Genomic DNA, 110,204 nt, shown 5'->3' with positions numbered 1-110,204 from the left:
GAACCGATCTGGACGGAATTCCTGCGCAGGCTAACGCGCCGCGGTCTACGCGGGGTGAAGTTGGTTGTCTCTGATGCACATGAGGGCATCAAGGCTGCCGTTTCCAAGGTTCTCAATGCCACTTGGCAAAGGTGCCGGGTTCACTTCATGAGGAACGTGCTCGCGCATGCTGGAAAGAGCGGCAGGCGGGTCGTATCCGCCTTCATCGCGACGGCCTTTGCCCAGGAGACCCCGGAGGCAGCAAGCCGCACAATGGCGCAGTGTCGCCGATCAAATCAGGCCGAAAGTGCCGAAGCTTGCCACCATCATGGACGACGCTGAAGAGGACGTGCTCGCCTACATGACCTTCCCGAAAGAGCACCGGGCAAAGCTGCACTCGACGAATCCAATTGAGCGTCTCAACGGCGAAATCAAGCGACGCACCGAGGTCGTCGGCATCTTTCCGAACGACGAAGCCATCGTCCGTCTCGTCGGCGCACTGCTGCTCGAACAGAATGACGAATGGGCCGTTCAACGCGCCAAGTATATGACGCTTGAGACCATGGCCCAAATGAGATGAGCCCCAAATCAGCCTGCCCCGCTGTGGCACGCTGATATCCCCTTCCGACCCATGTCGGGAAAGCACGGCCATCAGCCGCGACCTACACCACCTCCCGGGACACGATCGTATCACCTTGTATTCCGGACTAAACTTATGCCGACAGCGTTGCGATAGAGGGCATTCGGAACCAGCATGCGGCTATTCCGGAAGGTCGGCACTCGCATGACGTCATCTGACCGACATCGTGGGGTTATTCGACAAAAATTGCGAAATGTCCTTGATCCAGTTTCCGCTGTTAGATCTAGTTGTCGCCGGCAGTCCTTCTCCTTCTCTATCATATTTGCTGGAGCGTGCCGCAAGTCCGACAAGAGCTGCGCCTAGGCCAACAGCTCTGTGCTGTCATTGACGGGTTAGGAACACGTCAATGATCAACGAGGCTGGAGCCTTATACCCGGTGTTCCTGCCTCAAATGTAAGGGCATGACGAGTGCCGCCCTTTCCTTCACTTGACCAGGTGGTTTCCGATCGAGGAGCCGCCATCGACCGTCAGAATGCTACCGGTCGCGAACCTCGAACGATCGGACGCAAGAAAAAGCATTGCTTCAGCAATCTCTTCAGCTGTCCCCATCCGATCCATGACGGCACGGGCGTTGAAATCGCTGCGAAGCTTCGCGGGGTCCTTCGCTTCGGCGAAGATTTTCGTGAAGTAAGGAGAGTCGATTGTCCCTGGAGCGACCGCGTTGACACGAATTCCCTCTTTCGCATGATCCATGGCCATCGCGCGCGTCAGCGAAGATATTGCTCCTTTCGATGCTACGTAGGCAGTCCTGTCCGCGATTGCTGAGGTTGCGGTGTAGGAAGTCGTATTGATGATCGAACCTCCGCCGTTCCGTCGCATAACAGGAATGACGTACTTTGAGCAAAGGAAGATCCCTTTGACGTTTACGGACATAATCCGGTCCCAAGTTTCTTCAGGAATGGTCACCACATTCCCCGTCGTTCCGAACCCGGCATTATTGACGAGCACGTCGACCCGGCCCCACTTTGCGGTCGTCTTCTCAACCATGCTTTCCGCGTCCTTGGCGGACGAGACGTCGACGCGAACACCGAAAGCCTTCGAGCCGATCTCGTTCGCCACACGAACCGCGGCGTCTTCATTGACATCAGCAACAACCACATAGGCGCCGTTCTTTGCGAAAAGCTCGGCTGTCGCACGACCAATGCCGCTGCCGCCCCCTGTGACGATACAAACTCTTTGATTCAAATCCATCGACCATCTCCTCATTTTTGGGTGCCTTAGAAGACATTTTAGCAGACAATCTGTCAATTGTGAAAATCCAGTTGACAGATTGTCTGCTGATCTGTTTATCTAGGCTCGATCGAATTTGGCCGTGGGAGGACAATATGGCCGATACCAGCACTGAGGCGCAGTTGGCTTTTAAGGCAGCTATGCGTCGGTTCACATCAACCATCTGCTTGATCACGACCGAACTCAACGGGGTCCGTCATGGCATGGCCGCCACCGCGGTCCAGTCGGTTACCGCGGACCCACCAACTGTTCTTGTCTGCATCAACCAATCGGCTTCGGTGAATCAGCCTTTGAAGATCTCCGGGAAGTTCGCCGTGAACATGCTGCATCTTTCACATGCCGATCTTGTGCCGCTGTTCAGTGGGCAATTGAAGGGTGAAGAGCGCTTTCATTACGGCGAGTGGCTGTCTCTCGACGGCATGCCGGTCCTGTCCGATGCGCAGGCGGCGTTTGTCTGCAAGCTAAAAGATGTCGTTCACGTTGGAACGCATGATGTTGTGCTCGGAGAAGTGCTCGAAGCACGGTTCATCGAGTCAATCGCGCCGCTTCTCTACGAAAACGGTCAACTCGTCAGGTCGTCGTCCATCAGTGGATCGGCCGCATAGTAGGTGGCTTTAACCACCAATCACATCACTCATCGAAAGCCCAAGGGCGGCAAGGAGAAAAGCGTGAGCAATATGGCACCCGCAAGAGAAATTCATGGACGTGAAGTCACAGAGCGCTTTGAGCGCGGACTAAAGACCCGGCGCGAAGTCTTGGGGGGGGGCTATGTTGATGCGTCGGTCAGCAAAGCCACCGACTTCAATTGGCCGATGCAAACCCTCGTCACAGAATACTGCTGGGACGCGATTTGGAATCGGCCGGGCCTGGAGCGCAAGCAGCGCAGCATCCTCAATCTCGGGATGATTTCGGCCCTCAATCGTCCGCATGAGCTGAAACTGCATGTTCGCGGAGCAATCAACAACGGTCTTACCAAAGAGGAAATTCGGGAGGTTTTCCTCCAGGTTTCGATTTACTGCGGTGTTCCTGCGGCCATCGACAGCTTCCGCGTGGCAGCGGAAGTTTTCGACGAGATGGGCATCTAGTTATTCAACGCATTTGAGTGGGCTGAGCATCATCCGTTGCCAGCCCGAGGAGGGACTACAGTGACCGCACAAGACGATTTCCGCGCTGCCGGAAACCCAATGTTCAATGATAACAAGCTCAAGCTCGGCGTATTTGGCACGAATTGCTCGAATGCATGCGCGATTACGCTCGCTGAGACAACGTTCGAACCTACCTTCGACCACAACGTCGAGATTGCAAAGAAGCTTGAGGCAGCCGGTTGGGAATGCATGGTGCCGATTGCACGCTGGCGTGGTTTTGGCGGTCCTTCAAACTTCAATGGCGTGAACATGGATACGTTCACCTGGGCGGCCGCTCTCGCGGCGGTCACCACGAAGCTCCAGTTCTTCTCAACGACTCACATTCCGACGCTAAACCCGATTGTTGCAACCAAGATGGCGACAACAATCGATCACATCTCGAAGGGTCGATACGGCCTCAATCTCGTTACCGGCTGGTTCACTCCCGAAATGGAAATGTTCGGAGTTCCTATGATGGAGCACGACACCCGCTATGAATACGCCACTGAATGGATGGATATCGTCGAGACGCTCTGGAAACGCAATGGCGTTACCTTCGAAGGCGAGTTCCTCAAAGTCAAAGACGCCTTCAGTGAACCCAAACCCTACAACAAGGCGGGTCGCCCGCTCCTGATCTGCGCCGGCGCCTCGGGCAAGGGACTGCATTTCACCGCCAAGTTCTGCGACTTCAACTTCGGCTTCATGCAAGACATGGAATCCGGCGCTGCCTGGGTCAAAAAGGTGAAGGACCTGGCGCGTACTGAATATAACCGTGATCTTGGCACATTCACAGCTTGCCCCGTTATCGTTCGCGAAACGGAGAAGGAAGCAAAGGAATACTACGACTACTACGTCAACCAGAAGGGTGACTGGGAGGCATGCGAGAACATCTGTGAAGTTCTGCAGGTGCAATCTCAAAACCATTCTGCCGAAATGTATCAAAAATTCAAGGAACGCTTCGTCGCTGGCTGGGGTGGATACCCGATCGTCGGCAATCCAGAACAAGTCGCCGACAAGCTCGTGGATCTCAGCAATACAGGCGTCAACGGCGCCTTGCTGACAATGGTCGATTACAACGAGGAACTTCCCTTCTTTAACGACCGTGTCATGCCGCTGCTCAAGCAAGCCGGTCTGCGCAACTGAACCAGTCCTCGGGACGGCGATTGCCGTCCCGACACGAACTCTGCCAGATTCTGGCAGGATTTTCGCGGCTGGCGGCCAAAGGGGCCGGCGGTTGAGCGGAACCACAAGGGGAGGAGGCCCTGAATGCTGAAGAAAATCGTTGCAGCGCTTTTTACGCTGTCGAGCCTTTATCACATGAACGGCGTGGCGAAGGCTGACGGCCTCGATTCGTTGCCGCCGGACCAAAAGGCGCTTTACGAGAATATCGATCCCGCCATTCCGCTCGGGGGGACGGTGTACAAAGATTTTGTTCCAAAACGTCCACCGCCGTGGAAAATTGGTTATGCATCCACATATGCCGGTAATACCTGGCGCGCGAACATCCTGGACGAATTCACCAACGTATTGCTTCCGAGATATAAGGAAGCAGGCCTAGTCTCCGATCTAATCGTCACGCAGTCTGACCTCAAAGACGCTGTCCAAATCCAGCAGATGCGGCAGATGGTTGACGACGGTGTTGATGCGATCGTCATTTGCTGCTCGAACATTACCGCACTTAACAAGACCATAGAGTATGCTCATTCGAAAGGCGTGCCAGTCTTCTCAGTCTCGGGCTATGTCACATCACCCTACGCAATCAATGCCACAGAGAATAACACCGACGGTGGCTACAAGGCTGCTGAATGGCTTGCCAAGGAAATCGGTGAAAAAGGCAACGTCCTGATGGTATCGGGCATCCCCGGTTTCGCATCATCGGACAGCTTCGACATCGGCGCGAAGAACGCGTTCGATAAATTCCCCGGTATCAAAATTGTAGGCACGATAGCTGGCAAATGGACCGACCAGGTCGCCCAGGTTGAGGTTCAGAAGTTTCTTGCCACCAATCTTGCTGAGGTTAATGGCATTCTCGTTCAGTCCGCTTCAGAAAACGGTGTCGTGAACGCAGTACAGCAATCCGGCCGCGACATGATGCCTATCGTGCTCGGGGGTGAGGCTTCGGCAGCCTGCTACTGGCGTAAGAACCCTGATTTCATAAGCAAGAGCTTCCATTTCTGGCCGCCGCGGTCTGATGCCCGCCTTGTGTGGGACGTCATGATGCGAACGCTTGAAGGCCAGGGACCAAAGATCCAGTCGATTCTTCGTCCTGCGCTTCCTTACACCATTGATGACGTGAAGGAAGTGCTGAAGGAAGATTGCGATCCCAATTCCACGGATTGGATCGAGCCGAAGAACAACGGCTGGTGGCCTGCAGACGTCGCTGCAAACTACTTCGAACGTCCTGAAGATCCGTTAGCTTGGCGGCCGAAGAAGTAATGAATGTTCTCCGGAAGGAGACCTCCCAGCCTCCCGCGTCGGTTTCTATAATCGGCGCGGGAGGTATCTGCGATTTGATTGGAAATAGTGTGCTGGACTTTCACAGAATTCAACGTTTGCCGCCTTATGTTTTCGAACAGGTCAACCGTTTGAAAGCAAGCGCGCGAGCGGGCGGCGCCGATATCATTGATCTCGGCATGGGAAACCCCGACCTTCCCACTCCTCAGTCGATCGTCGACAAGCTGTGCGAGGTCGTGCAGGATCCGCGCACCCACCGCTATTCCTCCTCCAAGGGCATTCCGGGGCTGCGCCGTGCCCAGGCCGCCTATTATGCCCGCCGTTTCGGTGTCAAGCTCAACCCGGATACCCAGGTGGTCGCCACCTTGGGCTCCAAGGAAGGCTTCGCCAACATGGCGCAGGCGATCACCGCGCCCGGCGACGTGATCCTCTGCCCGAACCCGACCTATCCGATCCACGCCTTCGGCTTCCTGATGGCCGGCGGCGTGATCCGCTCGATGTCGGTTGAGCCGGATGAGAGCTTTTTCCCGCCGCTGGAGCGGGCGGTCCGGCATTCGATCCCGAAGCCGTTGGCGCTGATCCTCAACTATCCGTCGAACCCGACGGCCCTCGTCGCGACGCTCGATTTCTATAAGGACGTCGTCGCCTTCGCCAAGAAGCATGACATCATCGTGCTTTCCGACCTTGCCTATTCCGAGATCTACTTCGACGGCGCTCCGCCGCCATCGGTTCTCGAAGTGCCGGGTGCAATGGATGTGACCGTCGAATTCACCTCGATGTCGAAGACCTTTTCCATGCCCGGCTGGCGCATGGGCTTTGCCGTCGGCAACGAGCGGCTGATCGCGGCGCTCACCCGCGTCAAGTCCTATCTCGACTACGGCGCCTTCACGCCGATCCAGGTGGCCGCGACCCATGCGCTGAACGGCGACGGTTCCGACATTGCGGAGGTTCGCAACGTCTACAAGCGTCGCCGCGACGTCATGGTCGAAAGCTTCGGGAAGGCCGGCTTCGACGTGCCGCCGCCGGCTGCCACCATGTTCGCCTGGGCAAAGATCCCGGAAAAGTTCCGTCATCTCGGTTCGCTGGAGTTTTCCAAGCTGCTGGTCGAGAAGGCCGACGTCGCCGTTGCACCGGGTATCGGCTTCGGCGAAATGGGCGACGACTACGTCCGTCTGGCGCTCGTCGAGAACGAACACCGCATCCGCCAGGCTGCGCGCAACATCAAACGCTGGCTTAGCGGCGACGAGAAATTTGAAATCAACGTAATGAATCAGTGAAAGGATACCCGATGCCAATCTTCGGATCATGCCAATGCAAAGCGGTAACGTACCAGGTTCAGGAAATTGATGGACCCATGTGGAATTGCTTCTGTCAAACATGCCGGAAGTCACACGCCGCTGATCACAATACCGCTGCGAAGGTGAAAAGCGAGCACTTCAAGATCCTTACAGGCCAAGATACGCTTCATAGCTTCGAATCGACGCCTGGAAAGCTGCGGTGGTTTTGTTCGGTATGTGGCTCGCACGTTTATGCGGAGCGGCCGGCCAGCCCGGAGCTCAAAGTCGTTAGAGCCGGCACGTTCGATACCGATCCTGGAAGTGTGCCGATGTCAAACGTATGGGTATCGCATGCGGAACCTTGGCTCGCCCATGATCCATCGAAGGCAAGCTCACCAGAGTTCCCGTAAGTGACCGGGATACTACCTGTCGTAACTGAGGTGGAGCCACGGCGACCGTATATCAAGCGGCAACGCCTCATTCCGTGTCCAGGAGGTTCTAACGCAAACGTGCTGGGTCGGTAAAAGCGGCAGGGATTGCAGACAGTAGGTGCGCTTGCACGGCGAGCCCACCCATTGAGAGAATAAAGTCGTACGAGACAGAAGACTTCTGCGAAGCAATCCAGCCTTCGAGGTTGGGAAATTACGGGTTGTGAGGGCTCAGGACACCGCAGGACTATTTTTGCCCCCACGGGTCCTCAACGACCTCCATTGCGGTGTGAGTGAAAATTGTAAGATTGTCTTATGCGAGAATGTTGGGAGTCCTGTGACATGAAAGTTGTTGTAATAACGGGGAATTTATCGCGCCCCTCGAAAACCCGGGCCGTAGCAGACTTCATGGTGGATCGGGTGCGCGCGTCCGGCAACGAAGCAAGCTGCTGGGACCTTGTCGACCTTCATCCGCACCTTGGGGCAACAGTGTTGCCCTCCAGCGCCGCTGAGATTGTTAAAGCGGCACTCAACGATATTTTGGCTAGTGACGTGCTAGTTGTTGGTAGTCCGGTCTACAAAGCATCTTACACTGGGTTGCTGAAGCATTTATTCGACCTTGTCGACATGAAAGCGCTTAAGGGCCGCTATGTGATCCCTTTTGCAACCGGTAAAGCATCGAGTCACAAGCCGCTCGTCGAAGCCTCGATGGAAGCCTTATTCGACTTTTTCGAAGCGCAAATACATAGCCGTTTCATTTTCGCTCTCGATGAAGATTTTCAGAACGATGCTCTTTCTGAGAACCTGCGCGCGCTTGTCGACAGAGAGCTCGATGCCGCGCGTCGCGCCGTCAGCCCATAATAAGGAGGAGGATTCCATGTCTTTTTCGAGCATAGATGAGGCGATCGAGGCGATCGAAGCGGGCGAGATGGTTATCGTGGTCGACGACGAAAACCGGGAGAACGAAGGCGACCTAGTCGTTGCTGCCGAAAAAATAACAGCTGAGCACATCGCTTTCATGATGAAATATGCGAGAGGCCTTATCTGCGTGCCACTTCCAGCCGAACGTCTCGACAAACTCGAGATCCCCCTGATGGTCACACGTAATTCGGACTCACTGCAGACGGCATTTACCGTTTCCGTCGATTGCAAACACGGCACAACGACAGGGATTTCAGCCGAAGATCGAGCAGCAACCGTCAAGTCGCTCATCGATCCGCAGACGCGGCCGGAAGACCTATCGCGACCGGGTCACATTTTTCCTTTGCGTGCAAATCGTCTCGGTGTCCTGGGCCGTCCTGGCCACACCGAAGCTGCCGTGGATCTTGCACGACTTGCCGGCCTGGCGCCGGCTGGCGTAATCTGCGAGATCGCCAATGACGACGGAACCATGTCTCGACTGCCAGATCTCGAGAAGTTCGCAATCGAACATGGCCTGCACATAGTAACGATCGACGCTTTGATTGAGTACTGCAGGAGTCGTGATACGAGGGTAAAGCGTTACGCGCAGTCCTTTATGCCAACGCGGTTTGGGGATTTCAAGGCAATTGCTTATCGCGATAGTTTGACGGGAACGGAACACTTAGCTTTGACACTTGGCGAGTTGTGCGAGAAGGAAGACGTTCTGGTACGGGTGCATTCTGAATGTCTGACAGGTGAGGCGTTCCGGTCCATGCGATGCGACTGCGGTCAACAGCTCGAAATGGCTCTTCGGGCGGTCCAGTTAGCGGGCGCTGGTTGCGTGATCTACATGCGTGGGCAAGAGGGGCGTGGCATTGGCTTAGGAAACAAAATTGCGGCTTACAGCCTGCAGGATCATGGTCGTGATACTCTTGAGGCAAATCGGGAACTCGGCTTCGCATCTGATTCCCGCGAATATAACGCAGCGGCGGATATCATCCGCGACCTCGGTATCGGCAGCGTTCGGCTTCTGACCAACAATCCTACAAAAATAGAGGCGCTGCGAACGTCAGGCGTCATCGTGTCGTCTCGCCAGAGTCTGATCGCCGCATCTAGCGCGTCCAACATCACTTATTTTAAGACAAAGCGCGATCGGTTTGGCCACCTGTTGGACCAGGACACGTCAGCTGAACACGTCGGCCGGAGCAACGTCTTTTCAGTGTTTGGCGCGCAGGTGTTCTCTGGACCCCTTGGATAACGGAGCCGCCCCGCCACTTACCTGCCGGTGATTGTAGGGGGCCGCCTTTGACCGGCAGAGTCCTAGAGCTTTTGCGTGGGCCCTGCCAGCACATCATTCGTGCAGGCCTATCGGAGTGATGTGGCCCGCGATTGCATCGAAAGCAGCGTTCGACCATATCTCGTCTTGAGCACGGCTGTTCCGACGGATCGCATTTAATCGCGGTCCGTCTTGTCTTTCGAAAAGTCTCGCAAAACTAATGCTTCATGCGAAGGATCGGCTTAATGACTTTGCCGCTCTCGGAATCAGCCATCGCCTCGTTGATCTGGTCGAGGTCATAGAACTGAACCAGTTTGTCGAACGGGAAAAGTCCCTGCTGCCAATACTCGATCAACTGCGGGACGAACTCGGACGGAACGCTTTGTCCTTCGACAACGCCGATCAATGTGCGGCCGAAAAGGAAGTTCCCGATATCGATCGTGCCTTCAGTGCCGAGAGCGGACGAGCCAACGAGACCGCATGTTCCCGGCGTACCAAGGCAGTCGACTGCCTGACGGAAAACTCGCGGCGAACTCGTGCATTCCAAGCTGAAATCAACGCCTGCGGGGACGATCTTCCTGATCGCGGCAACGCTGTCCAATTTGCGGGCATTTATCGTGTGCGTCGCCCCGAGTTCGCGCGAAAGTTCCAGCCGTTCATCGTTCAAGTCGATCACGATGATGGTCGCGCATCCGGCGATTTTCGCGGCCATCGTAGCCGCCATTCCAACCGCACCAGCACCGAACACTGCTATTGACGAGCCGGGCTTCGGCTTGAGGCAATTCAGTACCGCGCCAGCACCGGTCTGAAGCCCGCACCCGAGCGGTCCGATCAACTCGAGTGGAACATCCTTTGCAACCTTCACGGCGTTTCGTTCGCTGGCGATGGCGTAGGTTGCAAAAGACGACTGCTCGAAGAAGCAGCCACTAATCTGTTTCCCGTGAGAATCATGGATCGGGCAGGTGCCATCCGGACGAGTGCCGCGGAAATTGCGACCGAAGAAGTCCTCGCAGTAGAAAGGTGTACCGGAAAGGCACTTTTCGCACTTGCCGCAATAGGCGTAGCTCAAAGCAACGTGATCACCGGGCACAAGATCTTTAACTGCGCTCCCGACGGCCTCGACGACGCCAGAGCCTTCGTGTCCCAACACAACAGGTTGAGGTACGTCATATCCCTGGTCCCTGACCACCAGGTCGGTATGACATACCCCCGATGCGACGATGCGGACCAAAATCTCGTCTGCACGAGGTTCCTCAATCCCTATGCACTCCAAGATCAAGGGCTTCGCCTTTTCGCGCGAGACCGCCGCATATGCCTGCTTCATGTAACTGTTCCTCCAAGGCTCACAACGCAATTCGCGCGAACGTACTCATCGTCAGACAATCAGTCAATAATTACTCTATTAAATTAGATCAGTTCAACCGGAGCAGGGCTGCATTTTTGCAAAGTCACGAGTGAACGCTGATTTGAAGTGATCAAAGGGTTCCGATGCATGTTCGAAAGGGAGCATGCGTTTTGTCCCGCTTTGGGCTGAAAGATCGGCAGACGAAAATTTAGTAGCAACGTGTGAGGCGAGCCGGATGGCGTCGCTTGCCGACGTCGAGCCGGTTCTGAAGGCTATCGACAGCTTCGAGACACCGGTATTGCCAAGTTCAACCGACTACAAACGATGCTACTGCCAGCCAGGCTTAACAGACAGTACCAACCAGGACGTTAGTCTTCTCGATGATCGAGAGGTCCGACGCAATCCGGTATACAGTTGGCGCGGCGGTCGGTGACTCAATAGCGAGCGTATCCTGGATCGTGAGGCGTTCGATGCCCTGCTTTAGTGACCTGATCGTATTCCCGTGGGCCACCACAAGAACCGATTTCCCTCTCAACAAGGGGGGGAACACTTCGCTTATCAAAAAGGGCAGAACCCTCGCGCTTATGTCCCGTATGCTTTCTCCCCCAGGTGGTGGAGTGCTGTACGAGCGGCGCCAAACCTGGACAACATCCTGGCCCCACCGCTCACGTGCCACGTTCTTGTTGATGCCGGTGAGCTGTCCGTAGTCGCGTTCGTTCAACTCGGTTCTCCTGATTGGCTCCAGCAGATCGCCGTTGGTTTCGTTCAAAATCGCTCTGCAAGTGTCGACTGTGCGCAAGAGGGCAGAACTAAACGCAATATCGAACGAGATGCCGAGGTTCGCGAGCAGTGAGCCGGCTCGCCTGCTCTCAGACCAGCCCTCCTGTGTGAGCGGCACGTCGCTCGTACCCGTGAACTCCCCGCGCGCGTTCCCTTCGCTTTGGCCATGCCGGACAATCACCAGAGTGGACATTCATAACCCTCCCATCGATTTAGCGAACACGAATATTGTCGCACTATCGGACAATCCGTCAAGTGCGACTATGTGCAAGTGAAAACAAAACGATGTCGAAAAAACAAACGTCGAAGTTTATATTTATTGACAGATTGTCTGATAGCTCATACCAATGCACTCCGCCGTATTGAGGAGAGTCCGGCACGGCTTGGGAAGGCAAGGCTCTCGCCTTAACAGACAATGCCGCCCAGAGCGGCCGGAGGAGGAATTTTCATGAAGAGACGTACATTTCTACAAGCGAGCGGGGCAATTGCTGTAGCCGGCACGTTCGGAATGCCGGGGATTCTTCGCGCCGACGACGCGATCAGTCTCCTACCTGACACTTGGCCCTCCGAAGGCGCCAACCCAATTGTCGACGCGGGTAAGTTCAAGAAGTCAGGCCCGTGGAAGATCGGACACAGCCACTACGGCCTCGCTGGTTCAACGCATACCTACCAGACGGCGTTTGAAGCCGAATATGAAATAAAAAAGAACAAGGATCGGATCGCTGATTACCAGTTCCGGAGCGCTGATCTCAATGCCTCCAAACAAGTTGCCGATATCGAGGATCTGATCGCCCAGAAGGTCGATGCGATCATCATCGCACCGCTAACCACCGGTTCCGCCGTCGAGGGCATCAAGAAGGCAAAGGCTGCTGGCATTCCAACCGTAGTCTATCTCGGACGCGTCGACACCGAGGAGTTTACGGTTCAGGTCCAGGGCGACGACTTCTATTTCGGGCGCGTGATGGCTCAGTTCCTCGTCGACAAGCTTGGCAACAAGGGCAAGGTATGGGTTCTGCGTGGCGTCGCCGGGCATCCCATCGATGCAGATCGTTATGCAGGCGCCATGGAAGTCTTCAGCAAGTCTGGACTTCAGATCACGTCGACCCAGCACGGAAGCTGGTCTTATGAGGACTCAAAGAAGATCGCCGAAAGCTTGTATCTCTCCGACCCAGATGTCGCGGGCATCTGGACCGATGGAGCCAACATGTCTCTTGGCGTTTTGGATGCCTTGCAGGAGGCTGGCGCCTCAACGATCCCGCCAATCACGGGCGAAGCACTTAACGGCTGGATGCGTCGTTGGAATGACGAAAAACTTTCCTCGATCGGTCCGATTTGCCCACCCGCTCTGTCTACTGCCGCGCTACGGGCCGCCTTCGCCTTGCTGGATGGGAAGCCGATTCAGCGTAACTGGACGAACCGCCCCAAGCCGATCACCGACGAGACGCTCTCCCAGTTCTATCGCGCAGATCTCACTGATGCGTACTGGGCGCCGACCGAAATGCCGAACGAAAAGCTCCTTGATTATTTCAAGGCTTGATGAACTACGGGCACGATCACTCGTGCCCGTATCCCTGTCGAAGATGGAAATTCCCATGAGCACGCTTGTCGAGATGGTCGGCATCAACAAATCGTTTGGTTTCACGAAAGTCCTTTCGGACGTTCGCTTTTCCCTGGAACGTGGCTCCGTGCACGCTCTGATGGGGGAAAACGGCGCGGGGAAGTCCACCCTGATGCGTATTCTGGCGGGGGTATATCAGCCGGGCGCAGGAAGTGTTCGGCTCCGCGGGGAGGAAGTCAATTTCCGTTCCCCTAAGGAGGCACGGTTGGCGGGAGTGTCGACGGTGTTTCAGGAGTTTACCCTGATCCCCAATCTCACCGTTGCTGAGAACATGTTCCTGGGCCACGAACCTCGTCGCATTGACGGTTCGATCGATAGCGTCGAGGTAGTGAAACGCGCTCGCGCTTTGCTGGCTGACGTATTTCCACAGCTCGACGCAACCGCGATCGTCGAGACACTGACTGTCGCGCAGCAGCAGGCAGTAGAGATCGCGAAGGGACTTACGTCGAACGCGGACGTATTCATCTTCGACGAGCCAACGGCGGCGTTGAACTCGACCGATGTCGCGCATCTTTTCAAGGTTATCCGCGACCTTAAGGCTCAACATAAGGCTGTCGTCTACATCTCTCATCGCATGAATGAAGTCTTCGAACTATGCGACACCATCACCGTCATGAAAGATGGCGCTTGGGTAAGGACTGCAAGAGCGCAGGACTTCAACTTGCAAACGCTGGTAGCGACAATGGTTGGTCGCGAACTTCAGAACTTCTTTCCGCCGCGCTCGCAGGCCACCGGAGCGGCAATGCTGGAGGTTTCGGACTTGCGCCTCGACGACAGCAGCTCGACAGTCACTTTCGTTGTCAGAAAAGGTGAAATCATCGGGCTGGCAGGGCTCGAAGGACAGGGCCAGCGAGAGATAATGCGTGCCATTGTGGGCGTTGAATCGCCAAAGGCCATCGCCGTGTGGCGTGCCGGCCCCGACAACAGCATGCACGTGGTGAATGTAGGGTCAGGGTTCGCTCGCGCGGTCGCATCAGGAATCGGTTTTATCCCTGAGGACAGGAAGCAGGAAGGGCTGTTCCTGCGCCTGCCTATCTACGACAACATCGCGCTGGGAAAACAGCTCAATCGGAATATGGCAAGCGTTGCGTGGCGATCGGTGTCGAGGGTCCGCGAGGTGATCAAGTCGTTACGAGTTGCGGCCGCCGATCCCAATGCGCCCGTAGGTAAACTCTCGGGCGGGAATCAGCAGAAGGTGCTGCTGGGCCGCTGGTTGCTCTCCGGAGTGGACATCCTCGTTATTGAGGAGCCCACGCGCGGCGTCGACGTCGGTGCAAAGGCAGAGATTTACAGATTGCTGCGGGACTTCAGTGATCGTGGCGGTGCGGTCGTGGTTTCGTCGCGCGAGCACGCTGAGCTTATAGGGCTCTGCGACAGCATTTTGGTCGTTCATGACAGGAAGATCGTCGGGCAGATGTCCGCAGAGGGGGCGACCGAGGAAAGAATCCTCGAGACTGCGCTGGGGGCGAGTGCGTCACCGGATCCCCGTGCTGCGGTGCATTGAGGAGGATAACTTATGAATTCATTTGCCAGTCGCCTGAAGCTCCCTTATCGCGCGGGAGCGATCGGGCTTTCCATTGGAACGCTCCTGGTGATGGTTGTCGCCTCGGTAATATTATTGCCGGACTTCATGGATCCGGAGAATTTGTCTAATCTCCTGGCGCAATCGACGGTGCTCGTCATCTCGGCTCTCGGTCAGACGTTCGTCATTCTCACTGGCGGCCTCGACGTGTCGGTTGGGTCCGTCATCAGTCTAACGACGACGATCATGACGCTTGATCTTCCTGAGATAACCCGCGTGCTTATCTGCATCGCGGTGGCGATGGGGTTCGGAGTAGCGAACGGTTACGGTGTCGCGCGCCTCAATGTACATCCAATCATCATGACGCTGACAACAATGGGCATCGGCCAAGGTATCGCGTTGATCATTTTGCCAATCCCAGGCGGGCGCGTGCCGGAGTGGCTTTCCGGCTCGGTAGCCGGATCCATCGGCCCCGTACCTAACTCATTGTTTTGGTTGATCACGGCATCGCTCTTCGCATCCTGGATTCTCTATCGTCGTCCCTTCGGCCTCTACCTCTTCGCTTCCGGCGGCAATGACTTCAACGCACGGATGAACGGTGTTCCCGTCGAGCGCACCATCATCAAAGCGTATGTTCTTTCCGCTCTATTCGCATGCGCTGCGGGGATGTTTCTTGCAGGTCGCCTTGCATCGGGTGATCCTAAGGGCGGCGCTTCATTCGGGATTGAGTCTGTAACGGCTGCAGCATTGGGTGGGGTCCACCTCGCCGGGGGCATCGGAAGCATTGTGGGAACCGTCGTTGGCGCGGCGATCCTCGGGACAGTGAATAATGTGATGAATCTGGCCAACGTCTCTGCATTTCTTCAGTCGGTCGTCAAGGGTGTGTTGCTTCTCGTACTCGTCGTTTCGCAGCGACGCAAAACAATCGGACTTTGAAAGAAATGGACTTCTCGATGACCACATCAGACTCGAAAACTGAAGCACCATCTCGCTCATTGAGGGGTAAGAGCGCCATTTCGTGGATACTCGGGCTACCGCCCGCATACTATGTGCTCGCAATCCTGGTTGCGGTTGCTCCAGCAGTGAGCGCCACGCTCATAAATCCCAACTACTGGTTTGTAATCCTCAAGCAGTCAGCGCCGCTCGGGATCGCGGTGCTCGCCCAGTCGCTTGTCATGCGGGTGCGATCCATCGATCTCTCTGTCAGCGGTATTTTCGCGTTCGCGATTTATCTGGCCAGCTCGGGCCAGCTCAACAACTATCCACCGCTAATGACCGTCCTCATGCCTGTTGTGATTGGGCTAGCTGTGGGGGGTGTAAACGGAATACTCGTAGCATACGTGCGCGCTTCTGCCGTTATCTCCACACTAAGTGTTTCGGCCATTCTGATTGGGATCGTCCAATACATGAGCGCCGGCCGCGCGCCCGGTTCAACGCCAAGCTGGCTTCGAATACTTACGAGCGGCAATATCCACGGCCTTTCCTATTCCGTGGTCCTGTGGATCGTCATCGCCGCCCTGATTTCTATCGCATTTCGCTTTCTCATCGTCGGGCGTTACTTCAGGGCCGTCGGCGACAATCCGAGGGCGGCGGAAACTACAGGAATTCCGTTGGCACGTACGATTTTTGTCTCGCACACGCTCGCGGGCGCCCTGACAGGCATCGCGGCCCTGGTCCAGGTATCCGCGTTGGCGGTCGGCACCATCAAGCCAGGCTTCGACACCTTCATGAATGCTCTCGCCGCCACGATCCTCGGCGGTGTGACGTTCGGCGTCGACCGGGGCGGCGTCGCCGGGCCGTTCGTTGCCGTCGTTGCCTTCAGCTTCCTGTTCGCGATGCTGACCGTCTTCGGCATCCAGGAGCCGGGCAAGCTTATCGTCCAGGGCGTGATCATTGCATTTGCCGCAATCATCTACGGTGCGCGCGCGGGTCGCGTCTAGTCCGTCGGGCCGATCAAGTCATTCCCGTAGCAATTGCGGGAGAACGCAGGAGAATATAATGGTGAAAATCACTGCGGCTGTCGCCGTGAAGCCAAAGAGCCCGCTGGAGTTCCGTGAACTCGAACTGGCTGACCCCGAAGGCAACGAGATCCTGGTTCGCACGGTTGCGAGCGGGATCTGCCACACGGACTTGCTGCTTCGCGACGGTATTTTTGGCCCGCCGGCACCGGTGATCCCGGGGCACGAAGGCGTCGGCGTCGTCGAGGCGGTCGGACCAGAAGTTCAGAGCCTCAAAGTGGGTGATCACGTCGCACTGAGCCAGAGCTCATGCGGATTCTGCGCCGACTGCCGCCGTTCTCACCCAATGAACTGCCAAAATTATACCCAGTACAATCTTACGGGGCTTCGTCCGAATGGTAAGAAGGCATTGCTCTGCGATGAAGTTGGCATTGGCAGCAATTTCGTGGGCCAGTCGTCCTTTGCGACGCATATCCTTGCGACTGAAAACAATGCAGCGCTTTTGCCGAAAACAGACCTCGACCTTACCGACGCTGCGCCACTCGGGTGCGGCATGGCAACGGGTGCAGGAACAGTGATAAACGCGATGAAGCCGGAAATAGGGTCGACGATAGCCGTTTTCGGCGCAGGTGCTGTCGGCATGGCCGCCGTGATGGCCGCCAAAGTTCGTCGGTGCAGCAAGATTATCATCATAGATCTGAATCAGCAGAGGCTAGACATGGCCATGGGGCTTGGTGCCACACATGCGATCAACGGCAAAGATCCCGACGTAGTCAACCAGATCCATGCGCTGACGGGCGGCGGTGCCGACTTCGCGATCGACGCAGTTGGCATCATTCCGGTTATTCTGAACTCGATCAAGTGCACCCGTGCCGGCGGGCACGTTGTCTTGCTCGGCCTCGACGCGCTCGGGAACGACATTCCCATCCCCCTCGATCTAATGGTGTTCAATCGCAAGATCCAGGGTGCGATCCTTGGTGATCAGATTCCACAGCTGTTCATTCCGCAGATGATGGATCTTAATCAGGCTGGGCTTTTCCCCTTCCAAAAATTGATCACCAAGTATCCCTTCGAGAAGATCAACGAAGCGATCGCGGACGCCGAAGCCGGGCGAGTGATCAAGCCGGTCGTCGTTTTCAATTAGGAGCCAGCGCAAATGACATCGAAGAAGTCAGAGGAACAGCACCTTGTCGTTGAATTCAAAACCACGTCCCAAAATCGAAATCGCGTAAAAGAACTCCTTCAAGAATTCATTGGACCCGCCCGCGAAGAGTCTGGTTGTCTCTACTACGACCTCTACCAGCGGTCGGACGATCCGAACACTTTCATCATCTTAGACGGCTGGCAGAATGAGGCGGCTGTCGTTGGCCATGGCGAACATCCTAATGTCAAGCGGGTGCTGGAGCCTCTTCTTCCACTGTTGGTGAGTCCACCGTCGATTAATGTAAATACCCGTATCAGCGACTGATCGGGCGCAATGGCCATTTCTACGAGGCGCGCGCCCCGAGCGCGCAGGTTTGGGGAGACGAAATGGATACGCATCGAGTTGTCGTAGTCGGCGGTGGCTTTGCCGGACTCCAGTTAGCGAAGGACCTCAAGTGTCCCGACACTTCCATAACGATCGTCGACAGGCGCAACCATCACCTCTTTCAACCGCTCCTCTACCAAGTTGCCACGACTGTATTGGCAACCTCGGAGATAGCCTGGCCCATCAGAGCATTGTTCAGAGGACGAAAGGATGTATCGACGCTGCTGGGCGAGGTTGTTGGCGTTGATACCGAGGCACGCGTAGTATCGCTCAAGGATGGGAATGCTATTCCCTATGACACGCTCGTTCTCGCGACAGGTGCAAGGCACGCCTATTTTGGCCGGGACGAGTGGGAGCCGTTTGCGCCCGGGCTAAAGGCACTCGAAGACGCGACGACCATCCGGCGGCGGCTTCTTCTCGCGTTTGAGAAGGCCGAATTGGAGGCTGATCCCGAACGGCGGAAGGCAATGCTCACGTTCAGCATAATCGGAGCAGGCCCGACAGGCGTGGAGATGGCTGGGATTATAGCGCAACTGGCCCAACGAACCCTTGTTGAGGAGTTCCGTAGCATCGACACCAGATCGGCGCGCATCCTTCTCATCGAGGCAGGTCCACGTGTCCTACCCGTGTTCCCGGAAGCACTTTCGAGATATGCCGAGCAGTCGCTAATCAAGATGGGCGTCGAAGTGAGAACAGGCATTCCCGTGACGGCATGCAACGAGAACGGCATCGCGATCGGAGATGAGTTCGTTTCAAGCCGGACCGTCATCTGGGCTGCGGGGGTGCAAGCGTCGAACGCCGCCGCCTGGGTCGGTGCTGAAAAGGACAGGGCGGGTAGGGCGGTCGTGCAGCCAGATCTGACTGTTGGCGGTAAGCCCGAGATTTTTATTATTGGAGATACTGCCTCCGTGAAGGCCGCTGATGGAACACCCGTCCCCGGAGTGGCTCCCGCCGCCAAACAGCAAGGCAAATATGTCGCTTCGGTAATTGAAGCACGACGTCTGGGTACACCCACTCCAAGTGCGTTCAGATATAGGCATCTGGGAAACCTGGCTACCATCGGGCCGAATTCGGCTGTTATCGACTTTGGGAAGATCCGGCTCAAGGGCGGAATTGCATGGTGGATTTGGGGGCTTGCCCATATCTACTTCCTGATAGGTACGAGGAGCAGATTGGCAGTGGGACTAAGCTGGCTATGGATCTTTGTTTCCGGCCATCACTCCGCACGTTTGATCACGCAAAAAGAAACCTTAAAGGATGAGGTTTAGTCGCTAGCGCGAGCACGCCCGAGTCTGCTGGGCCGTGAATGGAGACCATCAAAGGCCAGACATTTGGGAATCGGTTGCAAAGCGATGGTTGGCAGCAGGTAACAATTCTGTCGGAGTTCCATATATAACAATGATTGATCTTCGCACTATCAACTTAGGCGACTTCGACTGCGTCGAATTCACGGCGAGGACTGGCCGCGACAAGTCAATTGCCCTGTCCGCCTGTCGTTAGCGATAGGCGGGCCTCATGCTTGAATACCGTTTCGGGAAGGAAGTGATGATGTGGAGAGTTGAGAGTGTCCCCCTCTAAGATTGACCATTTCTCGCTCAAAGGTACCTGCAGCGAGGAACTCGCGGCAGCGCTTTCGAGGCTTTCCCCGCAATCTGAAGCGCATGTACATGGCGATAAGACGATCGCCTACGATGTACATGCGATTACCAATGGTCCGATTGCAGTTATTGCCGCGCACTACGAGGGCGACCTAACCGTCCAGCACCGGGGACCGGCGGAGGCAAACATCATCATGCTTCCACTACATGGGCGATCGGTCGTTACCGTTGACGGCAGACAAATCCCGTCAGAGGGAACGCGGGGCGTTTTCGTGAACAGTATGTCGGCGAGTACGACCCAATTCATTGGGCCCAGGAAACATTTGGGGCTTAGGATCGCCCATGATGAGCTGACGCGCCGTTTGGGATGTCGGCTCAATACGCCAATAAGAGGCAGCCTCGATTTTTCGCCAGAAATCGACCTATCGGTCGGGTTCGGCTCCCTTTTGGTTCAACTGGTACCAGTGCTGTATGCTGGATTACGAGACGGAACCCTCCTTCAATCACCGATAGCACTTCATCACCTCACTGAAACGACGATGGAGCTTTTGATCGAAGCTGCGCAGCATCGCTACTCATCTGAGTTATGCCGCGTTGCTGAATCACCCTTACCCAAGGCCGTTAAGCGGGCGGTCGACTATATGCGTGCCAATATTACTCGGCCGCTATCTCTTGAGGAAATCGCAACGGCTTGTGGCGTAAGCCGACGCACTCTTCAAAGCGGTTTTCGCAACTTTCGGAATACGACCCCTCTGGCATTCCTGCAGCACCTACGGTTGGAATTAGTGCATCAGGAACTGATGACAGGCGAACCTGGCCTCTCGGTCACGCAGGTCGCTCTGAAATGGGGCTTCGTGCATAGAGGCAGATTTTCTGCGGACTATCGCAAGCGCTATGGGGTACTTCCCTCGGAAACATTGCGTATATCATAAGCAGATTGCGCCGACCGAGCTACGATCAGCCGGCACGCTCGACCGTCCTCAAGGCTTGCAGCAACAGCACTCTCCAGAAAAGCCGACTGCCTCGGCCCAAGATCTGTCTTGCAGATGATCCCCTGAACGCGACGATGTTCCGATCTGCGCAACGCAGTTCAAGACCACTACAGGGGTTAATCTTATAGTAATTATGCCGAGGTCATCTCACACATAGCGGTCAATGTCGCAATGTTCTGGACCGCGTCGCTAATGGAAGCCGGTGTAATTTATAGTCGTCTATGAGGAACATATGTCGAGACTGCCGCTATCTCTACTTTTAATGATTTTGGCAATTATCCCGTTGACGGCGTTCGTAATCATCGGAGTATCAACATCACTGGGATATTACCGAGAATACTCTACCTTCCGCAGCGCACAAACAACGCAGCGACTTGGGCGGGAAGGCGGATTCCTCGCCCAAGCTATAGCGGCGGAAGCGTTTGCAGGCGCCGACGTGCGTCGGGCAAAGCAAGCTGCATCGGACAGGGCTTTTACAGCGGTCTTTTCCGCTTACGACTCTTGGAAAAAGGCATTCGACGATCCGGCCATAGAACGGGCGGTACAGATCATTCGTGAAAGGCGGGACAATATCGATAGCTTCCGCCGGCGCGTCGATGACGGAACGGCTAGCGAGGCGGAGGGAGCTGTTGCTTTGCGCCCAGCTGCCCTTGCGGGCTTGGAGCTCGTCCGTCGCACTGGGGCGACTGTCAATGATTTGGATTTAGCACGCCAAATTACCGGTTTTCACGCGCTCATGCAGATCACGGAAGCTAGTTTGCTGGAGATCAGGCCCGGCCGAGCCTACGTCAAAAATTCAGCCATGTCCGTCGATCTATTTTCGTCCCTCTTACAGTCAAAAAATCTAAAGCAGCTTTATGTGCCTGCGATGCAGGAATTTCTCCCCGCCGATCTCGTCAAATCTTATGACGACTTCGAGGCCAGCGCCGCAGGCAAGTTCATCGCGGGCGTTCGCGATCAGATGTATGCAAACCAGCCGGGCGTTTCCTTCCCCCCCGAGACGTTGGATCGATGGAATGAAATCACCCAACAGCGGGCTGCTTTGTTGACCGCACTCATTATGCGCACCGGCGACGAGTTGGACGAGATGGCATTTCAGCGTTACGCCGATCTTCGCAATGCCTTTATCGGCTACTCCGGCGCCACGCTTCTGATCATGTCTACGGTACTCATTTTGTGCATTTCGGTCGTTCGGAGAATTTCAAGCTCCATTCGGACTCTGACAAGCCGAATGAAGGCACTCGCAGAAGGCGATACGTCGGCGCCGGTGCCCTTGACGATCCGACGCGACGAGATCGGGGACATGGCGCGTTGCCTTGAGTTTTTCCGCGGCGCGGCCATACAGAAAAGTAACCTGGAGACATCCGCGGAAGCTGAGCGCATTCGTTCTGACCAAGAGAAGCTGGATATTCAGGTAAGGGCGGAAAAAGAAGCAGAAGAGCGCCTCATCCGAGCGACGACGGCATTGGCAACCGGGTTGAAGCGGATGGCGGATGGAGACTTGATTTATGAAATTGAGGAGCCGTTAGCGCCACAGTTTGAAAGTTTGCGCAGGGATTTCAACGCTTCAATTCGTCAGCTCCGGGACGTGCTTGTTACCGTCGGCCATTCAGTCGAAACGGTCACGAATGGCAGCTCGGGCGTCTCGGCCGCATCTGAAAATCTTTCAAGACGCACGGAGCAGCAGGCGGCTTCGCTCGAGGAAACTGCAGCGGCGTTGGAGGAGATAACCGTCAACGTTGCATCGACCACGAAGAGGACGGCTGAGGCGCGCGGAGCCGTCCAACAGATGCGAGATCATGCGGAAATGTCCGGTCGGGTTGTACGCGATGCTATCGGCGCCATGAATCGCATTGAAAACTCCTCCAAGCAGATTTCCCAGATCATCAGCGTCATCGACGCGATCGCCTTCCAAACGAACCTCCTGGCGCTGAACGCCGGCGTCGAAGCAGCGCGTGCTGGCGACGCGGGAAAAGGCTTTGCGGTTGTTGCCCAGGAGGTCAGGGAGCTTGCACAGCGCTCAGCGACAGCGGCAAAAGAAATCAAGGATCTCATCGGCAATTCAGCTCTTGCCGTCGACGAAGGCGTAAGGCTCGTGAGTGAAACCGGATCGGGCCTGAGAACGATTGAAGAGCTTGTGCAGGATGTAAATCTTCATATGGACGCAATCGCAACGGCCTCCCAGGAACAATCGTCGGGCCTGCGCGAGATCAACGGCGCGGTTAACCATATGGACCATGCCACTCAAGAAAATGCGAGCATGGTCGCGGAGATGAATACTGCAGGATCGCACCTCGCTCAAGAGAGCCAAAGCCTAGCCGCACTGTTGAAACATTTCCACTTCAAAGACGAGAGCGGGAAGCCACAGAAGGTCACGGGCGAACTTGGGAAGAGCTTCCCGCCCGGTCAGACAATGGTTGACCGCGGAGACTATCCGATGCGCCGTGGTAACCTGGTGCTCGCGCCTTCGAATGATGATTGGCAAGCGTTCTAAATGATATGGGCGGCGTCGCCGACCACATGCAAATACACGTCTTTGATGATTCTGAATGAGAGCGATATCCCGGTGGGGTAGCGGCATGGTACTCCGCCAAATGACTTGTGCGGTCCTAACAAAATGCTGGCTTGACGCATGATTGCTCAGCCACGTGACAAAGCAGGACAGGCACATGAAACACGTACGTCAATCGGAACGCACATCCCGCCCCGAACAGCCTGTGGAAGTGCAGATGCCGACTGATGCTCAAATCGACCAGGGGCGTGGAGCCTTCCGCAACGCGGTCAATGCCAGCCCTCCGCTTGCCACGGGCACGGCCCCGCCATTTTCGGAAGCCTCCGTTGTCCGGCCATCGCAAGGTCACGACGCAGATGTCGCAAGTCTGAAGCAACCGTTTGAGAAGGCTTTCCGGGCGAATCCCCGGCATCCTGCGACAAACATCGACTTGCCATTCAACGCCGAAGAGATGTCCAGTGCCGTCGTACTCGACGCGATCCCGTTACCCGTCTTCTTCAAAAACAGAGATGGGATACACCTTGGTTGCAACAGGGCCTTCGAAAGCTTCTCCGGCCGCTCAAAGGGAGATATTATCGGAAAAACCGTTTTCGATTTGGTGCCCGCACCCATAGCCGAGACGTATGCCGCGTTGGACGAGGCGCTTTTTGCAAATGGCGGTGTTCAGCAATATGAAGCAAAGGCCACCACCGAGAATGGTGGTGTCGTTGATCTTTTACTCAGCAAGACCGCAATCACTGATATCGCTGGTAACAGGATCGGCTTGGTTGGCGCGATGTTGGACATCACAGAGCGAAAACGTGCGGAGCATGATCTCAAAGAGGCTCTTGAATTCGCAGAGGGAATTATTGCCGCCATTCCTGACGTTCTGTTCGAGGTAAATGCCGACGGTCGCTACCTGCAGGTCTGGGCAAGGAATCAGGAGATCCTGGCGCAGCGAAAAGAAGTGCTGCTCGGCAAGCTTGTCCGCGATGTGCTCCCTCCAGATCAGGCCGACATCGCTATGCTGGCTCTTGAAGAAGCCGATGAAACCGGCGCCTCCTACGGTCGTTGTGTCCGTATAGCCCTACCAAACGGCGAATCCCGTTGGTTTGAACTGTCGGTCGCAAGGCGACCAAGCAGCAATCACTCAACCGTCACTTTTCTGGTGTTATCTCGCGATATTACCGAACGAAAGCACGCCGAGGGCACAACTATTGAAGCTCGGGCTCGCCTCCTAAGTGTCCTGCAGACCATTCCGGATATGGTATGGCTGAAAGACGTAACAGGCAAATATCTGTTGTGCAATCATGCCTTCGAAGAATTGGTCGGCAAGGCAGAAGCGGAAATCGTCGGGAAAACGGATTATGACCTGTTTACTCCCGAACTCGCCCAGTTTTTTCGTGACAAGGATGAGGAGGCCATGCAAGCCGGCCGTATTCTCATCAATGAGGAACGGTTTACCGCTCACGAGGACGGTCGATCAACGCTTTTGGAGACTCGTAAGGTTCCGGTATTCACGGGGGGAAAGCTGATGGGGATCCTCGGCGTCGCCCGCGATATCACCGAACTGGACACGTCCCGTAAGAAAATCCATCAGATGGCATTCTACGATTCTCTGACCGGCCTGCCTAACCGGACACTTTTCAATGAACGGCTACGCGAGATGATCGGGGACGCGGCTTCGGCGGGCCAGCGAGCCGGGGTGATGCTGATCGACATGGACCATTTCAAAGCGATCAATGACACTATGGGACATCCCGTCGGTGACGAGTTACTGCGGCAGGTGGCGACACGCATGAAAAAAGGCGTCCGTGCCAGCGACACCGTGGCGAGACTCGGTGGAGATGAATTTGCAGTCTTGCTGCCCAATGTTCAGGACAATGACGATTTGGCTCAAATTGCCAGCAGAATGCTTGCCGCATTCGGCGAACGCTTCATGCTTTCCGACAGGGAGATCTTTGTATCCTGCAGCATCGGGATATCGGTATTTCCAAATGACGGCGACGCTCCCGACGATTTGGTGAAATATGCGGATTCTGCGATGTATTTGGCGAAGCGCTCGGGGCGTAGCAACTTCCGCTTCTACTCAAAGGATCTCACGATTGGGGCTGAAAAGCGCCTAGCGCTAGAATCAGACCTACGCCTAGCTTTGAAACATGAGCAACTTGAACTCCATTATCAGCCAAAGGTCCTATTGGACAACGGAAAGGTGATCGGTTCAGAAGCACTGCTACGATGGCATCATCCGAAGATGGGATTGATCCCTCCGGGAGAATTCATAGGTGTCGCCGAGGAAACGGGATTGATCATCGATCTTGGACGATGGGTGCTGCATGAGGCGTGTTGCACGGCTGCCGTCATGAATGCAGATGGACTGCCCCCGCACAAGATTGCGATAAATTTGTCTCCTAAGCAGTTTCAATGCCCGCGTTTGTCGCAAACGGTGGCGGACGTATTGCAGGAAACCGGTTGTCGTGCGGAGTGGATCGAGGTTGAAATAACTGAGAGTCTCCTGCTCCATAACTGCGAGGGCGTTTCGACGACACTCTCTCAATTGCATGCGAGCGGAATTTCCATAGCGATCGATGATTTCGGCACCGGCTACTCATCTCTGAGCTATTTGGCTAACTTTCCCATTGATACCCTCAAAATTGACCGGTCATTCATCAATCGATCCGACAAGCGAAGTAGAGAACTGGTCAAGGCAATTCTCTCAATTGCGCGCTGCCTAGGGCAAAATGTAGTCGCTGAGGGCGTGGAGACGGTCGATCAAGAAAAATTCTTGGCTGAAAGCGGCTGCGCTGTGGCACAGGGGTTCTACTATAGCAAGCCCATCCCGAAGTCCGAACTTCTCGCTGCAAACGCAGTGCCCGAGTTCTCTCGCGGTGATTCCCATCTTACGCCGATGCCCGCAGAGGAAGGGGTGGCACTCATGCGCTTGCCTCCCGCATCTGTTGGGACCCGAACCGCGTGAAGCCTACGGCTAACAGCGCGCAGGATCCACGCCACCTGCGGCGCTGTTTATACCGCACTCATCCAACGGAAGCCCAAACTACTCTGGGCGATTGGATAAAACGCGGACCAACAGGAACTACTGAAAACTTCAGGTGCTTTGATGTTCCGAAATATGCAGGCCCTGTACCGAATTGCGCGACGAAACATACGTTGACGTGTTTTCGCTTTCGATTGCCATTGCAAAGACTTGCCCAGTACAATCTACTATTCAGAGTCAATATCGTCAAAAGCATAACCGTGCAAAAGCTCATCCCATTTCCCCATCCGAATAGAAATTCTGCGGATTTGAAAAGTTCAACTGCGAATTCGAATGGCTCCGGACATTTCGACATCATCCAATCGCTGAAATCGGAACTTCACGATTTGGCTAGTGCCGTAAATCAGTTGGAGGCGCTATGTGAGTCATACCGATCCCAAGTTGATACGTGCTCGCAACCTGACTGAACGACTGAGCGTCCGCGCTTGTCATCGTATTCCCTATGACCCTCTCTGGGCGTGGCGGCCAGTGGTTCGTTGAATCTTGCCAAACGTTCCCGGATCCCACCACTTCCCGAAGACGGGAGCTTCAATTCGATCAACTCGAAACTTTCGGCCATTTGAACGGGTGGCGGAAAAAAACGCCAGCGATTGCACCGTGATTTCGTAATGGTTCTGCCTATTTGCTGAAGGCGGTCGGCCGATTGGAATGCTCCATCAGACCTCAACTTACCGGCAGCAAGGCTGCAGGTTCGATAGCTTCTTTTCGTGGATGAGGATATACGGATCCTCGAACTCTACCCGCATCTTGTCCTGGTTGGCGACGAAGTAGGGGCTGAGGTACGCGGTCGAATTGCATGCGCGCGAAGACCACGAGTTTGGTCTCGGCGGTCTTGGCTTCCTCGACGAAATGGCACTCTCGTTGCTAACCTTCTCCATTGCGTCGACGAGGAACGGCCGCGCAAGGTCGATGCCACGCTTCGGGTCCATCGATTCATCCCGGACGCTCCCGCCTTGCGTAATAGACTGGATTTTTCATTTCTGCCTGGGTTTCAAACCAGTCTCGCCGTGGTGTTGCTGCATCCCGTCCTGCCCCGGCTTTTGGTCCTGCCAGGCTCGCGCCGCCCACAACGGCTTTGCCGTCCTCCACTTCGTTGCGGCCCTGCGGGTGCGGGCCGCGCTTGCAGCCCGGCTTTTGGGCCGCCGTAGCAGGTCGCGATGGCCGCGACCTCGAACGGAGGTTCAGACATGAACAGGCAGCAATCCAATCAACGATCCGATATCTACAGCCGCATCACCACCAAGATCATCGCCGATCTCAAACAGGGCGTCCGTCCATGGACCAAGCCGTGGACGGCGGGAGGCGGGACGGCCGAGGTCAGCCGGCCACTGCGCCACAACGGCCAACCATACACCGGCATCAATGTTCTGCTCCTCTGGTCTGAAGCCATCGCCCGCGGCTTTGCATCGCCAAGGTGGATGACGTTTCGTCAGGCAATCGAGCTTGGCGGCGCCGTTCGCAGGGGCGAAACCGGCACGACCGTCGTCTTTGCCAGCTCTTTCATCCGCGCCGAGAGGACGGAGACAGGCGCCGAAATCGAACGGGATATCCCCTTTCTCAAAACCTACACCGTGTTCAACACCGATCAGATCACCGGGCTCAATGGCCTTGCCCATTCCATCGGGCCTGACCAGGATTGGATGAGCCGCATCGGTGCTGCCGGCCGCTTCTTTCCAATACCGGCGCCCTGATCCGCCACGGTGGATCGGCGGCCTATTATGCTCCTGCTCGGGACTACATCCAGATGCCATGCGTCGACGCCTTCCGGCACGATGCCTCCTACGTCGCCGTCCTCAGTCACGAGATGACGCACTGGACGGCTGCACCGCGAAGACTCGATCGGGATCTGAGCCGCTATGCGAAAGACAGGAGCGAACGCGCCCGCGAAGAGCTCATTGCCGAACTTGGTAGCTGCTTTCTCTGCGCCGATCTTGGTGTCGTTCCAGAGCTCGAACCGCGCCCCGACCACGCAAGCTATCTCGACAGCTGGCTCAAGGTTCTCGGCAACGACAAGCGCGCCATCTTTTCAGCGGCAGCTCATGCGCAACGGGCCGTCGACTACCTGCATGACCTGCAGCCGGATCTCAACAAGGAGGAGGCGGCTTGAGCCGCCTCCTTATCAGCCACCCGGACGCCGCCCACTGCCGCGACCCGACGGCCGCAAGCTCCTATCCCGCGAACCGGCGTCTAAAATCGTCACGCATTGACCTCGCGCAGCTAGTGGGGCGTATTCACCGGCATATTGAAGTGACGCGCGAAGTATTCCGACGGCGTCGTCATGCGGCCCCGTGGTGAGAACCAGCGCATCCCCTCGACCGTCGATGCTGAAAATCACGCGACTGTCCAGGCTTGCAACCTCCTCCGGCAGATCCTCCCTTAGCATCGCGATGGCGGAAGCCATCGTCCGCCGAGGGCGAACGAGAACGATGTCCCGCGCGAAGGAGTCGTCGTGCGTAGCATCGAGAGAAGCGTTGATGACAGCGGGTCGTCGGATGATTTATTTGGAACTAGCAAAAAATATTGCTTTGGCGCCCTCACCGGTAGGTCATGTTCCAGCCGAGTTCGCCGGTGCGCAACGCGCTCCATATGCTGAGCGGCGACGGAGATAGGGAACGCACGGGCGGGGGCAGTCGGTCCCGCCTCCCTTGACGGCCGCTATGCTGAGGCTCCTGCGGCTGCCCTTGTTCCGCCCTTAGCGGGGCGAGAATTCCCGAAATCCGCCTCACGGCGCCGCTATGCTGATTTCTCCGATACTCTTCATTGTTTGATTGGAACCCGCCTGCGGGCGGGTTGCCCGATCGTCACTGATGGCTGCCTGCAGCCATGCGATCGGGAGTTGTGAGTGATTCGCCATCTCGCCTTATCAGTCATCGAAAATCAGTCAGTTTAATCCCGCTTCCTGGCTGGCGCGGAAAGAGCTCAGCTTGCTCAGGAGGTCCTGCGAGATCTCGAATTGCCGTGCCGTCCCCCGGCCCATGGAGTTCTTTCCCATCGTCTCCACCAGCATTCCCCGCTTGACCAGAAGATCGACCGTCTCCTTCACGCCGCTTCGCGTCAGCTCGGTAATCTCGATGATATTCGAGAGGGTTAGTTTCTGGTGAGCCTGGGTCATCGTGTAGAGGATCGTCATCATGCCGATCTGCTTCAGCCTCGCCTGCGGGGTCTCGTCCTCCAGCGGATGGTCGAGGATCTCATGGAGAATGAGCCCCGAGAAGGCAAGGTTGTGCCACTGCGTTTTAATCGCGCTTGTCATGTCATTTAACTGTGTTATATAGATCAGTATAAACCTGGGCGAGCAAAGCGGGTTCTCCTGAACGCAATGGGACGCCGTCGTCTCGAAGGATCCTGTTCATGAAAAGCCTTCTCCTGAATTCACTGCTTACGGTCTGCTTCGTTGCGCCACCCTATCTTATTTTCGGCAGTAAAGCGCGGGCCGAGGATTGGGGATGCCAGGTTATTCTATGCCTTTCCAATCCCGGCGGGCCGACGCAATATGCAGAATGCCGGCCGCCGATCCAGAAGCTGTGGCGGGAGCTTGCCGAGGGGCACTCATTCCCGACCTGTAGCGGCGTCGGTTTTCAGAGTTCGCGGCCTGGCTATGAACCCTATTATTGCGATGCGGGGTACAAGCTCACGACTGATAGCGGTCGCGGCGGTCGGCAAGCAACCTGCGTATCGACATCGCCGCAGCCGGTGAGCAACAGCCTCTGCTGGGATGGGAACGACTATACTTCCCGCGACAATTCGGTCCTGTCGCCACATTGGCAGCGCGTGGACGGGCACCGCCAGTGCATCGGCTATCCGACAACGCGCCCGAATGTGCGATCGCAGCCGCACTATGTCGATGTCACCATCGACGGCGCCGGTAAACAGCGCGTTTGGTATTGACCGATGGGTGCTGCATTCGTCGAAATCGCGCAAACCTGCGCGCCGATGGTTCAGGTGGAGACGCTGGCCGGCATTGTCAGCCTTGAGAGCCGGTTTCAGCCCTTCGCCATCCGCATCAACAGCGGCCCACCACTCGCTGCTCAACCCGCATCGAAGGCGGAGGCGATCGAGGTCACGACGTCTCTGATTGCCGATCACCAGGATATTCAGATCGGGCTCGGCGGTATCGCGATAGAGGCGCTTCAAAAATTGAAGCTATCCGTCGCCGACGCCTTCGATCCCTGCCTGAGCCTCAAGGCGACGGCCACGCTTCTCGACGGATACTACCGCGCCGCTTTACACGCGGGGGATTCTGCTCAGGCCGAAAGGGTGATGCTCCAGTCCTACTATGGCCGCGATGATCCATCTCTCGGCGCCATGGTCAAATATGACAGGCAGGTACGCCAGGAAGCAAAGCGGTTATCGCCGATGCTTGACTCGCTCACCATCGGCGAGCCCGATAGCCGGATCGGGCCTGGAGAGCAGCCGCAAGATGAGGCGGCGCCGGCGCTTGCGAAACAATCCTCCCAAACCGTCGAGGCCGCATCCTGGGACGTGTTCAGCTCAGGGCGGCAATCCTCGGTTCTCGTTTTTCAGAATGATCGATCGGAGCAAAGTGAATGATTTCCAAAGTCCGTCTTCGCCCCTTTGCCGCATCCACCCTCATGGCGGCGGCTATTGTCATCTGCTTGGTGGAGCCAGCTTTCGCCCAGGCTGCCGGGATCGAAAGCGTCCTACAGAACATCGTCGATATGCTCACCGGGAATATCGCCCGCCTGCTGGCGGTGATCGCCGTGATCATTATCTGCATTGCCTGGATGTTCGGCTACATGGATTTGAGGAGGGCTGGCTTCTGGATCATCGGCATCGGCGGCATTTTCGGCGCCACCGAACTGGTCAACACGATCGTCGGGGGCTGATCGGCATGGCAAGCGCTCCCAGTCTCGAAGAAGACATCCTATTCCTCGCTTGCACGCGCCCGGCAATGATCGCCGGCGTGACGATGGAGGCGATGGGCCTCAACATCATGCTGACGACCATCCTTTACATCACCGCCGGATCGATTGCCTACGCGCTGGTCGGGATCGTCTTTCATGTCCTGTTTCGCGCGCTCGTCAAGCACGACCACAATATGTTTCGCATCCTGATCGCGTGGATCGAAACCCGTGGCCGTTCCCGCAATGCCGCCTATTGGGGCGGCGCCACGCTCTCGCCTCTGACGCTCACCCGGCGTTACAACGAAAGGGATCTCAGCCTTGGCTAACATTGCGACGCTCCGATCGCGCGAGCTCGGGCCGGAGACCTTCATTCCCTATGTCAGGCACGTCGACGAGACGACCATTTCGCTCGAATCCCGAGCGCTAATGACGATGATCGCTCTCGACGGCGTTTCCTTTGAAACATCAGACGTCAGGGACCTCAACGGCCTGCACCGCGGCCTGAACACGCTCTATCGCAATATCGCGGACGAGCGGCTGGCGCTTTGGACGCATGTGGTGCGCCGCCGCGACAATGCCTATCCCGAGGGACGCTTCGCCAATCCCTTCTCTAACGGTCTGAACGCGAGGTATCGGGAGCGGATGGTGAGGGAAGACCTGTTTCGCAACGATCTCTACCTCACCCTTATCTGGCATCCCGGCCGGGATCCGGCCGAAAAGGCAGCCAAGCTTCTCTCACGGCTGCGTAAGGCCCGTCGATCCGCTACCGAGCTCGACGGCCAGGCTCTGAAGCGTCTGCGTGACCGCGTGGTGGACGTCGTCGCCGGGCTGCAGCGCTTCGCGCCGCGGCTGCTCACCCTCCACGAACAGGACGGCATCCTGTTTTCCGAGCCGAGCGAAGTGCTCCACCAGATCGTCGGCGGCCGGCGGGAACCGATTCCGTTGACGGAGGGACGAATTTCCTCAGCGATCTATTCCGACCGGGTGATTTTCGGGCGCGAGACCGTCGAGATCCGTCACGAGGCCGACAGCCGCTATGCCGGCATGTTCGGCTTCAAGGAATATCCGTCGACCACGCGCAGCGGCATGCTCGACGCTATCCTGACCTCACCGTTCGAGTTCATCCTGACGCAGTCCTTCGCCTTTACCTCAAAGGCCGATGCCCGCACGATTATGGGCCGCAAGCAGAACCAGATGGTCAGCGCCGGCGACAAGGCGGCCTCGCAGATCGAGGAGCTCGGCGAGGCGATGGACGATCTCGAATCCAATCGCTTCGTTCTCGGGGAACATCACCTTGCGCTTGCCGTCTTCGCGCCTTCGGTCAAGGAACTGACCGATCACATGGCGAAGGCGCGCGCCTACCTCACCAGTGGCGGCGCGGTCGTCGCCCGCGAGGATCTCGGGCTCGAGGCCGCCTGGTGGGCGCAATTGCCGGGGAATTTCCGCTACCGGGCGCGCTCGGGCGCGATCACATCGCGCAACTTCGCAGCCCTGGCGCCCTATCATTCCTATCCGGCGGGCAAGAAGGAGGGCAACGAGTGGGGACCGGCGGTCGCCATGCTCAAGACCGCCTCGGGTTCGCCCTTCTATTTTAACTTTCACCACGGCGACCTCGGCAACACGTTTGTCTGCGGTCCGTCGGGTGCGGGCAAGACGGTGCTCTTGAACTTCATGCTGTCGCAGCTCGAAAAGCATGATCCGCATATGGTCTTCTTCGACAAGGACCGCGGCGCCGATCTCTTCGTGCGCGCAGCCGGCGGTACTTATCTGCCGCTGAGAAATGGTGTCTCCACCGGCTGCGCGCCGTTGAAAGCACTGGAATTCACTGCGGAAAACAAAGTATTCCTCACCGGTTGGATCGCCAAGCTGGTCCGATCCGCTGGCGAGCTATCGATCACCGAGTTACGCGACATCGCCTCGGCGTTCGACGGGGTGGCGGACCTGCCGGTGGAGCGTCGCTCCATCGGCGCCCTGCGCACCTTCCTCAACAACACCGACCCCGAGGGCATTGCCGCACGTCTTCGACGGTGGGAGAAGGGGGGACCGCTTGGCTGGGTCTTCGACAATGAGACCGACGATATCGGCATCGGCGCCAAGTTCATCGGCTACGACATGACCGATTTCCTCGACAACGAGGAGATCCGCACGCCGTTGATGGCCTACCTGTTCTACCGCATCGAGCAGCTGATCGACGGGCGCCGCATCATCATAGTCATCGACGAGTTCTGGAAGGCGCTGCAGGACGAAGACTTTCGTGATCTCGCCCAGAACAAGCTCAAGACGATCCGCAAGCAGAACGGTCTAATGCTGTTTGCGACCCAGAGCCCGCGCGATGCCATCGTCTCGCCGATCGCCCACACCATCATCGAGCAGTGCCCGACGCAGATCTTTCTTCCGAACCCGCGCGGCGACCGCGCCGACTACGTCGACGGCTTCAAGCTGACGGAGCGCGAATTCGAGCTCATTTCGCGCGAACTCTCCGTCGAAAGCCGCCGGTTCATCGTCAAGCAGGGGCACAACAGTGTCGTCGCCGAGCTGAACCTCAACGGCTTCGCCGACGAACTCGCCATCCTCTCCGGCGGGACCGCCAATGTGGAACTTGCCGACGCCATCCGATCGGAGATCGGCGAGGGACGGGAGGACTGGCTTGCCGTGTTTCATCAGAGGAGGAAGACAGCATGATCCGAACAGCAACGATGCGTCCATTGTTTGTATCGGCCGCTCTTTTGGCGTCGGCGATGCTGGCATCGGCCCAGGGCATCCCGGTCATCGATCAGACATCGATCGCCAAGCAGATCGAGAGCATCACGCAGCTGAAGTCCCAGCTCGACGCCTTGAACCAGCAGCTCCAGCAAGCCCAGCAGCTCTACGGCTCGCTGAACAAGATCACCAACATGGCCGACGTCGCCAGCCTCTTGAACGATCCCTCGATCCGCAAGGCGCTTCCGCAGAATTTCAACGCGATCGAGGGGCTGTTCAAAGGTTCCGGCAGCGGCGTCTTCGGCAGCTCAGCCTCGAAATTCCTGCAGGACAACTCCAGCTATCGCACGAATGCCAATGATTTCTATGCCCAGGAGTTGTCGCGCATTCAGAACCGGAACGCCGGGCAGATGAGCCTCGGCCAGCAGATTTACGATGCGGCGACCAAGCGCATCGACGGCATCGATGAGCTTCGCGAGAAGATCTCAAGTGCGGCCGATGCCAAGGACATAGCCGACCTGCAGGCTCGCCTCCAGGCTGAAACCGCGTTCCTGCAAACCGACGTTCTGCGCATGCAGGGTCTGCAGATGGTCCAGCAGGCCCAGGTTCAGGTCGATGAACAGCGCGAGGCCGAGGATTGGCGCAAGCGCATGGATACGATGGGAGCGGCGCTCAAATGAAGTGGCTTCTTTTTAGCGCGGCAATGCTTTTTCTGGCGGCCTGCTCCCCGCAGGCGGAGAAGATTTACACGGTCGATGAGTTCATGGCGGACAATGCGCTGCTCGTGAAAATCATCGGCGAATGCCGTAACAATCCGGGAGAACGCCGCGATACGCCGAATTGCCGCAACGCCGAGGCAGCCGACGGCAAGCTGCGGCTGGAGCGGATGGGCAAATCGTTGGGAGGCTGACGATGTATCAGGTCTTCAGCTTCGTCGACGGACAGTTCAAAACACCGCTGGAAAACTTCATTTCCTCCGGCACCTCGAATATCGCCAGCTGGGTCAGCGGCCCGCTGACGGCCGCACTTACACTTTATGTCGTGCTCTACGGTTATCTCGTTCTGCGCGGCTCCGTGCAGGAACCGATCCTCGAATTCGCTTTCCGAGCGATGAAGCTCGCCATCATCGTCATGCTGGTCAGGAATGCCGGCGACTATCAGACCTATGTCACAAACATCTTCTTCGATGCGTTGCCAAAGGAGATCTCGCAGGCGCTGAACTCCGGCGCGGCGCCGAGCGCCTCCACATTCGACAGCCTGCTGGATAAGGGCCAGAGGTGCGCCAAAGAGATATGGTCGCGGGGCTCCTGGCCTATCGACATCGTCACCGGCGTGGGCGGCCTGCTGGTTATAGGCGCAAGTTTTCTTGTCGCGGCGATTGGTTACATCGTGTCGCTCTACGCGCGACTGGCGCTCGCTATCGTGCTCGCGATCGGTCCGATCTTCATCGCGCTCGCCATGTTCCAGTCGACCCGGCGTTTTACCGAATCCTGGATCGGCCAGCTTGTCAATTTCGTCGTCCTGCAGGTGCTTGTCGTTGCCATCGGCTCGCTACTGATCACCTGCATCGACACGACGTTTACGGCGATCGAAAGCTATAGTGACGTGCTTATGCGGCCGATCGCGCTCTGCGCCATTTGCGTTGCCGCACTCTACGTCTTCTACCAACTGCCCGGCATCGCTTCAGCTCTCGCGGCGGGCGGGGCGTCGCTCACCTACGGCTACGGCGCCGCCCGCGATGCGCATGAAAGCACGCTCGCCTGGGCGACATCCCACACAGTCAGAGCGGTCGGCCGCGGCGCGCGTTCCGTCGGCCGCCGCCTGACTCCAGGCCGGACCGAATGACGGCCACCAATGCTTCAGATAATTGAACAGGTTTTTTGGATGCTCCGAATCGTTTTATCGCTTTTTCTGACCGCTGGTCTCGTAGGCTGCGGTTCGATGTCCCACCCGCTGCCGAAATGTGATGGTTATTCCCGCCGGCCGCTGAACCGCGCCATGTGGCAATGGCAGGACAGTGGAGGCGAGCAGCCGGCGACGCGGGGCGTTCCCGCTGAACCGACAAGCCACGCTGCCTCCTATGTGTCGGAACCATCTTCAGGCACACCGGCCGCTTTCGGGCATTTCGATGTCGCGGGCTCCTACCGTCCATGCGAGGGCGAGTGACATGGTGACCACGAATAACCTCAAAAGTTACTTCGACAAAGCCCGCCGGTTCGATCAGGACCGGATGATCCAGGTCGAGCGTTCCGCCCGCATCGCTTGGTTCGTCGCTGCTTGCGCCGGCACGCTTGCTGCCGTTTCCGTCTTTGCCGTTGCCGGCCTCACTCCTTTGAAAACCGTCGAGCCCTTCGTCGTGCGGGTCGATAATTCCACCGGCATCGTCGATGTGGTCTCGGCGCTGACATCCACCGCCGGCACCTACGACGAGGCCGTCACCAAATATTTCGCGGCCAAATATGTCCGCGCCCGCGAGGGCTACGTCTGGAGCGAGGGCGAGGAGAATTTCCGCACCGTCGCCTTGCTGTCGACGCAGCCGGAACAGACTCGATTTGCCGCAGTCTACCGCGGCAGCAATCCCGATTCCCCGCAAAACATTTATGGCCGCAGCGCCACGTCGCGGATCAACATTGTTTCCATCTCGCTGATCAACGCCAATGTGGCATCCGTCCGCTATATGAGGACCGTGACCCGCGGTGACGAGGTGCGCACCACGCACTGGGTTGCGACCCTGACCTTCTCCTATGCCAACGCTCCGATGTCCTCGACCGACCGGCTGACCAATCCGCTCGGCTTCGTCGTCAGCGAATATCGCGCCGATCCGGAGACCATCAATTGAGACCGCACTTTCTCCTTCCGCTCATCCTGGCCACCGGGTTTTCATCAGCGGCGCTCGCCCTCGAAACGCCACGCGGCGCCGCACAGGACAGCCGCATCCGTTTCGTCGATTACCAGCCCTATAACATCACCAAAGTCGTTGGAACGCTCCGGTCTTCGGTGCAGGTCGAATTCGAAGCCGACGAGGAAATCGCTCATGTCGCCCTCGGCAACAGCGTTGCCTGGGAAGTGGCGCCGGCCGGCAACATCCTGTTCCTGAAGCCCCGGGAAAACCAGCCGGTGACGAATATCTCGGTCGTGACGACACGACGGGACGGCTCGACCCGCAGCTATCAGATGGAGCTTACCGTCCGTGACGGCAGCGTCGACGCCGGTCAGAACACCTATTTCTATGTGAAATATCGCTATCCTGCTGATGATGCGGAGCGGCGCCGGCAGGAAGCAGCTGCGCGCGCGCAGGCGGCCCAGGCCGGTGAGGCCGATCGCGTGCTTGCCCTTCACGAAGCCTATGGACCGCGCAACTGGCGTTATTCCGCACAAGGATCCCAGGCGCTCGAGCCGCAAGCGGTCTATGACAACGGCAAGGTCACCACCTTCGCCTTTGCCGGCAACCAGGAAATGCCGGCAATCTACATGGAAAATTCCGATGGCAGCGAAAGCCTGGTCCCGAAGTCCGTCGACGGCAATCTCGTCCTCGTTCACGCGATCAGCCGCAAGTTCATCCTGCGCCGGGGCGGCGACGTCCTCTGCGTGTTCAACGAAGCTTACGATCGCGTCGGCATCAATCCCGAGACCAACACGACGTCACCATCGGTCGAGCGCGTCGTCAAGGCGCCGCCCGGCGCGGCGCAATAGGAGGTGACATGGCCGAGGAAGAGATTACCCAGATCCCGGGCGAGCGCGCCGAGACGTCGGCCGGCGGCCGCCTCGACAATAACCCGATCCTCAAACGCGGCGCTGTCGCCTTGGCGATCGTCGTCTTTGTCGCCTTCGCGCTCTGGTCGATGCGAGGGCAGGACAAACCGTCAGACGGTGCCCAGCAGGAGCGGGTCGTCATCCGGCAGACATCGGAGTTCGAACCGGCGAAGGAGCCAGAGCCGGTGGCGACACCGCCGCAGGTCCAGCTGCCGACGCCTGTTGCCGCCGAGCAGGCGCCGACCGACGATGACAAGCTACTCGACGCTGCCCGCCGTGCACCTGTCATCGCCTATGGCGGCGGGAAGTCACCCCAAGCCCGCCGGCCGGAAGAGGAGGCTGGCGCCGAGGCTCAATCGAACTATGTCCCACTTGGATCGAACGCCGCCGGCAACCTTGGCGGCCAGGGCGAAAACGAGGACCAACGCTTCAACCGCATGCTGATGCCGACCCAACTGCAGGGATCGCGTGCCGGCACTTTGGGCAATCGCGATTTCATCGTCGCCATGGGGACATCCATTCCTTGCGTTCTCGAAACCGCGCTCTCCTCCGATCAGCCAGGGTTTACGAGCTGCGTCATCAGCCGGGACGTTCTCTCAGATAACGGCCGCGTGGTGCTGATGGAAAAAGGCACGCAGATCGTCGGAGAATATCGCGGCGGCATTCGGGGTGGACAAAAGCGTCTGTTCGTTCTCTGGAGCCGGGCAAAGACGCCGAAAGGCGTGATCATCACTCTGGCGTCGCCTGCAACCGATGCGCTTGGCCGGGCCGGCATCGACGGTTTTGTCGACACCCATTGGTGGGAGCGGTTCGGCAGCGCAATGCTCCTGTCGATCGTCGGTGATGCCAGTTCCTATGTCAGCAGCCGGCTGGAGGACAGCGATGTCGAAGCGCGAGATACCACCAGTGCCGGTCAGCAGGCCGCGGCGGTCGCCGTCGAGCAATCGATCAACATTCCCCCGACGCTCATGAAACATCAGGGCGAGCTCGTTTCGATCTTCGTCGCCCGCGACCTCGATTTCTCCAGCGTCTATCGGCTTCGTGTGACCGAGCCCCGCAACCGCATCTACGACCACGCTGTGCTTGGGGATTTCAGCCCCTCCTCGAAGCTCGTGACAAAATAGGTTCGGCAATGACTGAAGCTGCCGACGCCGGCGTCGTGCGCGAACTGCTTTCGCCGCTATCACGCTTCCTGCGTGACAAGACCCTCTATGAGGTCATCGTCAACCGGCCAGGGCAGGTTGTCACGGAGGGGAGACAGGGATGGCAGACCTATGAGATGCCCGAACTCTCTTTCGACAGGTTGATGCGTCTCGCCCGCTCGGTCGCGAGCTTTTCCAATCAGGCGATCGACCAGACGCGACCGATCCTGTCGGCGACGTTGCCGGATGATGAGCGGATCCAGATCGTCATCCCGCCGGCAACGACGAGGGGAACCGTCAGCATCACCATCCGCAAGCCGTCCTCCGTGTCGCTGACCCTTGAGGATCTCGATCATGGGGGATTGTTCGCCGATGTTTTGCGGGTCGACGGCGACGGGAGCCGATCGGACCAAAGGCTGTTGGAATACTATCGCATTGGCGCCTACAAAGCGTTTCTCCGGGAGGCGGTGTTTGCAAGAAAGAACATCATCATCTCCGGCGCAACCGGGTCGGGAAAAACAACTCTATCGAAAGCGCTGATCCGCCACATTCCGCAAAGCGAGCGGATTATTTCGATCGAAGACACTCCGGAACTGGTGGTCCCGCAGCCCAACCACGTTCGACTGTTCTATTCCAAAGGCGGCCAGGGATTGTCTAAAGTCGATGCGAAGGATCTGCTGGAATCCTGCTTGCGCATGCGGCCCGACCGCATCCTACTTCAGGAGCTCCGAGACGGCACGGCATTCTACTACATCCGCAATGTCAACTCCGGCCATCCTGGCTCCATCACCACCGTCCATGCCGACTCCGCCCGCCTCGCCTTTGAGCAGCTGACTTTGCTGGTCAAGGAGTCGGAGGGTGGTGGGGACCTCGAACGGCACGACATCCGCGAGATGTTGACGATCGCGGTCGACATCATCATCCAATGCAAGCGTATCGACGGCCGGTTTCGGGTGAGCGAGATCTACTATCGAGACGCCACGACTGACCTCGGCCGCTCTTCGTCGGATCGAGCTTAACGGGTTGCTTCCGGGCCTCTAACAATTCTGTCGGTCTCGACCGTCAGTCCAATTGTGCTGCCTTCTCACGCAGGACCACTGAAAACGCGCGGAGCCCCTGATGGTCCAGTGCATCAATGAATTCGTGAACCGCCGGCACCGTCTTGCGTAAATTCAACCGGGCGTGCCTGATGCTGTCGATCAATGCGCTCGAAAAGGTGGAATGGAGGCCCACGAGGAAATTGTCTGGCGATACGCAGGTCACCCCATGAGGCCGAAGGTCCGCGGCTGGGAAATCCTTGAGATTCCACGTGACAATCACAGAAGCCTTTCCGGCGATGGCTGCAGCTAAAACATGACGATCATCCGGATCCGGTAGCGAGAGGTCGGGGATGAGAATTCGGCGGTTGCCGACATCGGCATCGGGCAAGACTTTTTTGATCCGATCACGGGTCGCTTCCAGACGGGGGAAGGGTATCTCGGGTGAGCCGATGGCCAGATTGCGAATCCACTCGGCGTGGATGTCGTCGGTCCAGCGTGCGTCGACGAGACCGTCGAAAGCACACTGGACCAAGACATTACGCAAATGGAAAGGGTAGAGGACGCAGGCATCATAGACCGCGACAGGCGGCTTAGAGGCCATGATTGACGATCAGATCCTCTGTGTCCTCGGCCAGCGCGTCGAGGCTTTTCTGGCGAGCATCGAGCTTGGCCTTGAGCGAGAGAACATCCTTCAACTTGGCTCGGCGGTGCTTGCCGACATAGCGGAAGGGCAGATCGCCGCGATCCATGCGCAGCACCACGAGAGGACGTGAGATGCCGAGGATGGTGGAGGCGTCGGTCGGGCTCAATTCCTGATCTTCCGTGAGCACGGCAACACGCTTGCCGCGCAACAGATGATCGAGGAGTGCTTCGACAGGCGCGAGAGCCGAGGCTGGGAGAGAAAGGGTTTGAAGTTGTCCACTTTCACGGCGAATCCGTAGTTCCAGTTGGTCGCCCTCCGCCAGATTTGGCATAGGCGCGACGGCCTTGCGGTCGCGATCCGACAATTTGGTAAATTGAAGAACATGGCTGGTCATGGCGAACACCTCTGACCATGTATATAGGGCAAGTCGCTCATAACTGCAATAACTGAAATATCCTCCGCTTTCCATCTCCGATTTCCGGGTGCCATAGGAGCGCGCGGCGAACGAGCTCGACCCGCCAACTTGAAGCGTGGGTTACCGCCAACGGCAAGCGCTCCGCTTCCGATGTGATCGTGCAATGCAAAGGGGCCGCCTCACCAACTATGCAGAAAAATAGGGCCGCTGGAAAACCAGGGCCCTTTAAGGTGTGAAGGTCAATAACCTCCAGAGGGGAACAGCTGATACGATGGCACTGGGAGGAAAACCATCGACTGCATCAACTGGAGGCAATATGCTCATATTTTGACCGCTTGGTAAAACATTTTTTGTGCAGTGCAGCTATGCAGAAATGGCAGAGAGTTCTCTGGGCCGATTTGACCGGGATATAGCTTCACGCATTCGAGATCGCCCGGGCGATGGCTTCCTTTTAGGGCGCCTACGTCGCTGACCAAGGAGGCTGGTGTGGATCATGGCAGCCGCGGCATTTCGCCGTCGGCCACACGCCAGATCCACGGCGTCATCTCGGCTCTCGCGGCGATCATCTCATTCAGTGCAACGTCATAGTCTTCGTCGGCCTTCGTCGGAACGATGAACATGGCGATCGGCGCTGGCTTTGCCTCCGGTAAGGTCACGGAGGCAATCGGCTGGTCGCGCGAAAGATCGAACCGGAGTCCTTTCACGCTTCTTCGCTTCAGGCTTGAGAGCCGCTCCAGGAGACGCTGTTCATGGATGGTTTCGAACGGGATCCAGTTCTCGTTGACCACCATCAGCGCCACTTCCTCGACCGAAGCTATCCCCGCTCCCGAAATGCCGAACGTGGCGATGACGATGAGATGAAACCCCTCGTTGGATCGCCACAGTTCCAGTTCGGTTTCATATCGGGCATTCAACCGTTTCCACGCACCCTCATCGAGCATGAAGGGGAAAGGCAGGTGGCGCACCAGCATCTTCTGGCCATCGCGCGCTGAGGAAAATTCCTTTACCTCTCCGACGGTCATCATCAGTTTCCGCGGACCGGGACCGGTTAACTGGGCTCCGGCCAACATCGCTGCGCGCCTGGCGGAGATCCCTTCCTTGTCCTCCTGATGAAACACTTCCGGCACGAACAGGATGTCGCTAAGCGGACCGCCGCGGACAATCATCTGTCGCGCTGCGTTCAGCAGGCTGCTGCGGACGCGACCCCAGCCGCGTCTCCCAGCCCACAGCGCCGTCCATTCAGTCAGTTCCCCTGTCTCCCAGAGATAATGGAGCATGGCCTTGAGCGACAGCTTTTTCGGATCGTTTCGCACCGTTTCCGACGGCTCCGAAGATGAGGCCGAAGCCGATCGGTTCCCTCGTTTCGACAGCGAGAAATCGAGTTTCAGCACAGCCGCGCCCGTCGCTGCGTCGATCTGGATGGCATTGCCGATCAATGGACCAAGACCCGACAGCTCATATGGCGGTTCATAGGATGGGCAGCCGGGATCGTGATCTCGTCCTGAAAGCGGCATCCGTTTGATCAGGAATTGGCCATCCATCCGGGCGATATACATCGGCACCGGCGGTTGCCGACACGGGCAAAGTGGCCTGAGCTTCTGTTCGTAAGCGCGTTCGAGCTGCGGCAGAAACTCTGGAGAACTGTCGTCGAACGCCTGGTTGCCGATCAAAAACTGTCGCACGTCGTTCCTCCCTTGCCTGGCCAAAGGCTGATCGAGCCGTAAAAGGAAGGCGTAGCATGAGCTTCGCGGACTTTACTAGCGCAAAATAGTTAGTATGTAAATGTTACGGCCGCTGGGGCCGATTTCAACGCCAAGGCAGGAAAGAAGATACGTGCATTCCAGCCTCCAAAAATTAAAATTAACGATCATGATAATTAGAAGTCAACGGTGCGTTGATTAGAAGTCAGCCGGTCAAAATGTAGAGGCTGCGCCAGCATGAAGTGAGTTCTAATCGCGTGCTACCCAGCCCTTCGAGCCGGCCGGCACTGAACCGCCGATCACCTTGCCGCCTTCCGACTGCCCGATGGCTGCCGGCGTCTCTACATCGCAGCTGACGCCGATGCGGCCGGCCGGCACGTATCGAGGGATTGAGCTACCGCGCCCAGGCGCTGGGGATCCTGCCGCTAGTGCTTGCCCCGGAGTTCGGCGACTTCAACGAGGATCTGCGCCGGCTCAGTCCGGAACGGCTCATCGCTAATCTCAGGGCGCAGCTCGTTCTGAAACGCTCTGGCCTTTCTGCCCGCATGATCGAGCCGGACGGGGAAGGTGAGGGCGTGAGGGCCTACAGGATGGCAGGTCTCTGCCGGTCGCCGCACGGGTAGGCGCCCGCCCGCGGGCCTGCCGAGAGGCGACCCTTACCATGCGGCGGGCGGGCCTTCAGCGGGTCGCTCAGGTTTCTTCCCCTGGCTTGGGCCGCGTGCGGCCCGCCATTCCTGGCACAAGCCCCGCCCCGCCTCGTCCCCAACCGACCGTTTCATCTACGAGATGCAGATCTACGGCCATCGCCCCTTCCAGGATGAACCGGACCCGCGTCCGCTGCCGGAGGAGCCGGTCGTCCAGTCGGCGCTGACCGCCATGTTCGATGCTCTATTCGAAATGCTCGGCGATACCCGCCTGGAGCCCGATCTCGAAGACCTCCTGTGGTCGACGGTCAATCTCTTCCACCGCGCCGGCGAGCGCATCCAGCGGGAGCTTCAGCGTAATGAGGATAGCCAACGCAACGGTCAGCGCGAGCAGGACGGCTCGGAGGTCAAGAGTGTCGAGTTGGAGCGCCTCGTTGCCGAAGGCATCACGCTGCTTGAGCGCCGCAATGCCTTCGAGTTCATGCGCGCCTATGCGGGCGACCACTTCGAAGCCAATGCGGCTCGGCATGGCGGCCGCGGACGGGCTCCAAGGTCAGCCACGCCAACATGACCGCGGCGATGATCGACTCCAGAGACTTTCCATCCGCCCGCCGGCGCGCCGAGACCGAAGTGCTGATCCCGGCAGGCACCAAGATCGCCTTCGGCGGCGGCATCGACTACAATGATCACGAACGAATCTGGGCGAAACTCGATCAAGCCCTCGCCAAATATCCCGACATGGTGCTGCTGCACGGCGGCTCGCCGAAGGGCGCCGAACGTATCGCTGCCTGCTGGGCAGAAGCGCGCAAGGTGATACAGATCGCCTTCAAGCCGAATGGACGAAGCACGCCAAGGCCGCACCGTTCCGCCGCAATGACGACATGCTCTCGGTCATGCCGGCTGGCGTCGTCATCTTCCCCGGCTCCGGCATTACCGGAAATCTTGCCGACAAGGCCCGCCGACTTGGCATCTCCGTTTTGGCAAGCGGCGGGAGATGGCGCGTAAGCGCCATCTGTCCATACGGCTGAAGGAGATGCTTGCATTTCGCAAAAATTGTGTACACATTTGCCGCTGAAACGGAGCTTCGCCATGACCCAATCTCGGCAGCAGATACCATCTCCCCGCCGTGTCGGCGTGCGGGAATTTCGCGGCAACCTGACGTCTTTCCTCAAGCAGGTCGAAGACGGCCAGCGGTTCGTCCTGACGTCGCATCACAAGGTTGTCGCCGAAATCGGCCCGCCGTCAGCCGGCGTCGTCATGCGGAAACCAGGCGCGTTGCGCGGAAAGATCAAAGTTGCCGATGACTTCGATGGTCTGCCGGCGGATGTTCTGAAGTCCATGGAAGACGGGACGTGAGGCTGCTGCTCGATACACATGCCTTGCTGTGGTGGCTGAACGACGACGAGAAGCTAGGGAACCATGCGCGTCGCCTTATTGGCGATCCCGAGAATGATGTCCTCGTCAGTGCTGTCTCCCTTTGGGAAATCACTGTGAAGCTGCGCATCGGCAAACTTGATGCCGATATCGAAGAGATTGTTGCGATTTTGCCGGATCAAGGTTTCGACCGGCTGGATATCTCGGACGCGCATCTTATCGCTCTCGCTGCTCTTCCACTTCATCACCGCGATCCTTTCGATCATCTGCTCATGGCGCAAGCCGTGGCGGAGGGAGCGTATTTGGTTTCGGACGATCAAAATGTCGCGCTTTATGGCATTCCGTTTGTGACTTGCTCCGATCCTGTTGCCTTGTGATCTCACCGAGCTTGGCTCCGCGGATGAAGCCGGCTCAGATCGTTCCGGTTGCGTGTTTGCCAATGGCGATGTACCTGGCGACCCATCGGCGGCTCAGGTGCTTGGGAGCGGGCACGTTTGGGGAAGATCACTCATTCGACGCCCGCGTGAACAGCTTCACCCGGGATTGGAGCATGGTCTGCAGACGGCAATGCGGTGCCGCGGCGACCTCGCCGATCAGCAGAAATGTTATCGAGGTGCTCACAGCCTGCCGCAGCCGGGAGCGGGCGAGGGTATTATGTTGATCGACATGCGGGCGAAGCGTCCGTGGAGTGTGCGGCCAATATCCCCAGTGCTTGGACCGGGGGCCATGGTTGTTGTCTCCTTCGATTGCCCCGAACCATTCCCGTTTTATATCGCTCGTATAGACGACCGCCTGCTTTGGCGGCCAACCCCTGAAGGGGTAAGACTCGCCCGAAATTTTTGCAAAATTCGATTTCGGTTCGTTTATCCTGGTGGAAAATAGAATTTTGCAAAATTTTCAGGCGAGCTGACCGCAGCAGGTCGGCCGTCTCTTCGTGCGCCATCGGGAATGGTCCCGAGCAACCGGAGACAACAACCATGGCCACCACGATCGCAACGCTCACGCAGAAGACCGACGGCATCCTCGAAGGCGTCTTCGCCACGATCCGGGTCAACGCCCCGATCGCCATCGTCCCAAATGCCAGCAAGGCAAGCGAAGAAGCGCCCGACTACCGCGTCATTCACCGCAAGACGGGCTTCGAGATCGGCGCCGCCTGGAACCGCATCGCGCGGCAGACCGGCGAGGAATACCTCTCAGTGAAGCTTGAGGCTCCCGAGATCGGTGTGATCTTCGGCAATCTCGCACCGGCACCCGGCGGCGATCCTAGCAAGAAGGTGATCCTCTGGAACAGCCCGAACTGAAGAACAAAGCGAGCGGCCCCGAGCAATCGGGGCCGGCTTCGCCGTATCTCAGGTTTTGCGCGCAATAGCGGGATTGAAAGCGGGCATCGAGCCCGCCTTCAATCCTCCTGTCGTGCCACACGAGACCAAGGACCCTGTCTGCTCAGATACTTGAAGTCTGCCGTGAGGCTCGTGCCGCCTCAAGGACTTCGCGGCCCCTCCAATTTTCAGCCGGCGCCCTGAAGGGCACCGTCAGAAAATCGGTTCCTCCGCTCGCCGGCTCCGCCGGTCGCTGACGCGATCCTTGACCCGGCCCGATCCTCACGACCCCGGGCGTCATCTTTCACATTTCAGGAGACGACGACGATGACGATTGCACTCGAAATTCAGGTTGAGGAACTGCGGGCCGAGCTCAGGAACGCCGATCCGGCTGAGCGCCGCCAGATCGAAGCGGAGCTGGAGATCGCTCGGGCCGAACTGAGGGTAGCGATCGCCGAGCAGGAGGGCGCCATCGACGCCGCGCCACCCTTCTGAGGCGGCGTTTGCCTCCTCGCCTGGGCCGGCACGCCGGATCGACCGGCGCGTCGACCCGAAGCTGCGCTTCACGCCGATAATTACCGGCAAGGACCAGGAAGACTTCCGCGGACAGCCCGGACCGTGGGTTCCCGTCCGACATTTGTGTTCGGCCTATAGCCGCGCGCCCGTTTTGATCGGAGAAGTTCGAGGAACATACGGACTGCATCCTCCTCTCTGTCGAAGTGATGCACCATGGCTTGTCCGATCGTTCCGATGCGTCCCCATCGCCGCGTCAGGCATGGTGTGCCGAACAACGTCGGTTCGATTGCGAGCGCGTAGAAGCGCGCCATGTTTTTCGTCGCGTCCCTGCGTTCGATGTAGAGCTGATAGGGTTGAGTGAGCATGACGGAGAGTCGCCTCTTCCAGCTTTTGCGTCTAACGACACTTATGAATCGGTCGGCCCACACCGATTCATTTTTGTGATGATCGTTGAAGCCGAAGATCATGGATTTGGGCGAGCCGGCCAATCGGCGGCCGGGTGCTATTCGCTCCGCTCACGGAGCCCGAACACCGTCTCCGCCTCCGGTCACGCCCCCTCTCGCGGAATGACGTGAGCGAATTGCCCAGCCGCAGGGCGGCGGTTCTATCCTCGACACCTCCTGCCGGCTCACGCCGGAAACGGTCGCGTCCCCTTCGGGTCCGCGGGTCTCTTCTCTCTCTGACGTCCAATTTTACTCCAGCAAATCCGGCGTCAAGGACGGCGCGTCTCCCCCAATTTTTCCGCTGCTGCGTTTCACTGCGCTCTGGAAAAATCGGTTCCCCCGCTTGCGAGCCGCGTTCCGCGGTCCTTGACCCCTCTTTGCAAGAGAGTGGCCGATCTCCGTCATCAACGAAGGAGATCACATTATGACAACCGATCAGAACCTCATACTCTACACCAAGTTTGCCGGCTTCCGGCTCGTCGTCCTGGCAAACCGCTTCGGCTGCGACAGCGATTTTTCGCGAGAGCTTCACGATCGCCTGGTTGAGGGGCTCGACGCGGCAATCGATCGGATCAGCGTCATCATGGAATTGGAACGAAGTGTTCTCATCGGGGAGGATGAATTCGCCGAATATCAGCTGGAGGGCGAGATCGAGATTTTCGGGCGCTTCACTATCAATCTGCTGGACGAACTCGAAATTGATTACGACACGCATGAATTCCGCGTCAACGGCGGCGATTGGATGAGCGCTTGGGCTGCCGACGACACTGGCGTCGATATCAACTATCCTGAGCTCGTTGCGCTGATTGCGGACGAACTCGGCTCGCTGGCGCCGATCATCAAGGATATCACGTTGGCAACTCGCATCCCGGTCTATGCGGGGCGCGTCGTTTGGTCATGGTGGTAGCAGCACCATCTCACATACTGAGAGGCGACAGACGAGGTTGCCTCTCAGTTGCCGATGGCCCTCAAGTGAGCCGAGGAAGGACGGCTGCGAAGTTTCACAACAATCGCAGTAATGTTGTAAATGCTGTAAATTCCAGCGATAGCAAGGAAGCCCAATGCCGAAGCCAAGCGGGACGTATTCAACCAGTGACCTCTCACGTAAATCCGGCGACATCATCGCCGAGGCGCTGCGTCATCCGGTGACGATCACCCAGCGGAACAAACCCCGGCTGGTTCTCCTCAATATCGAAGATTATCAGCAACTGATCAGGCAGGCAGACCGACGCACCGTCGGCACTATCGAAACGATGCCCGATGAGCTTTTTGCCGAACTCGAAAACGCCGTCGACGCCTATGCCGGCGAGGACGAGGTGGGCCGCTCATAAAACCACGATCATAGCACCGGTTTGACGAAACGATTGACCTTCGCTGCCTGATCCATCTCCTTTCGCCGGAAGTAGATCGCCCGGCCGCAGCGGATCGGACTATGCCCCTGGACGATGATGATCTGCTCGTCCTTCCTCATCGACTGGGTGATCTCGTGCGGCATGATCAGCGGCCGGCGCTGGAAGTTGACGTTCTCGGATCTCCTGGATGCATTGTTCTTCGTGTCCCAGCCGATGTTGCGGGAACTGCCCTTCACCTCCACCGTCATCTCGCCACATTGCGCAGAGAGGTTGCGCGCCGTGTCGAGCGCCTTGATCGCTGCGTAAGAGGCGAAAGCGCAGCCATCGATCCATGACGTCGCGCCATCCTTCCCGAAATGCCGCTCCAACTGCCCGACCGACTGGTACATCAACATCATCGAGATGCCGTACTTGCGGCCGCGGTCGCGCGCCTCCTCGAGCACCCTCATGTAGCCGAGCAGATCGACCTCATCGAGCATGAACAGCGCCCGGCGCTGGAAGGCGCCGTCGGCCTGCACCATGGCGTTGATGAGCGAGCCGATGATCACACGAGCGATGCCCGGATAGGAGCGCAAGATCGATGCGGAGATGTTGAGGAAGACGTCCTTCTTGCCCGAAACGATATCACCCGACTTGAAGGCATTGCCGCAGACGAGCGCGGCATAGCTGTCGAGCGACAGCCACTGGGTATCCTTCGATGCTGTGGAATAGACGCCCGAAAACGTCTGCTCGGTCATGTTGGTGAAGACGCCGAGCGTTTCGCGGATGAAGGCCGAACCGGAATGCTCCTGAATGTCGCGCAGCATAGCGAGCACCGAGGGCTCCGGTTCGGAAACGATCTGGCGGAGACTGCGCAAGCTTCGCCGGCCCTCATATTCGGGCGAGAGCATCACATGGGCGAGCAGACCGGTCAGGAGGTTGTGCGCCTGGTTCTGGAAGTAGGATCCCGTCGAGCTTTCGAAGCGAAGGCTTTCCGACAGCAGCATATGGGCAATGCCGACGATGTCCTCTTCCTTTTGCTTGGATGCTTCGATCCCGTCGAGCACGTTGAAGCCCATGATCGGGTTCGTCGGATCGAGCACCATGACCTCGCGCCCGAGCGCATTGGTGCGGTGCTCGACGACCATGGGCGCGACCTCAGTGGAAGGATCGAGGCAGATCATGGGTCCGGTATATCTGAGCGCCGTCGGCACGACGTTGCTGGTCGTTTTGTATCCGCCCGATCCCGCGAAAAACAGCATATGGGTGGAATCGAAGTCCTGTCTGTAGGTGAGCAATGGCGCCTTCCCGCCCTGTCCCCATGTGCTGCGATCGTTTACATCGAAGGGAAGCGCATGGATGATTTCCTTGTCGACCCGATAACGCTCGCCGACCACGATTTCCCCATCCGGCGGGAACAGCTTTCCTGCTGCCGTCATGGGCAGCCAATCGGCATCTCCAAATATTCCACGCCGGGCACGTTTTATTTCATCTGGGACGACGACGGAGATGCGGGCCGACATCGCCACTGCCATGAAGCCGGCGACGGCGGCGATGACTGCGACCATATCAAGATAGGACAGCGCTCGATCCCATGTGATCACTTCGGCCTGCACAGCAGGTGCAAGCCGGCCGAATTCGCGCAGCGCATAGAACGCGGCAACACCGAGAAAATACAAAAGGCTTGCCATGGCGACCGGCCTTCGCCGATGCAGCGGCAAGGCCCAAACTGTCAGAAGTCCGGCAAGAGGTCCGAACAGTAGAGGCGGCACAGGTGCTGCGCGCAGGAACCAGTGTTCTATCTTCCCGGACATGCCGGCGGCGAGTCCCGGCCATCGCCAGCCAACAATGTAGATTGTGATCGTGGTGACGGCGATCGGTACCAAAACGAGTAACAGGCTCGGATGCGGTTTCCCTCTTAGGCCCATCTTACTTTCTCCTCGAGATGCGATGAACCGTTCCTCAGAGAGGAGACCTTGAAAGCCTCTTCGCCGATATCGCGCAGCCGCCGATGCTCGATGGAGCCTGGGACGAGCCTTGCCATTTCTATGAGGCCGCCGAGCAGGAACGCCCGATCCGCCTTCGATAGCCCGGCTTTGACGACGATCCCGCCGAGCAGGATCTTTTCGCGCGTGTCGCGCTTGCGGTCAGCCGTCATGTGGAACCTGCCCCTGCGCTCCAGCGCCGCTATCTGCTGGTCGACGCGTTTGAGGAGTGGGGCCAGCGGCGCCTTTCCTTTCCCCCTTCCGAAATCGCGCGGCGATTTCCTCGATGATCCGATCGACCTCCTCGTCGGCGATCTCCATCTCCGCCAGCCCGGTTCTGGTCGCGGCGCGGGCAAACCGCTCGGCCGATTTAACTATCAACAATCGTTTGCGTTCGCGCAGCTTTTCGATCTGGGCGTCGAGATCGGAAATCGATGATTTTGTCGCCATTCCTGGTTCCTTTTCTGCTTTGATGTCGAAGGTGCGATTATACTAACTAGAATAAAACAGTAAAATGCGCTACCGTGCAACCAGAAAAGCGGCATCGGCCCTTCGGTCCGATCTGTTTGAGGGCGCAATATACGTCGCTGTCGCGACGTGCTTGGGCCAGTCTGGAGACGCCAGTGGCGATCATGTTCGTCAGAGCGCAGGTGATCAGCAGGGGATCGGGACGCAGCATCGTCTCGGCTGCCGCCTATCGCCACCGCGCCCGGATGATGGACGAGCAGGCGGGAACGTCGTTCAGCTATCGCGGTGGGGCGGGCGAACTGATGTATGAGGAACTGGCGCTGCCGGATGAGATCCCGGATTGGCTGCGGTCGGCGATATCAGGTCAGTCCGTCAGCAAGGCCAGCGAAGTGTTTTGGAATGCCGTTGACGCCTTCGAGACGCGGGCAGATGCGCAGCTCGCCCGCGAACTGATCATCGCGCTGCCGGAGGAGCTGACGCGGGCCGAGAATATCACGCTGGTGCGCGAATTCGTCCGCGACAATCTCACCTCGAAAGGAATGATCGCCGACTGGGTCTATCACGACAAGGACGGCAACCCGCACATCCACCTGATGACGACGCTCCGGCCGCTGACGGAGGAGGGGTTCGGGGCAAAGAAGGTTCCAGTGCTTGGTGAGGGTGGCAAGCCGCTGCGTGTCGTCACGCCGGACCGCCCGAACGGCAAGATCGTCTACAAAGTCTGGGCGGGCGACAAGGAAACGATGAAGGCGTGGAAGATCGCCTGGGCGGAAACGGCCAACCGGCATCTGGCGCTGGCCGGACATGACATCCGCCTCGACGGTCGCTCCTATGCCGAACAGGGCCTCGACGGCATCGCGCAAAAACATCTCGGGCCGGAGAAGGCGGCGCTGGCGAGGAAGGGCAGGGAGCTCCACTTCGCGCCGGCCGATCTCGCCCGCCGCCAGGAGATGGCCGATCGGCTGCTTTCAGAGCCGGAGCTTTTGCTGAAGCAGCTCGGCAATGAACGCTCTACCTTCGACGAGAGGGATATCGCCAGGGCGCTGCACCGTTATGTCGACGATCCCACCGATTTTGCCAACATCCGCGCCAGGCTGATGGCGTCGGACCAATTGGTCATACTGAAGCCGCAGGAGATCGAGGCAGAGACAGGAAAGGTGTCGGAGCCCGCGGTGTTTACGACGCGGGAGATGCTGCGCATCGAATACGACATGGCGCAGTCGGCGCGGGTTTTGTCGGAGCGTCGCGGCTTCGGTGTTTCCGAGCGGAATGTGACGGTGGCGATCGAACGCGTGGAGAGCGGCGATCCAAAGAATCCGTTTCGGCTCGATGCAGAGCAGGTCGATGCTGTCCGTCATGTCACCGGTGATGGTGGCATTGCCGCTATTGTAGGCCTTGCCGGCGCCGGCAAATCGACGCTGCTTGCTGCCGCACGTCTTGCCTGGGAGAGCGAGGGACACCGGGTGATCGGTGCAGCCCTTGCCGGCAAGGCCGCGGAAGGGCTGCAAGACAGTTCCGGCATCAAGTCGCGGACGCTTGCCTCCTGGGAACTGGCCTGGGCCAATGGGCGCGATACGCTCCATCGCGGTGATGTGCTGGTGATCGACGAGGCCGGCATGGTGGCCTCGCAGCAGATGGCCCGTGTGCTGAAGATTGCCGAGGAGGCTGAGGTAAAGGTCGTGCTGGTCGGCGATGCGATGCAGCTGCAGCCGATCCAGGCCGGTGCTGCCTTCCGGGCAATTACCGAACGCATCGGCTTTGCAGAGCTTGCCGGCGTGCGCCGCCAGCGTGAGGCCTGGGCACGTAATGCCTCGCGGCTGTTTGCCCGCGGCGAGGTCGAGAAGGGCCTCGACGCCTATGCCCGGCATGGCCATCTGGTCGAGGCAGGGTCACGCGAGGAAACGATCGATCGGATCGTCTCCGACTGGGCTGCTGCGCGCAGAGAGGCAATAGAGCGATCAACGTCTGAGGGCGGGGATGGCCGCCTTCGCGGTGATGAACTGCTGGTGCTCGCCCACACCAACGACGATGTTCGCAAGTTGAACGAGGCGCTGCGATCGGTGATGACGCAGGAGGGAGCGCTTGGCGAAAGCCGCAGCTTCCGGAGCGAGCGGGGCGCACGGGAATTTGCCGCCGGCGATCGGATCATCTTCCTGGAGAACGCCCGCTTCCTTGAGCCGCGCGCCAAGCACTCCGGGCCACAGTATGTGAAGAACGGCATGCTCGGCACCGTCGTTTCCACCGGCGACAAGCGTGGAGATCCGCTGCTTTCGATTCTGCTCGACAACGGCCGCAAGCTCGTCTTCAGCGAAGACAGCTATCGCCATGTCGATCACGGCTATGCCGCAACGATCCACAAATCGCAGGGCGCCACCGTCGATCGCACCTTCGTGCTGGCAACCGGGATGATGGACCAGCATCTGACCTATGTGTCGATGACGAGGCATCGCGACCGCGTCGATCTTTATGCGGCCAAAGAAGATTTTGCGGCAAAACCTGAATGGGGACGCAAGCCGCGTGTCGATCATGCCGCGGGTGTGACCGGCGAGCTTGTCGAAACCGGCCAAGCCAAATTCCGGCCTGATGACGAGGATGCCGACGACAGCCCTTATGCCGACGTCAGGGCGGACGACGGAACCGTCCATCGGCTTTGGGGCGTGAGCCTGCCGAAGGCACTCGAGGAGGCCGGCATCCAGGAAGGCGACACCGTGACGCTCAGAAAGGATGGTGTCGAGCGGGTCAAGGTCCAGATTGCCGTAGTCGACGAGAAGACAGGTCACAAGCATTACGAGGAGAGGGAGGTCGATCGCAACGTCTGGACGGCCAGTCAGGTCGAGACCGCTAGCGCACGACAGGAGCGCATCGCGCGGGAAAGTCATCGGCCGGAACTCTTCAATCCGCTCGTCGAACGCTTGTCGCGCTCCGGTGCCAAGACGACGACGCTCGATTTTGAGAGCGAGGCCAGTTACCGCGCACACGCGAACGACTTCGCCCGGCGCCGCGGGCTCGATCATCTCTCTTTGGCCGCAGCCGAGATGGAGCAAAGCCTTACCCGGCGCTGGGCGTGGATTGCCGCAAAGCGGGAGCAGGTGGAAAAGCTCTGGGAGAGGGCAAGCGTGGCGCTCGGCTTTGCCATCGAGCGGGAACGGCGGGTCGTCTACAATGAAGAGCGGAGCCAGACGATGGTCGAAGCGACGTCCAGTGACGCGCGAACTGCATCCCACTCCGTCTCGGGCGCAAGTGCTGCTGAAACACGCTATCTGATCCCGCCGGCCACGTCCTTTGTCAGCAGCGTCGAGGAGGATGCGCGGTTGGCGCAGCTTGCGTCGCCGGCCTGGACGGAGCGGGAGGTGATCCTGCGGCCGCTGCTGCAGAAGATCTACCGGGATCCGGATGCAGCGCTCGTCTCCCTGAATGCACTGGCGTCGGATATCGGGGTCGCACCCCGCAGGCTCGCCGACGACCTTGCGGCAGCCCCTGGTCGGCTTGGCCGGCTGCGTGGCTCCGAGCTGATCGTCGACGGAGGCGCGGCGCGTGAAGAGCGCAATCTCGCTGTCGCGGCCGTGAAGGAACTGCTTCCGATGGCCCGTGCCCATGCGACCGAGTTCCGCAGGAACGCCGAACGGTTCGTACTGCGCGAGCAGACGCGCCGCGCGCATATGTCATTGTCGATCCCGGCGCTCTCCGAACGCGCCATGGCACGTCTGATGGAAATCGAGGCGGTGCGCCGCCAGGGCGGGGACGATGCCTACAAGACGGCCTTTGCGCTTACCGCCAAGGATCGATCGGTGGTGCAGGAGATCAAGGCGGTGAGCGAAGCTTTGACGGCCCGCTTTGGCTGGAGCGCATTTAGCGCGAAGGCGGATGCGATCGCTGAACGCAACATTGTCGAGCGCATGCCGGAGGACCTCACGGATGAACGGCGCGGAAAGCTGACCCGCTTGTTCGACGCCGTGCGACGCTTTGCCGACGAGCAGCACCTCGCCGAACGTCGGGATCGTTCGAAGGTCGTCGCCGGCGCCAGTGTTGTTCGGGGCCAAGAGACAGAGAACGGACCGGGGAAGGAGAATGTCGCCGTGCCGCCGATGCTTGCTGCCGTCATCGCGTTCAAGACGTCGGTCGACGATGAGGCTCGATTGCGGGCGCTCTCCAACCCTTTCTATCGCCAGCAGCGTGGCGCATTGGCCAACGCGGCAACGACAATCTGGCGCGATCCGGCTGAAGTCGTCGGCAAGATCGAGGAACTTCTCCAGAAAGGTTTTGCCGCCGAGCGCATTGGAGCCGCGGTGACCAACAATCCTGCCGCCTATGGTGCCTTGCGTGGTTCGGATCGCCTGATGGACCGGATGCTGACCTCTGGCCGAGAGCGGAAAGAGGCTGTGGCGGCCGTGCCGGAAGCTGCAGCGCGCCTGCGCGCGCTCGGTGCGGCCCACCTCAATGCCCTCGATGCCGAACGCCAGGCTATCACGGACGAACGGCGGCGCATGGCGGTTGCCATTCCAGCTCTTTCGAAAGCTGCGGAAGAGGCGTTGGCGCACCTGACGGTCGAGGTGAGCAAGGACAGCAGGAAGCTGAGTGTTTCCGCCGCTTCCCTCGATCCGGGCATTGGCCGGGAGTTTGCCGCTGTCAGCCGAGCGCTCGACGAGCGCTTTGGTCGCAATGCCCTCGTCCGGGGTGACAAGGATCTTGTCAACCGCGTGCCGCCGGCGCAGCGTCGAGCTTTCGAGGCGATGCAGGAGCGGCTGAAGGTCCTGCAGCAGACTGTCCGTCTGCAGAGCAGTGAGCAGATCATAGCGGAGCGGCGCCAAAGGGCTGCTAGCCGCGCTCGCGGCATCAACCTCTGAGACTCGAAGAAAAGCGGGGGGACGAAATGGTTGGTCGATTGGAAAAGCACTACGACCCGATTGTCCCGAGATCGATCTTCCTTTGGGTGGCGGAGCGGTCGAAGCTACTGTTCGTCCGTTCCGCAGCGGTCGTTGTAGAGGCGATTGCAGGTTTCACCAGATCGGGTGCCGTCTGCGTGAAGCCACTCTATAGCCCCCTCGGACACGGACGTGGCCAGAAACAAGCCTGCTTCCAGCAGCGCGCGGATGCCACAGAAAGTGACGAGGTCTCGCGCTGAGACCGTGAAGAACAGGCTTTCACTGGTCGGCCTTATGATCGCGCCTCCACCTTCGAAAGCTAGAAACCTGTCAGGTCCCACGGAGACGAGGGATTGGTAGAAGTTCTCGATTTGCGTGCAGATCTTGTCGGCAACGTGCTGCGTGCGCGTGATTGCGACACACGCTTCGGCGACGTGCACGCACTTTGGAACATCTTCCTCACCCGCGAATGATGGCGCTCGTGGCAGGACCAGATGCGCGTTGCACGGCGGGCTCAGCTCAACGAAGTGACGGACTTCGCCAATCGATTTCTTCATGCTGTTCCTGCCTATTTGGAGAAAAAAGGCTTTTAGAGGTGGCAAAGCGCTGAGGGCTGCTCAACGTGATGGAGCGCTTTCTGCTGACGCGAACGTTGTTCCAGTTGAGGCTCGTGAAGACGTGACGCAGTTGCGCTTACGCGACGGTGAAGATGAGGAATCGCTAAAGGGTCCAAGATCGCCCCGATAGCCGCCTTGCTTCGGATTCCGGGTAAAGGCGGTAGGGAAGGTCCGCATAGACATATTCTGCCGGAATCGCGGGTGGGGACAGCTTCGATAGGAACAGGTCGAGATTCTCCCGACTGTTGCTGGAGACAAGCGTGTAGAAATTGCCGCTGTTCCAGGTGACGAATGAGTGTCCAAAGAACCGGCGTAGTGTTTCGCTCATCTCCGAAAGGGTGACTTCGTTTCGATCCATTCGCGTTAGCACCGTCTCTTCCTTGGCGCGAATATCTGACGCGCTGAAGAAGCGAGCTTTGAAGCTATGGTCCTTCTGGCGTTCCCGCCGCCGATATTCCTCGGCGTCTTCATGCCTGAACTTCTCGACGAACATGAAGAGCCCGTTGGTCTTGAGATGCTGCGAGACGAAACGGATCTGATCGAAGCGATTTGGCGAATACATCTGGAAAGTCGTGTCCTCGAGGATGATATCGAAACCGCTGCCAAACTTTCGGAGCTCCACGTCTTCTTGGACCCTTTGCGATGTCAAATGATGAAATGGTCCGTGAAAAAACATGGCGTGAGGAGGAACGCCATAGGCATAGAAGCTTCTAAGGTTCTCGACGTTGGGACTGCAGGACAGTGTTTCTATCTTGCCATTGCCAAGTTCGCCGATCACACGAGCCATCGTCCCCTCGGCTGTACCTAGCGTGTAGAGCTGCAGTTGACCCTTTCTGGCGCGCGCGTATTTGAGGATCGCGCTGCCTATGCGGCACTCCTCTTCGAGGCGGTAGGGTATGCTGCTCAGGTAGTGCTTATCGAATGGACCTTGGCGCAGCGGATGAAGGGCTGAAAAGCGCCTGAACGTCATGTCCACTGGGAACAAGCGGCGATCGAGCTCAGGCGGACGGATAGGCATTCCGGCCTCACCGGATGCGGTGGTCGAAAAAAACTCAGAAAGCTCGTTAAGGCGAGGGGCACGGTCGCACTCCTCAATGAAGTCGGCAAATTCACACATGCGAAAGCCTGCCTTTCTCTCGCACCATCGCGTTTTTGGGATTCAGGAGGGAAATCGCGCATCCTGAAAAGATTGTGCCGTCAGCGATGATGTCGGCAGAAGATGATCGCGAACGTCATGTTTTCGCATCCACGATTTTGATTGGTTTTCATGAAATTGACATGAAATTCGACCTGAGGTTAAAGCCTGGCTTGTTGACAACTTGGGGTGAGGTAGGGTCGCTACCACACCGGTTTTTCAAGGGAGCAGCCGGTCGAGTGAGGATCGTTCCAACAATTCAGCCCGAACGGATGAAGAAGTCACAAGGGGAAACCATCCTTCACCAACGAGGCCTTTGGAGCCATGCCAGCGCCGACGTCGTTCGCCGGCGCGGTCTGGGGCGACAGGTTATCGACGTTGTCGCGGATGACCACCTGATCTTCCTCAACATAAGGGGTACCGCGGCATCCGGCGAAAACTTCCTGGACGGACGAAGAGTCGAGTTCAGTCCGCGCCCAGACGGCTCGCTCGTTTATATTCCCCCCGGCTGCCATTGGACCGGTTGGGATGAAGGGGATGCTGAGGGTTGTTATCTTATGATAACCGTGACGCAGGATTTCTTCTCCAACCTTACGACCAAGCTGCCGCGCACCGGCACCTTACGTCCGGAGCTTGGATTTCGAGATCTGCCGATTCAGTGCTTGGCGCGGCAGATTGCCGGAGAACTTTCACACGACGATTCCATGGGAAGTCTGATCGTTGAAGGGCATCTTGCGGCCATCTTCGGACTTCTGCAGCGCCGCTCCGGCACAACTGGCAGAGTGTCTCGAGGAGGACTGGCGCCTACGGTTCTCAAGCGGGTGATAGGGCGAATCGAAGCTCACATCGATCGACCTCCGAGCGTGCGCGCTCTGGCTGAAGAGGCGGGATTGACTTACGAGCATTTTTCCCGCGCTTTCAAGCAGTCGCAAGGCTCGACGCCATATGGCTTCTATAACCAGCGCCGTCTTGAACGCGCGACCGATCTTCTCCGCACGACTGCGATGAGCGTGACTGAGATCGCAATCGCCTGTGGCTACGCCAGCGGGAGCCACCTCTCGACCAGATTTCGCCGGGAGACGGGATTTTCACCTGCCGAGTATCGGGCGCTCTGGAAGGAGTAACCTGGTTCTGAAAGAGAGATAATATCAAATTCATGAAAGCCGCCAGCTATTCAGAGGAATAGCATGTCCTCACGAAGGCCAGTAGGAGTGTGGATGAAGTGGGCGCATCGGTCAGCAGCGGCATAGGGCGGTATGGCGCTCGCGGAATCTATCTCTTCTGTGTGCTGACGTCGGCCACGGGACGCAATGCCTACTTTGCGACGGCGGCATGGATCGCCACCGATGTCAGCAAGAGCGCGAGCGCTCTTGCCATCCTTTTGGCGCTCGGCAATGCCGCCGAGTTACTCACCAGCAATGTTGGCGGCGTTCTGGTTGACCGATTTGACCGTCGCCTCGTCTGTATCGCTTGCGATTTGTCAAGGTTGATCCTCATATTTTCAACGGGTATTGGTCTCTCGTTCGGTGACCCACTTGGTGTTCTTTGCCTATCGTGGACCATCTTCGCGTTCATCGACAGAACCTATTCGACTGCGCTGCAGGCCATCATTCCAGACATCGTGCGTCCTAAGAACCTCACTTCATTCAATTCGGCGTCTTATATTGCGATGCAGGCGGGCAATCTCATCGCCGCTATCGTCACCGGTTACAGCTTAAACGCCATCGGGATGAATCTGACGTCGGTCTTGCCTGGCGCCTTTTTCGCCCTATCACTGTTGGGGCTGCTGGCACTGATCGGCCGCCAGCCGCCTTCTCGTTCTCGATCGGATTTGCAGGCAAAGAGCATTCGTCGGATGGATCTGTTGCCGACGACCTTCGTCGTTCACCCACTGAAGACCATCGCCGTCATGTATGCGTTGACCTATGCGATGGGCATGCTCGTGAGTGTATTGGGCGCCGCATATGTCACCCGCGAACTCAAGGGGTCAGCGCTAGAGTTCGGTTATCTCGAGGCAGGTTGGGCCCTCGGTTCGATTGCGGGCTGTTCAACCCTTCTTCTCAGAAGGGCGCGTTCGCGACGACAAAGCATCCTCTTCCAGTCGGCGCTCGCTGGCATTGTTCTGTTGGGCTTTCCTGTTTTCCAGAGCTTTTTGTCCGGGCTCGTTCAACTGGTGTTGCTTGGCTTCTGCTACAATGTCACGCGGATCCTGATCGATGTACGGGTTCAATCGACCGTTTCAATTGACATGTTGGGGCGGGCGCGAAGCCAGATCCACACGATCTGTGTTTCGATAGGGCTTCTTGCGTATGGCATCATCGGGACGATCGGAGACGCAATTCCACCTTCGGGGATTTTCGGCCTCTTCGGGGCGCTGATGGTGACCGTCGCGCTCTTCTTTCACTTTAACATGGATCGGGGAGCGCCGGTGGAAAGGCGGTTCGTCTGAGGATGGAGACGTCGCCCAATAGTGACCTGGTTTCAAAAGGTGAGGTGTTGGCCCTCATTTTTGAATTATTCCCTTGGTTGCGTCAGTTTGAGCAGGCAACGCTGAACGACTACGCAAAGGCGGCCTTCTCGGTTGGATCGGATCGATCGGGGTGCGTCGCGCGAAGCCAGGCAATGTCTTTATTGCGGTCACGCGTGGCGGCCGTCGCGCAACGTCAGGGTTATTCAGCAGAAGCCGCATCGCGCTTTCAAACCGAAATCGAAGTCGCTCCGGTGCTGCAGTGTGGCCCCCACCTCCACCTGTTGATCGAGCCTGACGCCTTTTACACCCATCTGTTCTCCCTGATGGGACTTCGCGCGCATGGCAGGACATCCTATATCTCCTACGCTTGCTCGACAGTGAAGTTCGTAGAACGCGGTCGCAAGGGTCCGGCCTGGCTCCACGTCGATGGCGATGCAGTCAATGTCTTCGGGCTGTCGCGCAGCAAAATGATCCCCTACAGCATTCTTGGCAGAAACGGCTGCTACAGATTCCATCTTCAAAACGTCGACAGGCCCGGTGATGACTCGGAGGCAATTTCCTACTTGCGAGACCTTTTGCCTCTTGGCGAATTCCAGTCGGCGGCAGAGGCGCTCAAAGCGGCAAATCTTTGCCTCTGGAAGCGGTATTCTGAGAGCCAGGTGGACTTTCTTCAGCTTGATGATAGCGACGTTGCCGATCTGGTCGCGGACCACCTTTCCGATGGCCGGTCCTGGCTGCGAGCCTCGTTGATCGAGGACCGAGCATTCGCGATGCGCCTCATCCATTTCATCGATCAACTCGCTGACACGGCTTGGCGAGGCTGGCTGAAAAACTCGACGCATTTTTTCTGGGGCTGCATTGAAGGGCGGCTTTTTCCACTTTGGCTGGATGGCAGGGTCCTCCGGTCGAAGGAGACAGATGATGTCTGTGTTGAACTCTCGCCGCCAAGTCTTGTGGAGGCCCTGAGAACTGGCCGGATCGTTCCGAACCTTCTGCTGATGTTCATCGTAACGTCGATCCTGCCTGGCGTGCGTGTCCTGGGTGGAAGTCGGCATACGATCTATTATCCGTTGATGCGCTGGGCATTCTGCGAGGCGTTGAGGAACAACCATCGTGACACACAGCTTCTCAACGCACTGTCAAAGGACGAACGGCCGGGGGTTTGGGGCCATCGCATCATCTCCTCGCCGTGCGAGCCATTTTCGCTGTTGAATGCTTTTAGCCGTGGGGGAATTGAAACGCTTCTCGAGCAGTTCGGAAAGATGAGCATTATCGACGCTTGCGGGCCCCTTTCCAGCTTCACCCAGGACCCCCTATGGGCGGAGCTTGCGGTGGCCTATTCCTCAGGGAGAGTGGGCAGACAATCCTCCCAATGGGCGTTCCGCTGATCGCACCTCCTTTCGTTTTCTGACCACTTTACCGCCCAAAGCGTGACCTCTCGCTTTTGAGACAAGTGTCCGCGCGTAAAGCGAAGCTATTGAATCTTGTAAAGAATTCGGTTGCGCGGCGGGCGGATTTCAACTACCTTTGGCAGCGAGGCAGTACGCGCTGCCTTGGGGATTAGAACCCCCTGTTAGCGGTTGGTGTCGGCCGATTCGGCACCACACTCCTTGACCTTCGGTCGAGGAGCCTGTGGCGTATGTCCAGGTTCCTCGGAACTAAAGGCCACAGGGCCGTCTAGCACGGTGTTCTAACTCCCCGATCAGTGGGTTGAGCGAGTTATTCCGCGGGGGCGCACCGCGTGAAACTCTCCATCGGGGTGTCCACCATGAAGCGCTATGCAGCAGCACAGGTCCGGACTTCGAGGCCTGCGCAAGCCGAACAGTCGAATTTAGCGCGCGAGTTGGTGCATCCAGTTGATCGGCATGTCGGACAGCAAATCCGTATCCGCCGAATGCAGTCGAATGTATCCCTAGGGGATCTCGGCGCCGGCATCGGGGTGAGCTTGCAGCAGGTACAAAAATATGAAAGCGGCAAGAACCGCGTCAGCGCTTCGATGCTCTACGAGCTTGCCAATTGCCTCAAGATCCCTGTTTCGAGGTTTTTCGAAGGCCTTCCAGATCCCGAAACCACTCAGGGCCAGCAAATCATAACAGAGATCGATGAGAAGATTGCCTATATTTCCACGGCGGAGGGACGGCGTCTGATAGACGACGTTTTGCTCCTTTCTCCGCGTGTGCGCAGCCGGGTCGTTGCCCTCGTCAGCTCGATTGTCGATGAAGAGATGGAAGAACAGAAGGACGTTTCCCCATGAAAAGACCAACAAGAGCGCGGCCGCAAATTGGCCAGCGGTTCGTAAAGTTCTCGTCGCGCACTGCAGGTTTATTCCGCATCTAAAAAACGATCTGGCCGACGTTCTTCTCTCGGTCAAGCACAGTGCCAAAACCGGTACTGCGGTCGGCAAGATCGTCAAGGATATCTGCCGCCGTTCTGCCATCGGCAAGCACAGGGAAGGGGAGGCGATCGCGTGCAGGATTGGATAATGCCTCGGTTCCCCCGATCACAATCGGGCGCAAGCGGATATTCTCCAGCCGTCCGCTAGATTCAAAATTGCAGGTCGCGATGACGCTTCTCCACACCTCCGGCGGGCTCCATTCCTGTTCGTCCTTTTCCGTATGGAAGAGGAAGTTGCCAAGGCCGTAGAAAATTGGCGTATTCCGATATATCTCGACCGCTTGAAGGACCGGAGCGCCATGGCTGACAAAGAGGCCTGCGCCCGCGTTCACGCAATCGTGCGCAAATTCTCGCACCCAGGCGGGGACTTGCTGCCAGTTCGGCTCCCAATGGTGATGATGCAAATACACGATGACGAGTGTGTCGCGGCCCGCTTCTTCCGCGATCGCCGAAAGGTGAACCCAGGCGCTGTGCCGGTCCACGACGATGCGGCGAGCCGTCTCATCTGATCTGCGAAACACGGTTCCATAGAAATCAATTTCGTCTTGGCCATGAAGATCAGGCGGATTCTCCGGCTGGGCATAGTTCGCGCGCTCCAAGGGCGAACTTAGAAGACGCTCTTGAATGGAGCGAAGCAGGTTGAATGTTCCCGTTTCCAGGTCGAATACCCTGGAGACCTTCAGCCTATTGATGCCGGGCCTTGCTATCCTGCCCTCAGTTGCGTCCTCGGCGTACATGAAAGACGGGCCTGGCCCAGCGTCCATGGCAATCAGCGCAACATTTCGGGATCCGAACGTCATTTTCTGTGCCGTGGAAGCGTGATGCTTGTTGTGGCCGATGCCGGCATACAGGAAATTGTGTGCCGCAACCTCCTCCAGCGTCGAGAGGATCCCCGGCGGTCCAAGATCGAAAGCATGGTTGTTTGCCAGAGCCAGGCTATTGAAACCAAGCTCCTTCAACGCGGCCAAGACATCCGGCGTTGCAGCGCCGAAATAGCTGCCTTTGAGCGGCCATCCACCATGACGACCATAGATAGTCGTCTCGAGATTGGTGAAGGCAACATCGCTTGCTTTGAGGATCTCGGCGATCTCAGCGAGCCGTGGATCGCCGATCGCTCGAAGATCATGACGGATGAGCGACTGGCCGGTGACAGCAATGGAAAAGGGTGCGGACATATGGTTTACCTTCGATCTTTGGGACTGCCGACTGCTCACGCGCTATGGCTTCGGGGGAAATGCGTGTCGTAGAGCCAGTGTCTAGTTCGATGTCTGCGGCGAAACATCGATCTTGAACCATTGCTCGCTCAGCCGCTTCAGGGTTCCGTCGCTCGTGGCGGCCTCGATGGCGCTATCGAATGCCGCAACCAGTTCGCCGTCGTCTTGCCGAAGCCCGACGCCGACACCCGGGCCCCACAGGCCACCGGAGAGCCGCGGGCCGTAGAGCGTTGCAATCCCGCCATCCGTGCTGTCGAGGAAGGCTTTCCAGGTGAAATAGTCGGCAAGGCCGCCATCGATGCGCTCAGCTACGAGATCGAGATGCATGTTGTCCTGGGAATCGTAGCTCCTGATCGTCGCGACCTTTCCGAACAGTTCATTGAGCACCGCTTCCGAATTCGATGATCGCAATACGCCTAGAGTTCTGCCGTTGAGAGCGGCTCGAAGCTCCTCAATCTTTGCCTGCTTTTCAGGATCGATAGTTGTGAGGTCGAGCTCGGCCGACGTATCCGTGGGCGGAAGATCGAGATCTTTGAGTATGACGAGTTGGTTGAAACCTCCGGCGTAGGGCTTGGAAAAAGCGATCGATTTCTTCCGCTTCTCAGTTATCGCCATCCCCGACATGATGGCATCGAACTTTCCAACGGTGAGCGCCGGTATGATTCCGTCCCAGTCCTGAGGCACGAAAGTGCACTCGAACTTCATCCTCCGGCAAAGATCGCGGCCGACGTCGATGTCAAAGCCGGCGAGCTCCCCTTGGGGGGTGATGGCATTCCAGGGCGGCGAAGCACCTTCAGAGGCGATTGTCAGTGTCTTCCTGTCCATTGCTCCCGCGTTGTTGGCGCAGACGACAAGAGACAGGGCAAGCAGAAGTGTTCGTTTCACGACGATGTTCCTTTCATTGCTGAGTTTGATTGTTGGCGTCCGGGATGTGGGCTGGCGTCAAGTTTCAGCCGAGGCGAGAGGCGGCTTGTCGTCCGCTCTTCGACGTACGCGTTGCGCCGGCGGTGGACGGTTTGCCGTCGGCGTCCAACGCGTCTCCAGCATCTGGAAACCTTGCGTAATCAAGAGGGTAAGCAGCAGGTAGAAAGCCCCCGCGGCAATGAAGACCTCGTATGGGGCGAATGTCTCCGACACCAGCTGCCGGGCGAGCCCGGTCACCTCAAGCAGCGTGATGGTGCTTGCAAGGGAGCTTGCCTTCAGCATTCCAACCACCTCATTTGCATAGGCGGGAAGAGCGATCCTGAGGGTCAAAGGGAACACGATAAGACGGGCCGTGTGGAAACGGGAAAGGCCCAAGGATTTGGCCGCTTCAATCTGCCCACGCGGTACCGCCTGGATCCCGCCGCGCAGAACTTCTGTCGTATGGGCGGCGCTGTTCAGGGTGAAAGCAATAAACGCGCACCAGAATGGCTCTCGCATCACGGCCCATAGAAAGCTTTGGCGGACGAGGGGAAGCTGGCCAATCCCGTAGTAAATCAGGAAAAGCTGAACCAGAAGCGGCGTGCCGCGGAACGCATAGGTATATGCCAGCACGGGCGCGGAAGCCCACGGATTTGATGATGCCCGTAGGAAGGCGAGCGGGACCGAGACGGCGAAGCCTGCGGCAAGCGATGCGAATGTCAGAACCAGAGTGAGAAGAAGGCCGCGGGGAAGGGTGAGAAACGCTTCAAGCGCGATGGTCATGCTCATTGTCTCAACCTTTCATCGCCGGGAGCGAATAGCGGCGCTCCAATAACCGGAACGAAAGAAGCGACAGGCTTGTGAGGGCGAGGTAGATTGCAGACGCTGCGAGATAGAAGGGGAGTGGAGCGCGCAGTGAGCCCGCGCCTATATAGGCGACGCGCATGACATCCGTCAGCCCGACGACGGAAATCAGCGATGTATCCTTTATCAAGGAGATGCAAAGGTTGCAGAATGCCGGCAGAGCGATCGGGATCATCTGGGGAATGATGATCAGAAACCAAATCTGCGCGTTCGAAAGCCCGAGCGCCGCTGCAGCCTCTCGTTGGCCCGGTGCAACCGCGTTGATCGCACCACGGAATATTTCCGCGGCGTACCCACTGAACACGACGGTCAGTGCCGCGACACCGGCCGCGAATGCATTAATCTCGATGTAGCCACCGGCAATCGCGCTCAAAAGGGCGGTTCCGCCGAAATACGTCAGGAGGATGATCAGAAGTTCCGGAACACCCCGGATGATGCCCGTGTAGGCCCGCATGCACGATGAAACCGACTTGCGGGTCGAGTTGCGGAGAACGGCAATAAGCAAACCTAATAGGGTCCCGAAAGCGCAGCTCAAGGCAAACACTAAAAGTGTGTTCTTCAATCCAGATAAAAATTGATCTACAAATGCGTACAATGCAAGTCTCCAATATTCTTGCGAGCGCACCGAAATCGGAAAGGTATTCTCCCGACATATACTAAGAGCTTGCCGAGATTTAACCGAGGGTAGATTGGATTTATTAGCTTAACCAGCGCTCTAAGTTTGGCGTATGTCAAAAATATACTTTGACTTGCCGCCGTCAATTTATAAGATTCAGGAAGTTTTGATAAGCGCAACTTATGAGGCGCGTCGCTCGACCACGATTGAGATTCCCGGCCATGGAAATCACCGACTCCGGAGTGAAGATCCGCCACCTTCAAATATTGCGGGAGGTTATGCGCGCCGGCTCGGAAAGGCTCGCAGCGCAGATGTTGCGAATAACCCAGCCGGCGGTCAGCCAAAACATCAAGCAGCTAGAGGAGACTGTCGGCTTCGCGCTCTTCCGCCGGGAAAACAACAGGTTGATCCCCACCGTCAAGGCATGGGAATTTCTACGCACAATCGACGCGGCGTTTGCCGGACTTGATCGGATCGGACCGTCAATCGACTTCCTGCGGAACAACGATACGCGAATGATCGGCATCGCGGCGCCAAGCGCTTTCTCCTTCGCGACCTTGCCGAAAGTGGTCAAAAGGATTCGGGAGAGAAGCCGCTCTTACGCCGTTCAGGTGAAATCAGGAACTTATGAGCAGATTGCAGATCATGTGTTAAACGGCCGCTCGGATCTTGGCATCTCCCGATTGCCTCTTGATGAGCGCATTCTTGATTGGGTGCCCGTCGGCTCGGCCACCAACGTATGTCTTTTTCCGGCCAACCATCGATTTGCGGCACAGCAGCTTGTCACTGCCGAAGATCTTGCTAGTGAGGCGATCATCGATATCGACCCGCAAATTGCCTCTCACCAAATGAGCGTCAATGCCCTTCGATATATGGGAACCGCTCCTGACATCGCCGTGGAATATGACGCCAATGGCCATGACATTGGCTATGTCATGGCAGGGATCGGCGTTTCGATTACGAACGAGATCATTGCGAGCGAATATGCTGAATTCGACGTTGCATTCCGCGAATTTCAGCCAGGGGCAACATATCACTACGTCGTCGTTTGGCAAAAAGATCGAAAGCTGAGTGATAGCCTAAGATTTGCATTGGAAGAGATAGTCGCGGCTTTGACAGATCGGGCTGCTTGACGATCGCATCGAGGTATGACCCTCGCACCGGAAAACAGATGTTGCGAGTTCATGCTGAACCGCGAGTTGTGCGCGTAAGCTTAGAGCGGGATGATTTTAGGTAGACCCGTGAGAAGGATTCCCTATGACGCAAATCAGATTCATCCTTCTGGCCGGTCAGGAGGCTGAGCTGGATGGCGAGACCTGTTTCGAATAACCGCGAGAAGTTGTAGAAGCGGTGATACAGGAGGGGTGTGGTGCCGGGCGGCGGTGCCGGGCGGCGTCCAAGCGCTTCCGCATTGGCATCAGCATCGCGATCGATTGGGTGCGGCGCGTGACGCGACGGACAGCGCAGCCCGGCAGGATGAGTAGCCACAAGCCGCGAACGGCGGTGGCTTACCTAAGCCACCGAGCAGATAGTTGCGCCATATCGTAGAAGAACATCGCGACAATCGGAACTGCGTCGGTTGGCAGAAGCGGACCGGTTGTTTGTGCGATCATTGGTGCCATGTTCTCTTTAAGTGATTCTGCAGTTATCTTAAAATGGCGGATGACACTTCAATTGGACGCAATATCGACTAGAGCAAATCCTGTTCAATCCGGCTCATATCCAGCAGCCCTGAAGTAGTTTGCGCATTCTGTCGGCGTGAAGCGGAGCATCAATGCGCCTAGGACGTCCCATAGAGCATCGATCTTTCGTTCCGCGCCCTCCGTGGTTGACTGCGGCCCCTAAACCGGGACCGCGTGCCGGTGGCGACGGAAGCTATGAGATCACATGCTCAATGCGCTCGAGGTGGTGCTGAGGCACGATCTGAAGGGGTTCCTCGGCCGCTGCGATTTCCTCGACCGTAAGTCCGGTGGCGATGGCCAGGTCCTCAAGGCTGTAGCCCTTCGCAATCCTGGCTTCGCGGCGACGAGCGGCTGCGGAGGTGTTGTCGGCGGTAGCAAATTGATCCATTCCAAACTCCAAATCACGTTGATGTAGCGGCTGAGGGGGATCTGTCCCCGATGGGTTGGCTCCTTCGTGGTGCCGACTCGGTCAGAGGTTAGCCGCAACCTGCCGAGCCGCTTGGTTTCTCTTCGCAGACGACGCTCTTGCGTGGCTTCCGCCGCGATCTTGTTCTGCGTTCGGATGCCGAGCGCTCCTGCATTAGCGCTGTTGTTCTAGTCCTGCTTTCTATGACAATCAATCCATGGGTTTGCTCATAGGCACACGACGAGCCGTACCAACTGCCTGGGAAGAATTGTCCGCTACTGATTAACTGCGGTCGCAGATATGCCTTGCGCGATCTCATCGTCGAAGTGAACCATCTCGCCCGAGGCCATGTGCAGCGCGTCCGCGACATCGCCGAAGCGCGCCTCACCATAACGGAGGCCGGAACTTATTGAATCGGCGCCCGTTCGTAAGGACCGACATTAGGAGGATCTCACCATGGCAACCACATCCAAAGCCCCCAGCCAGGATCGTGCTCGCGTCGCAGGTGGTCAGGATCACGAGGTGAAGTACGAAGCCCGGAAGGAAGGCATTTCCAAGGAAGCGGTGAAGAAGACCGTGAAGAACGTAGGCAACAGTCGCAAGAAGGTCGAAGCCGAACTCGACCGGCACTAATCCGGGTTGGAGAGTTCAACCGTGAGGGTCCGCAGCCATAAAGTCAGCGGCGGAAACAGCCGCTGAAAGTCTGGCTCCGACGGATCATAACGCAGCGGCGGAAGGCGCCTGACTGCAGGAGTTGACGACCCCGCAGGAAGCGTTTCGGAGCAAGGCTATCGAAGCTGCGGGATACAGCGCCGTCGAGCAAAGCCAAAAGTATTGGGACGCCGGAGCGTTTCTTGCAAACGGGCGGAGCCGCATCGCATGAGGAAGGGGCTGGCGAGCGAACCCAACGAGCTCCAAAGTCGCGATACGCGACGGCGTCGGCTGACTTTACCTGCAGAACAGAATTCAGAGGCCGACAGACCGTGGGGCACCGCGTGCGGACGCCGGTCCCGACCGGTCCGTTCAATCGACTTCTAGAAGCTGCCATCCCGTTTTTGGGACCGGCCAGCATCGTCGATCTTCTCGTGCTCACTGCGCTGAATAGGAAGCGCGGTCGGTATTAAGCCATTCTCCCGTAACGCCAAAGGCGAGCGGCGGAGCGCCGATCAATCGCCCGAGTCGGGTCTCCAGTGTTTGAAACGATGCTCAGGGAAGCGGTCGACGTGAACCTCGCTAATCCTGCGGAGTATTCCATTGCCGACATGCCAGTCGATCAGATCCCGAAACAGGCTTAGCGAGTGCCACGTGCATCGTCGTCCCGATGTGGACTGTAGACTAGCTTCCTGCATAGGGCGATGCGATCCTGAGTTGCGTTCATGTGTCCTCTCCTTCGCGACGGAGAGACCCAAAGCTATGCCGACTAGGCGGCCGCTATGGTGCCGGAAACGTTGGCAAAGTCGGTTAATCGGCATAGTTTGCTGGTCAGTATAAACGTGCTTTTGCCGCGCGCGGCAAAATGCAGTTTGAAGCAGCGTCGCGATCGTCGCCCAAGTCCTGCCGCCGCCTTCCGAGCCGGGTTCATAATGCCGGATTTCCGACGTTTGAAGCAAGGGTCACCTATCCCTTCCATCCACTGGTTGACCAAACCGTCTTGGTAACCGGCAGCCATGAGCACGAAGGCGTTCACTATCTGCTCATTCTGGCACACGGTGGTTCATTTCAAATTCCGGCATGGATGTTTGATCCTGCGGCAAGTTCGATCGAGATCGTAGCTGCGCCGCGCCTTTCGGCAACCAAACTCGTTGAACTGCGCGCCAAGCTTTGTTGCCTGACTATTCCGTTGCGGTCGCTGCGGTCGCCGATTGCACATTCAATACTCCGGGAAAGGCGGCAATACGCAGCGATATGTTTGTCGCGGCACGTTCGGCGCCATGGCGGTCGGCAACTGTATCGGGTTCGGCGGCATGCGGGTCGATCGGGCCGTGGCGCAGGAGGTGCTCGAGCGATTGCAACCTCTGGGAATCGAGGCGGCCTTGCGGGCAATGGAGGCGCACACGCAGCGTCATAGCGACAATCAACAGCAACTCGAGAACTTAATCAAGCAAGCACAATACGAGGCTGCCAGGGCGCGCCGCCAGTATGATGCTGTCGATCCGGGCAATCGGTTGGTCGCCGGCGAACTGGAGCGGCGCTGGAATGAGAAGCTGATCCTATTGCGTGATCTCGAGGTCCAGTTCGAGATGCTCTCGACCGACCGTAACACGCCTGCTTTATCGGCCGACGACCGTACAAGATTGATGATGCTCGGTAGCGATCTATAGTAAGGCATGGCACAGGTCCCGACGCGTCTATCGAGACACGCCAAAAGATCATTCGGCTGCTGATCAAAGAAATCATTGTCGATACCGTTGACGACACATTGGCGCTCGTCATTCATTGGCAGGGTGGCGATCACACCCGGATGACGGTGAAGAAAAACAAGATCGGCCAGACCCGCTGGGCAGTTAAGGCTGATGTTGTCGATCTCGTTCGCAACTTGGCGAGGCAGTTGCCCGATTTGTCGATCGCAGCGATCTTGAATCGATCCGGCAAGCGGACAGGGCATGGCGCCAGCTGGACGCGAAGCCACGTCTGCAGTCTTCGCAACATCCACGGCATCTCCGTCTATCGAGAAGGTGAACGGGCCGAACGCGGTGAGAGAACCCTCGACGAGGCCGCCGACATTCTAAAGGTGAGTCGAGCTACCGCCTACCGGATGGTCAGCAGCGGTGTCCTTCCCGCTCGCCAGTTATGCACCGGAGCGCCGTGGATCATCCAGCTTTCCGACCTTCAACACGAAACCGTGCGCCGCGAAGCCGATGCCAGGCGATCCCGGCGTCCGATATCTCAGGATCCGGTTCAAAATCCTCTTTTATAGACATCATCAGATGAGGAGTATGTCGCGCCCTCGTCACCTTCAGCAAACAGGCTATTTTTTCTTAACGCCTGGGGCTTGATTGCCCGCTCAACATGTGGAGTCCACTTCGACGCGGCCGTCTTTCAGGAAGCGCTCGAAGATATCGCGGCGCGATATGGAATAGCGGAGAGCTCCGCGAGTTTTGATTTTCCGGGTAACGCCCCTTAGCCACGAACAGGCACATGATCCTTGGCGCGATTTGAAGTCCACGTGAATTCCCTTGTCCCCAGCGCAACCGTCGACATTTCTCGCAAATGTCGGGCATCCGCCACTTTTGTCAGGTTTGTCGTGATTGGAACGTTTTGTTCGCCGGTCTCTCCCTCAAATACACATCAACCTGCCCTCAACCCGCCCATTGATAAAAGAAAATCATCTTCTTGGCGCGTCGGAGCAGTTGGCATGGTGTTTGCTGATCCCTGGTTACAAGCGGCAGAAAGCAGTCTGCATTATGCCGGTTCATGAAACGAACGGAACGGAGGCCACCTGACCGTTCGTCATCGGATCCGCGTTCTACCAAGCGGCCATGCATCCGCCGGCGGAAGGGTCAATCCCGATGTCACAGCTTGCAACCAACTCAAAGAGAAGGAAAATGCAATGACCAAGATTTCCGAAAGATCCTTTGAAACGATCGAAAACCCGGGGTCATCGTCGCTCAAGGTGCCAGATCAGTTCGCCGCATCTGTTGAAAAGGGGAACAAGAAGGTGACAGAGGCTCTTTTGAAATTTGCGTCCGGCGCTGAAGCGACACAGAAAATGCTGCCTCCGATCCTCGAAACGACAAGTCTATTCGGCAACGAATTGTGGTGGAAGACGATCGCTGCACTGCAGGCCGACGCCGAGGCCGGCTTCTCACATTTGCAAGCTTTGCTGGGCGCGAATTCGCCGTCGCAGATCCTCGAACAGCAGTCGACCTTTTTCCGCAAGCGGGTTGAGACAAGTTTGCAGCACGCCAAGGAAGTCCGGGTGCTCTCAAGCAGGGCGGTGGAGGAAATCTCAAAGCCGGTCAAGGATGCTTTTGACAAGGTGCTGACGGACCTCAAGGCGACGTAAAAGCGGACTCGCACTTAAATCGCCTGGACTGATCGGGGGCGGCCTACCTTATTCATGGACGGAAAAGATGGTGACGGGGACCATCAGGTCGGGAGAGAGCTGGAAAGTGTGTCCTGCGATCTCGATAGCTCCAGCTAACAAGCTCCTGAAAACGGATCGCGGGCGGCCGGCGTGACATATTGGACGGTTTGAACTGGCGAAGAACCCACCATCTTGGTATCTAACCGCGTAGGGGGCAGGGGGCAGGGAAGTGGTAATGGATTCACGCAGGGACATAGCCGAGCGGGTCATCGCGCGTTGGAAGGCGCGAGGAATCCGGATCGATGAAGACCCGGGTTTCATGGAACTGGTCGCTCTTTGGACGGCAGGGTCGATTGCGTCCGGTGAAATGCGCCGCCGGTATTCGGCGCTCCAGCGCGAGCGGTCGCTGTCCAGGTCAATGCCACTTGATGTGTATCCCTGCGACGAAGGGGCGGAGGTCGATCATCGATCGATTGCGATTCCAGACGACGAACCAGATGAACGGGGAGGTCTCGGACTGCCGGCGCAAGGGTGACTCTTACAAAGGGCTCATCACGCACCATTTCCTGGCGAGCGCGAACTTCACGAAACAGCGGGTCGACAAGCGCTGCGTCGCGTTGTGCATATTCTCGGGAAGAGTCCGAAAAATCCTTGCCACGAGCCGCAATGGCTGGCGGCTCAGCAAGGTAGAAGGTGAGGAGCGGCCGGCGGTACTGAGTCGACATCTTTATCAACTGTGGGCGTGTCGGCTCAGGGCATCTTCAAGCATGGCAAGGCGGTCGCTGCCCGCTATACAGGGTGCATCGCTAATGCCGAGCTTGTCGGCACATCTTCAACGCTGAGTCCCTCAGTCTCGTGCGCCCAGCGTCCGACAAGTTATTGTCTTCCATGGGAGTCCGGCTTGCGCAAATTGCCCCCGATGAAGGTTGGTCCGCCCGGGTCTTCCGCATGGAAAACGCGCGTTGCCTCAAAAACGCCGGTGCGCCATGCATAGGTCGTATCGTCGATCATCTGCGGCAAGACCTCCTGGTTTGTCGGACGACCGTACCATTTGGTGACGATGCGGGCGACTTTGGCGACGAGCGCGGTACTCATGCGAAGGTTCGAGTGTGCATCGAACATCTCCGGCGCCAAATAGCATCGAGACCTCGTTTGGGCGAAAGGTTATTCCTTTGCTGCAAAGCCTAGCTCAACGCGGCTGACATCTAAGATCGCCCGAAGGACGTCGATGCCGAATTTGAGGCTTTCCACCTCGACATCCAGCGAGATGCCCTCGGTGACTGTGCCTTTTGCGTTAGCGATTACCACCTCCTCCAGGTCTTCGAACCACTGAGGACTGTTCCCTTTGTGAAGCTTCGATAGTTCCGCAATCGCGACACTAAATGCCGATTGGACCGCGATTAGAGCGGCGCCGAGCTTTCGTTCGTCTACACCCGAGATGCAAACAATGGGGCTGTTTTTCTCATCCATGGGCTGTTCCTCTGCTGGCTCGCCACGAAACCCTATTTCAACTAATAGGCGACAGAGTCGTCGATCGCCGACGAATGCAAATAGGCCCGTAGGCTGGAGTCTCGGGTAGTTAGATCAACGAATACGCGATGCTGGGGGTGGACCATGTGGAAATGGTGGATGCGCTTGAGGCCTGTTGAAATCTGGGTCCAGCTTCCGAACGTTCCAACCGGCGGCAATGCCTCTAGGCCGTAAGCGTCGCACCTCCTGGTACGCGATAGCGGGTAATCCTTTGTACGAACTGGCTCGCATGCAAGGTCGCCCGAAGGACACAAGTGCCGAGCCTGGGCTTTCCGGCCATAGTCTTCAGTGAGACGTCTGTTGCTTCCACAACTCAACACATTCCGGCGAGCGGCATAAACCTGCAAACTCATTGTTTTTGATCCGCACGCGTCATACCTGGCCTGCACCCCACCGCCATGGCTTCGGCAAAAGGCCTTTTACTCAAAACGCAGGGACCTAGTTTGGCCCGTTTGTCAGGCAGCATCACAAAAAGATCTGCGGAAGGCTCGTCCCGCTTTGCGCGCTCAGGTGCGCCCGCAGTCGATCTGGCAGCGGATTGTTATTCAGGTACACTTTGCAATGAGGCGGAAGCTGCGACAGAATGTACGGCAGTGCAGTTCGCCCGTCGCCAAGTCCTCTCAGGTTGTTTCCACGAACGCTAAGCTCCTCCAGCCCCCTCGGCAGGTTAGGGGGCAGGTGGGTCAGTTCATTACTGTCGGTGCTGAGCCACTTTAGGGTGGCCGGGAGGTCCTCGGGTAGGCTAGTCAGTTCATTGTGAGGGACTTCGAGCCTCGTGAGCTTTGCAGGAAGGCGCTCGGGCAGGCGAATTATATTATTGAGTTCGGCGCGGAGATCCGTCAATTCGAGGGGGAGATTCTCCGGCAGGTGCGCGATTTCGTTGCGGGTGACATGAAGCTCCCTGAGCTCAGGCGGCAGGTTATCGGGCAAACTGGTCAGCCGGTTGTGGTTGACGTAGAGATACTTTAGTCCGGAAGGAAGCTCGTTCGGCAATCTGGTCAGCCGGTTGCCGTCGACGTAGAGCGTCTCGAGCATGTCCGGAAGAACCTCAGGCAGCGTGGTCAGCTGGTTGTCGCAGGCAGAGAGCTTTCGCAGACCGGGCGGGAGGTTGTTGGGCAGCCTGCCCAACCGGTTGTCATTGGCGTTGAGCCGCTGGAGGCCGGCCGGTAAGGTGGGGGGCAGTGCCGTTAGGGACAGCGATGTTAAGTTCAGGGGGGCACGAAAATTGCGGGTTTCCGTCCAGGCCTCGATCCGTGCCATTGCCTCGTGCCGGTCCTCGTCCTGCTCCTGCTGCCCGTCTTCCGCCCAGGCCAGTAAAATTTCTTTCAGTGCCGCTTCGCCGGACGAGGAGCCAGTCAAGCCTTCAACCCAGTTAAAGGTGTCTTCACCGCCTTGTTCGGAACTATTGCCAACACCCCCCTGCCTTCTGCCGTACATTGCGTCGTTCCTTAGGTCATTGCGTCACTGCTGATGTTACTTCCGTCGCGACCTTTCCTTCCAATACCAAATTCGTATCCCGTTATGCTTCGGGGGCATGGCCAGCGTCCTCCCTCGAGCTGGACAGCGCATGATTTTTATCGCGACGTTGAACAATCCCACCATTGACATGCTGCGCAAACTCGGCCTGACAGGCATGGCCAGCGCCTATCAGGAACTCGAAACGCAAATAGAAGCGAGACACCTTCGAGCATGGTGAAAGGCTTCGACTGCTGCTCGAGGCGGCCACGCTCCGCCAGAAGCGCTTCGAGGCGAGAGCCCGCCCTGCAAAGCAGCGCTGTAACGCCCAGATCGAGAACGCTGATTTTTGCGCCGCCCGCGCCCCTGATCGCAATTTCGTGACGCCGAGTGATAAAGGTATTTCATCCACCAGTTCCAGCTTGGTGGAGACCTAAACCAGACGCATTTGGAGCCGCTTGCGGCCGATTTCGCGTGGCAACTCCATCTAACTGAGGCGCAAGTTCCCGGAACAAACGCTCACGCGCGATAACCTTTCCTCATTTTCGGGCAATCTCGCAGTGTCACGTTGATTTGGTAGGTCAGCTTACGACGCCGAAGCCGTTACGCTTTTTCTCTACGCCTGCAGGGCCCTGCCGACTTAAAGGCAACGACTTCCGGACAGCCGAGGCCCAGAACCAGTTCACCTTGACATCGTGTCACTCGGGCGTAACAGGCGGCAGCCCGAGTGTCGCAATAAGCTTCATTATCGACGGCGTGGGTGGACCCGGTGTCGGCGGCGGCATGGAGACGATGGACCCGAGCCGCGGAGGCGTTGCCATAACGCCAATCATCGTGCCGATAATGGCGATCCCATCGCCGCTGATTTCGATGGCCTGCGGGCCGGTTCTGCCCGATACTACAAGGCGGATCTTGTCGGGTGTTACCTCGACGCGGCTACCTAAGGCCGCTGCGGCAGGGGAGTCGGGCGCGGCGCCGCCCGAGGTCAGGAGGAAGTGTCTCTTGACGTCGATGCTGTAGATATTCCCGACCTCGACGGTATGATTCTTCTGGGCCTTCAAATAGACCTCCTCACGGCCCTGCTTGTCCTCAAAGCGCAGTTCATTGTAGGCATTAGCGGCGCCGCCATCGGTATGCGTCCGGAAGGTCGACCGCGTTTTGTCGGTCGGCAGGGTTTCAGGCGGCAGATTTGAGCCATTGTATACGACGCCGGTCACCAGGGGCGTGTCGGGATTGCCGTGGATGAAATCAACCACGACCTCATGGCCGATCCGTGGGACGACCAGGTTGCCAAAACCCTTACCAGCGAAGTTCTGGGCCACCCGAATCCAGCAGGAGCTGTTCTCGTTCTTTCCGCCTTCTCGGTCCCAGAAGAACTGAACCTTCACACGGCCGTACTTATCCGTCGCGATCGACTCGCCCTCGGGGCCCACGACGACGGCCGTCTGCGGTCCGTGAATCAACCGCGCCGGTGTGCGGCGCCTCGGTCGGTACTGGGTGGTCGCGGGGATAATCTCTACGTTGCTGTGATAGAGGAACCGCACGCCCTTCCCCCCCACGGTGTCCGCAGTGAGATCGTCCCCCACCTCACCGATGACAGTGAAGTCCTGTCCGACTGCCAGGAAGCGATCGGTGGGTTTCGGGCGGGAACCGACCTGGCCGTAGTAGAAGGGATTTGCCGCCTTGAATAATGACCCGGTCGTTATCTGGCGCGCAGTGCTTTCGATCCGCGCGCGATAAGCGTTGCAGGCGAGTTCCTCGGCACGGATGGTGGCGTAGAAATCGCCATCGCTTTTTTTTGTATACTGGCCTGGATACTCGAAGACCTCCCGCATTGCCGTGCAGCCGCTGCTTGCCGACGAGGTCTCGCCCGTTCTGACCGCCACGCTCTCCCGCGGTCGGGTGATGGCGCTTCCCGTGAGCTTGCATGGCGGAATGCCGCCTGTCCTCACGGGAGGAACACGCGCGACAGACGTCAGTTCTGCCATCGGCTTCTCATGGTCATAGTCCCTGAGAACGACCTTGTTCGGCTGTAGCGATACGACCTCGTCCCAATGCAGGATGACATCTTCTTGGTAAAGACTTCGGGCAGGCCTGAGATTGTGGTGGGTCTCTACGATCTCAGGCGTGCAGGCCATGTGACTCGCGGCGTTGTCGACCAGCACCAGGTCATGTTGGTCCTCAGCATGTTCAAAATAGTAGTAGATGCCGTCCTGCTCCATGAGGCGGCTGACGAAGGCCAGATCCGTTTCATCGTACTGGACGCAATATGGGCGCTGTGGGAACCGTCGGGCGGTCTGATTCTTGAAATTGCCTTTATGTTCTCGAAAAATCGTGGTGATGATCTCGATGCTCGTCTTGTTCTGAAAGACCCGACTGTTAGAGCGATGCTCGAGCAATGAAATCCACGGCCGCACCTGCGCCACGTAGTTGAGGTGCTCGGTATCGTCGAGGCCGAGATATTGGAAGCGCGTAACAACACCGTTGAAGAAGCGCGTTTGCGAGTCCTTGAGCTTAAGGCCGATTGTCAGGTTTTGACCGGGGATCGTAGCAAAGTTCTGAACTGGATTGCGGCTGGCGAGCTTCACCTCGTAGAGGAAAGGTTCCCCCAGCCGCTCGGTGCCACTGAGCCGCCGGAGAGAGATTTCATTCAACTCGGACGCGGCCGAAGTGACCGCAACAAAACGATTGTGCCTTAAGAGACTCTCGATTCTTGACTCGACCATGGTGGTGTGTGTTCCGCAGATTTGATGAGAAGGCGCGGTTGCGCCCGATGGCGTGAGTAGGATGCTGCCGAAGCCATCGGCGAAGATGCCGAAAAGCGTTTATTTCGTGCATCGAAATCGCCGACCGTTGCTCAGCCAAGATGTCTTGCTGGCCCGCATCGTCAGAGCCAAGCGGGGGAGGGCGGGGTGAAGAAAGCGTGTGGGTCTCTTGGAACTCACCCACGCTAAGTCCCACCCAAATCTCGCCATGCGGCCTTGTAACATCGATGAGTTGGCGGATTCCGGCGGTGCTAGCGACGACGTGTCTCCTGGAAGATTCAACCAGGCCCAGGGCGCAGCGCCCGAGCGGACAACCACGGTGGTCGAGTTTCGCCGCGATCGTCGGCTCGATAGGCCTCTCCGCTGCTGAAGCCTCAAGGGCGTCAAAATGGCGATAACGTTCCAAAGAGGCGTCACGGCGAATTTTGCAAAGGGCCTTGGCGGTCCCATTGCAGTTTGCGTTGAGCTTACTGAAGAGAGTCGAGCTTCCGATGCTTGTCATAACGGGCCTTCCAAGCCGCCGCCCGCCGTGCCGCCGCACTTGGTATCGAGGTTACGTGGGCCATTCACCCGTTCCAGATCGATCTCGCCAAGGAGATCTTCTCCCCGCCCGAAAAGAAGGTCGAGCGGGCCCGCCGCATCATGGATGTCCGTTTCAGGAGAGTGCCATGCGGCAGCCGGTGGGCCCCGGTCAGTCGGGGTAGTTGTCAAGTCATCGGCGTGCTGGCGCGTTTTCCTCTTGCCCATCCAACTGGACCATCCGAGTCTGCCGCAGCGACCCAACTGCACTTCCGGGACCTGCTCCTGACGGAGAACGAGGTTAATCTCCCAGTCAAGTTCATCTCCAAGGTAGTTGCAGATGATCTCCGCTATCGACTTAAGGCCGGGAGCTGCGGGCAGAAGCGATTCGTAATGAGCCAGGCTGAGGGGACCCACAATGAGTCGGAACCGATGGTGCCACACTCTGACCCTCGCACCTGCAATAGCGTTGCTGTTCAGCGTGCCCGTGGCCGGGTCGCGGCCCAGGAGGCAGAGCGATATGCGGGGCAGATCCACCCACTTTGGGACAAATTCACGGATATCAACCGGCGCCTCGACGAAGCTGGCGAGGATGGCAGCGAGCCCCTCGGCGTTGCGGGTGTGTGAGGCGAGACGGCCGGTGAAGTGGAGTTTGGCCAGATCAGGCATAGCATCCCGCGCGCGCAGGGAGGTCATCCCGAAGCCGGCTAGCGCGCCGAGCTGAAGGGCAAATCGATCTTCTTGTGGCCTGTCATAGCTCACGGTCGGTTCGCCCTCCGCCCATGCGCGGAAGAAGAACGAGGCCATTCGATGATGAAAGGTATCAGCAAATCGGATCAGCGTCTCATCCGCGGCGTTGTGCTGCCGGAGAAGGGCGTACTCCGTCAGATGCAATGGGAGGGGACCGTGGGGTCCAAACAAGCCGAAGGCGTAGGTGGAGATTACGGGGTCGTTCTCCTCGTGCGCAGTCACGCCCGCGATCGATCGAGTCGGAAATGCAAGGGAGGGCTGCTGGGCGATCCGCACGCGATCCAGGCTGGGACCGCTCGATTCTCCCAGCCGAGGCCGATCTGAGCAGATTGCATCGATCCGCCGCAGAGCCTGGAAGAAGTCGCAGGCATGCGGTTCGGCCCTGAGCGAGCTTAGGAAGTCGCCGAGTGCCCCCGAAATCAAAGGATCGCCCGGCGGCCGGCCATCGTCGGCCATCGCATTACCTCCCCGCGCTGTAGCGTCGAGACGACCATCTCGGTGAAGCTGTTGATGGATACGTATTTCGCGAAGAACTGGTTGAGCACGGAGGCGAGCGGAAAGATGCCAACGCCTTCGAAGGCCGCTTCGTCCAGGATGATACCAACCTCAATCCCACGTGCTACGGCGGCTTGTCCACCGCTGGACAATCGCCTGACCGCAGGCCTGGACCGAATCTCCCGGATCCCGTCGATCTGCCGTGAGGCGAAGGCATTGACTGGATCGACGTAGAGGCGGAGGAGTTCACGTAGCGCTTCTGCGCCCCGGTGGTCGTTCCTATCGGAATTGCTGATCGAGAGGTAGTTCAGTGAAAGATGGCTAATTAATCGCCAAGTGATATCGCCATTGGCGAAGGAGTGGCGCGGTCGGCTCGGGGGCGATACGCACCGGGTGGCGGTAACTGGAGCGCCGATTTCCAGGGTGAAGTCTGTCTCGTCCCGGCCGATCGGCAGCAGCAGCGCCAGATCCCGGTTCGAGCACAGGCAGTTTACAGACAAATGCCGGAGTTCCGCCGAATAGGGAGCCGCCTGGCGATCAACTAGAGAAACGAACGTTTCGCTGCCGATGTAGCCAGTCCGCGCGCCATTTAGACGCTGGTGCTCCGACATGAGGCGCTGCTCCCGGCGGATCGCGTAGTATCTGGAATGCTGCTCCTCCTGACCGTGCGCGCTGATGCTATAGAACGGGTAGAACCTCACGGGAGCCGCTTCGTTTTTCGCCCCGTCTCCGCTCATCTCGAGGATCGAGTGGACCTCAAAGTCGAGCGGCCTCATCCTGTCAACAATCACATGATGCTCGGTGTTCTTGTCGCTCACGTGGACGAGATCTGCCTGGCGTTCGAAGAGATTAATCGCGGGCGTTGCGAAGAGAACGATATTTTGGGGCCCGAGCTGTCGTTCCAGCCGTGGCTCGACACGTCTGAGTGCGAAGACGATCTCAAGGGTCTCGGCAGTTGACAGGGCTACTGCGTCTGCCAGCCCGCTAACCTCGACGAACAACGTCCGCTCCGCGAGGGCGAAATACTCCTGTAGGAGACGGTACCCGTCGAAAGAGCGTGGCACCTCGGGCAGGAGAGCACAGCTCGGCTCCAAACCGCGTTGCTGCAGCGCATGAACCGGAATCTTTTCCTGCCAAGGGATAGGCCGGCCGACCGGACGGGCTATGATATTGCATGCGTCACCGAGAAGCTGTTCGGCGAGTGCGGCGCCGATGCCACCGGGGCCTGTTAGGTGCAGTGTGAGAGCCTCTAGTCCGAGTTTATTGAACGGCATGCCATTGGTGGTACGAAGGCGTAGTCGCAAAGCAGCCTTCGCATCTTGCCGGGCCGGAAGATCCAGTGCGGCGATCTGCCCCGGCGTCGAAAAATAATCGGCAGCGCTCACCACAATTGGCCAGAGATGCACATCATGGGCCGTGCGGAACTCGCAATGTGTGACGGCGCCCGGAGCAAGACGGCCCAAAAGCTTGGTTCCCCGCGGCACGAGGTATCCATTTTCAAGTCGTCCGGCATCCTGGTCGGGCTCGAAACGGACGATCGTCATCGAGGGGAGCGGCGGTAGAAAATGCGGATAGACCATCTCCAGGAGGTGCTGGGTGAATTCCGGAAAGCGAGACTGAAGCTTCAATTGCACCCGCGCCGCCATGAAAGCGAAGCCTTCCAGAAGCCGCTCGACGTAGGGGTCGGCGACCTCCGCTGATTCCATCCCGAGCCGGGCGGCGACCTTCGGGAATGCACGGGCGAACTCGGCCCCCATCTCGCGCATATAAGCAAGTTCGTCGTTGTACAGTCGCAGGAGCCGGGGATCCATCAGCTTATCTCTGTACCGAGATGAACGCGGGCGGATTCGAGCTCGGAATCTACCTCCGTACGCATCACCATTCGCACCGGCAATGGCTGCGCCCACAGATCGGCTTCGATCCTAAAGCGAAAAGTGCCGCAACCCTGACCATCGTCCAGGACCGTGACCTTCAGGGTGTCCGGTAAGAGACGCGGCTCAAAGCGCTGAAGGCTCTCGATTATCGCTTCGCGCAATGCGCTCTTATCCATGCCTTCGCGAATTTGTCCGCTGAGAGGCCAGGCACCATAATTAAGTGCACTGGCCGCTACGTGAGGGTACGCTTGTAGATCTACGGTTGCACCCAATTGATTGGTGTTCAACAACCAGGAAACATCGCGTAGAATCACCTCTTCCAGTTGGCGAACAGAGAAGCTGCGCTTGTCCTGCGCTTCACACGAGCTGCGCGGCTCATCGTCCGTAAGCCGGTCCAGGAGGGATGGTTGCACGAGATCCCGCTTAACATCTCTGCCCATGTTACAATCTCCAGGTGCAATGGCGACGAGTCGATCTGTCGTTTTCGCGCGCAGCCCCGAATATTCCCGGGTTGCCGATGGCCCCATCAGCCGACGAGCCTATTGAAGTCGGTGCTGTTCGCGATTTGGTTCCAGATGCCCTCGCCAGCTTTGGTAAGAGCGCCTTTTTCATCCTGCCTGTAATAAATGACCTTGCAGGCGCCGAACCGGAATGTGATCGTCTCCTCGGGGGCCTCTTCCGCATAGGACCACTCGACCTTCTCGACTACCAGCATGTTGAAACTCCAGTGCAAGAACAGGTTCGATTCTGATGTAGCTTGTCCGCTCCCCGTCGCTTTGAAAAGTTTCAGTTCGACGCTATTGAAGTGGGCGCCGCGACCACAGGCAACGTACAGAGAGGGCGATGACGTATCCACCTGCTTCTTGATAGTGAAGACCTCGAATTCGGCCTTGCCCGCGCCCGCCCCGGCGGTATGAGGCCCAATGTTCAGCTTGTTTTCGAGTGAAAAGCTCCATTCGTCCGCTAGGGTGATACCGTCCTTTAGAATGATAGATTCGCCCTTGGGCAAAATGCCGTCCTTGGACGCTTGCGTGAATTTTATAACCGCGTCGAACGCCATGATGGACTTTCCTTTTCTCGTTGATCTGATTGGGCCTGGATTGCATCGGCCAGCCCGGGGCAGCTATTCCGGAGTTTTGGCGCCGAGAACGGAGCACAATCATCTGCGGGTTTTCTCAGTCCTTGCGGGCGGATGGCAGGCGCGAGACAAGTCTCAAAGAGATGGTTAGGCCTTCGAGCTGGTAGTGTGGCCGCATGTAAAATCTCGCAACGTAATATCCGGGATTATCTTCGACCTCTTCCACCTTGACCTCGGCTGAGGAGAGCGGCTGCTGTGCCTTACTCTCTTCGCTCCCAAGCTCGGGCGAGGGGTGGACATAGCCCTGAATCCATTGGTTGAGCCACTCCTCGACCTCGTGGCGCTCCTTGAACGTGCCAATCTTGTCCCGGACCATACACTTCAAATAATGTGCGAAGCGGCAGGTTGCGAAGATGTAGGGTAGCCGGGCACTGAGTTCGGCGTTCGCTGACGCGTCGGGGTCTTCGTATTTGACCGGCTTGTTAATAGTTTGAGCGCCAATAAATACGCCGAGGTCCGTGTTTTTGCGGTGCAACAGCGGTAGAAGACCGTTTTTGGACAGTTCGGCCTCACGGCGGTCGCTGATCGCGATCTCAGTGGGGCATTTTAGGTCGACGCCACCGTCGTCGCTGCGGAAGGTATGTACCGGCAGACCCTCGACCAAGCCGCCGGATTCGACGCCACGAATTCTGGAGAGCCAGCCATAGAGCTTGAACGAGCGCGTGATATTTACGCCCATGGCGTAGGCTGCGTTCGTCCAAAGGTATTTCTCGCTGTCGCCGCCGTCTGTGTCCTCCTCGAAGGCGAATTCATCGACCGGGTTGGTTTTGGCCCCGTAGGGCAGCCGGCCAAGGGTGCGTGGTAAGGTCAGGGCCACGTACCGAGAGTTCTCGCTCTCGCGGAACGCCCGCCAAGGGGCATGTTCGGGCGTGAGGAAGATTTTTGTGATGTCACGCGGGTTCGCAAGCTCACGCCAAGAATCCATCTGCAGCAGATGTGGTGAGACGGCAGATATAAGCGGTGAGTGGCTCGCCGCCGCGATCTGCGCCAGTCCCGAAAGCAACTCTACGTCCGGTGGGGTATGGTCGAAATAGTAGTCGGCAATCAGGCAGCCATAGGGTTCACCGCCGATTTGGCCGTATTCGTCTTCGTAAATTTTTTTGAATAGCGGACTCTGATCCCAGGTGACACCCTTATATTTCCGCAGAGTTCGGGACATCTCCACCTTTGAAACTGGGAGAACGCGAATCTTCAACGTTTCATCGGTTTCGGTGTTGATGGCAAGGTGATGCAAGCCCCGCCAAGCTGATTCCACGCGCTGGAAATTTTCGTGATGGAGGATCTCGTTGAGTTGTGCAGAAAGCTTCTGGTCGATCGAAGCAATCATTGCTTGGATAGTCGTGACGACATCGTCGCTGATTAGCGACGTGTTTTGAAGTGCCTGCTCGGCCAGTGTTCGGACGGCACTCTCCACCAAGTCACGGGAGTGGTCCGAGCGGATCTTGAACTCGAATCGAAGCATGCGGGTGAAATCGCCGAGATCAACGGTGGCGACCTGTACATCTGTGGCATCTGCAGGCATCATGATCAGTCCTCCTCTGTGTCTGGGGATGCCAATGGCGGAGCGGCAACCAATGCATCAGGCTTCTCAGTCTCGATGCCATTGCCGAGGGCGCTTAGCAGTGCCGAATCCGCGAGGAAGTGGGTGAGCAACTCTTCGGCACCGTTCTTACCGTCCATATAGGCCAGCAGATTGGAGAGCTCCGTTCGCGCCTCGAGCAGCCTGCTAAGGCTGTCGACCTTGCGCGCCACGGCCGCCGGCGAGAAATCTTCGAGCCGCTCGAACGTCAAGTCGACAGCGAGTTGGCCTTCTCCGGTCAATAGGTTCGGCACCCGCATCACCACCCTGGGCCTCAGCGATCTGAGCCGATCATCGAAATTGTCGATATCGATCTCCATCATCTTGCGCTCCGCGACAGGGGCAAGCGGCTCGGCAGCATTGCCGGCGAGGTCGGACATCACGCCGACCACGAAGGGAAGCTGAACCTTCTTCTGAGAGCCATAGGTCTCGACGTCGTATTCGATCTGTACGCGAGGCGGACGAACCCGCGCGATGAACTTTTGACTACTCGCCTTTGTCATGTGTTCCACTCTCCTGATAGGGAAGATTGCGCACGTCACGTGCCCTCGCCGACCGCCAGACCGGCAATCGAACGGTATTGGGCAACCCCTTCTGGCGCCAACTCTTTGATAAGAGCCATGAAGTCCTTCGAGACAAGTCGCTGCGCGCGCTCCAGGAGGGCTGGCAGCGGGCTCGCGGGCTCATTCACCTGGTACCAGTGGCAAATGCGGCCAAGAATTTCGACAACGTCATCGCGGTTGCGGATCACTTCGGGGTAAGAGGCCTTGCTAGAGTCTGGCAATGGAGATGCCGGGGCTGCAGGCTGGGCCCTTTTCCGATGGGCGTCGACCAGATCCTTGGCCTGGGTGAGTAGCACTATCAGAGGGTCGAATCGAACGGCCTCGTCACTCGCGACGTGCTGCCGAACACTCGCGTCTAGATGGGTGGCGGCTGCCAGGCTGGCGTGGAGACCAGTGCTGATCTGCTCGAGCTGCAGTGGATCGGTGTCGATGAAGGCGTGCTCGATGGTCGAACGATCAATTTCCGTAGATTGGGACCGTAGCGCACCAGCCCAATCGCGGAGCGTAAAAGTCCCGAATTGCCTGGAGGAGGTGAGTGGGACTTGGCGTATTTCTGCCAAGAGCCCGGAGAGATCGCAGAGGCTCGCTAGAGCGTTGAGGCGAACGGTCTGATCTTCGTCATCTTCTGGATCCGGTCGCGGATGTAGCTCTGACCAGTAGAGCTCGACATAGGCCGCGAGCAGCTCAAGCCCCCGACTTAGACCAGAGAAGCCGAACTGACTGAGGGCGGATCGTGTGAGCAAGATTCCGACTCTTAGATCCTTAGTGCGGGCAGAAAGGTCGAGGCCAAGCCGCCACACCTCTGTCCAATCGGGAGCCTCCTCGGTGGCGATGGAGTCGCCTATCTGCTGGTGCGGCTTGCCATGCGACGCTATCTCCAGCTCCAGGAAGCTCAAATCGTAATCGAGAGCATCCCCGCATGCGTTGCCGTCGCTGATCGGTTTTAATAGATGATCTGCATCGAGCATGACCCAAATCCCAGTTTTCCCGACATAAAAGATCGTCGCGCCTCTGTTTCTCAATGTTTAGCAATGAGCAGACGCGATTGCTCATGCACAATCGACATTCGTATATGTCGTGAATGCTTGGGGCGTGAATGCCGCCGCTTCGGATCTTGACGCAGCTATGTGCTGCTCAGGCGCGAGGGACACCTTGTGAACAACAAGAAGCTCTTCCGGGTCCATCGGGAGGAGAAGCTCACGATGCGCAAGCGCCGTGGCCGGAAACGAGCGAAAGGCAAGCGTTGGTGTTGATCCCGCTGGCTGCCAATGATCGTTGGCGCGGGTTCAGGCTTCTGATGGTCGTGAGGAAAGCCGGACTCTCGTCGCCGATACTTCGCTCTCCGGCCTGCGGTCGCCTGTGGACTGGATCGGGTTATCGAGGAGCGTGGCAAGCCAAGCACTCTGGCCTCGGCTAACTAACCCTGCAGAGTTCGCCCAGATCGGCAACCCGCGACGTGATGCAGTGCTGCGCAGCCGGAATGGTCTCCGCACCTAAACCCGCCGATGCCGCCGCAGATGCGCAACCCACCGCTGGAGCGAACCCCAAACTGGATAAACTTGACGGTACAAGCTCAGCCAGATTGAATTGACATCGTCGGGCAGTCGTTGCAAAGGGCAACCTGCGGAGTACCGTTGCAAACGTGAGCCTGAAGGCCTCCAACTACGAAGTCTTCGCGCGGCCGCCTCCGCGCCAGTTGCTGCATAAGGTGGATGGCGTCCTCGGCGATCGCTCTTGGGGGTGTCGGCGCGCGGACCCTCATCGAACGAGCGGCCAGCCGGCGGTCCATCGCGCGTGCAGCGACCCGGCGTCAGTGGTAGAACGGCTCGAGCACTTCAACGGCATTATACTCCTGCGCTCCGCCGGACCGCCGCACGAGGCATATAGGGCGACAATCTGGATGAGATCCGTATTGACCGCATGTAACGATGCTCCCCGAGATTCGCACGTTGCCTCATTCATTTTGCTCCCAGTTGGAGCGAAGGAGTGGGGTGCGGAGATGGCGGGGTTTCGCAGCGGCCGGCCTCCTTCGTGAGCGCCATTGCCGTTTTCGACGGAAGTCGAAGGTTAATAACCATCGTCGCGGTATTTACTTTTGACAATGGGTGTGATGCGGCTTTGCGTGATCTTCTAAAAAGAATCGAGTCCCGCCGCCAATCCCCCGTTCTATCGCGCACCTACCGCATCCCAACGTGACTGTCGACCCTGCTTCCATTAGTCGTGCAGGGCAACCACGCGGTCTCTCGTGCAGATCCCTGCGATTTCGAATTGACGGACACCGACCCCGTTTGACGGTCGTGGAGTGCACGCACTTAGTCACCCTAGCCGCCCGCGCACTGCAACCCCGCTGTAGCGATCCTTCTACCTCTATGCTAAAGAAAGTTTTGGAAAAACTTGCCTCGTCGCCATCGTTCGACGGCGGCCTTGGCGCCAATCTTGCGAGGAGCGGGCTGATGGTCGCAGCGGCATGCGAGCCGACATTCTGCGCTCCCGACCGTCGAAGACGAGGTCGCTCTCGGCGTGTTAGTCAGCCGGAATGCGCCGGCCGTCGTGCCCCTAAATATCGATCTCGAGCCAGGTATTGGCCTCCAGACTGAAGAAAAATTCGGCGCTCTCACATGCTCATGCAATCCCGTGGTGGACAACCAACGCACATGATGGTGCAGTTCCTAGGGAATGTGGTGATGAGTCATGAGCCGTCCTATATCACCTTGAACGCTGCCCTCCTGGCTATCCGTTTCTTCGAGGCACCCACGATTATGGCGGCATCGGCGGCGCTGAGATCGGGATGGGCCGCCTTCAGCGCGTCCGCCCACGCCCCCTTGCTCTGCCCCGGCAGCTGCGGTGTCTGCCTAGCGATTTCGTCCAGCCTCGCCTGGTCCTGGGCCGACACCGTCTGGAACGCCGTCCTCACGGCGATATCGCGCCTTACGGCACCCACGACTATGGCGGCATCGGCGGCGCTGAGATCGGGATGGGCCGCCTTCAGCGCGTCCGCCCACGCCCCCTTGCTCTGCCCCGGCAGCTGCGGTGTCGCCGCCTTGATCTCGTCCAGCCTCGCCTGATCCTGGGCCGACACCGTCCGGAACGCCGCCCTCCTGGCGATATCGTCCCTAAAGGTGCCCAGGATGGTGGCGGCATCGGCGGCGCTGAGATCGGGATGGGCCGCCTTCAGCGCATCGGCCCAGGCCGCATTGCTCCCCCCCTGCCGCGGTGTTGCCGCCGCGATTTCGTCCAGCCTCGCCTGGTCCTGGGCCGACACCGTCCGGAACGCCGCCCTTTTAGCAATATCCTGCTTTATGGCACCCACGATTACGGCGGCATCGGCGGCGCTGAGATCGGGATGGGCCGCCTTCAGCGCGTCCGCCCAGGCCGCATTGCTCTGCCCCGGCAGCTGCGGTGTCTGCCTAGCGAGTTCGTCCAGCCTCGCCTGGTCCTGGGCCGACACCGTCCGGAACGCCGCCCTCCTGGCGATTTCGTCCTTTGCGGCGCCCACGATGGTGGCGGCATCGGCGGCGCTGAGATCGGGATGGGCCGCCTTCAGCGCGTCCGCCCAGGCCGCATTGCTCCGCCCCTGCCGCGGTGTCACCGCCGCGATTTCGTCCAGCCTCGCCCGGTCCTGGGCCGACACCGTCCGGAACGCTGCCCTCACGGCGATATCGTCCTTTAAGGCGCCCACGATTGTGGCGGCATCGGCGGCGCTGAGATCGGGATGGGCCGCCTTCAGCGCGTCCGCCCACGCCCCCTTGCTCTGCCTCGACTGTCGCGGTGTTTGCCTGGCGATTTCGTCCAGCCTCGCCTGGTCCTGAGCCGACACCGTCCGGAACGCCGCCCTTTTTACAATATTATGCTTTACGGAACCCACAATTATGGCGGCATCGGAGGCGCTGAGATCGGGATGGGCCGCCTTCAGCGCGTCCGCCCACGCCCCCTTGCTCTGCCCCGGCAGCCGCGGTGTCTGCCTAGCGATTTCGTCCAGCCTCGCCTGATCCTGGGCCGACACCGTCTGAAAAGCCGCCCTCCTGGCGATAACCCGCTTTACGGCGCCCACGATGGCGGCGGCATCGGCGGCGCTGAGATCGGGATGGGCCGCCTTCAGTGCGTCCGCCCACGCCCTCTTGCTCTGCCCCTGTAGCTGCGGTGTCTGCCTGGCGATTTCGTCCAGCCTCGCGTGGTCCTGGGCCGACACCGTCTGGAACGCTGTCCTTTTAGCAATATCCTGCTTTACGGCATTCACGATTATGGCGGCATCGGCGGCGCTGAGATCGGGATGGGCCGCCTTCAGCGCGTCCGCCCACGCCCCCTTGCTCTGCCCCGGCAGCCGCGGTGTCACCGCCGCGATTTCGTCCAGTCTCGCCTGGTCCTGGGCCGACACCGTCTGGAACGCGGCCCTTTTAGCAATATCCTGCTTTACGGCACCCACGATTATGGCGGCATCAGCGGCGCTGAGATCGGGATGGGCCGCCTTCAGCGCGTCCGCCCACGCCCCCTTGCTCTGCCCCGGTAGCTGCGGTGTCTGCCTGGCGATTTCGTCCAGCCTCGCCTGGTCCTGGGCCGACACCGTCCGGAACGCCGTCCTCCTTGCAATATCGTCCTTAAAAGAGCCCACGGTTATGGCGGCATCGGCGGCGCTGAGATCGGGATGGGCCGCCTTCAGCGCGTCCGCCCACGCCCCCTTGCTCTGCCCCGGCAGCTGCGGTGTCGCCGCCTTGATCTCGTCAAGCCTCGCCCGGTCCTGGGCCGACACCGTTCGATACGCCGCCCTCCTGGCGATAACCCGCTTTACGACGCCCACGATTACGGCGGCATCGGCGGCGCTGAGATTGGGATGGGCCGCCTTCAGCGCGTCCGCCCACGCCCCCTTGCTCTGCCTCGACTGCCGCGGTGTCTGCCTGGCGATTTCGTCCAGCCTCGCCTGGTCCTGGGCCGACACCGTCCGGAACGCCGCTCGATTGACGAGATCGCCCGTTGAGGCCCCCACGATTATGCCGGCATTCGCGGCGCTGAGATCAGGCGCCAACGCCAGCGGCCTTTGAGCATATAACGTCTGCCTGCGGCTGGGCCTGGGATCTGCGTCCTTCTCAGTAGTCCGCCTCTTGCGCCCGCCACCGGTCGGATCGCTGGGCTCCGCGGGCACCTCGGACATGGCCGAATGCTCCTCTCTTCCACCCGGCACCTCGGTGGGCCCGGCAACCGCTGAGGCTTCTAAATTCCCAAGGCCATGCAGCCCCCCGCGCTGAGGGCCAGTCTCCAGCGGCTGGCCCTCGACGAGGTGAATAGTGCGATCGGCATTATTGTATTCATCTGTTGTCCTCGTGAGGTTGAACGCGGTCTCTGCCGGGACGACCGGAACTCTCGTCAGTTCCGTCATGTCAGCCATCATTTGCGGGGTTTGTTCTTCAGGGCTTTGAAGCTCGGTCGGCGGGCTTGGCTGGTCGACGCTTAGCCTTTCCACGTAACGCAATACCGAATTCTCTTGCCAGATGTCGTCCGAATTGAAGTTGTCGGCCACTTGATCGACACGCGCCACTGAAGACTGCGCTCTTTGATCCGCTGGGTGCCGGCCCTCATCCGGCCGCGAAGAGCCCTGCCCCTTAGTCCGAGGGTCCCTGTCAACCATGCTCACCCCCCTGGGATATGGCCTTCAGGAAACAAGGGGTCAGCTGTCGGGCACCGACTGCTGACGGAAGGTCAGAATTTATCAGGGGCTCAAGCGACTTAACCAGAGTGCAAGGGGCGCGACTGCGACCATCGACCGCTCCAGCTTGCCGAGCCTCGTTCGGACGCCGCTCAATCACCGTGGGTCCCGTTTTTTGCTGTTGTGGCATGGGGCGGCTCTGCGGAATCGAGCTCAGGTGACGGGAGGCCGGCAGATCCCGAAGACATGGCCAGGCCGTTGATAACTGGTAGCGTAAACGCATCATTGCAGCAGAACCTCAAAAACCACGGAGAAGAGCCCGCGATTCAAACTAGCGCAGTCCCGGTATTGGATTGCATGCACAGGTGATATGCTCGCATCCGGTTAGTGAGCGGCTATGGCGCAGCTCCTGCGTGAACCCATAACGACAGCGGCGATCCTTCGAGAGATGCAGCGACGACCCGTTCTCCAGACCGGAGGTCCGTGCTTGATGTGGCGATCGGCACGGATTGCTATCAACGCTGACGGCCGCCGGTGCCGCGCAAGCCGGTTACGACGAAACATCGACATGATCTCTTCTATGGTGGGATTGGCCCAACGATACCAGGGTAGTGGCAACTGTCGCCAATTGCGGCGCCAGTGAGGTCGGCCTTCGTCTTCGAACTCCTTGCTGGCTTCCGCTAAACAACGCGGCCTTATCACAAAAGGCTGGGAGATTTAACGATGATTCCGGCATCCGGACTTCTGCGCATTGCCGGCCGGTAATAGCGCGAAAGACTTGCAGCAATCGCAGCGCCGGCGGCACCCGTGACTAGTATCCGCACTGCCTGGCCCGTAACAATGCGCTGTGACCAGCGGAAGCCGATCTCGTGGAAAGACAAGGCATGCTGCGGGCTGATATGATGAAAGACGCCGGCAATGGTGCGGCGGACCCGGGACTTGAAACCTCCCACCGAGTGGACGGCGACTTGGACGAATTCGCGGCTCGAATGCTTTACGTTCTCATGCGTAGCAAAGCTCTTGCCAATCGCCATGAACGCCTCACCGCCCATCAGGCAGGTTGCGGTTCGATCCCTTTCGCCGTCGCGCGCCCTGCATGTATCGAAAGGCCTTTTCGGCCCCGTCCAGGCGGTAGACCGTCCGGATCCATTCTCGGTCGCTCACCGAGATGAAAACGGTCGATCTCCACCGTGCCATCTTGCATGTGCTCGCGCGCCAACATGAGGCGCAGCGCATATCCCATTCGCTAGCTATTGGGCATCACCAAATGTGGAAATGCCTATCTTCGCCGCATGAATGATCCATGCCGCCAGGGCTGCTATCCCGCACCTGGCGCGAACCGGGACTGCAACCGGTTCGTGGATCGTGTCCAGGAGGTGGTTGTCTAATCGCTAAACTGGTCGTCAAGGTGCTTTAGGGGCGGCGGCGCGTGAAGACGATGTTGGCGGCGGCACTGCCTCAGCGTATTCAGGAACATTTTCGACGAGGCAATGCGCATCACGTGTCACCTTGCCTGTTGCGCTGCTCTTTTGGCCCCGTACTTGCGGCGCCGGGTCTCAAGGCTTCCGGGCGGTCATTTGCGAGATTCATCCCGTACGAGTGACAGGACAGGCGAATTGGCGCGTTGTAGGTCAGTGTGAACATGAACGACCAATAAGGCTCTGAGGGCAACGGGCTACTGAGCGACAGTCTAGATGAGACCCCTTGCTTGTCGCGCTGCAAGGGGGCTCATGACCAATCCTGATGAGCTTCGGCGCTTGCATATCTGAGCTGTCCCGACACGCGATGCCCTTCTACCAGCGCATTGTTGGATATCAGATGTGCATGCAAGGGGGCAGTGAAGCTCTGCTACTTTTACGGAGAAAGCCGTTCTGTCAGGTGGACGCGAGGCGAGTCTTGAATGTCGTGGAATAATAGGGTCGTCTGGTCGGAGGGCTTGTTCCTCCGCCCGCAGCATTTTCAGCAGGCCGATCGTCACGTCGAACAGCTGGTGCGCAGCAGGACGGCGGTTTTGCATGGGTACGGGTGGGGTATCAGCGAGCTGCGGCTCAATCGAGAGCTGCTTGGTCTCGGTAAGATCGCCATCGAAGCGGCTCGCGGCGTCTTGGAGGACGGGATGCCCTTCAGTATTCCTGACGAAGCCAACCAGCCAACTCCCTACGACGTTCCGCCGGATTTTCGAGATTCGCTTATTCACTTGGCGGTACCGTTTTATCAACCCGGCGCTCTTGAAACCGACGCGCAAGCGGGAATTGACGTACCTATCCGCTTCGCAGTCTCCACTGAGGATGTTGTCGACACCAACGCTGGCGAGCGAGGCAGCGCCTCCATCGACGTAGCGAGGCTGGATTTTCGACTGCTGCCGGACGCGGCAGACCGGTCTGGCTACACTTGCATCCCAATCGCCCGTATCATAGAGGTCCGGGCCGACCGACAGATCATTCTGGACGAAACGCACGTGCCGCCAACCCCCGACTGCGCCAGCTCCCGGGTCCTCTCGAACTACATCACTGAGATCACCGGCCTGCTTCACCATCGTGGTGAAGCTCTGGCCACTCGGGTCTCCCAGTCGGGAACGAACCGGGTTGCAGAGCTCGCGGACTTCCTTCTGCTGCAGGCGATCAATCGGTACGAGCCGTACTTCTGCCACCTGTCCAAGGCCGCCGTTGTAAATCCGGAATCGCTGTATGTTCTCATGCTCCAGTTGGCGGGTGAACTAGCCACGTTCGCCCGCGTCGATAAACGTGCCCCGACCCTTGGTGTTTACAAGCACGACTCTCTCGCGGAGGCGTTTTTGCCAGTGATACAGTCGATCCGGGCTTCGCTGGGTGCAGTGATTGAGCAGACTGCGGTCCCCGTACCGCTGCAGCGGCAAAAATACGGTGTCCATGTGGCTGAGGTGGCCGACCGCTCTCTCTTTACGACCTCGAGCTTCGTGCTGGCTGCTCGGGCTGATATTGAGGTCGAGCGCCTCCGGCGCGAGTTCCCGTCTCAGATTAAGATCGGCCCGGCGGAGAAAATCACGGAACTCGTCAATGTCGCACTGCCCGGCATTATCATCAATCCCCTACCGGTCGCGCCGCGTCAGATCCCGTTCCATGTTGGATTCAGCTATTTCGAGATCGATCAAAATAGCCGCTTCTGGAAGGATATGCCCCAATCCGCCGGCTTGGCGCTGCACGTTGCTGGCGACTTCCCAAATCTCGAAATGGCTCTCTGGGCCATCCGAGCCGGACAGAACCCACATTTGAGTTAGCCCACCAATGCCCCTCACGCTACGTGTACACAGCAATAGATGTAGTTTTCCGGAATATCTCGTGCCGGGCGACGCGGCTGGTGGACTGACTACCAGCCGAGCAGGCAACAGCCTGGTTCTGCCGGATGATCAGCAGATGGTCTCGAAATCCCACTGCTCAATCGAGTGCATGGCACGGCGATACGTACTGATCGACCGAGGCCGCGACGACACATGTCAAAATGACGAGGCGGTGCCGCTTCCGTCAGAGGCGCCGGTCGCCCGGAAAACCAGCGATGTTATTCAGATCGGCGCCTATATGACCGATGTCGTCGCGGTGTCGCCTTCGATATCCATTGCGGAGAGTGCCGCCGAACCGGAGGGACAACTTGCAGCGACAAGTGAGGAGTTGAGTCTTCTTGGCCCCCTCGAAACGGCCTCGTCGCTCCTGGCGGGCAATTGCACCCGGGGTGAAGAAGCGCTGCTGGACCTGAGGGACGGCGAGTTCCTACCATTGCCGTTCTTAGGCACTCGTTTAGACGCGCTGGCGGGCATGATGAGAAGTCCGTGGGATATCTACGCAGACAGTGTGCCAGATCGGGCCCCCATCTTGACGCAACCCAAGGTGGAGCAATCATCTCGCCAAGAATCATCGAGCGGCGGTCACGGCTTTCCTTGCCGCCTGCGGCTTATCATTGGCAGATGTCCGGAATGCCGGCATCGTAAGCGTGCTGGATCGTGCAGGGAAAATGCTTCTGTATTCCGCCGCGCTGCACAGCATACTCTCCGAGCGAGAGCTGGCGAACAATTATTCAGAAATAAGAGTTCCGACGAAAAAACCCTGAGTCTCGTTCCCGATGTCGGTGAGGCGTTGCGCGCAGTTCTGTGCAATGACTCCAGCGGGTCCCTCCGCGGAGACCTGGCCGTTGAGCAAGCCTTCACCGACCGTGGGACGCATGACGTGTCATTCGCGGCTGTGCAGAAGGCTCTGTCCAGCGTCCGTGCACGCTTGTCCCTAGCAGGGATCGAGAAGGCGATGGGGCGGCCCCGTTCCCTTTTGCACCGCAACCATAAGGCGCGAAACCGGAGTGCGTACGTGCGCGTCTTCAATGACGTCGTATCGAGCATCGAAACCGATTTGCTCCGGAGCTTCGGCGCCGACTTCGCGCGCCCAGTGCGAGAGCGTAGTCGACCCGCCCGCCGATCCCACGATGAGAGCGTCCGCTCCGAAGGGAAGTGGGCGGGTTGATGATGGTGATTGAGGAAACGATGCCAAAATCCCAGCCACTCGTCCTCCTTCACGCCGAGGAGCAGTTGGCTGTCCCTTCGCCGTCATCGCCAGTGGCGGACGAACTTACCTGGGAGATGCTTGCGCTCGACCGACTTAATCCACTGGTCGCGGCCGCGGCGGCGCTGCTGGGTCTCAGCGCTCAGCTCAAGAGCAGTGCTAGCCATATCGACGTTGAAGCACTGCGCCTTAGGGTGCTGCGGGAGATCGATGCTTTTGAGCGTCGGATCACGCCGCTCGGATTGCCCTCGCGAGCGATCAAGGTCTGCAAATACGCCCTCTGCGCGACCATCGATGACATCGTTCTGAACACAGCCTGGGGCAGCAACAGCGTCTGGACGACGCGCAGCTTGGTGGGATCGCTGTTCAGCGATACCTGGGGCGGCGAGCGCTTCTTCGATCTGCTGACGCAATTGAAAAATGAACCGGCCATCAATATAGAACTGCTGGAGCTGCTCTACTACTGCATGAGGTTGGGCTTCGAAGGCCGCTACCGCGTCACTGCGGGAGGAGCCGCAGAGCTCAGTGTGCTGTGCGAAGACGTCTACCGCCTGATCCGAGCAGCCCGTGGTGACTTCGAGCGCGAACTATCCCCGCACTGGCGGAGGAACTCAAATAATCCGAAGCCACGCCGCACAATCGTTCCAATCTGGGCCGTCGTAGCGTTTGGGGCAGGATTACTCCTCTCGATCTATACCGGACTCCTGCATGCATTAAATGCCCGCGCCGACGCTGTCTTCAACGATATCGCGACATTGCCGCCGAACGGCGTTGTCAGATCGGCGAGAATCGCATTGCCACCAAAGGTTGTTATGAGCAGCGACCGACTGCGTAACTTCCTCGAGCCCGAAATCCGCGAAGGGCTTGTCACTGTGTCCGAGGACCCACAGCAGATCGTCGTTATCATTCGCGCCTCCGGGATGTTCGATTCTGCTAGTCCGGAAGTGAAGAAAATGTTCCTGCCGCTTCTTTTACGAATTGGTCGTTCTCTGAACGGTGAGTCGGGATCGGTCCTCCTGACCGGGCACACCGACGCCATTCCGGTGCAATCACTCGCCTTCCCTTCAAACGATTCCCTTTCGCTCGCGCGTGCGAGCGCAGCTGCCGAGATTATCAAATCCATGATGGATGACCCAGGCCGCGTGCGAGAAGAGGGCAGAGGGAGCGGAGAACCGGTCGCTTCGAACCACACGCCCGAGGGCCGCGCGCGGAACCGTCGGATTCAAATCATCATCACAAAGACACAATGAAGACAAGCCATGCAGTCAATCAAGAAAGCGCTTAGGTGGCAATGGCTCCGTGTCGGCGGGGCGGCGATCGTATGTGCCTTAATCTTCACGCTCGGACCGCATATCTCGGTCGGAGGATTTGCGCCGCTTGACAGCCTTCGCAGCCAGATCGCGGCATCGATGCTGATTCCGGTCGGATACACCGTGATCTACTTGATCCAGTCCCAGCTTTACAAGGTTCAGGCCTATTTTGAAGACCTCGTCCAATCACGAGTGTCGGGAGCGCTGGACGCGGGTGGGGCCGAGCAGAAGAAGGGAGACCCAAGGCCTTCCGACCGAAGTGTGGGGCAAGCCAGCACGCTTGCTGAAAGAGAGCTGGAGGCGATTCGTCATCGTTTCCGCGAGACCCTTACCACACTCAAGGGGCGCCGCTACGCAGGAGGTATCAGCAGGCGGTGGCTCTATCAGCGGCCCTGGTATGTGATGATCGGTCCGCCCAACTCGGGGAAGACCACAGCAATAGTCAATTCCGGGCTCAGCTTTCCGATGGCGGCGAGGTCCGGTCTGAGAGCCGCCGGTGGGTTAGCGGGTACGGAAAACTGCGACTGGTGGATCACCGATGACGCGGTGTTCGTCGACACTGCTGGGCGCTACACGATACAGGAGGGTGATGCAGACCGGGACAAAGCGGTTTGGCGTGGCTTGCTTCGTATGCTCAGACGCTCCCGGCCACGGCAGCCGCTGAACGGTGTCTTAGTCACGATCGCAATCAGCGAGCTGAATTCTACATCCGAGGAAGTGCTCGCCGATCGCGCGCGCTGTATCCGTGAGCGGCTCCTCGAAGTGTACAGGGAGCTTCGCCTGCAACTGCCGATTTATGTGCTTTTCACTAAGAGCGATCTGCTGGCGGGATTTGTTGAATTCTTCGACGATCTGGGTCGCGAGGGGCGGGAGGCGGTGTGGGGGTTCACCTTTGCGCAAGAGGCGTCGGAGGACGAAGGCGATCCGATGGCGTTTGCCGCAGCATACGATGCGCTTGTTGGCCGCCTAAACGAAAGGCTGCTTGAACGAATGCAGCACGAAAGCAACCTCCAGCGTCGTGCGCTCATGTTCGGCTTCCCACAGCAGGTCGCTAGCCTCAAGCACCTGACGCAACAGTTCTTGAAGGAAGCCTTTGGCGGGAATTCGTTCCAGGAACCGCTTATGCTCCGCGGCGTCTACTTCTTAAGCGGCACGCAAATTGGCATGCCCTTCGATCGAGTTGCGAACGCCAGATCTCAGACCTTCGAGATCGCTCAGCCGCCCTGTACAGCGCTTCGTGGCCCGGGCCGTAATTATTTCATCAGCCGGCTGCTGCGCGAAGTCGTTTTCGCCGAAGCTGGGCTCGTCGATGCCAATCACCGCTTCGATCGGCGCCAGCGGCGGATCCGGTACGGCGCCTACACGATGATAGCGGCGGTCATTGTTACCGCCAGCGTCTTATGGACGTTCAGCTATATTCGGAATGTTCAGCTGATCGAGAGCGTTCGCCTAATGGCTGGCAGCTATGCCAGAGGGGCTGAAAAGCTGAAGCTCGACCGGGTTGAGAGTGGCGATCTTCGACCCATCCTGCCACTGCTTCAGCGGCTGCGTGATGCCAACGGCGACAGCGCGGGCGGCCGCCTATCAAGTTCGGGTCTCGACCAGAGTAAGAAAATCAAGGTTCAGACGCTCGCGGCGTACCGCCGCGCCGTGAACACCATCCTGCTGCCGCGGCTGATGTTCCGGTTGGAAACCTTATTGGTCGAGCGGCACGACGATGATCAGTTCGTCTACCAGGCGTTAAAGGTTTACCTGATGCTGGGTCAGCAGGGTCCGCTCCAGCGCGCGGTCGTCAAAAACTGGATGGCTGCCGACTGGCGAGTGATGTTTCCGGCCGAAGCCGATGCCGGCCTGCGCAGCGCGCTCGCTGATCACCTGGATGCACTCATGGAAGGGCCGCTGCCCCATAGTGAGCTTAATGGCGAACTGATCGAGAGGAGCCGCGCGAAGCTCCAGACCGTCTCGATGGCGCGCCGCGTCCTCGACATCATCGCGACCAGTCCCGAAGCCTCGCGGGCGCCAACCTGGCGTCTGGCCGACCATGCCGGGCCGCTGGCGCAGGGCGTCCTGGCTCGCAAATCGGGACAGCCGCTCAGCGAGGGGGTTCCTGGCATCTACACGAGGGCGGGGTTTTACGGAACCTTCCTGCGATTGCTGCCGCAAGTGGCTGACGCTGTCGCTGCAGAAGGCTGGGTTCTCGACTCACAGGTAGTCGCGCCGATTGCAGCCGGTGATGTGAGCCAGAAGCTGCGGCGTTCGGCGGCGGATCTCTACGCTCAGGAGTTCGCGTTGCGCTGGGACCAGCTCATTGGCGATATGTCCATCCGCCCGTCTGGGGGTATCGATGACGCGCTGCGCACCTTGAACACGCTGTCCGCGCCGACGTCACCAATGCGCCTGTTCCTTTTCGCGGCGGCGCAGGAGCTAAAGCTCAAGCAACCACCGGCTCCCGAGGACGGCTTGACGAAAGGTGACAGTGTCCCCCAGGGCGAGGTGTTGCCAAGCGAGCTCGAGGCACTGTTCCGGTCTCAACCGGCCGCGGACACGCCTGAAGCTCACGTCCAGCTCTATATGGGCGATCATTTCCGGTGGCTGCACCAGCTGGTCGAAGTGCCGTCGAACAGCCAAGCGGGCGCGCAGGCGCCGATCGACAGTGCTCTCCGGGATCTCGGCGAACTGTATCGCTCCCTCAGCCAGGCGCAGGGGCTGGCGGGTTCGAACATCTTGGAACACAACGGGCAGGCGGGCGTCGCCATCCAACAGATCGAGGCGGGGGCGGCCGATCTGCCCGAACCCATCCGGCAATGGATCCTCGGCCTCAGCCGCCACAGCTCGGACCTAACCGTCAGCGGCATGAGGCGCGGGTTGGCGAGCGGTTGGGCGGGCGGCCCCGGCGATTTGTGCCGACGGGCTACCGAAGGACGGTATCCCTTCGCGAGCGGATCCCGCCGGGATATCCCTTTGAGCGATTTCGCCCGGCTGTTCGGCCGCAAGGCGGAGATCGACACTTTCTTCGCCGAGAACCTTTCCCCATTCGTCGACAAATCCAAAGGTTCGTGGCAGTTTCGGCCAACGAGCGGTGTCGATTTCCCTATCGGCCGCAATACCTTGGCCCAGTTCCAACGGGCAGCCACGATCCGCGACACCATGTTCGATGATGCCGGCCAGGTGTCAGTTGGATTCCTGCTCACCGTCGCCGAGACCGATCCGTTGACAGACCAGGTGGTGGTAGACATCGACGGCCAGCGCCTCGAACATCGACGAGGAACGGCCGCCGCGGCCATGCATTTCCATTGGCCTACGGCCGGCGGCGTCGGCGGCGCTTCCGTCGCTTTCATCGGTTTTCAAGGCGCCACCCTCTCTAAGAGCGGCCATTGGGCGCTGTTTCGCCTCTTAAATGAGGCGGATAAGCAGCCATTGGGAGGAGGGGACCTTATTCAGGTACGACTGGTGTCCGGTCGCCATTGGGCGGTTTTTAACCTCCAGCCTGACAGCGTGATGAGCCCGTTGTCCCGCAATCTGCTGTCAGAATTCCGATGTCCAGATTTCTTATGAACGCCGGGATAGCATCCGACTGGCGCTGGGAAAGCCCTATGGGGTCACGAGACGCCCACGCAGGTCTGCGGCGGGAGAGGTCGGCATGTCGGTTGCCGGCCGGATCGGAGGCGGTCACGGCTGCGACTGGCGGCGATCGTCGCTTGATCTCGGCGCGCCGCTTTCCCGCTCGACTAGACCGCTGGAGAGCGCGGTCACCTCCATCAGGCAGATCTTCGGGAAGTTGGGTGATCAGATCCTGTCCCACCCTATCAACCGACGTACACTGATCTAGAACAGGAAACTGGAGAGATATAATGGCCGGAATGAAGCACAATAGGACAAGAGCGAAGAAATTTCTGCAGTTGATCGACCAGACGAAGAACAGAGCGGATTTGGAGTTCTGCTTTGCGGTCGGCACGGTTGGCGATCTGCGGAAGCCTGCTGTCCTGGTGAGTAAGAAAAAGCTCAATGGATTGGCACAAACTTTGAAAAACATGCCTTTTGAAGATGATGAGGATAGTAGTAAGGAGAACTTTTCGCTTCTGCGGAGAGGCACGGGCAGGATGAACGAAAACGGCGTTATCCTCGTCAAGTTGGCTGATGGTGGAAAGGCCGGGTTCCCGCAGGTCCAAAAGGTGATGAAGAAGTATTTCGTGAACTTCCGCATGAGGTTGCCTGACATGCAGGAAGCAGGAATCTTAACTGAAGAAGACATTCAGCAGTTTGAGATGAACGCCGAGGAGAACTCCCAATTTCTTCCACCCGACGACTCTGAAGAATTCAATCGGCCGATGACGGCGCTCGATAGCGCGGAAGGGAACTCTGCAGGGAGTGTTGAAGAAACCGAAGAGAGAAGCAAGCGTGAAGGCGGGGCTGAGCTCCTGGAGCAGCTTCTCCCGGAAGTGAAGGAGGGCATTGCCGCCGCGGCCGCGACCATTTCCAATCACGCAGTAAGTCTCAGCGCGCAAATTGGCGCGGGACAGACCGCAGAGTTGTCCCATCTGACCACGAAGATCGCGGATTGGCTGCAACGTGTGCTGGCTGCGACGCCTCCGGAAGAGCAGGAGGCAACGCTGCACAACTTCGCCGGCCGACTTCTGTTGATGCTGGCCTATCCTGAGAATCTGCGAAATCTTCAATATGTGGATGACATGCCCGATGGGGCGGGGCAGGGCGAGACAAACGGCGACCGCCGCGAAGAGGTCGTGGTGAATGGGATCGATCTGAACAGAGTTCCAACGGGCGCTCTCGATCAAGACGAGGTAGTAGAGTCCTTGTTCCGTCTGATCAAGGCAAAGGCTCAGGAGCGACAGCTTTCTTATCCGCTAGAGAACGCGAATTCTGAGAGGATTGCGAAGATAGTGTCGTCGCAATGGCCGAAGGAACTAGGCGATGCAGCCCGTAGGCGCGCGGTTGTGGAGCGTCTGATCGCAGCGGTGGTCCCGCGGCTCGGTAACGATGATCAACTTCTGGTCCTTCTTGGCATCGCAGACCAGCCCGAAAGGACCAAATCCATCGAGAACTCGGTCGAAAGTATCATAGCTATATGGCAGGCTCATCTCGACGCTGCCTTGACGCTGCGGGATGAGGTAAAGAGCAAGATCAACCAGATGGTCGATGTGGAAGCCCGCGGCGGAACGTGGAGGTATGTCGACGACATCTTCCTGCAGTTCGGAGGAGAGCTTTCAGATCAGCTCTCCGCCATCACCGAACGCAACGGTGAGGCACTGTCGAGCGCGACCGAGCGTGTCCGAACCACAGTCCAGAAGAAGCTCGATTATCTCAACGGCAGCGACATTGTAGCCATGCTTGACAATCCTCCAATCGACATCGGTCCGGGCACTATAGGGCAGACGCTGCGGGAAGGGCTCGCGGCCATCACCGATGGACTGAAGCGCATCGAAACCTCGCGCGCCGCGCCCGCCGCGTAATAATCGCCTGTCTCGATGCCGGCCGACCCACCGGAAGGCCGGGCTAGCAGGCCATCAACGGCCTCATCAGCGACGGAAGGAGTTCCGCCGCTCAGGTGGGTCAGCGAAGCGGTGAAGGAGCGGCGCACCAACAGAGGCTCTTCTTCATCGGCTGCCGCTTCAACGACCAGATGCTGCGCACCTACGCCCGACGGATCATGACGCGATCCAACGCACCACGTTTTGCGGTGCTGGATGCGGCAGCGCCGACCAACAACCAACGCCGTTTCCTTGCAGCAAGCCCGATCACGCTTATCGACGTGCCGACTGGCGAAGCTGCGGCTAGGTTTATCGGCTGAAAACCAGAGTAGAGAAGGAGTGTTGCGGGTACGACGATACACGAGGATTTCGGAGGTCGGTCGTCGGCACCGACGTCGGAGGCGGATTTGCCGTAAACGTTGATCATCACGACCGCTGTTTGAAAGTGCCGCTCGCCTTGCTATGATCCACCCATTCCTTTTTGCACGCATTCCATCCACAAAAACGATTTTACTGCTCAAAACGATTGCCCTTAGAAAACGCTGAAGAGCGCTGTGTAGATTATGTGGAGTTCTAAAAAAATGGGTCCACAGGTGCGGAGACGATGCTGGAAATTCGACCTGGAGCCCTCTGTCAGTTGCCTGGCCTCGATTGTTATCTTACGCTGGTCGTGATCGGGCAGAATCTTCACCGTTGCTTCTCCCGTTTCAGTGCTGATAGGGCTCTCACAAGAAGCACTGTTCCCTGGTCGACTAACCTGTGAGTGCATCTCCCACAATCACTAGAAGCCAGAGCAGGCGCGCTCGCAGCCGCGAGGACTTGGTCTGCGCCTTTTGCAGGGCCACCAAACCTCGTGATGTTTTCTTGCGGCTGTCGGGCCGAAATATGAAGGATTGAGTGATGTGGATAGGTTAGGCAGTTCTGCTGCAAGCGCTTCGGCCCGGGTTTCTGTGCGGCGTCGCAACAATGATCAAGAAGGTTGCGCAGGATCGGTTGTCGGCAATGTCGCCGCGCCGGTCACTAATGGTATCGGCTTCGACCCCGTGAGCTCTAGCTGCACTGTCAAGCGCCACCCTATGAAACTACGAAGGCCGGTGGCCAGGCCAGAGCGACCTACCTTCCGAAACGAACTGGAGAGCAACATGCTGTGTCTAGGGCTCAGTGGCGGTCTAAGCAGAGTCTACGAAAATTCGTTCGATCTACCGAACACCTTTATGCACGATGGGGCTGCGGTTCCCGTTCGCGACGGGCGAGTGATAGCGGCGGTCGAGGAGGAGCGCCTTAACCGGATCAAGCACTCCAACAAGTTACCAACGCGTTCGATTCAATATTGCCTCGCATCTGCAGGTGTTCACCTGAGCGACATCGACCGCATCGCGTATTATGCGACCGAGGCCTATTGCAACGCTGTGCTCGAGCGCGTGCGCCTCTTTCACCCAAGCACCCCAGCATCGGATCCGAGACTGTTGCAACGGGCTCGGGGAAGTCGACACGGGCGCTATATTCCTGTGGGACACCCCGATGTTCCATGTGATCGCCATCGTCACACAGATCTGGCCGCCCCTTGGACGCGTGATGGCACAATGCCATGAGGTTGTCACCCGCGCTCCACCGCCGAGATGAACTCGAAAACGTTGGACCCGGAATTGATTGTTGAGGAATGAACGTCATGAAACGCTATGTAGAAAAAGAGGTGACGGATCAACTCGCTTATAGGCGAAAGATGTTGCAAGATTGGAGAGGAGAGCGCCTCACTGGACACCAGATAAACTTGGCATCAATAGACCTCAACCTCCTGGTCGCGCTCGAGGCTCTGCTCGAATACCGGAACGTGACGCACGCGGGCCAGCACATCGGGCGGAGTCAACCGGCGATGAGCCGGGCACTGGGAAGGCTGCGCGGCATGTTCAATGATGACCTGCTGGTGCGGTCTTCAACGGGTTTGATCCCAACGCCGCAAGGCGAACACTTGGCTCAAAGGCTGCCGTCGGCACTGCGTACGATCCGAGAGATGGTGACAAGCCGCAGCGTAATCTCAAAAGAATGGGGGAGGGGGGCAACGCTGGCGATCCCCGATCATCAAGCTTTGGCTGTACTACCGCGCCTCCTGCCGTGGTTACGCGAGCGTGCCCCTCATCTCGACACACTCGCCTGTTTGCCGTTTGATCGTGCCATGCGGGGGCTTGAGCAAGGTGATATTGATTTGGCCGTTGGGCATATTGACGTGCAACTGCCTGGCTATTTTCGGCGCAGTCTCTATACAGACCGCTTCGCGTGTTTGTTGCGCCACGACCATCCCGCGCTGGCGCAGGAATGGACGATCGACAACTTCGCGACCTTGCGTCACGCTGCCATCAGTACGGACTCCCCCGACCATTTCGGCCCGATCTACGACCACTTGCCCAACCTGCGAGAGGATCGTAGTCCCATACTTTTTTCCAGCGTTCTCACGGCAGCGGTGGTGGCTTCGGGGACGGATTTGGTATTGCTCGTCCCGCGCCGCGTTGCGACCCAAGTTTCCGCGATGCTGCCGCTTAGGGTTGTTGATCCACCCCTCGAGCCGGCACCGTACAAGGTCATGCTCATCTGGCACGAGCGGTGCCATCACGACCCGCAGCATAAATGGCTGCGCAAGGAGGTCGCCGCAGCGTTGGAGACGGGAGCAGACTGACACAAGAAGCGGTGATCGGGATGCTCCCGAAGCATCAAAGAGAGCAAACGGGGATTTTGCGCGGGGAGATGACCAAGGGCTCAGCGCTGCTGCGCCCGAGAGTGCCAGGCATGTTGGACGAATATCGAGACTTGGATGCCTATGTGCTCGCGGGGTCTGCTTGTATCCGGGCTTCTGCTGAGCTGCGGCTCGGCCCTGCAGTGGCGCGGATATCTTCGCGCCGGCTCTCGGATCGACCATTTTGATGGTGATCGTCAAGTGATCAACATTTTTGTCAGCAGGCTCGCCGACACGGTCTGGCACTGCCGGACCGTTGGTTGAAAGACACAGCTTGATATCGGGGACCTCTGTGGCTCCGCGTGCAAATGTCGCCTTTGTCTTCTTCCGGTCATAACAGGCATCGCTTGGTCCGGCGATAAAGAGCACGGAAAGCTGAGGGACTTCATTGGCGACCGCAACGACCTTTCGCAGCGCCTGGTCAGGCGTAGGCCGGCTTTCGTTGGCGCAGTATTTACTATTGCAGTAGTTGCACTGGATATTGCAAGCTGGTGCGGCTACGACGTGCATGCGCGCGAAATAGTAGTGCGCTTTTTCTAAATAGCAGGAAAGGTCCGTGATTTTCTCCCAGACAGCCGGCTCGACGTGGTGCGGCTTTGCGGACGAACCGCACAATGACGCGGCGCAAGCAGTGGACTTCGCTGTGGCCAGCAGTTGGTTCATAGTTGTCGTGCTGGTCAGGTTCTTGAGCGAAATCATTGGTGGGGGCATTAAAGGCTCCGTTGCTGCTTAACGTCCCGGTTCAAGAAGCAAGGGCCATGCCAATGAAAATTGCGTTAGTTTTCAATTGGTTAGAGTTTTTTGTCCGGTTCCCTCCATTTGCGACCCGACATAGGGTTGTCAGGCATTCGACAATAGACCTACGCCGGTAAAATGGCGGCTCGCCTCGAGTGCTTGAGTTGAGGAGGGCAGGTCGGGCCGCTCGACCACACCAGGCTTAGAACTTTCTTTCACCCCGATTTGATGCCCGCGGATGGCATAACCAGCCTAACGTGGGGTGACGCCGAGAGGCGAGCCGCCTGGCCCCAGATTTCTCCCTCGCGTCGATCAGCCGCTCCCGCTCGGTCAGACGAGCCCGATTGGGAGCCAGGCAGGATCGTTCGGATACAGGCTTTGGAGGAGACTTCGCCGAGACAGGCACCGGCAGCCCCGGCGGCCGCAAACGGGGATCCAGTCGACATTGGGCTCTTTCTGGCGAACTCGTCGACCGCATTGTCGCCGAATGGACCGTTAGCTACGTTCCACACAAGCGCAGAGAGGCCCTGGCTGTTCTTGCAGACAAAATCCAACGCACCAATGGTCCTTGATTGCGCGGGAGTTGCTGTCCTACGCACGCTGTTTGAGTTCACAGACGTTCCCTGGGAAGTGGCATTGCGAGGCCAAGTCAAGCGCCGACGGCGCGAATGTCCGTTCGCAGATGCATAGAACGCCATTTTCAACTCAAGACCAGACTTGCGACGGGCCATGGACCACGAAAATGGGTCGAATTGCATGATCGCGAAACGATCCGCGACTGTCCTATCGGTATTGCCGCGGGATAGACGGGCGGACGAGGCGGGGCTGCGCAGCTCCTTCTGGCCTGATGCGCAGGACGTTCACGGAGCGTATACGGGCTCCGCCGAGGGATTCATTGAGTTCACGCTTGGTGTCTTCAAGACCGAACCGCGCAACATCCACCAGATCACCAACGTTCTGATTGAGTTTATCAGCCCGGCGAAGCAGCTGTCGAGAGCTACTTCACTGCGCTCCAACGAGGGCCGGACTGCGGCCGGATCATACGTTGCCAGGTTTCTCCTATGTGGTCGATATTGCGACCATTTTCAGAAAAGGGAAGGGGAGTGGAGAATTGCCGACCGCACAGTGGTCTATGATTGGCTCGAGGAGCAGACACAGCAGGCGGCGTCGCCAGAGATTGAGCGGTTCGGTTTCAGGCAGCCGATCGGAACATCGCATTCTAACGACCCGGTCTATACGCTCGGAAGCGGCAAAGAGCATGAAAGCCGAGGCGGAATAGCGGCGCGTTCAGCTGGTGCCGAACTCTTCTTTTCCGGGACGTGGTGCTAACTTGCTGTCATCTGGCTCCTTTAGCGTTAGATCGCATACGCCGGAGCAGGAGAAGCTAATCCATGAAGCAAGCAGACACCCGCCGTCATTACACGCGCTGCAGGCGGGATTGGCCGCGCTCTGGTCGATGCCTTTGCGACAAACGGCGACATTGTCGTTGCCGTGGATCTTCCTGGAAGCGGAACGGTGCGGTGCGGCGTTGCCGCGCGGCCCTGTGATCTTCAATGTGGCCTCGCTGGGCGGGTTGCTGGGCGATCCCAGACGCAACGGCTACGCTGCCTGGAAGGGGCCTGATCTTGATCACGAAAAGTTTGGCATGCGAGTTGGCGTCGCGTCGAGTGGGCCTGACGGCCATAAGAGCTCGGCTATGTGCGCACGCCGATGGTCGAGAACTGGAACGCGCCGACGAGACGGATCTCGCCGCTATTCGCAGACGCGTGCCGATGGGGCCCATGGGCGCGTCCCGATGATGTCGACCGGACCGTGCGGTTTCCGGTCAGCTCGCACGTCGATCATTCATCGACATCGTGTCGGACGGTCGCCTTGGGCTTGGCGACGGGTCCGGATACGAGCGATTCGAGTTCAAGCGCTTCGGTGTCGTTATTCATGAGGCGCCTGGGGAGTACCTGGGTGATCTTTTAGGGGCTCAACCAGAAGGTTTTCGAACCCGACGGCCATTATCAGAAGATACCCCCAACGGCGATATCGTTGCGGACCACCCAGAAGCCAGCCCCGCCAATCTGCATCGCGGCAGGATCGGAGTGCAGCATGAGGCGGGCCGTCGCAGAGAGTCGCAGCAATTATTGCAGTCTCTAATCTTCGCCTGCGTCCTCCCGTAATACAAGGGCGTATCAACTCAGCCGGCGGCGCAAAAAGTCCTCACGATGAGGCAAGCTTTTAGCCGCGGTTCAAATTGAGGTGTTCGAAGTACCAAGACGGGTCATCATCGGATGAATCTGTCTCGACACTGGCGTCACTCGAATGCTCCTCGACACCTGCTTCATCGTCGCTAAGATACTCCACGGTTTTAGAGAGATAACTCCAAGGTTTGTCGGCGCGCTGCCATCCACCCTTGCTATTCTTTGTCCACTTGTCGGGATGTTGCGTAGGGTCGAGCACCCAGCGATTTTCACCCACATCAACGAAACCCATCTGCTCTAGACGGGTTCCCATCTCCGGCGTAGCGGGACGTGACATGATCAACGGCTGTTCGCCGTCGAGTTGAAGTTGATGTTCGAGCAGAATATCGCCTGCGTTCTCGACAAGCGGATGAGTAACGCGAAGGTCTACAATCGACGTGATTCTTCTTCGACCGGGAAATAGTTCCCGCCACGGCTCGTTTTCGATGCTAAATCCATCCTCTGTTCTTAAAAGCCCAACGCTTCGTTCTCCCAGATCATAGCTGAAATATCGCGCGCTGGGCGTATCATTGTCGGTGCCGCCGTAGAGTCGAGCGATGGTAGCCGTACGCAGGGCTTTAGAGGACACGAAGGGCGAGTACTCTTGTGGATTGACGGAAATGTGCTTGATTTCATCACCGTAAAATTCCCTTACTTTTCTGGCAAATGTCGATCTGTCGAGCACCTTAATTGGAGGTTCGGAAGAGAGCGAGTATGGTCGCGTTGGCGACGAAGGCGAAAGAGCATGGGGATCTGGCGTTGATCGGGACGGCATGCCCGTAAGCATTTGTGCCCCGGTCATATTCTCGATCCACCCCGCCATGGCCCGGGTGCGATCATCTTCCTCGGAAATGTTGTAGCGCAGCGATCGTTCTGAGTTATCCATGGCGGTCTCTCCTGAGAGTGAAAGGTGTGATGAAGCGCATTCTTTTCAGTCGCTTCACATGGGAACGGTGCGCTCACATGTCCGGCCTATAAAGCGGATACGTGACTGCTAGACTCGATGAAGCGGGCGGTGCGCGTTGCATGCGCCGCTCCTGATCCCTTTACCTCAGCCCAAGCCTCGAGGATCCGCGAAAGCGTGGCTCCCTTCGCCAGACCATCGTCGAATCGGCTGACAGTCCGTCGGAGGTGTCTGCGCCGCGGCAGGGCTAAGATTAGCTTGAATGTTAGAGGCGTCTCGGAAAATTTACCGCCCCGCGGGCCTGTTCTGTTTTCACCGTTGTTGGTCTCCAATTGCAGATTACGCATATGCTAGTGCAACCGGACTGGTCGCCATCATGCAAAATCGATATTCTAAAATGCTTTGGAAAAGCGGAGCCACGTAGACCCCTTAGGTGGTGAAGTGGACCTGCCACTGCGAATTTCCTCCAGAAATGATTAGAGTCCGGCCCATCAAAGGACGGACGAATGAAGAAGCAGAGATTTACCGAAGAGCAGATAATTGCGGTACCCAAGGAGCAGGAGGCAGGCGCGAAGGCGGCCGACCTCTGCCGTAAGCACGGGATTTCGGAAGCGACGTTTTACAACTGGAAAGCCAAGTACGGTGGTATGGAAGTGTCCGAGGCCAAGCGGCTGAAGGCGCTTGAGGACGAGAACGCCAGGCTGAAAAAGCTGCTGGGCGAACAGATGCTGGATGCGGCCGCGCTCCGCGAGCTTCTTGCAAAAAAATGGTAGGGCCTGCCGCCAAGCGTGAAGCCGTCACGCATCTGAAGGCCGTGATGGGTCTTTCGGAGCGGCGGGCCTGCCAGATCATATCCGCCGACCGCAAGACGGTGCGTTATCGGTCCTGCCGACCGCCGGAGGTGGCGCTGCGGGCAAAGCTGCGTGACCTTGCAAACGAGCGTCGGCGTTTCGGCTATCGGCGACTGTTCGTCCTGCTTCGACGGGAAGGAGAGCCGTCCGGCGTCAATAGGATCGAGGTTCCAAATTTGATTTCCGGAGGACCGGCATCGATGTACCCAAGACGGAACCAGCCGCGCGATGACGATTCTCGCGAAGTAAGTGAGTGGATCGAAGGCGTGACCGGAGCTTTCGATACGGACGCCTGGATCCGGGAGTACAATTCACAGAGACGAGATGTGGAACAGGATCTGAGCGACTTGCGCCTCGGTTCGCACGACAGTGACGCCGGCGACCGTGTGCCGCGTCGCAGATCCGTGGGCGGTTCGATGCGAGTGGCGCCGCAGTCGTTGGCGCCGGAGAACTCGTTGAGCGGCGCCCGCCACAGCATAGACGTCTCTCGGGCGGGCTCCAGCAGCTTGCGATTCGGCGGCTCGGGGAGCAAGACATCGAGCAATATGGCGGAGGCGGGCGAAGTCGCCGCGCCGCCGCAGGGCAAACGCCGCGGATTTACGTCGCGCATGGCGTCAGGGTTCAAGAAGGCGTTCGGATTGAGCAGCGGCAAGACGTCGTCGCGGAGTTCGGGGCAGCAAGACGTCGATGCCGCAACGGAGACTCACGTGGTCTCAACCAAGGTTCGCGTCGATTACGCCAAGCGTGGTCGCCCCGCCGACCGGGACATGCATTCCGATGACGAGTCCCGCATCAACCAGTTCGCGGAAGCAGTCCGAGGCTACGAAATTCTACCCGACGGTAGCATCGGCCGAGGGGACGGAAGGGTTCCCGAGCGTACCTTGACGACCAATTTAGGGATTCTTAGGGGGTTCGCTCGTTGGCTCCGAGCAGAGAACAGAGATTCGATGGCTTCTCGGCTTTTAAACGATCCAGATTCACTAGCCGTTGATATCGCGGATTATTGGGCAAGTGGTGGGGATGGTCAGGACCGTCTTAAGTCAGCACTGTCTCATTTCAGGAGGCTCGCGCCTGAGGGGCAAGAACTCCAAGCCGTTGGACCTGGGCCGCGCCTGATGGGGCGCCAGATACATGATCCTTATCCCGACGACGCCCGCGTCATTGATAGCTTGGCCAAGGAAGAGCTGAGTAAGTTCGGACCGGTCCCGACTTCTCGGAATAATACCAGTCACCAACGAAAGTTTAGCGCTTGGCTCCAAAGGGAGGGCAGGGAGAGCATAGTCAGCCGACTCACCGGTACTGATCAGCAGCAACAGTCGTTGAAAAAAGATTACCAAGACTTCACCGAAGACATGGGAAAACACACTATCTCTTTCAAGCGGCTTCGGCAGTACCAGCAAGTCGTTGAGG

87 protein-coding genes and 18 pseudogenes are annotated in these 110,204 nt (G+C 58.4%); 68 read left to right on the top strand and 37 right to left on the bottom strand.

Annotation, left to right across the window (positions count from 1 at the left end):
* A pseudogene (locus tag GGD53_RS23255) lies at positions 1-578 on the top strand (IS256 family transposase); the annotation flags it as partial.
* 464 nt (positions 579-1,042) lie between these two features.
* On the opposite strand, the gene GGD53_RS23250 reads toward GGD53_RS23255, so the two are convergent.
* Positions 1,043-1,810, bottom strand: a complete 768-nt coding sequence (locus GGD53_RS23250; protein WP_004671535.1) for an SDR family oxidoreductase — start codon at positions 1,808-1,810, stop codon at positions 1,043-1,045.
* A 134-nt stretch (positions 1,811-1,944) separates the two neighbouring features.
* Between GGD53_RS23250 and GGD53_RS23245 the strand changes: the two genes are divergently transcribed.
* The 8 genes from GGD53_RS23245 to GGD53_RS23210 all read left to right on the top strand — a co-directional run bounded on the left by GGD53_RS23245 (position 1,945) and on the right by GGD53_RS23210 (position 9,290).
* Entirely contained in the window at positions 1,945-2,454 is a 510-nt protein-coding gene (locus GGD53_RS23245) for a flavin reductase family protein (RefSeq protein ID WP_008534378.1), read from the top strand.
* A 72-nt stretch (positions 2,455-2,526) separates the two neighbouring features.
* Complete coding sequence (locus tag GGD53_RS23240) at positions 2,527-2,934, top strand: carboxymuconolactone decarboxylase family protein (protein WP_004671531.1); 408 nt, start codon at positions 2,527-2,529, stop codon at positions 2,932-2,934.
* Positions 2,935-2,994: 60 nt separating this feature from the next.
* Positions 2,995-4,116, top strand: a complete 1,122-nt coding sequence (locus GGD53_RS23235) for an LLM class flavin-dependent oxidoreductase (protein WP_011053356.1) — start codon at positions 2,995-2,997, stop codon at positions 4,114-4,116.
* 123 nt (positions 4,117-4,239) lie between these two features.
* The gene (locus GGD53_RS23230; RefSeq protein WP_004671529.1) at positions 4,240-5,409 is read left to right on the top strand and encodes an ABC transporter substrate-binding protein; all 1,170 of its coding nucleotides are present in this window, start codon (positions 4,240-4,242) and stop codon (positions 5,407-5,409) included.
* The gene (locus GGD53_RS23225; protein WP_011053357.1) at positions 5,409-6,704 is read left to right on the top strand and encodes an LL-diaminopimelate aminotransferase; all 1,296 of its coding nucleotides are present in this window, start codon (positions 5,409-5,411) and stop codon (positions 6,702-6,704) included. Before GGD53_RS23230 ends, GGD53_RS23225 begins: the two co-directional genes overlap by 1 nt.
* An 11-nt stretch (positions 6,705-6,715) precedes the next feature.
* Positions 6,716-7,114, top strand: coding sequence for a GFA family protein (locus tag GGD53_RS23220; protein WP_010029274.1), 399 nt, complete (start codon positions 6,716-6,718; stop codon positions 7,112-7,114).
* 360 nt (positions 7,115-7,474) lie between these two features.
* Positions 7,475-7,993 carry an NAD(P)H-dependent oxidoreductase gene (locus GGD53_RS23215; protein ID WP_004671524.1) on the top strand — a complete coding sequence of 173 codons (519 nt, stop codon included), beginning with the start codon at positions 7,475-7,477 and terminating at the stop codon, positions 7,991-7,993.
* 16 nt (positions 7,994-8,009) lie between these two features.
* The gene (locus GGD53_RS23210) at positions 8,010-9,290 is read left to right on the top strand and encodes a bifunctional 3,4-dihydroxy-2-butanone-4-phosphate synthase/GTP cyclohydrolase II (RefSeq protein ID WP_004671523.1); all 1,281 of its coding nucleotides are present in this window, start codon (positions 8,010-8,012) and stop codon (positions 9,288-9,290) included.
* A gap of 235 nt (positions 9,291-9,525) precedes the next feature.
* Here GGD53_RS23210 and GGD53_RS23205 read toward each other — a convergent pair whose 3' ends face one another.
* Both GGD53_RS23205 and GGD53_RS23200 read right to left on the bottom strand, forming a co-directional pair.
* The gene (locus GGD53_RS23205; protein WP_004671520.1) at positions 9,526-10,632 is read right to left on the bottom strand and encodes an NAD(P)-dependent alcohol dehydrogenase; all 1,107 of its coding nucleotides are present in this window, start codon (positions 10,630-10,632) and stop codon (positions 9,526-9,528) included.
* Positions 10,633-10,996: 364 nt separating this feature from the next.
* Positions 10,997-11,626, bottom strand: coding sequence for a 2,3-bisphosphoglycerate-dependent phosphoglycerate mutase (locus GGD53_RS23200; RefSeq protein ID WP_008534389.1), 630 nt, complete (start codon positions 11,624-11,626; stop codon positions 10,997-10,999).
* A gap of 255 nt (positions 11,627-11,881) precedes the next feature.
* Between GGD53_RS23200 and GGD53_RS23195 the strand changes: the two genes are divergently transcribed.
* From GGD53_RS23195 to GGD53_RS23150, 10 genes are all read left to right on the top strand, one after another.
* Entirely contained in the window at positions 11,882-12,970 is a 1,089-nt protein-coding gene (locus GGD53_RS23195; RefSeq protein WP_004671515.1) for a substrate-binding domain-containing protein, read from the top strand.
* Positions 12,971-13,025: 55 nt separating this feature from the next.
* A complete protein-coding gene (locus tag GGD53_RS23190; RefSeq protein WP_004671513.1) occupies positions 13,026-14,555 on the top strand; it encodes a sugar ABC transporter ATP-binding protein in 1,530 nt (509 codons plus the stop codon).
* Positions 14,556-14,567: 12 nt separating this feature from the next.
* Positions 14,568-15,509 carry an ABC transporter permease gene (locus GGD53_RS23185; protein WP_004671512.1) on the top strand — a complete coding sequence of 314 codons (942 nt, stop codon included), beginning with the start codon at positions 14,568-14,570 and terminating at the stop codon, positions 15,507-15,509.
* A gap of 5 nt (positions 15,510-15,514) precedes the next feature.
* Positions 15,515-16,513, top strand: coding sequence for an ABC transporter permease (locus GGD53_RS23180; protein WP_026188838.1), 999 nt, complete (start codon positions 15,515-15,517; stop codon positions 16,511-16,513).
* Between the two features lie 58 nt (positions 16,514-16,571).
* Positions 16,572-17,675, top strand: a complete 1,104-nt coding sequence (locus tag GGD53_RS23175) for an NAD(P)-dependent alcohol dehydrogenase (RefSeq protein WP_004671507.1) — start codon at positions 16,572-16,574, stop codon at positions 17,673-17,675.
* Between the two features lie 12 nt (positions 17,676-17,687).
* Positions 17,688-17,999 (top strand): putative quinol monooxygenase, encoded by a 312-nt coding sequence (locus tag GGD53_RS23170; protein ID WP_004671505.1) that lies wholly within the window; start codon positions 17,688-17,690, stop codon positions 17,997-17,999.
* Positions 18,000-18,061: 62 nt separating this feature from the next.
* Positions 18,062-19,327, top strand: coding sequence for an NAD(P)/FAD-dependent oxidoreductase (locus GGD53_RS23165; RefSeq protein WP_004671504.1), 1,266 nt, complete (start codon positions 18,062-18,064; stop codon positions 19,325-19,327).
* Between the two features lie 296 nt (positions 19,328-19,623).
* Positions 19,624-20,589: a helix-turn-helix transcriptional regulator gene (locus GGD53_RS23160; RefSeq protein WP_008534397.1), complete on the top strand. Its 966-nt coding sequence runs from the start codon at positions 19,624-19,626 to the stop codon at positions 20,587-20,589.
* A 292-nt stretch (positions 20,590-20,881) separates the two neighbouring features.
* On the top strand, positions 20,882-23,143 hold the full coding sequence (locus GGD53_RS23155; protein ID WP_008534399.1) for a methyl-accepting chemotaxis protein: 2,262 nt from the start codon (positions 20,882-20,884) through the stop codon (positions 23,141-23,143).
* Between the two features lie 175 nt (positions 23,144-23,318).
* Complete coding sequence (locus GGD53_RS23150; RefSeq protein ID WP_184459133.1) at positions 23,319-26,117, top strand: sensor domain-containing protein; 2,799 nt, start codon at positions 23,319-23,321, stop codon at positions 26,115-26,117.
* Positions 26,118-26,878: 761 nt separating this feature from the next.
* Here GGD53_RS23150 and groEL read toward each other — a convergent pair.
* Positions 26,879-27,088 (bottom strand): annotated as a pseudogene (gene groEL, locus GGD53_RS23145) (chaperonin GroEL); the annotation flags it as partial.
* 294 nt (positions 27,089-27,382) lie between these two features.
* Between groEL and GGD53_RS23140 the strand changes: the two are divergent.
* A pseudogene (locus GGD53_RS23140) lies at positions 27,383-28,302 on the top strand (ArdC family protein).
* A gap of 774 nt (positions 28,303-29,076) precedes the next feature.
* On the opposite strand, the gene GGD53_RS23135 reads toward GGD53_RS23140, so the two are convergent.
* Positions 29,077-29,448 carry a hypothetical protein gene (locus GGD53_RS23135; protein ID WP_037145471.1) on the bottom strand — a complete coding sequence of 124 codons (372 nt, stop codon included), beginning with the start codon at positions 29,446-29,448 and terminating at the stop codon, positions 29,077-29,079.
* A 98-nt stretch (positions 29,449-29,546) separates the two neighbouring features.
* Between GGD53_RS23135 and GGD53_RS23130 the strand changes: the two genes are divergently transcribed.
* Genes GGD53_RS23130 through virB11 form a run of 13 tightly spaced genes read left to right on the top strand, consistent with a single transcriptional unit; the run spans position 29,547 to position 39,674 of the window.
* Positions 29,547-30,083 carry a hypothetical protein gene (locus GGD53_RS23130; RefSeq protein ID WP_018446357.1) on the top strand — a complete coding sequence of 179 codons (537 nt, stop codon included), beginning with the start codon at positions 29,547-29,549 and terminating at the stop codon, positions 30,081-30,083.
* A gap of 3 nt (positions 30,084-30,086) precedes the next feature.
* The gene (locus GGD53_RS23125; RefSeq protein WP_037145469.1) at positions 30,087-30,746 is read left to right on the top strand and encodes a transglycosylase SLT domain-containing protein; all 660 of its coding nucleotides are present in this window, start codon (positions 30,087-30,089) and stop codon (positions 30,744-30,746) included.
* Positions 30,743-31,042: a TrbC/VirB2 family protein gene (locus tag GGD53_RS23120; RefSeq protein WP_086084193.1), complete on the top strand. Its 300-nt coding sequence runs from the start codon at positions 30,743-30,745 to the stop codon at positions 31,040-31,042. Before GGD53_RS23125 ends, GGD53_RS23120 begins: the two co-directional genes overlap by 4 nt.
* A gap of 5 nt (positions 31,043-31,047) precedes the next feature.
* Positions 31,048-31,386: a type IV secretion system protein VirB3 gene (locus GGD53_RS23115; RefSeq protein WP_184459132.1), complete on the top strand. Its 339-nt coding sequence runs from the start codon at positions 31,048-31,050 to the stop codon at positions 31,384-31,386.
* Positions 31,379-33,742, top strand: coding sequence for a VirB4 family type IV secretion/conjugal transfer ATPase (locus GGD53_RS23110; RefSeq protein WP_184459131.1), 2,364 nt, complete (start codon positions 31,379-31,381; stop codon positions 33,740-33,742). The genes GGD53_RS23115 and GGD53_RS23110 overlap by 8 nt, the downstream gene beginning before the upstream one ends.
* The gene (gene virB5 / locus GGD53_RS23105; RefSeq protein ID WP_184459130.1) at positions 33,739-34,440 is read left to right on the top strand and encodes a P-type DNA transfer protein VirB5; all 702 of its coding nucleotides are present in this window, start codon (positions 33,739-33,741) and stop codon (positions 34,438-34,440) included. The genes GGD53_RS23110 and virB5 overlap by 4 nt, the downstream gene beginning before the upstream one ends.
* Positions 34,437-34,670, top strand: a complete 234-nt coding sequence (locus GGD53_RS23100; RefSeq protein WP_184459129.1) for an EexN family lipoprotein — start codon at positions 34,437-34,439, stop codon at positions 34,668-34,670. Before virB5 ends, GGD53_RS23100 begins: the two co-directional genes overlap by 4 nt.
* Positions 34,671-34,672: 2 nt before the next feature.
* Positions 34,673-35,605, top strand: coding sequence for a type IV secretion system protein (locus tag GGD53_RS23095; protein WP_184459128.1), 933 nt, complete (start codon positions 34,673-34,675; stop codon positions 35,603-35,605).
* A gap of 39 nt (positions 35,606-35,644) precedes the next feature.
* Positions 35,645-35,926, top strand: a complete 282-nt coding sequence (locus GGD53_RS31965) for a hypothetical protein (RefSeq protein ID WP_080712063.1) — start codon at positions 35,645-35,647, stop codon at positions 35,924-35,926.
* A gap of 1 nt (position 35,927) precedes the next feature.
* Positions 35,928-36,599, top strand: a complete 672-nt coding sequence (locus GGD53_RS23090; protein WP_008535994.1) for a virB8 family protein — start codon at positions 35,928-35,930, stop codon at positions 36,597-36,599.
* Positions 36,596-37,453, top strand: coding sequence for a P-type conjugative transfer protein VirB9 (gene virB9 / locus GGD53_RS23085; protein WP_184459127.1), 858 nt, complete (start codon positions 36,596-36,598; stop codon positions 37,451-37,453). Before GGD53_RS23090 ends, virB9 begins: the two co-directional genes overlap by 4 nt.
* Positions 37,454-37,461: 8 nt before the next feature.
* Positions 37,462-38,637 (top strand): type IV secretion system protein VirB10, encoded by a 1,176-nt coding sequence (gene virB10, locus GGD53_RS23080; RefSeq protein WP_184459126.1) that lies wholly within the window; start codon positions 37,462-37,464, stop codon positions 38,635-38,637.
* A gap of 8 nt (positions 38,638-38,645) precedes the next feature.
* Entirely contained in the window at positions 38,646-39,674 is a 1,029-nt protein-coding gene (gene virB11, locus GGD53_RS23075; protein ID WP_037146974.1) for a P-type DNA transfer ATPase VirB11, read from the top strand.
* A 43-nt stretch (positions 39,675-39,717) separates the two neighbouring features.
* Here the strand turns inward: virB11 and GGD53_RS23070 are convergent, their stop codons facing one another.
* From GGD53_RS23070 to GGD53_RS23060, 3 genes are all read right to left on the bottom strand, one after another.
* Positions 39,718-40,296 carry a PIN domain-containing protein gene (locus tag GGD53_RS23070; protein WP_008536010.1) on the bottom strand — a complete coding sequence of 193 codons (579 nt, stop codon included), beginning with the start codon at positions 40,294-40,296 and terminating at the stop codon, positions 39,718-39,720.
* Positions 40,286-40,807 (bottom strand): excisionase, encoded by a 522-nt coding sequence (locus tag GGD53_RS23065; RefSeq protein WP_008536011.1) that lies wholly within the window; start codon positions 40,805-40,807, stop codon positions 40,286-40,288. The genes GGD53_RS23070 and GGD53_RS23065 overlap by 11 nt, the downstream gene beginning before the upstream one ends.
* Before the next feature lie 437 nt (positions 40,808-41,244).
* The gene (locus GGD53_RS23060) at positions 41,245-42,435 is read right to left on the bottom strand and encodes a DUF1173 domain-containing protein (protein ID WP_037146978.1); all 1,191 of its coding nucleotides are present in this window, start codon (positions 42,433-42,435) and stop codon (positions 41,245-41,247) included.
* A 309-nt stretch (positions 42,436-42,744) separates the two neighbouring features.
* On the opposite strand from GGD53_RS23060, the pseudogene GGD53_RS31960 reads away from it, so the two are divergent.
* The 6 genes and pseudogenes from GGD53_RS31960 to GGD53_RS23030 form a co-directional block, all read left to right on the top strand.
* A pseudogene (locus tag GGD53_RS31960) lies at positions 42,745-43,002 on the top strand (toprim domain-containing protein); the annotation flags it as partial.
* 90 nt (positions 43,003-43,092) lie between these two features.
* Positions 43,093-44,102: pseudogene (locus GGD53_RS23050) on the top strand (DUF2493 domain-containing protein).
* Positions 44,103-44,186: 84 nt separating this feature from the next.
* Positions 44,187-44,453: a type II toxin-antitoxin system Phd/YefM family antitoxin gene (locus GGD53_RS23045; RefSeq protein ID WP_004676093.1), complete on the top strand. Its 267-nt coding sequence runs from the start codon at positions 44,187-44,189 to the stop codon at positions 44,451-44,453.
* Positions 44,450-44,848 carry a type II toxin-antitoxin system VapC family toxin gene (locus tag GGD53_RS23040; RefSeq protein ID WP_008536014.1) on the top strand — a complete coding sequence of 133 codons (399 nt, stop codon included), beginning with the start codon at positions 44,450-44,452 and terminating at the stop codon, positions 44,846-44,848. Before GGD53_RS23045 ends, GGD53_RS23040 begins: the two co-directional genes overlap by 4 nt.
* Positions 44,849-45,448: 600 nt before the next feature.
* Positions 45,449-45,772 (top strand): DUF736 domain-containing protein, encoded by a 324-nt coding sequence (locus tag GGD53_RS23035; RefSeq protein ID WP_004676095.1) that lies wholly within the window; start codon positions 45,449-45,451, stop codon positions 45,770-45,772.
* Positions 45,773-46,117: 345 nt separating this feature from the next.
* On the top strand, positions 46,118-46,285 hold the full coding sequence (locus tag GGD53_RS23030; protein ID WP_004676096.1) for a hypothetical protein: 168 nt from the start codon (positions 46,118-46,120) through the stop codon (positions 46,283-46,285).
* 80 nt (positions 46,286-46,365) lie between these two features.
* Here GGD53_RS23030 and GGD53_RS23025 read toward each other — a convergent pair whose 3' ends face one another.
* Positions 46,366-46,671 (bottom strand): WGR domain-containing protein, encoded by a 306-nt coding sequence (locus GGD53_RS23025; RefSeq protein WP_037147023.1) that lies wholly within the window; start codon positions 46,669-46,671, stop codon positions 46,366-46,368.
* A gap of 502 nt (positions 46,672-47,173) precedes the next feature.
* Between GGD53_RS23025 and GGD53_RS23020 the strand changes: the two genes are divergently transcribed.
* Entirely contained in the window at positions 47,174-47,656 is a 483-nt protein-coding gene (locus tag GGD53_RS23020; RefSeq protein WP_004676098.1) for a hypothetical protein, read from the top strand.
* A gap of 154 nt (positions 47,657-47,810) precedes the next feature.
* Positions 47,811-48,080, top strand: coding sequence for a type II toxin-antitoxin system prevent-host-death family antitoxin (locus tag GGD53_RS23015; RefSeq protein WP_008536018.1), 270 nt, complete (start codon positions 47,811-47,813; stop codon positions 48,078-48,080).
* 8 nt (positions 48,081-48,088) lie between these two features.
* Here the strand turns inward: GGD53_RS23015 and traG are convergent, their stop codons facing one another.
* The 3 genes from traG to GGD53_RS23000 are packed head-to-tail and all read right to left on the bottom strand — an operon-like array spanning position 48,089 to position 50,515.
* Positions 48,089-50,008 (bottom strand): Ti-type conjugative transfer system protein TraG, encoded by a 1,920-nt coding sequence (gene traG / locus GGD53_RS23010; RefSeq protein WP_008536019.1) that lies wholly within the window; start codon positions 50,006-50,008, stop codon positions 48,089-48,091.
* Positions 49,999-50,238: a conjugal transfer protein TraD gene (locus GGD53_RS23005; protein ID WP_009983795.1), complete on the bottom strand. Its 240-nt coding sequence runs from the start codon at positions 50,236-50,238 to the stop codon at positions 49,999-50,001. Before GGD53_RS23005 ends, traG begins: the two co-directional genes overlap by 10 nt.
* Positions 50,228-50,515: a TraC family protein gene (locus tag GGD53_RS23000; RefSeq protein WP_080712064.1), complete on the bottom strand. Its 288-nt coding sequence runs from the start codon at positions 50,513-50,515 to the stop codon at positions 50,228-50,230. The genes GGD53_RS23005 and GGD53_RS23000 overlap by 11 nt, the downstream gene beginning before the upstream one ends.
* A gap of 173 nt (positions 50,516-50,688) precedes the next feature.
* On the opposite strand from GGD53_RS23000, the gene traA reads away from it, so the two are divergent.
* Complete coding sequence (traA, locus tag GGD53_RS22995; RefSeq protein WP_085861369.1) at positions 50,689-55,377, top strand: Ti-type conjugative transfer relaxase TraA; 4,689 nt, start codon at positions 50,689-50,691, stop codon at positions 55,375-55,377.
* Positions 55,378-55,481: 104 nt separating this feature from the next.
* Here the strand turns inward: traA and rctB are convergent, their stop codons facing one another.
* Both rctB and GGD53_RS22985 read right to left on the bottom strand, forming a co-directional pair.
* On the bottom strand, positions 55,482-55,952 hold the full coding sequence (rctB, locus tag GGD53_RS22990; protein ID WP_008536021.1) for an SMa0974 family conjugal transfer regulator: 471 nt from the start codon (positions 55,950-55,952) through the stop codon (positions 55,482-55,484).
* 163 nt (positions 55,953-56,115) lie between these two features.
* Positions 56,116-57,129, bottom strand: a complete 1,014-nt coding sequence (locus GGD53_RS22985; protein WP_085861370.1) for a class I SAM-dependent methyltransferase — start codon at positions 57,127-57,129, stop codon at positions 56,116-56,118.
* 86 nt (positions 57,130-57,215) lie between these two features.
* On the opposite strand from GGD53_RS22985, the gene GGD53_RS22975 reads away from it, so the two are divergent.
* The 4 genes from GGD53_RS22975 (at position 57,216) to GGD53_RS22960 (ending at position 61,871) form a co-directional block, all read left to right on the top strand.
* Entirely contained in the window at positions 57,216-58,271 is a 1,056-nt protein-coding gene (locus tag GGD53_RS22975; protein ID WP_246717862.1) for a helix-turn-helix domain-containing protein, read from the top strand.
* Between the two features lie 98 nt (positions 58,272-58,369).
* Entirely contained in the window at positions 58,370-59,596 is a 1,227-nt protein-coding gene (locus GGD53_RS22970; RefSeq protein WP_184459124.1) for an MFS transporter, read from the top strand.
* Positions 59,597-59,598: 2 nt separating this feature from the next.
* Positions 59,599-61,005 carry a hypothetical protein gene (locus tag GGD53_RS22965; protein WP_184459123.1) on the top strand — a complete coding sequence of 469 codons (1,407 nt, stop codon included), beginning with the start codon at positions 59,599-59,601 and terminating at the stop codon, positions 61,003-61,005.
* Between the two features lie 380 nt (positions 61,006-61,385).
* The gene (locus GGD53_RS22960) at positions 61,386-61,871 is read left to right on the top strand and encodes a helix-turn-helix domain-containing protein (protein ID WP_085861374.1); all 486 of its coding nucleotides are present in this window, start codon (positions 61,386-61,388) and stop codon (positions 61,869-61,871) included.
* Positions 61,872-61,950: 79 nt separating this feature from the next.
* On the opposite strand, the gene GGD53_RS22955 is transcribed toward GGD53_RS22960, so the two are convergent.
* The 4 genes from GGD53_RS22955 to GGD53_RS22940 all read right to left on the bottom strand — a co-directional run bounded on the left by GGD53_RS22955 (position 61,951) and on the right by GGD53_RS22940 (position 65,587).
* A complete protein-coding gene (locus GGD53_RS22955) occupies positions 61,951-63,186 on the bottom strand; it encodes a CapA family protein (protein ID WP_085861375.1) in 1,236 nt (411 codons plus the stop codon).
* A gap of 81 nt (positions 63,187-63,267) precedes the next feature.
* On the bottom strand, positions 63,268-64,110 hold the full coding sequence (locus GGD53_RS22950) for a transporter substrate-binding domain-containing protein (RefSeq protein ID WP_085861376.1): 843 nt from the start codon (positions 64,108-64,110) through the stop codon (positions 63,268-63,270).
* Positions 64,111-64,167: 57 nt separating this feature from the next.
* Positions 64,168-64,917 carry an ABC transporter permease gene (locus GGD53_RS22945; RefSeq protein ID WP_085861377.1) on the bottom strand — a complete coding sequence of 250 codons (750 nt, stop codon included), beginning with the start codon at positions 64,915-64,917 and terminating at the stop codon, positions 64,168-64,170.
* 4 nt (positions 64,918-64,921) lie between these two features.
* Entirely contained in the window at positions 64,922-65,587 is a 666-nt protein-coding gene (locus GGD53_RS22940; protein WP_016737469.1) for an ABC transporter permease subunit, read from the bottom strand.
* Positions 65,588-65,829: 242 nt separating this feature from the next.
* Here GGD53_RS22940 and GGD53_RS22935 point away from each other — a divergent pair, with 242 nt between their 5' ends.
* Positions 65,830-66,741: a LysR family transcriptional regulator gene (locus GGD53_RS22935; RefSeq protein ID WP_008536031.1), complete on the top strand. Its 912-nt coding sequence runs from the start codon at positions 65,830-65,832 to the stop codon at positions 66,739-66,741.
* A gap of 173 nt (positions 66,742-66,914) precedes the next feature.
* A pseudogene (locus GGD53_RS31955) lies at positions 66,915-67,105 on the top strand (IS630 family transposase); the annotation flags it as partial.
* Between the two features lie 209 nt (positions 67,106-67,314).
* Here GGD53_RS31955 and GGD53_RS22930 read toward each other — a convergent pair.
* Positions 67,315-67,425 (bottom strand): annotated as a pseudogene (locus GGD53_RS22930) (IS630 family transposase); the annotation flags it as partial.
* A gap of 58 nt (positions 67,426-67,483) precedes the next feature.
* Positions 67,484-67,678: a hypothetical protein gene (locus tag GGD53_RS22925; RefSeq protein WP_010068053.1), complete on the bottom strand. Its 195-nt coding sequence runs from the start codon at positions 67,676-67,678 to the stop codon at positions 67,484-67,486.
* Positions 67,679-68,152: 474 nt separating this feature from the next.
* Between GGD53_RS22925 and GGD53_RS22920 the strand changes: the two genes are divergently transcribed.
* Positions 68,153-68,329: a DUF3606 domain-containing protein gene (locus GGD53_RS22920; RefSeq protein ID WP_008536033.1), complete on the top strand. Its 177-nt coding sequence runs from the start codon at positions 68,153-68,155 to the stop codon at positions 68,327-68,329.
* A 787-nt stretch (positions 68,330-69,116) separates the two neighbouring features.
* Here GGD53_RS22920 and GGD53_RS22915 read toward each other — a convergent pair.
* A complete protein-coding gene (locus GGD53_RS22915) occupies positions 69,117-69,383 on the bottom strand; it encodes a hypothetical protein (RefSeq protein WP_185185231.1) in 267 nt (88 codons plus the stop codon).
* On the opposite strand from GGD53_RS22915, the pseudogene GGD53_RS31950 reads away from it, so the two are divergent.
* The 3 genes and pseudogenes from GGD53_RS31950 to GGD53_RS22905 all read left to right on the top strand — a co-directional run.
* A pseudogene (locus GGD53_RS31950) lies at positions 69,348-69,422 on the top strand (DUF5372 family protein); the annotation flags it as partial. The gene GGD53_RS22915 and the pseudogene GGD53_RS31950 overlap by 36 nt on opposite strands.
* A 136-nt stretch (positions 69,423-69,558) precedes the next feature.
* The gene (locus GGD53_RS22910; protein ID WP_011053402.1) at positions 69,559-70,017 is read left to right on the top strand and encodes a hypothetical protein; all 459 of its coding nucleotides are present in this window, start codon (positions 69,559-69,561) and stop codon (positions 70,015-70,017) included.
* Positions 70,018-70,115: 98 nt separating this feature from the next.
* A complete protein-coding gene (locus GGD53_RS22905) occupies positions 70,116-70,613 on the top strand; it encodes a helix-turn-helix domain-containing protein (RefSeq protein WP_010005427.1) in 498 nt (165 codons plus the stop codon).
* A 26-nt stretch (positions 70,614-70,639) separates the two neighbouring features.
* Here GGD53_RS22905 and GGD53_RS22900 read toward each other — a convergent pair.
* Positions 70,640-70,811 (bottom strand): annotated as a pseudogene (locus GGD53_RS22900) (IS66 family transposase); the annotation flags it as partial.
* A 435-nt stretch (positions 70,812-71,246) separates the two neighbouring features.
* Between GGD53_RS22900 and GGD53_RS22895 the strand changes: the two are divergent.
* The gene (locus tag GGD53_RS22895; protein WP_184459122.1) at positions 71,247-71,702 is read left to right on the top strand and encodes a phasin; all 456 of its coding nucleotides are present in this window, start codon (positions 71,247-71,249) and stop codon (positions 71,700-71,702) included.
* Between the two features lie 256 nt (positions 71,703-71,958).
* On the top strand, positions 71,959-72,258 hold the full coding sequence (locus GGD53_RS22890) for a hypothetical protein (protein ID WP_004680434.1): 300 nt from the start codon (positions 71,959-71,961) through the stop codon (positions 72,256-72,258).
* A gap of 341 nt (positions 72,259-72,599) precedes the next feature.
* Here the strand turns inward: GGD53_RS22890 and GGD53_RS22885 are convergent, their stop codons facing one another.
* From GGD53_RS22885 to GGD53_RS22875, 3 genes are all read right to left on the bottom strand, one after another.
* Positions 72,600-72,818 carry a hypothetical protein gene (locus GGD53_RS22885; RefSeq protein WP_037147006.1) on the bottom strand — a complete coding sequence of 73 codons (219 nt, stop codon included), beginning with the start codon at positions 72,816-72,818 and terminating at the stop codon, positions 72,600-72,602.
* Positions 72,819-72,887: 69 nt separating this feature from the next.
* Positions 72,888-73,193 (bottom strand): hypothetical protein, encoded by a 306-nt coding sequence (locus GGD53_RS22880; RefSeq protein WP_004680432.1) that lies wholly within the window; start codon positions 73,191-73,193, stop codon positions 72,888-72,890.
* Positions 73,194-73,718: 525 nt separating this feature from the next.
* Positions 73,719-74,690 (bottom strand): hypothetical protein, encoded by a 972-nt coding sequence (locus GGD53_RS22875; protein ID WP_004680431.1) that lies wholly within the window; start codon positions 74,688-74,690, stop codon positions 73,719-73,721.
* 130 nt (positions 74,691-74,820) lie between these two features.
* Between GGD53_RS22875 and GGD53_RS32200 the strand changes: the two genes are divergently transcribed.
* The gene (locus GGD53_RS32200; protein ID WP_010068000.1) at positions 74,821-74,949 is read left to right on the top strand and encodes a hypothetical protein; all 129 of its coding nucleotides are present in this window, start codon (positions 74,821-74,823) and stop codon (positions 74,947-74,949) included.
* Between the two features lie 457 nt (positions 74,950-75,406).
* Here GGD53_RS32200 and GGD53_RS22870 read toward each other — a convergent pair whose 3' ends face one another.
* A complete protein-coding gene (locus GGD53_RS22870; RefSeq protein ID WP_008536037.1) occupies positions 75,407-77,434 on the bottom strand; it encodes a type VI secretion system Vgr family protein in 2,028 nt (675 codons plus the stop codon).
* Between the two features lie 549 nt (positions 77,435-77,983).
* On the opposite strand from GGD53_RS22870, the pseudogene GGD53_RS32310 reads away from it, so the two are divergent.
* Positions 77,984-78,121 (top strand): annotated as a pseudogene (locus tag GGD53_RS32310) (CoA ester lyase); the annotation flags it as partial.
* 105 nt (positions 78,122-78,226) lie between these two features.
* Here GGD53_RS32310 and tssG read toward each other — a convergent pair.
* From tssG to tssA, 7 genes and pseudogenes are all read right to left on the bottom strand, one after another.
* A pseudogene (gene tssG / locus GGD53_RS22865) lies at positions 78,227-79,198 on the bottom strand (type VI secretion system baseplate subunit TssG); the annotation flags it as partial.
* Positions 79,162-81,048, bottom strand: coding sequence for a type VI secretion system baseplate subunit TssF (tssF, locus tag GGD53_RS22860; RefSeq protein WP_008536039.1), 1,887 nt, complete (start codon positions 81,046-81,048; stop codon positions 79,162-79,164). The pseudogene tssG and the gene tssF, both read right to left, overlap by 37 nt.
* Positions 81,048-81,551: a type VI secretion system baseplate subunit TssE gene (gene tssE, locus GGD53_RS22855; protein ID WP_004680427.1), complete on the bottom strand. Its 504-nt coding sequence runs from the start codon at positions 81,549-81,551 to the stop codon at positions 81,048-81,050. Before tssE ends, tssF begins: the two co-directional genes overlap by 1 nt.
* Before the next feature lie 86 nt (positions 81,552-81,637).
* A complete protein-coding gene (locus GGD53_RS22850) occupies positions 81,638-82,171 on the bottom strand; it encodes an Hcp family type VI secretion system effector (RefSeq protein WP_004680426.1) in 534 nt (177 codons plus the stop codon).
* A 115-nt stretch (positions 82,172-82,286) separates the two neighbouring features.
* Positions 82,287-83,774, bottom strand: coding sequence for a type VI secretion system contractile sheath large subunit (tssC, locus tag GGD53_RS22845; protein ID WP_004680425.1), 1,488 nt, complete (start codon positions 83,772-83,774; stop codon positions 82,287-82,289).
* Between the two features lie 2 nt (positions 83,775-83,776).
* Entirely contained in the window at positions 83,777-84,331 is a 555-nt protein-coding gene (gene tssB, locus GGD53_RS22840) for a type VI secretion system contractile sheath small subunit (RefSeq protein WP_085861378.1), read from the bottom strand.
* Between the two features lie 35 nt (positions 84,332-84,366).
* The gene (gene tssA / locus GGD53_RS22835; RefSeq protein WP_004680423.1) at positions 84,367-85,359 is read right to left on the bottom strand and encodes a type VI secretion system protein TssA; all 993 of its coding nucleotides are present in this window, start codon (positions 85,357-85,359) and stop codon (positions 84,367-84,369) included.
* 93 nt (positions 85,360-85,452) lie between these two features.
* Between tssA and GGD53_RS22830 the strand changes: the two are divergent.
* Positions 85,453-85,809: pseudogene (locus GGD53_RS22830) on the top strand (IS3 family transposase); the annotation flags it as partial.
* Between the two features lie 1,283 nt (positions 85,810-87,092).
* Here the strand turns inward: GGD53_RS22830 and GGD53_RS22825 are convergent.
* Complete coding sequence (locus tag GGD53_RS22825) at positions 87,093-89,762, bottom strand: hypothetical protein (RefSeq protein WP_245441483.1); 2,670 nt, start codon at positions 89,760-89,762, stop codon at positions 87,093-87,095.
* Positions 89,763-90,727: 965 nt separating this feature from the next.
* Positions 90,728-91,275 (bottom strand): annotated as a pseudogene (locus GGD53_RS22820) (transposase); the annotation flags it as partial.
* Between the two features lie 654 nt (positions 91,276-91,929).
* On the opposite strand from GGD53_RS22820, the gene tssK reads away from it, so the two are divergent.
* From tssK to GGD53_RS22780, 8 genes and pseudogenes are all read left to right on the top strand, one after another.
* Positions 91,930-93,285 (top strand): type VI secretion system baseplate subunit TssK, encoded by a 1,356-nt coding sequence (tssK, locus tag GGD53_RS22815; RefSeq protein WP_016737477.1) that lies wholly within the window; start codon positions 91,930-91,932, stop codon positions 93,283-93,285.
* Between the two features lie 7 nt (positions 93,286-93,292).
* A complete protein-coding gene (locus GGD53_RS22810; RefSeq protein WP_210256236.1) occupies positions 93,293-94,513 on the top strand; it encodes a type VI secretion system-associated FHA domain protein in 1,221 nt (406 codons plus the stop codon).
* Entirely contained in the window at positions 94,513-95,802 is a 1,290-nt protein-coding gene (icmH, locus tag GGD53_RS22805) for a type IVB secretion system protein IcmH/DotU (RefSeq protein ID WP_012489524.1), read from the top strand. Before GGD53_RS22810 ends, icmH begins: the two co-directional genes overlap by 1 nt.
* 9 nt (positions 95,803-95,811) lie before the next feature.
* Positions 95,812-99,417: a type VI secretion system membrane subunit TssM gene (gene tssM, locus GGD53_RS22800; RefSeq protein ID WP_085861380.1), complete on the top strand. Its 3,606-nt coding sequence runs from the start codon at positions 95,812-95,814 to the stop codon at positions 99,415-99,417.
* 296 nt (positions 99,418-99,713) lie between these two features.
* Positions 99,714-101,330, top strand: a complete 1,617-nt coding sequence (locus GGD53_RS22795; RefSeq protein ID WP_085861381.1) for a hypothetical protein — start codon at positions 99,714-99,716, stop codon at positions 101,328-101,330.
* Positions 101,331-101,429: 99 nt separating this feature from the next.
* A pseudogene (locus GGD53_RS22790) lies at positions 101,430-101,668 on the top strand (SIR2 family protein); the annotation flags it as partial.
* A gap of 822 nt (positions 101,669-102,490) precedes the next feature.
* Positions 102,491-102,817 (top strand): annotated as a pseudogene (locus tag GGD53_RS22785) (carbamoyltransferase N-terminal domain-containing protein); the annotation flags it as partial.
* 191 nt (positions 102,818-103,008) lie between these two features.
* The gene (locus tag GGD53_RS22780; protein WP_008536072.1) at positions 103,009-104,019 is read left to right on the top strand and encodes a LysR substrate-binding domain-containing protein; all 1,011 of its coding nucleotides are present in this window, start codon (positions 103,009-103,011) and stop codon (positions 104,017-104,019) included.
* Between the two features lie 210 nt (positions 104,020-104,229).
* Here GGD53_RS22780 and GGD53_RS22775 read toward each other — a convergent pair.
* Positions 104,230-104,787 (bottom strand): annotated as a pseudogene (locus GGD53_RS22775) (radical SAM protein); the annotation flags it as partial.
* Between the two features lie 753 nt (positions 104,788-105,540).
* Between GGD53_RS22775 and GGD53_RS22770 the strand changes: the two are divergent.
* A complete protein-coding gene (locus GGD53_RS22770) occupies positions 105,541-106,140 on the top strand; it encodes a nuclear transport factor 2 family protein (protein ID WP_085861384.1) in 600 nt (199 codons plus the stop codon).
* Between the two features lie 897 nt (positions 106,141-107,037).
* Here GGD53_RS22770 and GGD53_RS22765 read toward each other — a convergent pair.
* Positions 107,038-107,925 (bottom strand): host specificity protein, encoded by an 888-nt coding sequence (locus tag GGD53_RS22765; RefSeq protein ID WP_085861385.1) that lies wholly within the window; start codon positions 107,923-107,925, stop codon positions 107,038-107,040.
* 524 nt (positions 107,926-108,449) lie between these two features.
* Here GGD53_RS22765 and GGD53_RS22760 point away from each other — a divergent pair.
* A pseudogene (locus GGD53_RS22760) lies at positions 108,450-108,958 on the top strand (transposase); the annotation flags it as partial.
* 36 nt (positions 108,959-108,994) lie between these two features.
* Positions 108,995-110,204 (top strand): annotated as a pseudogene (locus GGD53_RS31940) (hypothetical protein); the annotation flags it as partial.

It is taken from the genome of Rhizobium aethiopicum (assembly GCF_014197535.1).
GTDB lineage: Bacteria > Pseudomonadota > Alphaproteobacteria > Rhizobiales > Rhizobiaceae > Rhizobium > Rhizobium aethiopicum_A.
Note: the sequence above shows the minus strand (reverse complement) of the source record. Positions and strands in the feature narration are given on the sequence as shown.

Excerpts from the sequence above, each read along its gene's own strand:
- GGD53_RS23150 (WP_184459133.1), top strand. The coding sequence starts at position 23,319 with ATGAAACACGTACGTCAATCGGAACGCACATCCCGCCCCGAACAGCCT.
- GGD53_RS23245 (WP_008534378.1), top strand. The coding sequence starts at position 1,945 with ATGGCCGATACCAGCACTGAGGCGCAGTTGGCTTTTAAGGCAGCTATG.
- GGD53_RS23035 (WP_004676095.1), top strand. The coding sequence starts at position 45,449 with ATGGCCACCACGATCGCAACGCTCACGCAGAAGACCGACGGCATCCTC.
- GGD53_RS23185 (WP_004671512.1), top strand. The coding sequence starts at position 14,568 with ATGAATTCATTTGCCAGTCGCCTGAAGCTCCCTTATCGCGCGGGAGCG.
- GGD53_RS23125 (WP_037145469.1), top strand. The coding sequence starts at position 30,087 with ATGGGTGCTGCATTCGTCGAAATCGCGCAAACCTGCGCGCCGATGGTT.
- tssM (WP_085861380.1), top strand. The coding sequence starts at position 95,812 with ATGCAGTCAATCAAGAAAGCGCTTAGGTGGCAATGGCTCCGTGTCGGC.
- GGD53_RS22975 (WP_246717862.1), top strand. The coding sequence starts at position 57,216 with ATGATGTCGGCAGAAGATGATCGCGAACGTCATGTTTTCGCATCCACG.
- GGD53_RS22765 (WP_085861385.1), bottom strand. The coding sequence starts at position 107,925 with ATGGATAACTCAGAACGATCGCTGCGCTACAACATTTCCGAGGAAGAT.
- GGD53_RS22780 (WP_008536072.1), top strand. The coding sequence starts at position 103,009 with ATGAACGTCATGAAACGCTATGTAGAAAAAGAGGTGACGGATCAACTC.
- GGD53_RS23135 (WP_037145471.1), bottom strand. The coding sequence starts at position 29,448 with ATGACAAGCGCGATTAAAACGCAGTGGCACAACCTTGCCTTCTCGGGG.
- GGD53_RS23180 (WP_026188838.1), top strand. The coding sequence starts at position 15,515 with ATGGACTTCTCGATGACCACATCAGACTCGAAAACTGAAGCACCATCT.
- GGD53_RS23095 (WP_184459128.1), top strand. The coding sequence starts at position 34,673 with ATGTATCAGGTCTTCAGCTTCGTCGACGGACAGTTCAAAACACCGCTG.
- GGD53_RS23005 (WP_009983795.1), bottom strand. The coding sequence starts at position 50,238 with ATGACGGCTGACCGCAAGCGCGACACGCGCGAAAAGATCCTGCTCGGC.
- GGD53_RS23210 (WP_004671523.1), top strand. The coding sequence starts at position 8,010 with ATGTCTTTTTCGAGCATAGATGAGGCGATCGAGGCGATCGAAGCGGGC.
- GGD53_RS22825 (WP_245441483.1), bottom strand. The coding sequence starts at position 89,762 with ATGACGGAACTGACGAGAGTTCCGGTCGTCCCGGCAGAGACCGCGTTC.
- tssB (WP_085861378.1), bottom strand. The coding sequence starts at position 84,331 with ATGACAAAGGCGAGTAGTCAAAAGTTCATCGCGCGGGTTCGTCCGCCT.
- GGD53_RS22810 (WP_210256236.1), top strand. The coding sequence starts at position 93,293 with ATGCCCCTCACGCTACGTGTACACAGCAATAGATGTAGTTTTCCGGAA.
- GGD53_RS22935 (WP_008536031.1), top strand. The coding sequence starts at position 65,830 with ATGGAAATCACCGACTCCGGAGTGAAGATCCGCCACCTTCAAATATTG.
- GGD53_RS22875 (WP_004680431.1), bottom strand. The coding sequence starts at position 74,690 with ATGTACGGCAGAAGGCAGGGGGGTGTTGGCAATAGTTCCGAACAAGGC.
- GGD53_RS23165 (WP_004671504.1), top strand. The coding sequence starts at position 18,062 with ATGGATACGCATCGAGTTGTCGTAGTCGGCGGTGGCTTTGCCGGACTC.
- virB10 (WP_184459126.1), top strand. The coding sequence starts at position 37,462 with ATGGCCGAGGAAGAGATTACCCAGATCCCGGGCGAGCGCGCCGAGACG.
- GGD53_RS32200 (WP_010068000.1), top strand. The coding sequence starts at position 74,821 with ATGATTTTTATCGCGACGTTGAACAATCCCACCATTGACATGCTGCGC.
- GGD53_RS23020 (WP_004676098.1), top strand. The coding sequence starts at position 47,174 with ATGACAACCGATCAGAACCTCATACTCTACACCAAGTTTGCCGGCTTC.
- GGD53_RS23130 (WP_018446357.1), top strand. The coding sequence starts at position 29,547 with ATGAAAAGCCTTCTCCTGAATTCACTGCTTACGGTCTGCTTCGTTGCG.
- tssK (WP_016737477.1), top strand. The coding sequence starts at position 91,930 with ATGTCGTGGAATAATAGGGTCGTCTGGTCGGAGGGCTTGTTCCTCCGC.
- GGD53_RS22965 (WP_184459123.1), top strand. The coding sequence starts at position 59,599 with ATGGAGACGTCGCCCAATAGTGACCTGGTTTCAAAAGGTGAGGTGTTG.
- GGD53_RS22985 (WP_085861370.1), bottom strand. The coding sequence starts at position 57,129 with ATGTGTGAATTTGCCGACTTCATTGAGGAGTGCGACCGTGCCCCTCGC.
- GGD53_RS22770 (WP_085861384.1), top strand. The coding sequence starts at position 105,541 with ATGGACCACGAAAATGGGTCGAATTGCATGATCGCGAAACGATCCGCG.
- GGD53_RS23215 (WP_004671524.1), top strand. The coding sequence starts at position 7,475 with ATGAAAGTTGTTGTAATAACGGGGAATTTATCGCGCCCCTCGAAAACC.
- tssC (WP_004680425.1), bottom strand. The coding sequence starts at position 83,774 with ATGATGCCTGCAGATGCCACAGATGTACAGGTCGCCACCGTTGATCTC.
- GGD53_RS22870 (WP_008536037.1), bottom strand. The coding sequence starts at position 77,434 with ATGGTCGAGTCAAGAATCGAGAGTCTCTTAAGGCACAATCGTTTTGTT.
- GGD53_RS23090 (WP_008535994.1), top strand. The coding sequence starts at position 35,928 with ATGGTGACCACGAATAACCTCAAAAGTTACTTCGACAAAGCCCGCCGG.
- GGD53_RS22955 (WP_085861375.1), bottom strand. The coding sequence starts at position 63,186 with ATGTCCGCACCCTTTTCCATTGCTGTCACCGGCCAGTCGCTCATCCGT.
- virB5 (WP_184459130.1), top strand. The coding sequence starts at position 33,739 with ATGATCCGAACAGCAACGATGCGTCCATTGTTTGTATCGGCCGCTCTT.
- GGD53_RS23045 (WP_004676093.1), top strand. The coding sequence starts at position 44,187 with ATGACCCAATCTCGGCAGCAGATACCATCTCCCCGCCGTGTCGGCGTG.
- GGD53_RS22890 (WP_004680434.1), top strand. The coding sequence starts at position 71,959 with ATGGATTCACGCAGGGACATAGCCGAGCGGGTCATCGCGCGTTGGAAG.
- GGD53_RS22850 (WP_004680426.1), bottom strand. The coding sequence starts at position 82,171 with ATGGCGTTCGACGCGGTTATAAAATTCACGCAAGCGTCCAAGGACGGC.
- tssA (WP_004680423.1), bottom strand. The coding sequence starts at position 85,359 with ATGCTCGATGCAGATCATCTATTAAAACCGATCAGCGACGGCAACGCA.
- GGD53_RS23240 (WP_004671531.1), top strand. The coding sequence starts at position 2,527 with ATGGCACCCGCAAGAGAAATTCATGGACGTGAAGTCACAGAGCGCTTT.
- GGD53_RS23190 (WP_004671513.1), top strand. The coding sequence starts at position 13,026 with ATGAGCACGCTTGTCGAGATGGTCGGCATCAACAAATCGTTTGGTTTC.
- GGD53_RS23115 (WP_184459132.1), top strand. The coding sequence starts at position 31,048 with ATGGCAAGCGCTCCCAGTCTCGAAGAAGACATCCTATTCCTCGCTTGC.
- traG (WP_008536019.1), bottom strand. The coding sequence starts at position 50,008 with ATGGGCCTAAGAGGGAAACCGCATCCGAGCCTGTTACTCGTTTTGGTA.
- GGD53_RS23065 (WP_008536011.1), bottom strand. The coding sequence starts at position 40,807 with ATGGAAAGCGGAGGATATTTCAGTTATTGCAGTTATGAGCGACTTGCC.
- GGD53_RS22945 (WP_085861377.1), bottom strand. The coding sequence starts at position 64,917 with ATGAGCATGACCATCGCGCTTGAAGCGTTTCTCACCCTTCCCCGCGGC.
- GGD53_RS23230 (WP_004671529.1), top strand. The coding sequence starts at position 4,240 with ATGCTGAAGAAAATCGTTGCAGCGCTTTTTACGCTGTCGAGCCTTTAT.
- GGD53_RS23220 (WP_010029274.1), top strand. The coding sequence starts at position 6,716 with ATGCCAATCTTCGGATCATGCCAATGCAAAGCGGTAACGTACCAGGTT.
- tssF (WP_008536039.1), bottom strand. The coding sequence starts at position 81,048 with ATGGATCCCCGGCTCCTGCGACTGTACAACGACGAACTTGCTTATATG.
- virB11 (WP_037146974.1), top strand. The coding sequence starts at position 38,646 with ATGACTGAAGCTGCCGACGCCGGCGTCGTGCGCGAACTGCTTTCGCCG.
- GGD53_RS22925 (WP_010068053.1), bottom strand. The coding sequence starts at position 67,678 with ATGGATCAATTTGCTACCGCCGACAACACCTCCGCAGCCGCTCGTCGC.
- GGD53_RS22795 (WP_085861381.1), top strand. The coding sequence starts at position 99,714 with ATGGCCGGAATGAAGCACAATAGGACAAGAGCGAAGAAATTTCTGCAG.
- GGD53_RS22920 (WP_008536033.1), top strand. The coding sequence starts at position 68,153 with ATGGCAACCACATCCAAAGCCCCCAGCCAGGATCGTGCTCGCGTCGCA.
- GGD53_RS23175 (WP_004671507.1), top strand. The coding sequence starts at position 16,572 with ATGGTGAAAATCACTGCGGCTGTCGCCGTGAAGCCAAAGAGCCCGCTG.
- GGD53_RS23030 (WP_004676096.1), top strand. The coding sequence starts at position 46,118 with ATGACGATTGCACTCGAAATTCAGGTTGAGGAACTGCGGGCCGAGCTC.
- GGD53_RS23000 (WP_080712064.1), bottom strand. The coding sequence starts at position 50,515 with ATGGCGACAAAATCATCGATTTCCGATCTCGACGCCCAGATCGAAAAG.
- GGD53_RS23120 (WP_086084193.1), top strand. The coding sequence starts at position 30,743 with ATGATTTCCAAAGTCCGTCTTCGCCCCTTTGCCGCATCCACCCTCATG.
- GGD53_RS22895 (WP_184459122.1), top strand. The coding sequence starts at position 71,247 with ATGACCAAGATTTCCGAAAGATCCTTTGAAACGATCGAAAACCCGGGG.
- rctB (WP_008536021.1), bottom strand. The coding sequence starts at position 55,952 with ATGAAGAAATCGATTGGCGAAGTCCGTCACTTCGTTGAGCTGAGCCCG.
- GGD53_RS23070 (WP_008536010.1), bottom strand. The coding sequence starts at position 40,296 with ATGGCCTCTAAGCCGCCTGTCGCGGTCTATGATGCCTGCGTCCTCTAC.
- GGD53_RS23025 (WP_037147023.1), bottom strand. The coding sequence starts at position 46,671 with ATGCTCACTCAACCCTATCAGCTCTACATCGAACGCAGGGACGCGACG.
- GGD53_RS31965 (WP_080712063.1), top strand. The coding sequence starts at position 35,645 with ATGCTCCGAATCGTTTTATCGCTTTTTCTGACCGCTGGTCTCGTAGGC.
- GGD53_RS23170 (WP_004671505.1), top strand. The coding sequence starts at position 17,688 with ATGACATCGAAGAAGTCAGAGGAACAGCACCTTGTCGTTGAATTCAAA.
- GGD53_RS23200 (WP_008534389.1), bottom strand. The coding sequence starts at position 11,626 with ATGTCCACTCTGGTGATTGTCCGGCATGGCCAAAGCGAAGGGAACGCG.
- GGD53_RS23195 (WP_004671515.1), top strand. The coding sequence starts at position 11,882 with ATGAAGAGACGTACATTTCTACAAGCGAGCGGGGCAATTGCTGTAGCC.
- GGD53_RS23205 (WP_004671520.1), bottom strand. The coding sequence starts at position 10,632 with ATGAAGCAGGCATATGCGGCGGTCTCGCGCGAAAAGGCGAAGCCCTTG.
- GGD53_RS23015 (WP_008536018.1), top strand. The coding sequence starts at position 47,811 with ATGCCGAAGCCAAGCGGGACGTATTCAACCAGTGACCTCTCACGTAAA.
- GGD53_RS22960 (WP_085861374.1), top strand. The coding sequence starts at position 61,386 with ATGAAGCGCTATGCAGCAGCACAGGTCCGGACTTCGAGGCCTGCGCAA.
- icmH (WP_012489524.1), top strand. The coding sequence starts at position 94,513 with ATGATGGTGATTGAGGAAACGATGCCAAAATCCCAGCCACTCGTCCTC.
- GGD53_RS23250 (WP_004671535.1), bottom strand. The coding sequence starts at position 1,810 with ATGGATTTGAATCAAAGAGTTTGTATCGTCACAGGGGGCGGCAGCGGC.
- tssE (WP_004680427.1), bottom strand. The coding sequence starts at position 81,551 with ATGGGCAGAGATGTTAAGCGGGATCTCGTGCAACCATCCCTCCTGGAC.
- GGD53_RS22885 (WP_037147006.1), bottom strand. The coding sequence starts at position 72,818 with ATGAGTACCGCGCTCGTCGCCAAAGTCGCCCGCATCGTCACCAAATGG.
- GGD53_RS22880 (WP_004680432.1), bottom strand. The coding sequence starts at position 73,193 with ATGGATGAGAAAAACAGCCCCATTGTTTGCATCTCGGGTGTAGACGAA.
- GGD53_RS23100 (WP_184459129.1), top strand. The coding sequence starts at position 34,437 with ATGAAGTGGCTTCTTTTTAGCGCGGCAATGCTTTTTCTGGCGGCCTGC.
- GGD53_RS23225 (WP_011053357.1), top strand. The coding sequence starts at position 5,409 with ATGAATGTTCTCCGGAAGGAGACCTCCCAGCCTCCCGCGTCGGTTTCT.
- GGD53_RS23155 (WP_008534399.1), top strand. The coding sequence starts at position 20,882 with ATGTCGAGACTGCCGCTATCTCTACTTTTAATGATTTTGGCAATTATC.